At 72.1% G+C, this 115,343-nt stretch carries 83 protein-coding genes, 1 tRNA gene and 1 pseudogene (2 of these 85 running past the window's edge); 46 read left to right on the top strand and 39 right to left on the bottom strand.

Translation table 11 applies throughout. The features are described from left to right. Together NOSIN_RS02940 and NOSIN_RS02935 are read left to right on the top strand one after the other, a co-directional pair. Nucleotides 1-160 carry the final stretch of a hypothetical protein gene (locus NOSIN_RS02940; protein WP_077689245.1) on the top strand. Its footprint begins 1,310 nt before the window's first position, so the window shows 160 of its 1,470 coding nt (coding positions 1,311-1,470); the start codon falls outside the window, past its left edge; it ends in the stop codon at nt 158-160. A 373-nt stretch (nt 161-533) separates the two neighbouring features. Continuing rightward, the gene (locus tag NOSIN_RS02935) at nt 534-2,336 is read left to right on the top strand and encodes a gamma-glutamyltransferase family protein (RefSeq protein WP_077689244.1); all 1,803 of its coding nucleotides are present in this window, start codon (nt 534-536) and stop codon (nt 2,334-2,336) included. Between the two features lie 526 nt (nt 2,337-2,862). On the opposite strand, the gene NOSIN_RS02930 is transcribed toward NOSIN_RS02935, so the two are convergent. From NOSIN_RS02930 to NOSIN_RS02910, 5 genes are all read right to left on the bottom strand, one after another. After that, on the bottom strand, nt 2,863-4,038 hold the full coding sequence (locus NOSIN_RS02930) for a C40 family peptidase (protein WP_171986549.1): 1,176 nt from the start codon (nt 4,036-4,038) through the stop codon (nt 2,863-2,865). Between the two features lie 153 nt (nt 4,039-4,191). After that, nucleotides 4,192-5,862: a bifunctional 3'-5' exonuclease/DNA polymerase gene (locus tag NOSIN_RS02925; protein ID WP_077689242.1), complete on the bottom strand. Its 1,671-nt coding sequence runs from the start codon at nt 5,860-5,862 to the stop codon at nt 4,192-4,194. A 121-nt stretch (nt 5,863-5,983) separates the two neighbouring features. Next, nucleotides 5,984-6,913 carry a 2-hydroxyacid dehydrogenase gene (locus tag NOSIN_RS02920; protein WP_077689241.1) on the bottom strand — a complete coding sequence of 310 codons (930 nt, stop codon included), beginning with the start codon at nt 6,911-6,913 and terminating at the stop codon, nt 5,984-5,986. Nucleotides 6,914-7,111: 198 nt separating this feature from the next. Continuing rightward, nucleotides 7,112-7,930, bottom strand: a complete 819-nt coding sequence (locus NOSIN_RS02915; protein ID WP_077689240.1) for a TrmH family RNA methyltransferase — start codon at nt 7,928-7,930, stop codon at nt 7,112-7,114. Between the two features lie 138 nt (nt 7,931-8,068). Next, nucleotides 8,069-8,671 (bottom strand): hypothetical protein, encoded by a 603-nt coding sequence (locus tag NOSIN_RS02910; protein ID WP_077689239.1) that lies wholly within the window; start codon nt 8,669-8,671, stop codon nt 8,069-8,071. 396 nt (nt 8,672-9,067) lie between these two features. On the opposite strand from NOSIN_RS02910, the gene NOSIN_RS02905 reads away from it, so the two are divergent. The 7 genes from NOSIN_RS02905 to NOSIN_RS27595 all read left to right on the top strand — a co-directional run bounded on the left by NOSIN_RS02905 (nt 9,068) and on the right by NOSIN_RS27595 (nt 17,642). After that, the gene (locus NOSIN_RS02905) at nt 9,068-10,804 is read left to right on the top strand and encodes a substrate-binding domain-containing protein (protein WP_077693375.1); all 1,737 of its coding nucleotides are present in this window, start codon (nt 9,068-9,070) and stop codon (nt 10,802-10,804) included. Nucleotides 10,805-11,341: 537 nt separating this feature from the next. Then, nucleotides 11,342-13,099 carry a substrate-binding domain-containing protein gene (locus tag NOSIN_RS02900; protein ID WP_077689238.1) on the top strand — a complete coding sequence of 586 codons (1,758 nt, stop codon included), beginning with the start codon at nt 11,342-11,344 and terminating at the stop codon, nt 13,097-13,099. Between the two features lie 370 nt (nt 13,100-13,469). After that, a complete protein-coding gene (locus NOSIN_RS02895) occupies nt 13,470-14,099 on the top strand; it encodes a hypothetical protein (RefSeq protein ID WP_077689237.1) in 630 nt (209 codons plus the stop codon). 100 nt (nt 14,100-14,199) lie between these two features. Further along, complete coding sequence (locus NOSIN_RS27600) at nt 14,200-16,209, top strand: hypothetical protein (RefSeq protein ID WP_227014253.1); 2,010 nt, start codon at nt 14,200-14,202, stop codon at nt 16,207-16,209. Between the two features lie 87 nt (nt 16,210-16,296). After that, a complete protein-coding gene (gene orn / locus NOSIN_RS02875) occupies nt 16,297-16,947 on the top strand; it encodes an oligoribonuclease (RefSeq protein ID WP_077689234.1) in 651 nt (216 codons plus the stop codon). Between the two features lie 66 nt (nt 16,948-17,013). After that, nucleotides 17,014-17,089: transfer RNA gene (locus NOSIN_RS02870), tRNA-His, on the top strand. Between the two features lie 376 nt (nt 17,090-17,465). Further along, the gene (locus tag NOSIN_RS27595) at nt 17,466-17,642 is read left to right on the top strand and encodes a hypothetical protein (protein WP_227014254.1); all 177 of its coding nucleotides are present in this window, start codon (nt 17,466-17,468) and stop codon (nt 17,640-17,642) included. 396 nt (nt 17,643-18,038) lie between these two features. Here NOSIN_RS27595 and NOSIN_RS02860 read toward each other — a convergent pair whose 3' ends face one another. The 3 genes from NOSIN_RS02860 to NOSIN_RS02850 all read right to left on the bottom strand — a co-directional run bounded on the left by NOSIN_RS02860 (nt 18,039) and on the right by NOSIN_RS02850 (nt 20,054). Further along, nucleotides 18,039-18,434, bottom strand: coding sequence for a DUF7691 family protein (locus NOSIN_RS02860; RefSeq protein ID WP_227014255.1), 396 nt, complete (start codon nt 18,432-18,434; stop codon nt 18,039-18,041). A gap of 168 nt (nt 18,435-18,602) precedes the next feature. Continuing rightward, entirely contained in the window at nt 18,603-19,550 is a 948-nt protein-coding gene (locus NOSIN_RS02855; protein ID WP_077689232.1) for an NADP-dependent oxidoreductase, read from the bottom strand. Between the two features lie 129 nt (nt 19,551-19,679). Continuing rightward, entirely contained in the window at nt 19,680-20,054 is a 375-nt protein-coding gene (locus NOSIN_RS02850; RefSeq protein WP_330359712.1) for an Imm21 family immunity protein, read from the bottom strand. 751 nt (nt 20,055-20,805) lie between these two features. Between NOSIN_RS02850 and NOSIN_RS02840 the strand changes: the two are divergent. Then, a pseudogene (locus NOSIN_RS02840) lies at nt 20,806-20,952 on the top strand (ATP-binding cassette domain-containing protein); the annotation flags it as partial. 185 nt (nt 20,953-21,137) lie between these two features. On the opposite strand, the gene NOSIN_RS27100 reads toward NOSIN_RS02840, so the two are convergent. Next, nucleotides 21,138-21,293: a hypothetical protein gene (locus NOSIN_RS27100; RefSeq protein ID WP_170293619.1), complete on the bottom strand. Its 156-nt coding sequence runs from the start codon at nt 21,291-21,293 to the stop codon at nt 21,138-21,140. Nucleotides 21,294-22,072: 779 nt separating this feature from the next. Between NOSIN_RS27100 and NOSIN_RS02835 the strand changes: the two genes are divergently transcribed. Then, nucleotides 22,073-25,312 (top strand): NB-ARC domain-containing protein, encoded by a 3,240-nt coding sequence (locus NOSIN_RS02835; protein ID WP_077689231.1) that lies wholly within the window; start codon nt 22,073-22,075, stop codon nt 25,310-25,312. Between the two features lie 183 nt (nt 25,313-25,495). Here the strand turns inward: NOSIN_RS02835 and NOSIN_RS02830 are convergent, their stop codons facing one another. Next, a complete protein-coding gene (locus NOSIN_RS02830) occupies nt 25,496-26,629 on the bottom strand; it encodes a hypothetical protein (protein ID WP_227014256.1) in 1,134 nt (377 codons plus the stop codon). A gap of 261 nt (nt 26,630-26,890) precedes the next feature. Between NOSIN_RS02830 and NOSIN_RS02825 the strand changes: the two genes are divergently transcribed. The 9 genes from NOSIN_RS02825 to NOSIN_RS02790 all read left to right on the top strand — a co-directional run bounded on the left by NOSIN_RS02825 (nt 26,891) and on the right by NOSIN_RS02790 (nt 42,232). Continuing rightward, a complete protein-coding gene (locus tag NOSIN_RS02825; RefSeq protein ID WP_077689229.1) occupies nt 26,891-28,918 on the top strand; it encodes an acyltransferase family protein in 2,028 nt (675 codons plus the stop codon). 670 nt (nt 28,919-29,588) lie between these two features. Then, nucleotides 29,589-34,124 (top strand): hypothetical protein, encoded by a 4,536-nt coding sequence (locus NOSIN_RS02820; RefSeq protein WP_077689228.1) that lies wholly within the window; start codon nt 29,589-29,591, stop codon nt 34,122-34,124. Beyond that, nucleotides 34,121-35,332 (top strand): TRAFAC clade GTPase domain-containing protein, encoded by a 1,212-nt coding sequence (locus NOSIN_RS02815; protein ID WP_236743287.1) that lies wholly within the window; start codon nt 34,121-34,123, stop codon nt 35,330-35,332. The genes NOSIN_RS02820 and NOSIN_RS02815 overlap by 4 nt, the downstream gene beginning before the upstream one ends. 65 nt (nt 35,333-35,397) lie before the next feature. Continuing rightward, nucleotides 35,398-38,229 carry a GTPase-associated protein 1-related protein gene (locus tag NOSIN_RS02810; RefSeq protein ID WP_236743286.1) on the top strand — a complete coding sequence of 944 codons (2,832 nt, stop codon included), beginning with the start codon at nt 35,398-35,400 and terminating at the stop codon, nt 38,227-38,229. Continuing rightward, nucleotides 38,226-39,836, top strand: coding sequence for a TRAFAC clade GTPase domain-containing protein (locus tag NOSIN_RS02805; RefSeq protein ID WP_227014296.1), 1,611 nt, complete (start codon nt 38,226-38,228; stop codon nt 39,834-39,836). The genes NOSIN_RS02810 and NOSIN_RS02805 overlap by 4 nt, the downstream gene beginning before the upstream one ends. Further along, on the top strand, nt 39,833-40,006 hold the full coding sequence (locus NOSIN_RS27095; protein WP_170293620.1) for a hypothetical protein: 174 nt from the start codon (nt 39,833-39,835) through the stop codon (nt 40,004-40,006). The genes NOSIN_RS02805 and NOSIN_RS27095 overlap by 4 nt, the downstream gene beginning before the upstream one ends. Before the next feature lie 310 nt (nt 40,007-40,316). Beyond that, nucleotides 40,317-41,087, top strand: a complete 771-nt coding sequence (locus NOSIN_RS02800; protein ID WP_077689227.1) for a hypothetical protein — start codon at nt 40,317-40,319, stop codon at nt 41,085-41,087. A 40-nt stretch (nt 41,088-41,127) separates the two neighbouring features. Continuing rightward, nucleotides 41,128-41,790 carry a class F sortase gene (locus tag NOSIN_RS02795; protein ID WP_077689226.1) on the top strand — a complete coding sequence of 221 codons (663 nt, stop codon included), beginning with the start codon at nt 41,128-41,130 and terminating at the stop codon, nt 41,788-41,790. A 145-nt stretch (nt 41,791-41,935) separates the two neighbouring features. Next, the gene (locus tag NOSIN_RS02790; RefSeq protein WP_077689225.1) at nt 41,936-42,232 is read left to right on the top strand and encodes a YciI family protein; all 297 of its coding nucleotides are present in this window, start codon (nt 41,936-41,938) and stop codon (nt 42,230-42,232) included. 60 nt (nt 42,233-42,292) lie between these two features. On the opposite strand, the gene NOSIN_RS02785 is transcribed toward NOSIN_RS02790, so the two are convergent. Further along, entirely contained in the window at nt 42,293-42,721 is a 429-nt protein-coding gene (locus NOSIN_RS02785) for a VOC family protein (RefSeq protein ID WP_077689224.1), read from the bottom strand. Nucleotides 42,722-42,825: 104 nt separating this feature from the next. Here NOSIN_RS02785 and NOSIN_RS02780 point away from each other — a divergent pair, with 104 nt between their 5' ends. Beyond that, on the top strand, nt 42,826-43,422 hold the full coding sequence (locus NOSIN_RS02780) for a TetR/AcrR family transcriptional regulator (protein WP_077689223.1): 597 nt from the start codon (nt 42,826-42,828) through the stop codon (nt 43,420-43,422). A 260-nt stretch (nt 43,423-43,682) separates the two neighbouring features. Here the strand turns inward: NOSIN_RS02780 and NOSIN_RS02775 are convergent, their stop codons facing one another. Further along, complete coding sequence (locus tag NOSIN_RS02775) at nt 43,683-44,117, bottom strand: YkvA family protein (RefSeq protein ID WP_143832839.1); 435 nt, start codon at nt 44,115-44,117, stop codon at nt 43,683-43,685. 604 nt (nt 44,118-44,721) lie between these two features. Here NOSIN_RS02775 and NOSIN_RS02770 point away from each other — a divergent pair. From NOSIN_RS02770 to NOSIN_RS02735, 8 genes are all read left to right on the top strand, one after another. Further along, nucleotides 44,722-45,822, top strand: coding sequence for a hypothetical protein (locus NOSIN_RS02770; protein ID WP_449289653.1), 1,101 nt, complete (start codon nt 44,722-44,724; stop codon nt 45,820-45,822). A gap of 69 nt (nt 45,823-45,891) precedes the next feature. Continuing rightward, nucleotides 45,892-46,665: a Flp pilus assembly protein CpaB gene (gene cpaB / locus NOSIN_RS02765; protein WP_077689221.1), complete on the top strand. Its 774-nt coding sequence runs from the start codon at nt 45,892-45,894 to the stop codon at nt 46,663-46,665. Nucleotides 46,666-46,668: 3 nt separating this feature from the next. Then, complete coding sequence (locus NOSIN_RS02760) at nt 46,669-48,090, top strand: AAA family ATPase (protein ID WP_077689220.1); 1,422 nt, start codon at nt 46,669-46,671, stop codon at nt 48,088-48,090. Between the two features lie 130 nt (nt 48,091-48,220). After that, the gene (locus NOSIN_RS02755) at nt 48,221-48,577 is read left to right on the top strand and encodes a pilus assembly protein TadE (RefSeq protein ID WP_077693370.1); all 357 of its coding nucleotides are present in this window, start codon (nt 48,221-48,223) and stop codon (nt 48,575-48,577) included. 143 nt (nt 48,578-48,720) lie between these two features. After that, the gene (locus tag NOSIN_RS02750; RefSeq protein ID WP_227014297.1) at nt 48,721-49,092 is read left to right on the top strand and encodes a TadE/TadG family type IV pilus assembly protein; all 372 of its coding nucleotides are present in this window, start codon (nt 48,721-48,723) and stop codon (nt 49,090-49,092) included. 48 nt (nt 49,093-49,140) lie between these two features. Next, nucleotides 49,141-50,466 carry a CpaF family protein gene (locus tag NOSIN_RS02745; protein ID WP_077689219.1) on the top strand — a complete coding sequence of 442 codons (1,326 nt, stop codon included), beginning with the start codon at nt 49,141-49,143 and terminating at the stop codon, nt 50,464-50,466. A 48-nt stretch (nt 50,467-50,514) separates the two neighbouring features. Next, nucleotides 50,515-51,447 (top strand): type II secretion system F family protein, encoded by a 933-nt coding sequence (locus NOSIN_RS02740; protein WP_077689218.1) that lies wholly within the window; start codon nt 50,515-50,517, stop codon nt 51,445-51,447. Between the two features lie 13 nt (nt 51,448-51,460). Further along, entirely contained in the window at nt 51,461-52,372 is a 912-nt protein-coding gene (locus tag NOSIN_RS02735) for a type II secretion system F family protein (RefSeq protein WP_077689217.1), read from the top strand. A 155-nt stretch (nt 52,373-52,527) separates the two neighbouring features. On the opposite strand, the gene NOSIN_RS02730 is transcribed toward NOSIN_RS02735, so the two are convergent. The 3 genes from NOSIN_RS02730 to NOSIN_RS02720 all read right to left on the bottom strand — a co-directional run bounded on the left by NOSIN_RS02730 (nt 52,528) and on the right by NOSIN_RS02720 (nt 56,705). Continuing rightward, nucleotides 52,528-53,454: a nitroreductase/quinone reductase family protein gene (locus NOSIN_RS02730; protein ID WP_077689216.1), complete on the bottom strand. Its 927-nt coding sequence runs from the start codon at nt 53,452-53,454 to the stop codon at nt 52,528-52,530. 417 nt (nt 53,455-53,871) lie between these two features. Continuing rightward, the gene (locus NOSIN_RS02725; protein WP_077689215.1) at nt 53,872-55,992 is read right to left on the bottom strand and encodes a serine/threonine-protein kinase; all 2,121 of its coding nucleotides are present in this window, start codon (nt 55,990-55,992) and stop codon (nt 53,872-53,874) included. Nucleotides 55,993-56,354: 362 nt separating this feature from the next. Next, complete coding sequence (locus NOSIN_RS02720; RefSeq protein ID WP_077689214.1) at nt 56,355-56,705, bottom strand: ArsR/SmtB family transcription factor; 351 nt, start codon at nt 56,703-56,705, stop codon at nt 56,355-56,357. A 181-nt stretch (nt 56,706-56,886) separates the two neighbouring features. Between NOSIN_RS02720 and NOSIN_RS02715 the strand changes: the two genes are divergently transcribed. Continuing rightward, nucleotides 56,887-57,894, top strand: a complete 1,008-nt coding sequence (locus NOSIN_RS02715; RefSeq protein ID WP_077689213.1) for an LLM class flavin-dependent oxidoreductase — start codon at nt 56,887-56,889, stop codon at nt 57,892-57,894. Nucleotides 57,895-58,056: 162 nt separating this feature from the next. Here the strand turns inward: NOSIN_RS02715 and NOSIN_RS27090 are convergent, their stop codons facing one another. After that, a complete protein-coding gene (locus NOSIN_RS27090; RefSeq protein ID WP_170293652.1) occupies nt 58,057-59,232 on the bottom strand; it encodes a DUF2207 domain-containing protein in 1,176 nt (391 codons plus the stop codon). A 543-nt stretch (nt 59,233-59,775) separates the two neighbouring features. Between NOSIN_RS27090 and NOSIN_RS02705 the strand changes: the two genes are divergently transcribed. From NOSIN_RS02705 to NOSIN_RS02685, 5 genes are all read left to right on the top strand, one after another. Further along, nucleotides 59,776-60,000, top strand: coding sequence for a hypothetical protein (locus NOSIN_RS02705; RefSeq protein ID WP_077689212.1), 225 nt, complete (start codon nt 59,776-59,778; stop codon nt 59,998-60,000). Beyond that, nucleotides 59,963-61,120 carry an OmpA family protein gene (locus NOSIN_RS02700; protein WP_227014257.1) on the top strand — a complete coding sequence of 386 codons (1,158 nt, stop codon included), beginning with the start codon at nt 59,963-59,965 and terminating at the stop codon, nt 61,118-61,120. Before NOSIN_RS02705 ends, NOSIN_RS02700 begins: the two co-directional genes overlap by 38 nt. Before the next feature lie 155 nt (nt 61,121-61,275). Beyond that, complete coding sequence (locus tag NOSIN_RS02695) at nt 61,276-61,659, top strand: DUF4352 domain-containing protein (RefSeq protein WP_227014258.1); 384 nt, start codon at nt 61,276-61,278, stop codon at nt 61,657-61,659. 27 nt (nt 61,660-61,686) lie between these two features. After that, nucleotides 61,687-62,361, top strand: a complete 675-nt coding sequence (locus NOSIN_RS26580; protein ID WP_143832838.1) for an aggregation-promoting factor C-terminal-like domain-containing protein — start codon at nt 61,687-61,689, stop codon at nt 62,359-62,361. A gap of 396 nt (nt 62,362-62,757) precedes the next feature. Then, the gene (locus NOSIN_RS02685; RefSeq protein WP_077689209.1) at nt 62,758-65,181 is read left to right on the top strand and encodes a glycosyltransferase family 4 protein; all 2,424 of its coding nucleotides are present in this window, start codon (nt 62,758-62,760) and stop codon (nt 65,179-65,181) included. Nucleotides 65,182-65,267: 86 nt separating this feature from the next. Here NOSIN_RS02685 and NOSIN_RS02680 read toward each other — a convergent pair whose 3' ends face one another. Further along, entirely contained in the window at nt 65,268-66,260 is a 993-nt protein-coding gene (locus NOSIN_RS02680; RefSeq protein ID WP_143832837.1) for a hypothetical protein, read from the bottom strand. 423 nt (nt 66,261-66,683) lie between these two features. On the opposite strand from NOSIN_RS02680, the gene NOSIN_RS02675 reads away from it, so the two are divergent. Beyond that, on the top strand, nt 66,684-67,778 hold the full coding sequence (locus tag NOSIN_RS02675) for a pilus assembly protein TadG-related protein (protein ID WP_143832836.1): 1,095 nt from the start codon (nt 66,684-66,686) through the stop codon (nt 67,776-67,778). Between the two features lie 95 nt (nt 67,779-67,873). Then, entirely contained in the window at nt 67,874-68,749 is an 876-nt protein-coding gene (locus NOSIN_RS02670) for a hypothetical protein (RefSeq protein ID WP_077689207.1), read from the top strand. A gap of 220 nt (nt 68,750-68,969) precedes the next feature. Here NOSIN_RS02670 and NOSIN_RS02665 read toward each other — a convergent pair whose 3' ends face one another. From NOSIN_RS02665 to NOSIN_RS02640, 6 genes are all read right to left on the bottom strand, one after another. Further along, the gene (locus tag NOSIN_RS02665) at nt 68,970-70,010 is read right to left on the bottom strand and encodes a pectate lyase family protein (protein ID WP_077689206.1); all 1,041 of its coding nucleotides are present in this window, start codon (nt 70,008-70,010) and stop codon (nt 68,970-68,972) included. A gap of 304 nt (nt 70,011-70,314) precedes the next feature. Further along, nucleotides 70,315-72,021: an ABC transporter family substrate-binding protein gene (locus tag NOSIN_RS02660; RefSeq protein WP_077689205.1), complete on the bottom strand. Its 1,707-nt coding sequence runs from the start codon at nt 72,019-72,021 to the stop codon at nt 70,315-70,317. An 88-nt stretch (nt 72,022-72,109) separates the two neighbouring features. Beyond that, a complete protein-coding gene (locus tag NOSIN_RS02655) occupies nt 72,110-74,296 on the bottom strand; it encodes a dipeptide ABC transporter ATP-binding protein (protein ID WP_077689204.1) in 2,187 nt (728 codons plus the stop codon). A gap of 10 nt (nt 74,297-74,306) precedes the next feature. Then, entirely contained in the window at nt 74,307-75,218 is a 912-nt protein-coding gene (locus NOSIN_RS02650; protein ID WP_077689203.1) for an ABC transporter permease, read from the bottom strand. A 94-nt stretch (nt 75,219-75,312) separates the two neighbouring features. Then, nucleotides 75,313-76,293 carry an ABC transporter permease gene (locus tag NOSIN_RS02645; RefSeq protein ID WP_077689202.1) on the bottom strand — a complete coding sequence of 327 codons (981 nt, stop codon included), beginning with the start codon at nt 76,291-76,293 and terminating at the stop codon, nt 75,313-75,315. Between the two features lie 602 nt (nt 76,294-76,895). Beyond that, nucleotides 76,896-78,524: a family 2 glycosyl transferase gene (locus tag NOSIN_RS02640; RefSeq protein ID WP_077693366.1), complete on the bottom strand. Its 1,629-nt coding sequence runs from the start codon at nt 78,522-78,524 to the stop codon at nt 76,896-76,898. 684 nt (nt 78,525-79,208) lie between these two features. Here NOSIN_RS02640 and NOSIN_RS02635 point away from each other — a divergent pair. Continuing rightward, nucleotides 79,209-79,673 carry an ATP-binding protein gene (locus tag NOSIN_RS02635; RefSeq protein ID WP_077689201.1) on the top strand — a complete coding sequence of 155 codons (465 nt, stop codon included), beginning with the start codon at nt 79,209-79,211 and terminating at the stop codon, nt 79,671-79,673. Nucleotides 79,674-79,737: 64 nt separating this feature from the next. On the opposite strand, the gene NOSIN_RS27085 is transcribed toward NOSIN_RS02635, so the two are convergent. From NOSIN_RS27085 to cmtR, 4 genes are all read right to left on the bottom strand, one after another. Beyond that, on the bottom strand, nt 79,738-79,905 hold the full coding sequence (locus tag NOSIN_RS27085) for a hypothetical protein (RefSeq protein WP_170293651.1): 168 nt from the start codon (nt 79,903-79,905) through the stop codon (nt 79,738-79,740). A 951-nt stretch (nt 79,906-80,856) separates the two neighbouring features. Beyond that, nucleotides 80,857-81,708 (bottom strand): SigB/SigF/SigG family RNA polymerase sigma factor, encoded by an 852-nt coding sequence (locus tag NOSIN_RS02625; protein ID WP_077689199.1) that lies wholly within the window; start codon nt 81,706-81,708, stop codon nt 80,857-80,859. Nucleotides 81,709-82,247: 539 nt separating this feature from the next. After that, the gene (locus tag NOSIN_RS02620) at nt 82,248-85,466 is read right to left on the bottom strand and encodes an efflux RND transporter permease subunit (protein WP_077689198.1); all 3,219 of its coding nucleotides are present in this window, start codon (nt 85,464-85,466) and stop codon (nt 82,248-82,250) included. Nucleotides 85,467-86,013: 547 nt separating this feature from the next. Further along, on the bottom strand, nt 86,014-86,412 hold the full coding sequence (gene cmtR, locus NOSIN_RS02615; protein ID WP_077689197.1) for a Cd(II)/Pb(II)-sensing metalloregulatory transcriptional regulator CmtR: 399 nt from the start codon (nt 86,410-86,412) through the stop codon (nt 86,014-86,016). A 120-nt stretch (nt 86,413-86,532) separates the two neighbouring features. Here cmtR and NOSIN_RS02610 point away from each other — a divergent pair, with 120 nt between their 5' ends. The 5 genes from NOSIN_RS02610 to NOSIN_RS02590 all read left to right on the top strand — a co-directional run bounded on the left by NOSIN_RS02610 (nt 86,533) and on the right by NOSIN_RS02590 (nt 91,446). Next, complete coding sequence (locus tag NOSIN_RS02610; protein WP_077689196.1) at nt 86,533-87,447, top strand: cation diffusion facilitator family transporter; 915 nt, start codon at nt 86,533-86,535, stop codon at nt 87,445-87,447. 171 nt (nt 87,448-87,618) lie between these two features. Beyond that, the gene (locus NOSIN_RS02605; RefSeq protein WP_077689195.1) at nt 87,619-89,079 is read left to right on the top strand and encodes a TrkH family potassium uptake protein; all 1,461 of its coding nucleotides are present in this window, start codon (nt 87,619-87,621) and stop codon (nt 89,077-89,079) included. A 27-nt stretch (nt 89,080-89,106) separates the two neighbouring features. Continuing rightward, nucleotides 89,107-89,778: a potassium channel family protein gene (locus NOSIN_RS02600; RefSeq protein ID WP_077689194.1), complete on the top strand. Its 672-nt coding sequence runs from the start codon at nt 89,107-89,109 to the stop codon at nt 89,776-89,778. Nucleotides 89,779-89,857: 79 nt separating this feature from the next. Beyond that, entirely contained in the window at nt 89,858-90,886 is a 1,029-nt protein-coding gene (locus NOSIN_RS02595) for a metal ABC transporter substrate-binding protein (RefSeq protein WP_170293650.1), read from the top strand. A 326-nt stretch (nt 90,887-91,212) separates the two neighbouring features. Then, on the top strand, nt 91,213-91,446 hold the full coding sequence (locus NOSIN_RS02590; RefSeq protein WP_077689193.1) for a DUF397 domain-containing protein: 234 nt from the start codon (nt 91,213-91,215) through the stop codon (nt 91,444-91,446). A gap of 297 nt (nt 91,447-91,743) precedes the next feature. Here NOSIN_RS02590 and NOSIN_RS02585 read toward each other — a convergent pair whose 3' ends face one another. Beyond that, entirely contained in the window at nt 91,744-92,586 is an 843-nt protein-coding gene (locus NOSIN_RS02585) for a helix-turn-helix domain-containing protein (protein ID WP_077693364.1), read from the bottom strand. 261 nt (nt 92,587-92,847) lie between these two features. Next, nucleotides 92,848-93,345, bottom strand: coding sequence for an ATP-binding protein (locus NOSIN_RS02580; protein WP_077689192.1), 498 nt, complete (start codon nt 93,343-93,345; stop codon nt 92,848-92,850). 325 nt (nt 93,346-93,670) lie between these two features. Here NOSIN_RS02580 and NOSIN_RS02575 point away from each other — a divergent pair, with 325 nt between their 5' ends. Continuing rightward, nucleotides 93,671-94,429 carry an SDR family oxidoreductase gene (locus NOSIN_RS02575; protein WP_077689191.1) on the top strand — a complete coding sequence of 253 codons (759 nt, stop codon included), beginning with the start codon at nt 93,671-93,673 and terminating at the stop codon, nt 94,427-94,429. A gap of 176 nt (nt 94,430-94,605) precedes the next feature. Here the strand turns inward: NOSIN_RS02575 and NOSIN_RS02570 are convergent, their stop codons facing one another. From NOSIN_RS02570 to NOSIN_RS02550, 5 genes are all read right to left on the bottom strand, one after another. Continuing rightward, on the bottom strand, nt 94,606-95,598 hold the full coding sequence (locus NOSIN_RS02570) for a serine hydrolase (RefSeq protein WP_375539640.1): 993 nt from the start codon (nt 95,596-95,598) through the stop codon (nt 94,606-94,608). A 137-nt stretch (nt 95,599-95,735) separates the two neighbouring features. Continuing rightward, a complete protein-coding gene (locus NOSIN_RS02565) occupies nt 95,736-96,350 on the bottom strand; it encodes a CbiQ family ECF transporter T component (RefSeq protein WP_077689190.1) in 615 nt (204 codons plus the stop codon). Next, nucleotides 96,347-97,027, bottom strand: a complete 681-nt coding sequence (locus NOSIN_RS02560; RefSeq protein ID WP_077689189.1) for an energy-coupling factor ABC transporter ATP-binding protein — start codon at nt 97,025-97,027, stop codon at nt 96,347-96,349. The genes NOSIN_RS02565 and NOSIN_RS02560 overlap by 4 nt, the downstream gene beginning before the upstream one ends. Next, complete coding sequence (locus NOSIN_RS02555) at nt 97,027-97,662, bottom strand: biotin transporter BioY (RefSeq protein ID WP_077689188.1); 636 nt, start codon at nt 97,660-97,662, stop codon at nt 97,027-97,029. Before NOSIN_RS02555 ends, NOSIN_RS02560 begins: the two co-directional genes overlap by 1 nt. A 170-nt stretch (nt 97,663-97,832) precedes the next feature. Then, a complete protein-coding gene (locus NOSIN_RS02550; RefSeq protein ID WP_143832835.1) occupies nt 97,833-98,135 on the bottom strand; it encodes a hypothetical protein in 303 nt (100 codons plus the stop codon). Nucleotides 98,136-98,709: 574 nt separating this feature from the next. On the opposite strand from NOSIN_RS02550, the gene NOSIN_RS02545 reads away from it, so the two are divergent. Next, on the top strand, nt 98,710-99,705 hold the full coding sequence (locus NOSIN_RS02545; protein ID WP_077689186.1) for a hypothetical protein: 996 nt from the start codon (nt 98,710-98,712) through the stop codon (nt 99,703-99,705). A 134-nt stretch (nt 99,706-99,839) separates the two neighbouring features. Here NOSIN_RS02545 and NOSIN_RS02540 read toward each other — a convergent pair whose 3' ends face one another. From NOSIN_RS02540 to hrpA, 4 genes are all read right to left on the bottom strand, one after another. Continuing rightward, nucleotides 99,840-100,538: a glycoside hydrolase family 11 protein gene (locus NOSIN_RS02540; protein ID WP_077689185.1), complete on the bottom strand. Its 699-nt coding sequence runs from the start codon at nt 100,536-100,538 to the stop codon at nt 99,840-99,842. Nucleotides 100,539-101,181: 643 nt separating this feature from the next. Next, nucleotides 101,182-102,261, bottom strand: a complete 1,080-nt coding sequence (locus NOSIN_RS02535) for a lactonase family protein (RefSeq protein WP_236743284.1) — start codon at nt 102,259-102,261, stop codon at nt 101,182-101,184. A 135-nt stretch (nt 102,262-102,396) separates the two neighbouring features. Beyond that, entirely contained in the window at nt 102,397-103,350 is a 954-nt protein-coding gene (locus tag NOSIN_RS02530) for a PDDEXK family nuclease (RefSeq protein ID WP_077689184.1), read from the bottom strand. A 144-nt stretch (nt 103,351-103,494) separates the two neighbouring features. Continuing rightward, complete coding sequence (hrpA, locus tag NOSIN_RS02525; protein ID WP_077689183.1) at nt 103,495-107,445, bottom strand: ATP-dependent RNA helicase HrpA; 3,951 nt, start codon at nt 107,443-107,445, stop codon at nt 103,495-103,497. Nucleotides 107,446-107,735: 290 nt separating this feature from the next. Here hrpA and NOSIN_RS02520 point away from each other — a divergent pair, with 290 nt between their 5' ends. Then, nucleotides 107,736-108,314, top strand: a complete 579-nt coding sequence (locus NOSIN_RS02520; protein WP_077693361.1) for a TetR/AcrR family transcriptional regulator — start codon at nt 107,736-107,738, stop codon at nt 108,312-108,314. A 67-nt stretch (nt 108,315-108,381) separates the two neighbouring features. Here the strand turns inward: NOSIN_RS02520 and NOSIN_RS02515 are convergent, their stop codons facing one another. Beyond that, a protein-coding gene (locus tag NOSIN_RS02515; protein ID WP_077689182.1) for a type I polyketide synthase crosses the window boundary here: on the bottom strand, nt 108,382-115,343 show its 3' portion. 349 nt of this gene lie beyond the right edge of the window; 6,962 of the gene's 7,311 nt are visible here — the last part of the coding sequence; the start codon falls outside the window, past its right edge; its stop codon occupies nt 108,382-108,384.

The raw sequence follows: 115,343 nt of genomic DNA, 5'->3' as shown, positions 1-115,343 counted from the left end.
GGAGATCATCTTCGACCTCTCCCCGCTGATCGCCGAGCTCGTCCAGGAGGCCGAACAGTACGAGGCCGGCTCCACCCGGACCGTCGAGCCGATCGGCGCCGAGGAGTGGCAGGAGCTGTGGGACTCCGTGCCGTGGAGCTTCCCGGGCGAGAACTCCTGAGGCGCCCTGAGTCACCCTGAGCCGCCCTGAGGCGCGCTGGGACACGAGGCGGCGGGCTCGGGGCCCGCCGGGCGGGGCGGTGCGAGCGGGCACCGCACGCGGAACGCGGCCGCCGGGAGCACCGGGCGAAGCGCACAAGGAACCCGGGGCCGGACACGGATGTTGGCCCCGGGTTCCTCCTGTGCGGAACCGGGGCCGTGGAGAACCCGGACACCGGGCCACTCAGGGGAACAATCCATGATGTACCGTCGCCTCAGGTCCGAGGCCGGTGACCACAGTCACCCTCCGGTCGCGAAGCCCCCACCCGGGCACACCCGACCCGGACCGCGGTGGCGACCCCGCCATCCCCCACACCCGAGGAGGACCCGCCCAGATGCCCGGTTTCACCACCCGGCCCCAGCTCCGCGGCGATTTCGGCATGGTCGCCTCCACCCACTGGCTGGCCAGCGCCACCGGCATGTCCCTGCTCGAACGCGGCGGCAACGCCTTCGACGCCGCCGTCGGGGCCGGCTTCACCCTCCAGGTGGTCGAACCCCACCTCAACGGACCCGGCGGCGAGGTCCCCGTCGTCTTCCAGGCCGCCGGGAGCGCTCCCCGGGTCCTGTGCGGGCAGGGCGTCTCCCCCGCGGCCGCGACCATCGACGCCTACGCGGGCATGGACCGCGTCCCGGGCAGCGGCGTGCTCGCCGCCACCGTTCCCGGCTCCTTCGACGCCTGGATGCTGCTCCTGCGCGACCACGGCACCATGACCGTTCGCGACGTGCTCGACCACGCCATCGGGCTCGCCGAGCGCGGCTACCCCGTCCTGGACCGGATCGCCGCCGCCGTCGAGGCCCTCGCCCCCGTCTTCTCCCGCCACTGGACCGGCTCCGCCGCCGTCTACCTCCCCCACGGCACCGCGCCCAGACCCGGCTCCCGGCTGCGCAACCCGGCCCTGGCCGCCACCTACCGGCGCGTCGTCGCCGAGGCCGAGAGCGCCGGAGGCGGCCGCGAGGCGCAGATCGAGGCCGCGCGCCGGTCCTGGTCACGGGGCTTCGTCGCCGAGGCGGTCGGGGCGTTCCTGTCCTCCCCCGTCCCCGACGGATCCGGGGAGCCCCAGCGGGCCCTGCTCACCGCCCAGGACATGGCCGACTGGAGCGCCACCTACGAGGACACCGTCAGCGTCCCCCACGGCTCCCACACCGTGCACAAGACCGGCCCGTGGGGGCAGGGGCCCACCATGCTCCAGCAGTTGCGCGTCGCCGAGGCGCTCGGCACCGGCCGCGACGTCCTCGACGGGGTCGGCGCCGACTTCGTGCACCGGGTGACCGAGGCCGCCAAGCTCGCCTTCGCCGACCGCGAGGCCTGGTACGGCGACCCCGACTTCGTCGACGTCCCCCTCAAGGAGCTGCTCGGCGCCGACTACGCCGCCCGCCGCGCCGCCCTGGTCGACGACGGCCGCGCCAGCATGGAGCAGCGCCCGGGCCGCGTCGGCACGCGTTCGCCCTTCGAACCACCGCTGTACGTGCCGGGCCAGACCCCCGCGGACCGCACCACCGGTGAGCCCACGGTGCGCGACGCGGCCGGCTCCGGGCCCGCCGAACTGCGCGGGGACACCTGCCACGTGGACGTGGTGGACGCCCGGGGCAACATGGTCTCGGCCACGCCCAGCGGCGGCTGGCTCAGCAGCTCCCCGCTCATCCCCGGACTCGGCTTCCCCCTGGGCACACGGGCCCAGATGTTCTGGCTCGACCCCGCCTCGCCCAACGCGCTGGCGCCCCGCAAACGGCCCCGCACCACCCTGTCCCCCACCCTGGTCACCCGCGAGGACGGCCAGGCGGTCCTGGCGATCGGCACCCCGGGCGGCGACCAGCAGGACCAGTGGACGTTCACCGCCCTGCTGAGGATCCTCAACGGGGTGGAGGACCTCCAGGAGGCCCTGGACACGCCGATGTTCCACACCACCGCCTTCCCCAGCTCGTTCCACCCCAGGGAGACGGTTCCGGGCGGCCTGGTCGTGGAGCCGCGCGTGGGAGAGGGGGTCATCGACGCGCTGCGTGGACGGGGCCACCGGGTGGAGGTCGTCGAGGACTGGGCCCTGGGGCGCCTGGCCGCCGTGGCACGCGACCCGGAGTCCGGCGAGCTGCGCGCCGCCGCCGACGCCCGGGGCGTACAGGGGTACGCCGCCGGGCGCTGACCTGGAAGAAGACGAAGCGGCACGGAAATCGGGACGGTATTGGTCGGTATGGGTGGCACAGGAGGTTTGAGAGCGCTTACCTGCCTTGGTCTGGCCTCTTGCCAAATCGCCCGGTCACTGCTTATGTAGACCCTGTGCGACGGCACTCCGGGAAAGCCCCCGATCGCGTTCCGTCAGAACTCAATACCATCACATCAGGGTTCGTACGCTGTCTCCCCCTCCCTCAGTGACGACCCTGTTTCCCCCTCCTGCCTGAGACCTGCCTTCCCCTCCCGGCTGGGTTTTTCGGGCAAGGAGAAACGAGTGGGCCGTGGTGTCACCGGCGCGGTGACACCACGGCCCACTCTCTTTCCCCGTTTATCTCCGTGCCGTCCATTTGATTTGGCTAAAGCTTCTTGGGTGCGATTGTGCGGGGCACAATCCTTTTGAGTACGTTGTGCGCACGGATACCGCGTTCCTTTTTCCGCACAGAAGTACACCCCGACCGGCACGGCGGCCGGAGGGGGTGTCGGGGGCAGGGGCCGCGTCAGGTGTTGACGCGCACGGCTCCCGCGTAGTTGCTGGTCCGCACCGGGGTGACGCGCACGTTCAGCCCGGTCCGCGGCGCCTCCAGCATCATGCCGTCGCCCAGGTAGATGGCCACGTGGGAGATGTAGTCGGGCGCGGTGGGGTCCGTACGCCAGAACAGCAGGTCACCGCGCTGGATGTCGTCGAACTCCACGCGCCGGCCGGCGTTCCACTGGTCGTGGGTGACCCTGGGGATGGACACCCCCGCCTCGTGGAAGGCCCACTGGAGCAGGCCCGAGCAGTCGAATCCCCCCTCGGGGGTCTCACCGCCCCAGACGTAGGGGACGCCGAGCTGGCTCTCGGCGTTGGCGATGACCTGCTCCACCACCGAGGGGGCCACGGCCTCGCCGCTGACGAGGGGCTCGGGCGCGTCGGCGACGAGCTGGAGGGAGACGTCCTCGCCCAGGGCCTCGGTCAGGGCCTCGTGCAGCTCCCACAGGTCGGCGTCGGGGGCGGAGACCACCAAAGCGTTGCCCTCGGGCATGCCCAGCTCCGCGGCGCGCTCGCGCGAGACCAGCGCGTCGATCCCGGCGATGCCGGAGGTGGCGTGCGTCCACACCTCCAGGGGGACCTCTCCGCGCCCGCCCGCGACGGTGACCTCGCTGCCGACCTCCAGGCCGCGCTCGGTACCGACGTCGTTGGACAGCGCGATGTGGCCCTCGGCCACGCCCTGCCAGATCTTGTCGGACTCGGCGGAGGGTTCGGGGGCGTGGTTGCGGAAGTTGGAGGGGTTCACGCCGAGCACCGAGGTGGTCTCGCCCTCGATCTCCACACGGGCGGCGTCGACGGTCAGGACGCCCTCGACACCGTCGATCCCGCGGACCGCCGAGACGGCCTCCCGGGGCAGGGTGCGGGGGGCGACGGCGAAGTACTCGACGCTGCGCGCCTCGCGGAAGGGGGCCACGTGGGCGTCCCGCCGCAGTTCGGCGTCGGAGACGTCGGGGGCCCGGTCCCCGCCCTCCCTCTCGCGCGTGCGGGGGTCGGTGCCGCTGGGGGAACCGGGGGCGAACTGCTCACTGACGGGGGGACGGTCCTCGACCACGGGATCCGCCCAGGCCGGGGTGGCGCCGAAGGCGGTGAAGGCCACGGCGAAGGCCGCGGTGGTACCCGCACATGTTCTCAAACGGCTCCGCACGGGGGGAACTCACCTTTCTGTGAGCCGTCCGGTCCGGGGGAGGACCCCTGTGGCGTACGGCCTGTCGACAACTTGTCCGCGTCCAAGAATGGGCGTACACGGACGACTTTGCAAGAAGTCCACGCCGTCCGATACCGGACGTCCACTTCGCGGTCATAAGGACGCATAGTTCTGGGTGACCACCGGGGACAGGGGGAATCGCACCGGGGTGTCCCCGAAGAGGATCGCGCTGGCCTGGGCCTCGGCCTCGGCGACCGCGCGCACCGACTCCCCGGCCAGGTCGGCGGGCACGTGCAGGACGACCTCGTCGTGGACGAAGAAGACGACTCCCGCGCCCTCGGGCATGTCCGGCAGGCGCCGGCGCAGCGCGGCGAGCAGGACCAGGGCCCATTCGGCGGCGGTGGCCTGGACGACGAAGTTGCGGGTGAACCTCCCGTGGGCCCGGCGGCGGCGCTCCCCGTCGGGGCCGGAGACGGTGGCGGACCACGCGCCGGGCGCGGGAGAGGTGCGCCCCAGCCAGGAGCGGACGACGCCGCCGCCCTCGCCCGTGCGCGCGGCGGAGTCCACGTAGTCCAGGGCGCGCGGGTAGAGGCGGCGCATGGTGGCCAGCAGGGGCGCGGCGTCGCCCGAGGTCTGGCCGTACATGGCCGAGAGCATGCCGATCTTGGCGCGTTCGCGGTCGCCGCCCACGTGCGCCGCCAGGCGGGCGTACAGGTCCTCCTCCGCGGCCGCCGCGGCGAGGGCGCCGTCCCCGGAGACCGCGGCGAGCACACGGGGTTCGAGCTGCCCCGCGTCGGCGCGGACCAGGACCCAGCCGGGATCGGCCCGGACCGCCCGCCGGACCGACTTGGGGACCTGGAGGGCGCCCCCGCCCCGGGTCGCCCAGCGCCCGGAGACGACGCCGCCGACCACGTAGTCGGGCTGGAAGCGGCCCAGGCGCAGGCCGTCGGGGCCGGGGCGCTCGCGCACCCAGGTCTCCAGCCACGACCAGCCGTTGGCCGAGTGCAGGCGGGCGAGTTCCTTGTAGCGCAGCAGGAGCGGGACGACGGGGTGGTCGACCCTCTCCAGGACCCAGGAGCGGGTGGACTCGACGGGGTGGCCGATCCACGCCATCGCCCTGAGGACCTGCGCGGGAGAGTCGGGGTTGACCTCGTGGCCGACGGCCTCGCCGATACGCGCCGCGAGGTCGGCGAGCACGGGAGGGCGCTGCCCGGAGGGCGGCCGGGGCCCGAGGAGCTCGGTGAGGATCTCGTCGTGGACGTCGGGCCGCCAGGGCAGGCCGTCGTGGCTCATCTCCGCCGCGGCGAGCCCGCCCGCCGACTCCACGGCCGCGAGCAGGCGCATGCGTCCGGGCTCGGGGAGCCGGGCGACGCGGTCCAACTGGTCGGCGTGGACCTCGGCCAGGGCGGCGAGGCGGTCGGTGCCCGGGGGCAGGGTGGAGCGGTCGGCCTCGAAGAGGGCGGGCTGGGCGGCGGTGCCCTCTCCGAGGGGGCGGACGGGGTCGTCGGGGACGGGAAGCCCGTGCAGGCGGGCCCAGGCCGCGCCCAGGGAGGAGGCCTCGCCGTGGCGGGAGTGGTAGCCCAGCAGCAGGGCCTCGGTCAGGGCGGTGTCGTGGCAGCGCGCGACCCTCACCCCGGCGCGGACGAGCTCGGGGTAGACGTCCTCACTGGCCGACCACACCCACCGGGGCGGTTCGGGACGGGCGTGCTCCGCCTCGCTCACGGCGGCCGCGAGGTCGGCGACACGGCGGACCGGGCCGGGGGCCTCGTCCAGTTCCTGGAGCCAGCCGCCGCCCTCGCCGTCGGCGACCACCGCGATCCGCATACTCCCAGTGTGTCCCTCACCGCCGACAGTCGGACATAACACGCACCGGCGGGTACGCCCGCCCGACCGCCAGGGGGCGTCGCCCGTGCGCCGACGGGGTTCGTTCGGGCTCCGGCGCCGCCTACCGGCCGCGGCGGGCGGCGCCGGGGCGGACCACGTTGGCCAGCTCCTCCCCGGCGGCCCAGCGGGCGAGCTGGGCGTCCATGAAGGCCCTGGCGCGAGGGTAGAACGCGGCCGCCCCGCCCGCGACGTGCGGGGTGATGAACACGCCGGAGGCGCTCCACAGCGGGTGGTCCCCCGGCAGGGGCTCGGGGTCGGTGACGTCGAGGGCGGCCCGCACACGGCCGTTCTCGGCCAGCAGCGCGCGGGTTTCCAGGACGGGCCCGCGGCCCACGTTCACCACGAGCGCGTCGTCGCGCAGCAGGGCGAGTTCCGGTGCGCCGAGCAGGCCGCGGGTGGCCTCGGTGAGCGGGGTGGCCAGGACGACGACGTCGGCGTCCGGCAGCAGGGCGTGCAGTTCGTCGATGCCGTGCACGTCGGGGCGGGCGCGGCTGGCCACGCGCACGACCTCGGTCTCGAAGGGCCGCAGGCGGCTCTCGACGGCCCGGCCGATACTGCCGTAGCCGACGATCATCACCCGGCGGTCGGCCAGGGAGCGCAGCGGCGCCGGGTCCCACCGGTGCTCCTTCTGCGCGACCGCCCACCGGGGCAGGTCCCGCTGGGCGGCCAGGATGAGCGCCAGGGCGTGCTCGGCGGTACTGGCGTCGTGGAGGCCGCGTCCGTTGCACAGGGTCACGTGGTCGGGAACCAGCGGGAGCACGTGCTCGTACCCGGCGGAGAGGAGCTGGACCACCTCCAGGGACGGCATCCGCGCGATCATGTCGAGCCGCTCGTCGACGCCCTGCGTGGAGGGGGCGTAGGGCACCTGGTAGAAGGTCACCTCGTCCAGGCCGCCGGCGGGGGCCGGCCCTCCGGGGTAGAGGTCCACCGCCAGGGAGTCCGGGGCGTTGTCCCTGTTCTGCTCCCACTGCACCAGCGCTCGGCCGCCCATGTCCCCGTGTCCTTTCGCTCGGTCCGTCTCGGGAGCCAGCCTAGGGCGTCCGCGGCCCCTCCCCCCACGGTGGAACCCGTGCCCACAGCGGGGTTCGAGCGTCGAGGCGCGCCACGGGTACGGGACCAGCAGGATGAGGACCCCGCCCGCCGCACCTGCGACGCGGTCGACGCACCGGCGGGACCTCCCGCGCCGGGGTCACCCCACCGAGCGGGACAGCTCGTAGCACGCGATGGCGGCCGCGGCGGTGACGTTGAGGGAGTCGACGTCGCGATCGGCCATGGGGATGTGCACCCGGGCGGTGGCCCGCTCCAGCCACCGGGAGGACAGGCCGTCGCCCTCGGTGCCGAGCAGGAGCCCGACCCGGTCGCCCGGGCCGAGGGCGGCCATGGCGTCGCGCATGGGCAGGGACCCCTCGCCCGGGGTGAGCGCCATGAGGTGGAATCCGGCCCCGCGCAGGGTGTCCAGGCCGCCGTACCAGTCGTCCATGCGGGTGTGGGGAAGGGTGAACACCGCTCCCATGGACACCTTGACCGCCCGCCGGTAGAGGGGGTCGGCGCAGCGGGGCGCGAGCACGATCGCGTCCACGCCCAGCCCGGCGGCGCTGCGGAAGATGGCGCCCACGTTGGTGTGGTCCACCAGGTCCTCCAGGACGACGATGGTGCGCGCCCCGGCCAGGACGTCCTCCAGCGGGGGCAGGGCCCGGCGGTGGAAGGCGGCCAGCGCGCCGCGGTGCAGGTCGAAGCCGACGAGCCGGTGGGCGGTGTCCTCGCTGACCACGTACAGCGGCGCGTCGAAGGCGGCGACCACGTCGTCGAGCGCCTCGGCACGGCGTTCGGTGAGCAGGAAGCTGCGGGGCTCGAACCCGGCCGCGGCGGCCCGGCGGATCACCTTGTCGCCCTCGGCCATGAACAGGCCGTGCTCGGCCTCCAGGTGGCGGCGCAGGTTCACGTCGCGCAGGCGGGTGTAGTCGGCCAGGCGCGGGTCCGCGGGGTCACTGACCTTGATGACGTCCATGGAGGACGATGGTCTCCTGTTCGGGGCGTGTGCGCCTGGAGAGCGCGTGTTCGGGCGTGTGCGTCCGGAGGGTGCGCGTGCGAGAAGCGCGTGTCCGGGGTGTGTGGGCGGGGAGCGCGTGCTCGGGGAGCGTGCCCGTCAGCTGATCTGGTCGGTGAGGGCGCGCAGGCGCTGCCAGCGCGCCTCCTCGCAGGAGCCCTTGCGGGTGAGGGTCGTCTCGACCTCCTGGCCCTCCCAGGTACCCACGATGGTGGCCTCCTGGGGGCCGTACACCTCGTCGGTGCACACGGTTCCCTCGCGCACCTCGGTGAACAGCCCTTCGCCATCCGGGGCGGCGGCCTCCGTCGGGGCGGCGTCGTCGGAGGCGGTCTCCTCGTTCCCGACCGGCCTTCCGGTGTCCCCGTGGAGCTCCTCGGCCGCCTGTGCCAGCTCGGCGCACTCGGCGGGGTCCTTCTCCAGGTCCCCGGTGCACATCAGCGTCTGCACCCAGGCGCGGCCGCGGTCGCTCACCTGGATCTTCAGGTGTCCGGTGGGCCCCTCCTCCACGGACTCCTCGGGCTCCTCCGCCACGTCCGGCCCCGCCTGCGTGGTCATCGCGCTGGTGGCCTGCACGTCCTGCGGCGGCAGCATCGACGGGCCGACGACCACTCCGTAGGCGACCGCTCCGACGCAGCACACGCCTGCGAGCAGAGTGGTGCCGAGTGTGCCGCGGCTCCGGTGGTCACGATGCGATGGGGACATGCCAAAAGCCCTCGGGGGTCGGTGTCACGGTGCGTCCAGTGAGGGGGAAGGGCCGGGTGTGGACGCGGGGAAAACAGCCTAGCGGGGAGCCCCAGGTGCTCCCTGCTGTGCACGGTAACAAAGCGGTCACCTCGCTCAAGCCGTCGGGAAGCGCTCCGGGGAGCGGGGACCGCTCTTCCACTTGCGCATTACCAACGAGTAAGGTCCTGGAAAGGAATCGTCCGCGCCCCATGATGGGGTCGTTCGCCTCCACACCGTGGGACGCCGCGGGGCGTGTGACGGTTCTCGTCCTCCTACCGCGTGTGCGGGACATCACCCTCGCAGCCGCCCTCGCACGACCGGCTTCCGGGCGGCCACCGGACGGAAGCCGGACACAGATACGCCCCCGGAGTGCCCGTGTCCAGTGGACGCCACCGACTCGCCTCACCGACCACCTCGACCACCCGCAGACTTCTCGGGTCACCGCTGGGGGTCACCGCGATCGTCGTCGCGCTCGTCACCGTCACCGCGGTCGCGGTCCCGGTCGGTCTGGACGTGCTCGGCTGTGGCGAGACCCGCTACCTGCGCGTGTCGGCGACCCAGAGCATGGCGCCCGTGCTGCGCGAGGCCGCCACGGAGTTCAACGACGACCGTCCCAGCTACGACGGCGAGTGCGTGTACGCGCAGGTGGACGAGATCGCACCGCACCGGATCATGACGACCCTGTCCGGCGGCCGCTCCGGGGACTCCACCATCGCACCGCACGTGTGGGTTCCCGAGTCCTCGGCCTGGGTCGAGCTGACCCGCGTGTCGGAGGGCGGCATGCACGGCATCGACACCGACCCGCCGTCCCTGGCCAGCTCGCCGGTGGTCCTGGCCGCCCCGGAGGACACGGAGGGCATGCCCGCTCCCGACGACACCAGTTGGACGCTGGTCCTGCCCGGCGAGCGGAGCCCCGACCGGCCGCTGGTCATGGTCGACCCCAACCGCGGTGTCGACGGCATGACCGTCATGCACGCCGTCCGGCGCCACCTGGGCAGCGGCGACGACGCCGACACCGCCATGACCGACTTCGTACGCGACGTGCAGCGCGACAGCGCGTTCGGCGAGATCGACCTCAACACCTTCTACACCGGGTCGGCCGCCGTCGAGGAGCGTGTCGACCCGGTGATCGTCGTCCCCGAGCAGGCGGTGGTGTCCTACAACGCCAGCCGCGCCCCGACCGCACCCCCGCTCCAGGCCCACTACCCCGTGGAGGGCACCGTCAGCCTCGACTACCCCTACGTCACCACCACGGACGTGTCCTCCCTGCGGTCGGCCGCCGCCGACCTGTACGAGGTGCTGGACCAGGACTCCTACCGCTCGCACCTGCGGGAACTCGGGTTCCGCGATCCCGACGGCACCGCGTCGCCGGCCCTGGCCGACCAGCCCGGCCTGACCGCCGAGGCGCCGCCCGCCCACGACGACCTGACGGGGGACGCCCTGCTGGCGTCGGTCACCGACTGGAACAGGCTGTCGATGCCCAGCCGCACCCTGGTGCTCGCCGACACCTCCGAGAACATGGCGGAGGCCCTCGACGGGGAGCAGAGCCGGATGGAGGTCGCCCGGCAGGCGGCGCTCATGGGCCTGTCGCTGTTCCCCGACAAGACGGACATGGGCCTGTGGCTGATGTCGGACGAGTACGGCGAGAGCGGCCGCGAGGAGGCCGCGGACATGCACCGGCTGGGCACGTCCGACGAGGACGGTGAGGCCACCCGCCGACAGGAGCTCATCGGCGTGGCCGAGGAGATCGGGGTACAAGGCGGCGGTTCGCGCCTGTACGACAACATCCTGGCCGCCTACGACGAGGTGGCGGACCACTACCACGAGGACAAGATCAACAGCGTCATCCTGCTCACCGCGGGACAGGACGAGGGCTCCAGCGACATCTCCCACGAGGAGCTGGTGGCGGCGCTACAGGACCGCTTCGACCCCGAGCGCCCGGTCAGCACGTTCATCATCGCCTTCGGCTCCCAGGCCGAGGAGGACGAGCTGCGCCAGATCGCGGAGGCCACCAGTGGATCGCTGTTCGTGACCGAGGACTCCAACGAGATCGGCGACATCTTCCTCAGCTCGATCTCGCGGCGGCTGTGCGTGCCCGACTGCGACAGCTAGGCGGCGCCCGGAAACCGGATGATCTTGCTCCCGGTGGCACTGTCGGCGGGTGAGAGTGTCACCGGGAGCAAGATCATCGCTGTCAGGCTCTCCGTTGAGGGTGGGGGAGGGTGACGGGTGGGAGTACGGTTGCCCACGCACAAGCCGTTTCGGTCCACCCCCCGGCATGGACCGGACCACGGCCGACTGGGACGAAAGCCGTCCGATTGCCCCGAAGCGGTCTCGATTGGATATCGGAATCGAATTTCGGCCGGACCGCTTCCGAAAAGCAGAGACGGACGGAACCAACCGAACTTCCCGAGGTAACCGGCCCTGTGCTCAGGTTTGACACATGGGCACCCCGGACCCACCACCGTGCGACCGGTTCGACCGATATTTTCTCCACCTGAACCGTTGAGTACCGTTTCCCACCAGGAACACACGTGTGGTCGATCCGTCAGCCGGATCGGTGCGTGCGGCCCTCCCGTACCGCCACCCCCGTACCAACACATCCCCCCTGTACGACACGTGTCCGTACACCACCCCGTGAGGAAAGCTGTGGGACGTCACCGCGGAAGATACGCAGAAGAACCCTCCAGCCGCGCCAGGCGCCGCCGCGGCCGCGGTGGCGCCTTCGCCGCCCTGGCCGCGGCACTGGTGATCGTGCTCGGCCTGACCGTTGCGGGTGTCTACATGTTCGGCCAGTCCGACGGCTGCGGCGGCTCCGACATCACGCTGGACGTCGCGGTCAGCCCCGAACTGGCCCCCGCCCTGGACTCCATCGCCTCGGACTTCAACGCCGAGGAGCACCAGGTGGACGGGCGCTGCGTGCACGCGGAGGTGCGCCAGGTCGACTCCGCCAACGTCGCCTTCGGTATCACCGGCGCCGGCGCCACCATGGGCGACACCGAGTCCGACGTGTGGATCCCGGACTCCTCGATGTGGCCGAGCCTGGTGAAGAGCCAGGCGGGCGACGCCGTCATCACCGAGACGGGGACCTCCGTGGCCCGCTCGCCGCTGATCCTGGCCGAGCTCGCCGAGCACGCCGAGGAGAGCGGCGAGCCCCGCGCCTGGACGGACGTCATCCCCACCTCCGCGCCCGGGGAGGGGGCCACCAGCACGGTCCGCGTCGCCGACCCCGCGCGCAACTCCACCGGTCTGGGCACCCTCTACCTGGTGCAGGGCGTGCTGGAGGAGAGCAGCCCCGACACCGAGGCCTTCAACACGCGCATGACCGCCGCGCTGCAGGCCCTGCACAAGGGCACCTCCCCCGACGAGGAGTCCGCCTTCCTCGCCTTCAGCGGAGGCGGCGCCGAGGCCCCGCCCGTGATGGTGATGTCGGAGCAGGCCCTGTGGCGCTACAACTCCACGCACGAGGAGGCCGGCGCCCAGGCCGGTTACGTGAAGGGCGAGACCTACTACCTCGACTACCCGTACATCGTGCGCAGCGAGGAAGGCGACGTCACCCGCGCCGCCGAGGAGTTCCGCACGGAGGTGCGCAGCGACGAGGCCCGGACCCGCATCCTCGAACAGGGCTTCCGCGGTCCCGAGGGCGAGATCGACACGTCCGTGCTCACCGAGGACGTCGGCTTCATGAAGGAGCCGCCCCCCGAGCTGGCCACGCCCTCCGACGGTGCGATCACCGACCTGATCCGCTCCTGGAACCAGCTTGAGATGGACTCCCGGGTGCTCACGATCGTGGACGTCTCCGGGTCCATGCTGGCCGAGGTGCCCGGAACCGGGATGACCCGCATGCAGGTGACCAGCGCCGCGGCCACGGAGGGGCTGAAGATGTTCACCGACACCTCGGAGCTGGGCCTGTGGGAGTTCTCCACCAACGTCAACGGCGACCTGCACTACCAGGAGACCGCCCCGATCCGCGAGCTGCAGGCGACCACCGAGGACGGCACCCTGCACCGGGACGCCATGGCGCACAGCCTGAGCTCGCTCGAACCGATGCCGCAGGGTGACACGGCGCTGTACGACACCTACCTGGCCGCGTACCAGGAGATGGCGGACACCTACAAGCCGGACCGGACCAACGTCGTCCTCATGCTCACCGACGGGGACAACGACAACCCCGGCGGCCTGAAGCTGGACAAGCTGCTGTCCGAGATCAACGCGATCTCGGACCCGTCCCGGCCGATCCCGATCATCACGATCGCGTTCGGACCGGACGTGAAGCACCTGGAGCCGCTCCAGCAGATCGCCGCGGCCACCGGCGGCGCCGCGTACATGACGGAGGACCCCACCGAGATCGGTGAGATCTTCCTCAAGGCGTTCTCCCTGCGGATCTCGGAGAACGAGACCGAGTAGGCCCCCTCCTCCGGCCACATCCGGGCCGCGGCGTGCGACGCCGCGGCCCGGACCCGTGTCCGGGGCCGGCACGCTCCCTCCCACTGCGCTCCCCCTCCCCCCCGCGGCGCGCGCACGGCGCCCTCGCGCCGCGGAGTACCGAACACGCCCTGGAAGTGACAAGTCCCTGTCCTTCCCCGGAGGGGCTATGGACTTCTTCCCCGTGTTGACGTACTCAGAAAGGAGCCGGGGCCCGTCCCCACGGCGGCCGCTCCCTCCGGGACGCCGCGCGTTCGGGGGTCGGGAGGGGAACGGAGGGGAAGGGGACCTGCCCGTCCGGGCCTCCCCCGCACGCCGGACCCGGCACACGACGACGGGATTGGGGAAGGCCATGGCGGAGGCATGGATGCCCGGCACCGAGAGGCTCGACGGCGGATCCGTCCGGACACCTCCCGGAATCGGCGCCCCGCGCGCCGTGTGGACCGTGACGGAGTCGGATCCCGAGGCATGGTCCGCGCACGAGGAGGCGCGGCGGATGGTGGACGAGGGGCGTGCGGCGCACCTGGTGTGGAACCCGTTGACCGGTGAGGTGGTCCAGACCCTGGCGGCGACCCGCCGCGGCCGGCTGGCGCTGGGCGGCACCGACCAGCACGGGCTGCACCTCGACCACGGGCACGAGGGAAGAGTGTGCCTGGTGGTGGCGGCGATCGCCTTTCGGGAGGCACCCTTCACCGACGGCCCGATGCGCGGTCTGACCCCGATCCTGGCGTGGCTGGACTCGTGGGAGGTGGCACGGGACTGGCCCGCGGGCCCTCCGGGGAGGGAGGGGGCCAAGGCCGGGGAGGCGGCCCGCCGATGGGCCCGGGGCGGCCACTTCGGCCACGACCAGGTGCCGGGCTCCTCCGCCAAGGGACCGGGAAGGCTGGACACCGCGCGCCTGCTGGCCGCGAGCCCGCCCGTGGAGGGGACACCCCGTACTCCGCGTCCCCGCCCGGAGGCACGACGTTCGGCGACCACGTGAACACGGGACGGAAGGAGAAAAAAGCACCTAACCCCCATGAACAGGAAGAACGGGATACCACTGGTTCTTCATCGGTCCACAACCCCTTAGTCTGTCGCCCATGGGTGGATCTATCGAGCCGGGTTGGTACGCGGACCCGCAGGGCGACGCGCAGACGCTCAGATGGTGGAACGGTGACGAGTGGACGCGGCATACCCGTTCCCTGAGCGAACTCCAGGGAGGTGCCACCGGCTCCGACGACGAGGAGCCCGCCACCACCTACCTGGGCGGTTCCGGATCGAGGGACTCCCCCTCCGATGAGGAGGAGGACCCCGGAACAGTGCGGCTGGGCCCCTCCACGACCCCCGCGCCGATCGACGACGAGCCCAGCACCATGCGCATCGACCCCTCCTGGGCCCGGGACGGGACCGACGGCCCCGCCGCCCCCGTGGACGACGAGCCCAGCACGATACGTATCAGCCCCTCCCCGGCGCAGGGCTCCCCCCAGCAGGACTCCGCCCCAGCGGCCCCCCAGGCTCCCGCCCCCATCGATGACGAACCCAGCACCATGCGGATCAACCCGTCATGGGCACAGACTTCCTCCCCCGCTCCCCAGACCCCCGCTCCCCCGGCGGCCCCCGCGCCGATCGACGACGAGCCCAGCACCATGCGCGTCGATCCCTCCTGGACCCAGGGCGGGACCGACGCGGAGAGGCCCACCGCCGACCTGGGCGGCACGGACTCCACCGTGCCGGTCGATCCGGCCGACGTCCCGGGCCGCGTCGGCGACCGGGGACCGGCCGCCGACGACGGCGGCACGGGCGCGACCATGAGGGTCGGTCCCTCCGACCTGCCCGGGCGCGACGATGACGAGCTGCCCACCGCGGACCTCACCGACGACGAGATCCCCACGTCGGACCTGACCGGCGGCGGTGGTGGCGGCGAGGACGTTCCGCGTACGGCCGTGTTCGATCCCGGGTCCGTCGGTGACGCGCCGCGCACCGCGGTGTTCACCCCCTCCGGGGGCGAGACCTCCGGAACCGCCGTGTTCGACCCCAACGACCCGGCGTTCTCGGGCGGCGCCGGTGAGGAGGACGGCAAGAGGGGCGGCAAGTTCAACAAGTTCCTCGGCAGCCTCAAGGAGGGGTGGGCCGACCTGTCCGAGGAGCGCAAGGAACAGCGCCGCAAGGCCGAGGAGGAGGCCGCCGAGCAGCGCGAGGAGGAGGCCCGCCGCCAGGCCGAGGAGCAGGCCGGGAACCCGTCCGGGCAGGCCCCGGGCGCGGGCGCCCCCGCCGACGCACCGGGTGGTGCGCAGCCGGGCGCCCCGTGGCCCCCGCCGCGGCAGTCCTCCGCCCCGGAGGCTCCCGGACAGCAGCAGACCCCGGGGGCGCAGACCCCCGGCCGGCCGGCCTCCGGCGCCCAGACGCCCGCCCAGCAGCCTCCCGGCGCCCAGTCCTCGGGGGCGGAGCAGGCCCAGCACCCCGGTGCTCAGCCCTCCGGTCCCCAGTACGGGTACTCCGCCCCGGCCACTCCCCCGTCCGGGCCGCAGCCGGGCATGTTCTCGCCCCAGAGGCAGGCCGGTCCGCCGCAGCCGCCGTCGGGCCCCCAGCCGGGCCACCACCCGTACCCCCAGCCCCAGCAGGGCGGTTACCCGCCTCCCGGGTACCCGCCCCCGCCGCAGGGAGGCCACCCGAACGCACCGGGACGGCCGCCGCAGGGTCCGCCGCCGGGTCCCCCTGGACAGCCGCCACAGGGAATGGGCCGTTCCGGTCCGCCTCCGGGGTTCCCGCCGACCCCCGGCCCGATGGCCGGCGGCCCGGGCGGTCCCGGAGGGCGGCCGCCGATGGGCGGTTACCCCGGTGGCCCCCAGCGGCCCCAGTGGGGCCAGCCGGGTCCGGGACAGCCGGGTCCGGGACAGCCCCCGGGCGCGTATCCCTACCAGCAGCGGCCCCCGCAGCAGCCCAGGAAGAAGAAGCGCGGCTGTGGCTGCGGATGCTTCCTCCTCTTCCTGATCGTGCTCGTCGCCGTGGTCCTGGCCTACCTCCAGTTCTGGGACGTGTGGGACTGGATGTACGAGATCCTCGGCGCGGGCGCACCGCCCGGCGTCTCGGACGACTGGGTCTGGGACTGACCCAGTCGCCTCAGGGGCGGTCGGACGGTGTTCCGGCCGCCCCTTCGCCATCCCCGGCGCTTCTCACAAGCCCCTAAGCTGACCGGTATGACTGACAGTTTGGTGTGGATCGACTGCGAGATGACGGGCCTGGACTTCGAGAGCGACGCGCTCATCGAGGTGGCCTGTCTGATCACCGACGGGGAGCTCAACATCCTCGACGAGGGTGTGGACGTCGTGATCAGACCACCGCAGGACGCACTGGACCGTATGGGCGACTTCGTGCGCGACATGCACACCACCTCCGGGCTGCTGGAGCAGCTGGACAAGGGTGTGAGCCTGCAGGAGGCCGAGGACATGGTCCTGGAGCACATCCACCAGTACGTGACCGAGCCGCGCAAGGCCCCGCTGTGCGGGAACTCGATCTCCACCGACCGCACGTTCCTGGCACGTGACATGAAGCGCATCGACGAGTTCCTGCACTACCGGATGGTGGACGTGTCCTCCATCAAGGAGCTGCTGCGCCGCTGGTACCCGCGTGTGTACTACGCGAGCCCGGAGAAGAACGGCGGCCACCGGGCGCTCGCCGACATCACCGAGAGCATCCGTGAGCTGCGCTACTACCGCGCCGCGGCCTTCGTCCCCCCGCCCGGCCCGAGCTCGTCCACGGCCCGCGCCATCGCCGCCGACGTGGCCGCCGGAGGCACCGGAACCGAGGCCCGCGAGGAGGCTTCGGGGAACGGCACGGCCGAAAACTGATCGAAGCACTCCCCCGAGTCCGCTAAGCTTGAGACGTACGCAGGGCCGAGAGGCCAGGCGCACGTGGTGGGTGTAGCTCAGCCGGTAGAGCACTTGGTTGTGGTCCAAGAAGTCGCGGGTTCAAGTCCCGTCACTCACCCCAGAGGCTTAAGCCCCTGACCAGCGGAAACGCAAAATGGTCAGGGGCTTTCGCGTTGCCGGGGGTGGAGTAGCAGTCACCCTGTTCGGCGGTTGAACAGTGACGAAGCCAGAGCCGACCACACTGGCCGTTGATCCCCTGGCATGGCAGGATGGCGCTCATGCCCCAATCGCCCCCCTTTGGGATCCCCTCGAACACTCCCCAGCCCGGCCGATTGGGCGCTGCGCCACAGCACCGGCAGGGGTCGCCCGCGGACAAGGCGATCACGATCGTCCTTGTCTGCCTTGCGCCACCGGTATGCGTTGGGACGAGTTTCTGGGGCGTTTTCTCGGTCATGGCGACCGCGAGTTGTGGAAGCGACTGCGGCGGCGCCGTCGACATGGCCATCCCACTGATGATCTTCTCGCCATGGGTGGTCTGGCTGATCGCCACTGTCTGGGCGATAGTGCGCCTGGTCAGAAAACAGCCCGCGGTCTGGGTGATGCTCCTCGGCCTGGGAATGGCGACCGTGATCTATGTGGCGGCGAACATCATGCTGTTCACGGGCGTTGGCTGATCATCCACAGGCATCGAGGTCCCGCCGATCACCGGGGCGAGACCGCCGGTGCCCTCGGGGACGTGGCGTCGGTGGGGACTCTCCCGATCGCACCGCCCGTCCCCGCGAGGACCACAGGTCCCTCGCTGGGGTGGCGAGGTGCCGGTGAGCCTCAGGCTCTCACCCGCGGCTCGCAGTTCCTCTCCGCACTCCCCCACCGACGCCCGTGGTCCCGGCTGCGGGGACCGGGCCAAGAAGGGCGGCGACCGGTGCGGATCGGCCTGAACCCATGACGGTTCATCACTCCTCGCCGACTACGATCACCGGCCATCAGGGCCGCGCGACGTATCTGTCGGCGGTGCCCCCACCCGAGGCTTCTCCTCCACGCGGGCGGGGACGGCACCGGGGCTTTGGCGGTCAGTGGTAGAAGCCGACGATTCCGTGGCCCTGCTCGGCCGCCACCCGGATCCACTGCAGGACCGTGTGCACCGACTCGCGCATGGAATGGTCCTCCAGGGCCTCCACCTGTTCAGGGGTCACGGAGCGCGCCTGCTCGGCCGCCCGGCGAACGCCCTCCCTGCTCCACTCCTCGCCGTCCTCGTCGCCCATCCACAGGTCGTCCATGCGCACCGCGTCCACGCCCAGTTCCGTCAGCGCCTTGTCCACCTCGGCGAACCACCAGAACTTCACCGGGTAGAAGGGGGCGTTGGGAAGGAAGCGCCCGTGGCGTTCGCACTGGCTCCGGTAGAGGGCCGGATCGGCGCGGGAGATGCGGTCGAGGTCGACGCTGTAGGCCATCAGTCCTGAGCTCATACCGAGGAATGTACGGACCGCCCACGACAAGGCGGATACGGCGCCCGCGTCGGGGCTGCCACGCTCGCGCGGCCCTCCCCGGAACCCGCCCGGAGAGGGCCGCGGTCCTACGTGGGTGCCGTCAGACCGGGGCGGGAGCACACGGCCCCCGCCCGTTCATGAGAAGGCTCAGAACTCCAGCACGAGGCGTCCGCGTACTCCGCCCGCTTCCAGCAGGCGATGGGCCTCGGCGGCCTGTTCGGCGGGCAGGGTCCGCGCCACACGCGGGGTCAGGACCCCCTCCTCCACCTGCCGGCGCAGCCGGTCGAGTTCGTCCCGCTCCCTCAGGTAGTCCACGACCATGACCGGATGGAAGGAGGCGCCCCGCTCACGCGCCCGATCGGTTCCGGTGTAGCCGCGGACGGTCGCGATTCCTCCACCGTCGCGTACGGCGTCCAGGACCAGCTCGTCCTGCACCGCGGCGTCGACGAGGGCGTCGGCCCCGCCGGGGACCACCTCGCGGACGCGCTGGGCGACGTCGTCCCCGCGGGCCACCACGACGTCGGCTCCCAGTTCCTTGACCAGCACCTCGTCCTTGGGAGCGGCGTCGGCCACGACCCGCAGCCCCTCGGCCTTGGCCAGCTGGATCACGTACCCGCCGAGCACACCGGCCGCGCCGGTGACCGCGAGGGTCCGTCCCGCCTCCAGGTTCAACATGTCCAACGCGCGCCGCGCCGTCAGGCCGTTCATCGGCAGGGTGGAAGCGGCGGCGGTCGAGACGCCGGCCGGGGCCCGGACCACCGAGTCGGCGGGCAGCACCAGGCTCTCGCCGTAGGCGCCGTGCGAGGCCTTCGGCGCGACGATCGCCATCACGGGGTCGCCGACGGCCAGGTCCCCGGACACCTCGGGGCCGACCTCGTCGAGCACCCCGGCGGCGTCCATACCCGGCACGTAGGGCGGCGGGAACTCGCGCTGTGCGTCAGCACGCCCGCCGTTGCGGACCAGGGTGTCGGTCGGGTTGACCGCCGCCGCGCGCACGCGGATCCGCACCTCGCCGGGGCCCGCGTGGCGCTCCGGAACGTCGAAGCCCCGCAGAGCCTCGGGGCCTCCGAACTCGTCTACTCCGATAACTCGCATGCCCGCGGCAACACGTGCCCGCGCGGCGGCATTCCTGCCCCCGCACAGGGCGGGAAGGGACCCGATCCGGGGGCCACTTCACTGAGCACCGGCCGCTCGGGCACCGGCCGCTCAGGCCGACCGCAGGTGTCAGTCGGCGGGTAGGAGCCGCACCAGACCGACCCGGGTGTGCTCGTCCGCCCAGGCCTGGACGGCACCGACCCTCCACCGGCCGGAAGGCAGCGGAACGGGCGCCTGTTCGGGCATCCCGCCGCCGGGGTACTCGACGTCCAGTTCGACTGCCGGCACGGCGGAGTCCATGAGCACGGCGGAACCGTCCGTCACCCAGACCCCGCACTCCTCCCACTCCGTGGCCGGGTCCGCCAGGACCACCTCGACCGCGGCCCTCAGAGGGGCCTCGGAGTCGGCGGCGAGCCAGCGCAGGAAGACCCGGTGCTCGGGCAGGTAGCAACTCGTGGAAGGCAGGTCCCCCAGGACCAGCGCCTGCGCGCCGCTCCCTCCCACGGGGACCATCCCCGCCAGGCCCACCGCGCAGGCCCGGTCGTAGTCGTCGGGGGGTGTCCGAGTCCCCGACGACCATCCCCTCCTCCGTGCAGCCACCCCATGCGGCCAGCGCGGAGGAGGGAACCACCAGCAGCGGGCCGCCGAACGAACCCACCCAGGTGGGAGGAGCAGGGGACGCGTCGGTTTCGGTGGAGGAGGAGCCGCTCATGCGGCCAGTGTCCCCCACGGCCACTGACAATGTCCTGCCGGGCATCGGCCCACCTCTGTCACCAGGGCTTCTCCGCCGGTTCTGTCCGGGTGTGGCCGGATGTGGCCCCTCCCCCGGCTTCGGAACGAACATCCAGGTGGAGCGGCGATCCCCTTCGGAGATCAGTCGTATCCCCAGGCAGGAGAGGTTTGTCGTGTCCGCCCGGTCACTGTTAGCTTCCTTGCCAGCCGGTCGCCTCACGTGACCGAGCTTGCGGTGTCCCCCACCCAGAACCCCCCCGTGGAACAGCGGCACGCGTGCTGCCGCCACGGCGCCGTCATCGGCTATGTCATCCTCGACGTCGCGGAGCCCTCGTCGTGGACCCACATGTACCTGGCAGTCTCCGGTCCCGAATCCCACTCCCGCTACGCGGACTGGTTTGAGGAGGGCTACCCCTCCTTCAGCCGCAGCTTCCCCATCGAGACCCATCCCATCGACGAGTTCGGTGCCGTGGGCCCCAAGGGTTACCACCTGGTCTTCGACGCGCCCCGGGCCAAGCCCGTCGAAAACGGGCGCATGGTCATCGACACCCTGAGGGAGATGGCCCGCGAGGGGTGCGCGGTGGTGGTCGCCACCCACAACGACAACGTGCGCGATGCCTGCGACGCGGTGTTCGACGTCCAGGACCAGCGCCTCACCGCGGCCGTGTAGGACCAGCACGCCCGGCCCGGAGGGGTGGGCGGTGATCCGCGCCCACGGTGAAGGCGTGTCCGGCAGCGCCGGGGCCAGGCGGCCGACGGCGCTGACCGCCGATGCCACCGCGCTCGACACTCGACACCCTGTTCTGGCTGATGTTCAGCCGCTCGGCGGGCCGAACCCTGGTGAGGCCGGACGGTTCACGGTCGCCGGAGCGTGCCGTCGGTCCACCGGCGCATCCACTCGGTGAAGGTGAGCTCCCGGGGGAGCAGCATGGTGCCCGGATCGTCCTCGGTCATCGTGTTGGGGTCGATGGCCCACATCCCACCGGGCGGGTCGCCGCAGTCGACCAGCAACTCTATGCCGCACCCCAGTCGCACAGCGACAGGAGCGACTCCGCCATCGACTGCAGCTCCCGGGCCACTCCGCCTGTTGTTCGAGGGCGCCGATGACGGAGGCGCCGTTCTCCTGCTTCCGCAGCGGCAGCAGGCCGTAGCCGGGGCCGAAGCCCCCGTCGCCGAGTTCGAGGTAGCAGCGCCGTAGCAGCGGTGACATGGGGCGGCCGAGGAGCTCCTCGCACTCGCGTACCGCGTCCTCCGGCGCGGGCGTGAGCGGCGGCAGCGGGTCGAGCCGCCCCGAGGCGAGGGCGGTGTCGTACTCCGGGGTGCCCCTGAAGCAGACCGTCCGCCACTGTTCCTGGTCGACGCGATGCCGGGTCACGTCACCGCCGGCGTCGATCGGCGGGCCGAGCCGGTGGTCCAGGTACTCACCGGCGAGCACTCGTGCGCGTACGGCCTCGAACACCGCGTCGTCATCGCTCTTCACGCGTCCAGTGTTCCCACCGCATACGACAGAACCGTCCCCCTGTCCCCCTCGAAAACCGCTGGCGGCCGGACTCCGTGAACGGGCGGCCACCGAGCCGACGGGGCCGTCCCCCGCCCTTCGTTTCCCGGGGGCGCGCGGCGCCTGGTGCACGCCGGATGTCCGGGCGGCCACGGGTGGGTGAACGCGCGGGGGAAGACACCTGTCCGTCTGGACACCAGGCTCCCGACGGGACGAGGATCGGTTCCCTGCCGGGCAACGAACGCACAAGCCCGACATACGTGGACATTCGGCGTCTCCTGGAAGGGTCGGAATGAGTGTGGACGGCGCAGGCGAGGTCTCCCGGACCGAGGGCGCGGCCCCCCGCAGGTGGCGCCCGCGCCGAATCGGAATCGCCGTCGGCCTGGTGGTCCTGGGCGCGGGTGCGGTGCTCCAGGGACTCCCCGACCTGCTCCCGGGCAACGAGGGCCTGCCCGTCTTGGCGATCAGCGCGCTCGGCGGCGGGCTGGTCGCCGTCGCGGGATGGCTGCTGGAGAACCCCGACCACTCCTCCTCGCAGGCGGAGGCTCCCGCGCTGCGCCGGCGGCTGCCCCCGCCCATCGACCACTTCACCGGCCACGCCGGCCTCATGGCGGAGCTACTGGGCGAGTTCGCCCGTTTTCCGCGCAGGGGTGCGCGCCGCCTGGTCAGCCGACCGGTATGGCTGACCGGTCGCCGCAAGGCCCGCGGACCGCTGGCCGTCGCGCTCACCGGCGAGGGCGGCACCGGCAAGAGCCAGCTCGTCGCCCAGGTCGTCGACAAGGTGGCCGACCGCTTCCCCGACGGCAAGCTGGAGTTCGAGCTCTACGGCGGCGCCGCACCCGAGTCCTCCCCCGAGGCGCGCCCCTCCTCCGGGCACGGCTCCGACGGGACCGGTCCGACCGCCCCGGTGCGCCGCGAGCCCCGAAGGCCCGAGGACGTCCTCGCCCAGATGATCACCGAGGTCGGGGGGCGCCCTCCGGACGGCGCCTCCCTGGACGAGCTGGCCGGGCTGTGGAGGACCGCGACCGAGGAGCGCAGGCTGCTCGTCGTCCTCGACAACGCCAAGGACTACGCCCAGGTGGAGCCGCTGCTGCCCGGCGGACGGGGGTGCGCGGTCCTGGTCACCAGCCGCAACGACTTCCCCGACGCGCAACGGCCCATGCTGCGCCGCCACCTGGACCCCCTGCCGCCTGAAGAGGGCCTGGAGCTGCTGGACAGGCTGGTGAGCGGCTCGCCCCGGCCCCTGTCGGAGGCCGACCGCGCCGCGCTGCCCGGCCTCGTCTCCGCCTGCCACGGGTTCCCCCTGGCGCTCTGCCTGGTGAGCACACAGATCACCCAGGAACGGGGACCGGGCGCCGCCGACCTGATGCGCCACATGAACGATCCCGCCCTGCGGCTGACCGTTCCGGGCCCGCAGGCCATCGCCCAGTCGCTCGCGTTCAGCCTGCAGCAGTGCGAGCCGCGGGAGCGGCTGCTGCTGAGCCGTCTGGCCGGTGCCGGACTGGCGACCTTCGCCGCGTGGTCGGCCGCCGCCCTGCTGGGCATCTCCGAGGACGAGGCCAAGCCGCTGCTGCTGCGGATGAGCCACCGGTACCTGGTGACGTACCTGTACGAGGCGGGAGGGTTCGACCGTTTCCAGTTGCACGACCACGTCCGGAACACCCTGCTGACGGCGGGGCCCCGCGTGCTCGGCGTCCCGGAGGAGGAGCGGCCCGACTGGTCGCGGGAGGAGCTCGGGCTCGCGGTGGAGCGGCTGCTGCGCGCCTTCGACCGGATCGCGGAGGCGGCCGCGCGCCGGGCCGCGCCGCACGAGTGGAGTTTCGGCTCCCCCCTTCCCGGCCGGGACGGCACTGCCCCGGAGGAGCCGGGCTCGGAGGGGCCACGCACGGGAGAGCCGGGATGGGAGGGTCCGGATCCGGCCGCGTCGCGGGGGCCGACCGATCCCATGGCGTGGCTGGAGTCCGAACGGCGGGGCTTCGAGGTCTGCTTCCAGTGGACGCGGCCGCGCCGGACCACCGGGGACGACCGGCGGCTCGGGTGGACCGCCGGGCAGGAGCGGCTCAGGATGCGCACCATCGGGTACGGGTGGCGGCTGCGCCGGGCCTTCTCCGTGCTGTGCCGGACCGGGCGCACGCGGTGGGACGCGATGAGGGAGGCCACCCAGCAGGCGACCGCGCTGGCCCTGGAGATGGGTGAGCCGCTCGCCTACGGGATCGCCCTGCTGGACCGGGCCGAGGTGGCCAGCGGCCACGGCGACCACGACACGGGCCACGAGCGCGCCCTGACCGCGCTGTACGTCCTGGAGCAGTTGGAGTCGGCGGACCCGCGGTGGAGGGCGCGGGCGCACAAGGCGATCGGGGTGAACCTGTACCGTCGCGGCGACCTGGACGACGGCCGGGCCGAGATCGAGGAGGCCGTGCGGATCTTCTCCGACCACGGCGACCGCTGGTGGCAGGTGCGGGCACTGTGCAACCTGGCCGAGGTCGACCGCTTCCAGGGACACCGGAAACGGGCCTACGAGCTGCTCATCCGTGCGCAGCAGCTGCTCGTGGGCTCACAGGACTCCCCCGAGCAGTGGACCAGGGTCCGGCTGCAGAAGGGCGAGGTGCTGCGGCTGCGCGGGTTCACGCTCAACGCCTGGTTCGTGCTGGACGACGAGCGGGAGCGGCTCTCCCGGTCGCCGGGCGGGGACTGGTACCACGCCCGCTACCTGCGCTCACTGGGCCAGCTGCCGGCCAAGAGGCTCAACCGGGAGGCCTGGGAGTGCGAACTGCTGTTCAGCCCCGCGCGTGAGCGCGACCGGCGCCGCCTGACCGCGCGGGACCCGGAGTGGCCGAGGAAGCAGCGGGACAAGGTCGCCGACCTGTTCGTCGACGGAGAACAGGGGTACGCCGAGCGCTGCGCCGAGACGGGTCCGGCGCGCGGGCCGCTGCGCCGACGGGCGCGGCTGCGCGACACCTGGCAGGACGCGGAGCAGATCGCCCGGCTGCGGGACGCGGAGCAGGCGTTCCTGCGGATCGGTGACGCATGGGGACGGTGGCGCACCTGTCTGGTCCTGGGCCAGGCGCGGATGGCCCAGGACCGGGAGCGGGGCAAGGAGGAGATGCTGCGTGCCGCCGAGGGCTTCCGGGAGCTGGGCGACAAGTGGTGGCACGCCCGCGCGCACCGTATGGCGGCGGAGTCGCTGCAACGGGCCGACCGGCTGTCCGAGGCCGAGGAGCTGGCCAGGGTGGCGGTCGACGGATACCGGGGCCTCCAGCACCGTTCCGGTCAACTGCGGGCGATGACGCTGCTGGCCGCGATCATGACCGGCCGCGACCTCCTGGAGGCGTGGCGGACGCTCAACGAGGCCGAGGAACTCGCGGAGGAGGGTGTGCGGCGCGGGGCGGTGCCGGCGTCACTGCTCCAGGAGATCCGGGACATGCTGCGCGTCACCGAGCACGGTTCCGGCTCGACCCTCGGCACCGGTTCCGCCCGGCGGCCCGGGGACCCGGCCGGAGACGCCGGGCCGCGGACCGGGCGCCTGGGCTGAGGTCCGGGTCCCACCGCGGTCGGGCGTCGGGAGGATACGGGCGCCAGCCGGGGCCTGGCGCCGGGGATGTGCGGGCGGGGACGGCGTCGGCGGGGGGCGAGACCGGTGGCGGGAGCACCGGTGCCCCCAGTACCGGCACGGCCGCGATCGGCCGGTGACGGCCGGGGAGCGGATCGGCGGTGGTCAGGAACCGCTCTCGGGCGCCTGGGCACCACCGGCGCCCGGCAGCGCGTCGTCGCCGTCCAGCTCCGCGTACTCCTCGCGGATGCGCCGCGCCACCTCGGAGAAACCGCCCCGCTCCAGGAGCTCCAACTGGTCGCGGGCGAACTCCGTGCGGGTCGGCCCGCTCGGGAGGGAGTCGATCAGGCTCCGCAGGATCGCTACCTGCACGTCGCGCTCGGCCGACTCGTGTCCGCCGCCCTCGGCGGGCCACCAGTAGCTCTCGTAGCCCTCGACGTCCACGTCGCTGCCCGGACCGGGAGGCACGGCGGGCTCGTCCTCCCCGTAGCCCGGCGGTTCACCGAGCGGATCGCCCAGCGGGTCGAGTTCCCCGTCAGGGGCCGGGCGCGGAGGCAGGACCGGCCCCGCCGGTCCGACCGTGAGACCCTCCAGCTCCTCCGACTCCTCCTCGGCGTCGCGGACGGCCTCGCGCAGTTCGCGGTCCTTGCGGAGTCCGGCCACGCGGTGCAGCCGCTCGGCGTCCTCCTCGGGCAGGCGCAGGCCCACCTCCTCCGCCCACACCACGATCCCCGCGCCGGTGACCGCGGTCTCCACCGCGAGCCGGGCGGCCAGTTCGCACTCGGCGACGCCGTGCTCCGAGGGGGTCACGCCGCGGGCCAGCTCCGAGGCCCGGGTGACGACCGCGAGGACGGCGGGAGCGACCGGGTTGCGCAGGCGCAGGTCCACGTGGCCGTCCCACCGCCAGTGCACGACGGCGGAGAACACCAGGTCGTAGTCCTCGACGGCGCTGGGCAGCGCGGTCGGGCGCACCCGGGTGCCGCGCGCGGCGCCGGGAACCTCCGGGGCCGTGCCGGAGGTCTCGGAGGCCGGGCTTGAGGTCGGATCATCCCAGGTATCGTCGTTCCTGGTGAACGCGCCGTCGAAGCGCTGGAGGAGAGTTCCCAGGAGCAGCACGGCCGGGATCCACAGAAGTGTCCAGAGACCGACCAGGGGGTAGAGCACGCAGGGGACGACGGCCACCACGGTGGCGGCCGCCACGAGGCGCGTCGGGGTGACGGGGGTGACGGTGTGCCTCCTCTCGCGGCGCGGCCGTGCCGGGCCGTGTCCGGGCCCGTGCGGTAGCGCTCGACACCGCATGACACCGGAGGACTCCTTCGGGGGACACCCGACAGTCTGCCCCAGTTCCGGAGCGGACGTGCCACGAACGGGTTCGCGCGCGCCCGCGGGGGAACATCCGACCACGGGAGTGTGTCGTCCGTACCCCCGTTGGGCGAACACCTGACTCCGTACCGCCCCCGGGGTCGCCCCTGGTCCCCGACACACCACACAATGCGGTCATCCCCCCATAAGACCGTTCCGTCATGCCCCGTGACCGAGTCCGCCCTCGGAGCCAGCCATATGTTCACAGCACCCGCCCGGACCGGACGCCGGTTCCGTCCCGAGGTCCAGGGGCTGCGCGCCGTCGCCGTCCTGCTCGTCCTCGTCTACCACCTGAACCCCGCCCTGCTTCCGGGCGGATACGTCGGCGTCGACGTCTTCTTCGTGATCTCCGGCTTCCTCATCACGTCCTTGCTGTACCGCGAGGCCGGCGAGCACGGCCGGGTGTCGATCAGCGGTTTCTACGTGCGCCGGGTGCGGCGGCTCCTTCCCGCCGCGACCACGGTGCTGCTGACCACCGGCGTCGTCGCGTTCTTCGTCCTTCCTGTGACCCGTCTGGCCGACACCGCCTGGCAGCTGGTGGCCTCGGCCGCATACGTGGAGAACCTCTACCTGGCCCGCCAGGCGGTGGACTACCTGGCCTCGGACACCCCGCCCGGCCCCGTCCAGCACTTCTGGTCGCTGTCGGTGGAGGAGCAGTTCTACCTGGTGTGGCCGCTGCTGTTCGTGGCGTGGTCCCTGGCCCGGCGCCGCTGGCGCGCCGAGACCCGCACGCTCGTCGTGATCCTGGGCTCGGTGCTGGTGCTGTCCCTGGCCTGCTCGGTGCTGCTGACCCAGCGGGAGCCGGCCTCGGCGTACTTCCTCCCCCTCACCCGCGCCTGGGAGCTGGCCGTGGGCGGCCTGCTCGCGGTGGGGCTGGCGCACGGCAGCCTGCCGGAGCGCTGGCGCCCGCTCCTGGGCTGGTCCGGCCTGGCGGCCGTCGCGGTCTCCGCGCTGGCCTACGACGACGGGACCCCCTTCCCCGGCTGGGCGGCGGCCCTGCCGGTACTGGGCAGCGCGGCGGTGATCGCGGCCGAGCAGTCCGACGGGCGGCTGGCGGCGTCCCGGCTGCTGGGCACCGCCCCGGCCCGGTGGATCGGCGACCTGTCGTACTCGCTGTACCTGTGGCACTGGCCGCTGATCGTCTTCGCGCTGGTGCTGACCGGACGTGACCGGCTCGGCCTCCTGGAGGCCGTGGCGGTCGCGGCCCTGTCCGTGCTGCTGGCGTGGGGCACCCGGGTGTGGGTGGAGGACCCGGTGCGCGACCGCAACCTGGTCCGCGGCGGCCGTTCGGCCCTGACCGTGGCCACCGCGGGCGTGGTGACGGTGGCCGCGGTGGGCGGCGCGGTGTACCTGCAGGTCGACCGGGAGGGGTCGGTGTCGTTCGACCCGGCGGTGCACACCGGACCCGCCGCGCTCGGCCAGGCTCCTGACACGGAGCTGATCTACCCCTCCCCCGTCAACGCCGAGGACGACGTTCCCACCCTGTACGACGACGACTGCCAGGCCTCGCGCACCGAGACCGACCCCGGCGACCCGTGCGTGTACGGCCCCGAGGGCGCCGACACGGACGTGGCGGTGGTCGGGGACTCCCACAGCGCCCAGTGGGTCCCCGCGCTGGAGAAGATGGCCGCCGAGCGCGGCTGGCGGATATTCGTCTACACCAAGTCCTCGTGCGCGTTCACCGACACGGTGGTGAAGGGCCCCGAGGGCGGCCCCTACACCGCGTGCGGCGAGTGGAACCACGCGGTGGTCGATGAGCTGGACGAGCTGCGGCCGGAGCTGGTGTTCACCAGCTCGTCCACGGCCAGCGGACCTGTCGAGGAGTCCTCCCCCGAGCAGGAGCGGGCCGAGATGGCCGAGGGCATGAGCCGGCTGTGGGAGGACGTGGCGCAGGTCAGCGGCGAGATCGTCGCGCTGCGCGACACCCCGCGCGCACGCAAGGACGTGGTGGAGTGCGTGGCGACCCACATCGATGACCCGTCGCGGTGCGAGCGGCCCGTGGAGGACGCGTTCGACGACGCCGACCCCCAGGAGGACGCGGCCCGCTCCCTCGACGAGAGGGTCCACTGGATCGATCTGAGCGACCGGTTCTGTGTCGACGGCGGGTGCCCGGCGGTGATCGGCAACGTGATGGTCTACCGCGACGCCGGGCACATCACCAGCACCTATGCCGAGTTGCTCGCCGACGACCTGTCCGCGCGGATCGACAGGTCCGTGCGGCTCTGAGGCGCGCACGCCCGTGTACGGGGGCGGAGCGTCCGGCGGCCCCGGCGGGCCACCCGCGCGGGTGGCCCGCCCTCGGGGGTGGCCCGCCCTCGGGGGTGGCGTGGAACCTCCTGCGGCCGGGCACCCGGCACGCCTTCCGGCCGCGCATTCGTGGCCACTCACACCGGAGTTCGCTGCGGCAGCGGGCACGCACGGGACCGCCGCCGACCGCGCGGGGAGAGGGAGATCCCGGGCGCAGTAATGGCGCCCCTCTCCATTTCCACGGCATTACCCCGGACATAGGGAAAACTCTGACAAAGCCCGACAAACCCAACATATGACCTGGTCAGCGCACATCATGTAATTCCATGCCACACCGGCAAATATGACACAGACACGCGCAGGGTCAAAAGTCCCGTGTTCTCCCCGTCAACGCACTCCTGGTGGGTATGCTCGTGATCCTGAACGGTTGACTGCGAAAGCGACGGCGGTGAAAGGCGGGGGCGATGCGATTACCACCACGGCGCGAGGTGCCGACCGGAAGATGACCTGGCCCCTCCGGATCACCGACAGGCCGACCCGCTGACCGGCACCGCCACGCCCGCCTCCTCCGGACACCGCCACCCGCACCCCCACCACCCCCTCATCGGACCGTACGACCACGCCCACACGAGGGGAGCGGCACCGCACGATGCCCTGGGACGCACAGGACCGCACACGTTACGAGGACGAGGTACTGGTGGCCGCGCGTGCCCGAGGGCTCCCGGCGGACCTGTTCACGCGCTACGGCATCGGCCCCCGCCTGGAACGGCGGCTGCGCGCCGACCCCACCGCCTTCACCGAGCACGTCGCGGAGGTGTGCGCCTACTGGCGGGCGCTACAGGGACGCCGCCGCTCCCTGAAGAAGGTGCTGGCCGACCTGATCGCCGACCACGAACGCATGGAGGGCGAGGGCTCGCTCACCCATGCCCACTTCCACCGGGTGCGCTGCGAGACGGCCCGGCGCGCGCTGGCCGAGTGGGCCGGGATCGCCGGGAACCTGACCACCACCCTGCTGGACCGGGACGCCCTCCGGTCGATGATCGCCCCGGTGGGCGTGGCCGAGGCCGACGCCGAGCGCGTCCTGCTCGACCACGGCGTGCGGGTCGTGGACCGGCTGCCCGAACTGCCGGACGCACCGCCCGTGCGCGCCTTCCGCGCCCTGCGCGAGAACCTGCGCGTCCGGGGCGTGGCCTTCTCCCCCATGGTGGTCTTCGGGGAGCAGCGCCTGGCCTGCGGGTTCACCGTGCTGGACGGGTTCCGGCTCCTGGACGGCACCGCCCTGGACAAGGTCGCCCTGGACGAGGCGGCCCAGCGCGTGCGGCTGGAGGCGACGACCGACGGCAGGGCCGCGGCCGAGAACGTGCTGGAGATCCTGCGCGCCGAGGACGACTCGGCCCTGCGCGAGTCCCTCGTGCTGTGGGAGATCGTCAGCGACCTGCGTGAGCGGCCGGAGTCCCTGACCGAGTCCGGGCTGGTCCGGCACTGGGTGCACCGTGGGCTGGTCGAGGAGGAGGCCATGCTGCTGGCCGCGGCCGTGCGGCACTCCGGGCCTCGCACCGATCCGGTCGTCCGGGCGGAGCGGGACGTGCGCGACCTGCTCGTGGACAACCAGCTACGCCAGGCGCAGGAGGCCGCCGCCGACCTGCCCGAGGAACACGACCTGCACGCCCGGCTGCGCGTGCGGGTGCGGCAGGTGGAGGAGCTGACCGGGGAGGCGGACCGCGCGCTGCGCGCGGGCGACCGCGAGGAGGCGGCGCGGGCGCTGGCGGCGGCGGTGGACGTGGCCGCCGACGACGAGGTGCTCGCCGCACGGCTGGGCGAGGTCGAACCGCTGCCGCCGCGCGGGGTGGAGGCCCGGGTCGACGGCCGGAGCGTGGTCGTGACCTGGCAGCCCAGCCCGAGCCTGGCCGGGACGGTCACCTACCGGGTGACGCGGCGCACCGGGCGCGACGGCAGCGCCCGGGAGGTGCCGGTGGGCGAGCTGTCGGGGACCGAGATCACCGACACCGGCGCCCCGGTGGGCTCGGAGGCGCGCTACACCGTGGTGGCGGTGCGCGGAGGCCGCGGGGTGTCTGAGGCGGTGTCGACCCCGCCGGTGATGATCGCGCCGGAGGTCTCGTCGCTTCGGGTGTGCGCCGGTGAGCGGGAGGTGTCCGGCTCCTGGGAGGCCCCGGTGGAGGCCGTGCGCGTGGAGGTGCTGCGCGGCGAGGGCGCCCCGCCGCGCGGGGCGGGTGACGGCGTGCGCGTGGAGACGGACGGGACGGGGTTTCGCGACACCGGCGTCCGCACCGACGTGGAGTACCACTACCGGATCCGGGCCATCTATGTGACCTCGAACGGGCACGCGCGGGGGTCGGCGGGACTCGTCCGGCGGGCCAGCCCGGGCCCGTGCCCGGCGCCGGTACGGGACCTGTCCGTGCGGCCGGACGGCGGCACGGACTTCGTGGCCTCGTGGACGAGCCCGCCCCGGGGCCGGGTCGTGCTGCGTGTGGGGGCGGAACCGCCCGAATGGCCTCCGGGCACGGTGGTCGGCCCCGACGACCTGGACTCCTACGGCCGCGAGGTGGAGCAGCGCCCGGTCACGGGGGACGCGGAGGAGACCGCTGGAGCCACTGGAACCGCGGGGACCGGTGAGATCGCAGGAGCCGCCAGGGTCGCTGGAACTACTGGGACGGTAGGGACCGACAGGGTCGCGGGGGCCGGTGGGATTACCGGGGGTGCCACAGCCGCCGGGTCCGCGGGGACCGTCAGGGACACCGGTGTCACTGGGATCGGTGGGGCCATCGAGGGCGACAGAGCTGCCAGGGCTCCAGGAACGGGACCTGTTGGAGCTGGAGGAGCCACCGGGGCCGCCGGGTTTGCCGGGGCCTCTGGGGCTACGAGGGCCACGGGCCCGACCGAGGTTTCGAGCGGTACCCGGATCCCGGGCACCGCGTGGGACACGAACACCCACCAGGTCCCGGACACCGACCGGGCTGCGGGCACCACCTGGATCCCGGACGCCGCCCAGGCTTCGGGCACCGCCGACGCGGTGGAGACGGGGACTTCGAACGGCGGTCCCGGGAGCACGGCCCCGGCTCCGGGCACCGGGGACGCGGTCCCTGCTCCGGCCACAGGCGTTACGGGCTTCGCCCGCGCGGAGGTCCCGGGTCCCGTGACGCACGAGGAGAGGGAGGGCGTCCGGATTCTCGGCCCCGCCGACAAGGCCGAGGTCGCCGTCCGCAACAGCCAGGCCCACGCCTTCGGGGCTCCGGGGTCGCGGCCGGGAGATCCCGCTCCGGGTGCCTCTGGTGCCTCGAACGCCCCAGGCGTCCCGAGCGCCACGAGCACTCCGGGTACCTCTGGCGCCCCGGACAGCCCAGGCATCCCGGGCACCTCTGGTGGTTCGGACGCCACGATCACCCCTGGCATCCCGAACACCCCGGGTGCTTCCGGCACCTCGAACACCCCAGGCGTCCCCGACGCCCCAGGAATCCCGGGGCCCATGGACACCACGAACACGCTGGACGACCCCGGCACCCTGGGCGTCCCGGAGCCGGCGTCGGACGGCGAGAGGGAGGGCGTCCGGGTCATCGGCCCCGCCGCGACGTCCGGGGGCGGCGACGGAGAGCACGCCGTGGCCCCGCCCGGGACACCGGCGGCCGGAGAGCACCCGGACACGGGGAGCACCGACCCGACGGCGGCCCAGGAGCAGGCCACCTGGGAGGGCGTCCGGGTCATCGGCCCCGCCGAGAGGACCGGATCCGGTACCCGCGGCGGCGGACGCCACGCCAGGAGTGCGCCGGATCCCACCGCGCCCACCGAGCCGACCGCGCATGAGGGGGTTCCGGACGTCGGCTTCGCCAAGGAGACGTGGTTCAGCACCTGGACCGACCAGATCCGGAGCACGGGCGCGCACGCGGCACAGACGGCCGGCGAGGCGCACCTCCCGCACCCGGGACGGTCGGCTCCGGTGGAGGGCGGGACCTGGACCGGCCCCCAGGAGGAGCAGGCCCGCGACACGGCCCCCACCGGGACACGAGCGGTCGACCACGGCCACGTCCCGCGTCCCGGGTACCCGGATCCGGCGGAGAACGGGCACCAGGAGGGTGCCCGGGCCCCCGGTACGGGCGAAGCGGACGTCGAGGACGGTGGAACGCACGTTCCACGCGCGGGCCACACCGTTCCGGACACGTATCCCGTCGCCCCGGCGGCGGGCGGGGAGAGGGAGGGTGTCCGGATCCTGGGCCCCACCGCGGCGGCCGGAACCGGATCCCGGACCAACGGAGACCACGCCGCGCACCGCACGCCCCGGCCCGCGGGTCCTGGTGCGGAGACCGGCTCCGCGGCCCCGGCCGGGGCCGCGGACGGCGGAGGGCGCGCTACCGGGCCCGGAGACCACGCTCCGGAAGCGGCCGGAAACGTCGACGGGCCGGTCGGCGACAGGCCGGTCGGCGACGGCCATTCCCGGCCGGAGGCCGCGGACGGCGGCCGGACCCTCGCGGCGCTGACCCTGGGCTCGGGCACCCACCACGTCCTGGCGGTGACGGTGGCGGGCGACCAGGCGGTGGTGGGCACCTCCGTGCGGGTGACCGCGGCCCCGCCGGTGCGGGACCTGCACGCGGAGCGCTTCGACACCTCGGTCCGCCTGGGATGGACCTGGCCCGACGACGCCGCCGCGGCACTGGTCGCCTGGCGCCCCGAGGCCCCCGGCGCCGAGCCCTGGATCGGCGGCGAGCTGCGCTGCACCCGTCTCCAGTACGCCTGCGACGGCGGCTTCGAGGCGCCCATGAGCCCGGACTCGGTGCGGGTGAACGTGCGCGCCGTCGTCCCCTTCGAGGGCGGGGAGGCGGTGAGCGCCCCGACGGGCGTCACCGTGCCCGGCCGTGCGGTGCTCGACTACCGCGTGGAGGCGGCCGGGCTGCTGCGGCGGGACCGGCTGGTCCACGTGTTCGCCGAGGAGGACTGCGACATGCCCGAGGTCTCCGTGGTGTACGCCGAGGGCCCGGTCCAGCCGCACTCCGCCGCGCAGGGACTCGTGCTGGCCGTCTTCCCCGCCCAGCACCTGGCGGCGGGCGAGTGGGTCTCGGTGCGCGTGCGGCCGCCCCGGGGAACGGGCGAGGGCTGGCTGATGTGCTTCCCGTCGGACGAGGAGGACCGGAGGGTCCGGCTGCGCCAGCCCCCGGTGCGGGAACTGAGGTGGTGAGGACCCTGGACGCTCTGCGCTCGCTGATCCCCGTGGACGGCCGCCGCCTGGTGTGCCCCTACTGCTACTCGCGGTTCACCGAACGGCACATCCGCTTCCGGTGCACCGGGCGTCCCGGACCCGACGGACGGGTGTGCGCCCCGGTGGAGGACACCGCGATCCGCGCCCACCTGGGGCGGCGCGAGAGGCTGCCCCCGGTGTTCGAGGCCGACGGGCGGCGCGCCAGGGCGGTGTGCCCGGAGTGCGCGGCGGCCACCGGCAGGCAGGTGTGCGCCACCTGCCACGCCCAGCTGCCGGTGAACTTCGGCCGCATCCGCAGCCGGATGATCGCCCTGGTGGGGGCGCGCGACGCGGGCAAGACCGTGTTCATGACGGTGCTCATCCACGAGCTGATGAACCGGGTGGGCTCCCGCTTCGACGCCTCGGTGGGCGGCTCGGACGACCACACCCGGTACCGCTTCCACTCCGACTACGAGACCCCGCTGTACGAGGAGGCGCGGCTGCTCGGCGCCACCCGGCGCACGGGGGTGACCCGCGAACCGCTGGTGTTCCGGTTCACCACCAAACGCCGGGGGCTGTCCGGCGGGCGCCCGCAGCACACGCTGCTGTCGTTCTTCGACACCGCCGGGGAGGACCTGACCTCCGCGGCGAGCGTGGAGGCGAACCTGCGCTACCTCAACAACGCCGACGGGATCATCCTGCTGCTGGACCCGCTCCAGATGGAGGGCGCCCGGCGGCTGGTCCCGGCGGGAACGCGGATGCCCGCGCCGGGCAGGGTGGAGAACCGGCCGCTGGACATGCTGGGACGGGTCACCGACCTGCTGATGAGCCGGCCCGGGTCGGCCAACCGGCTGATCCGGGTCCCCATGGCGGTGTGCCTGACCAAGATCGACGCTCTGCACGGCGAACTGGACGAGGGGTCGCCGCTGCACCGGCCCCAGCCGGGCACGCCGTTCTTCGACGAGTCCGACAGCCAGGACGTGCACGCCCAGATCCAGCAGCTCCTGCACCGGTGGGACGGCGGCGGTGTGGACGGCCACGTGCGCAACCACTACCGCAACGCCCGCTACTTCGGGGTGTCGGCGCTGGGCGGCGTTCCCGACGAGGGCAACCGGGTGCGCGGAGGGGTGCGCCCCTACCGGGTGGCCGACCCGTTCCTGTGGATGCTCAGCGAGTTCGGGGTCATCCCCTCGCGCGACGGGGCCTGATCCCGACCCCGGGGTCCACCGGACGCCGAGCGGTTCCGACCGCGGCGGCCCGTCCGACGGCCCCCGTGAACGACCAGACCGACCAGAAGGACGTACCGATGGGCTTCGCTCAGCTGTACTACACCTCGTGCGAACACGGCCTGTCCGGCTACGCCGGTTACCAGTTCAACGCGGCGACCCCCGGTGTGGACCCCCGGGTCCTGCGGGAGGTCGAGCGGTTCACCGTGTACGAGCCGCCGAGGTCGTGCCCGGCCGAGCGCGTGGACGACCACCCGGTCAACCTCTGCTACTCGCCCGACGTGGGAGGGGTGCCGGTACTGAGCCGGGTGGTGTCCAGCGGGGACGACCCGTCGGGGCGGCCGGGCAACTACTTCGCGCACAGCCTGGTGGCCGCGGGTCCGAAGGAGTCGGGTCCGCTGCCCGCGGAGCTGTGGGAGGCCGACTTCTGGGCGGAGGCGCCGGTGGAGGGCCCCGGCCCGGCGGAGCTGTCGGAACTGTCGGAGACGGAGGTCGGCCCCGGCCCCCTGGACCGCGAGCGCACCGACGCGTGGATGCGGCGCTGGCCCCCGGAGGTGGTGGCGCGGCTGCTGCTCGCCGCCGACGACGCCGTGGACGGCGCACGCCCCCTGGTGCTGGTGGCCGACAGCGCGTCCGTGGCGCACTGGGTGGCGGCCCTGACCCACCTGCTGTCGCCGGAGCGGGCCCGCATGCTGTCGTTCGCGACCTACTGCGCGAACCCCGACGAGGCGTTCGTGCACGTCGTCGGTGTGCCGCCGGGGTCGGACACCGCGCTGTGGAAGGGCCGGTTCACGGTGCACGACCCGGAGTCCGGCTCCGTGGACGGCCTGCCCGAGCCCGGGACCCGGGCTTGGGCGGTGGCCGACCGGCTGGCCAGGCTGGGCACGTGCCGCGCCGCGGAGCTGTGGCGCCGGGCGCGTCCCTACGCCTCCGGGCGGGAGGGGCCGCTGGCCGACTGGCGGCCGGTGCTGGCCGCCGCGGCGCTGCTGGACGAGTGCGCCCCGTGCGGGAGGGACCTGAGGGCGGTGCGCGAGTGGTTGCCGGAGGCGGTGGGGTGGCTCGCCCAGGACGACGCGGCCGCACTGGTCCACCGGATCCTGGACGCCGACGCCGCGTCGTTCGCGGGGGTCGCGGACGCTCGGGACGGGGCGGCCGGCGGGCCCTCCGGTGGGCCGGCCGGCGGCACGGTCAGCGGACCGGCGGACGGGGCACTGGTCGGAGCGGTGGACGGGTCGGCCACGAGGCCGTCCCGCGGGGCGTCCGGAGGGATGTTCGCGGGGTCGGCGCGCGGAATGCCGGGAAGGCGGCGTGAGGGCGTGTCGGCCGGAGCGGTACCGGGCGGACCGTCGAACGGGGTGAGGCCCTGGTCCGGGATCCCGGTGGAGCCGGTGGGTCCGGCCGACACGGCCGGTACACCGGGCACGACCGGCGCGGCGGGAGCAGAGGGCACAGCGGGTACGGCGGGCGCGGCGGAACCGGCGGACACGTCCCTGGACCACGAGGCCCTGGCCGGGTTGCAGCGGGTGGCCCACCGCCTGGGCGGCGCGACCGGCGTGGTCGAGCGGCTCGAACGCGTGATGGTGCGCCGTTCCCTGGACGACATCGCCGCGGGCAGGCCCGCCCCGCCGGTGGCGCCGATGCGGTCGGAATCGGTGCGCGGGGCGGCCCGGGACCGTGTCGCCGCGCTGCTGGACGGACGGCGGGGCGAGGTCTGCCCCGACCGGGCGGTGGAGCTGCTGCGCTGGGCGCGCGCGGGCGGGCTGGTGCCCCCCGCGGCGAGCCTGGAACGCTACGGCGGCGACGTCATCGCCCCCCTGCTGGCCGGCTCCCGCCTCCCCGATCCGGCGATACGCACCCTGATGGCCGCCCACCCCGGGATGCGGCGGGGCGCGGCGGCGGGGCTGGCCGAACTTCCCCGCGACCGGTTGGCCGCCCTGGCGGCCGGGCCGGCGGGCGCCCTGTTCGCCGACGACCGCGACGGGTCCAGTGCCCTCCTGCGAGAGCTGCGGCTCCTGGGCACCGACAACCGCACCGACCTTCCGGGGCTGCTGTCGTACGTGGTGTCCGTGCGCAGGGAGGGGCGGACGGCCGAGGCGCCCGGGCTCGCCGAGCACGACGTGGACGAGGACCTGCTCGCCGGGGTCTGGGGGCCGGACCACGATGCCCGGGCCGTCCTCCTGACCCTGCGCGTCCTGCGGCCCGGGGTCCTGGTGGCTCCGGATGTGGGCGGCTGGGTGGCCGAGGCGGTGACGTCCCCGCCCGAGGAGGGGAGGGAGCGGGCGTGGCGGGAGCTGGTGGACGAGGTGTCCCGGCACTGGCTGCGCACCCGGCTGCCGGAGTCCGGCCGGCGTGTGGTGGTGGAGTGGTCGCGGGTCCGTCCGGCCCTGGTCGCGCTGCGCGCGGCCGGGGACGACCGGGGCCCCGATCGGCTCGGCGCCGTGTACGGGAGCGTCCGGGACACCCATCCCGTGGTGGAGGAGGTCACCCGCAGGCTGGTGGTTCGCATGCTGCTGGGGTGGCGCCGGTGCGCGTCGCTGGCCGAGGCGCTGCGGGACTGTCCGGCGGAGGTGTTCGAGGCCTACTGTGACGCGGTGTCCCTCCGGTTGGCCGAGGAGCGGCCGGACACGGCGACGGCGGCGCTGGTGTACCTGACGGCCAGGCACGAGGCGCTGACCGGCCACGGGCGCTCCCGGTACCTGGACGCGTCGGTGCTCTCGATCGCCGTGGCCGGGTGGAGGAGGCGCCACGTGGCGCGGATGCGCAGGCAGTTGCCCCGGGAGTCGGGAGGCGGCTTCGACGAGTGGGCGCAGCGGCTGCGCGGACCCCGCGGACACGGGTTCTTCGGACTGGGCCCGTGGACCTGCGGGCGGCGGTCATGAGGCGGGCGGCGCCGGGACCGCGGAGCGACGACGGCGGCGTGCAACTCGGGGTGGCGCTGCTGGCGGCCGTCGGGGTGCTCCTGGCCCTGGTGGTCGTCTACCTGCTGCGGTGGTGGCTGATCGCGGGCCTGGTGAGCGCCGTCATCATCCTCGGGGGCGCCGCCGCCGTGGTCGGATGGTGCGTCCTGGTGTTCCTGTACCTGCGCCGCACGCACCGGGTGATGTTCGGCGGTGACCACCCGAGCGAACCGCTGCCCGGCAGCCAGGACGATCCCGCGCACCGGTCCTACCACGGCGGTCCGGCCTGGTGGGACCTGCGCGCGGTGCTGGGCTGGTGCTGGGCCGTCGCGGCGCCGTGGAGCGTCCTCCTGCTGCCGCACCTGCTGGTCCACGCCCTGGTGGTGGGCGCGTATCTGGCCGCGGCGTGGACGGCCGTCGGCGCGCTCCGGCTGGCGGACTCGGGGCTGCTGCTGGCCCGCCGGATCCGGATGGTGTGCCCGGGGTGCTTCCTGCGCCTGGGCTATCCGGCGTACCTGTGCACGCGGTGCGGTCGGCGGCACGGTTCCATCCGGCCCGGGGGGCGGGGGCTGTGGTGGCGGCGGTGCCTGTGCGGGGCCCGTCTGCCGACGCTGCTCCTACTGGGGTCGGCGGACCTGGACGCGCGGTGTCCGCACTGCGACCGGAGCCTGGAGCACCGGCCGGGCGAGGCCAGGGAGTTCGTGCTGCCGCTGTTCGGCGGGACTGGCGCGGGCAAGACGCGGCTGGTGACCGGGATGCACCTCGTGCTGGCACAGGCGGCGCACAGGGCCCCGGAGGCGTACGTGGAGCCGGTGGGCGAGGAGGCGGTGCGGCGGCTGCGGGACTGCGAGCGGATGCTGTCGACGCGGACCCCGCCCACGCCCCCGGGACGCGAGGTGCGGGGGCTGACCGTGCGGGTGGGCGCGGGCGGCAGGACCCTGCTCATGCAGCTGTTCGACGCGGCGGGCGAGCGGTTCAACCGCTCGGTGACCGCCGAGGAGCTGGCCTACCTGGGCAAGGCGTCCACGTTCGTGCTTGCGGTGGACCCGCTGGGGATCGAGGCGGTGTGGCGCTCGCTGACCGCGCGGGAACGGTCCCGGCTGGCCGGGGACCGCTCGCACACCCGTGATCCGGAACTGGCGTACGGGGCGGTGCGCGACGAGATCCGGCGGCAGTACCGCATGCTGGGGCACGGCCGTCTGCCCGTGCGGCGCCGGAGCCGTCTGGCGGTGGTGGTCACGCGCGGCGACCTGGTGCGGGGGACGGCCGTCGCGCCCGACGGTGTGGGGCCCCGGGAGTGGGCGGAGCGGACCCTGGGCCTGGGAAACCTGCTGCGGGACGCGGAGGCCGACTTCGCGCAGACTCGGGTGTTCCTGACCTCGGCCGTCACCGACGGCTCGGGGCTGGCCGATCCCAGCCTCGGCGCCCTGCTGCGGTGGCTGCTGGCCGGGGAGGACGACGCGTTCACCGCGATGCTGGCCGATCCCGAGCCCCCGGGGGGACAGGGGCCCCCGGACCTCCCGGGGCCTCCGGCCGACGCACCCCGGCCCGAGCGGCCGGAGTCGGAGTACATGGAGGGAACCCGATGACCTACCAGGGCCCCGAGCACCGCGCCGCCCGCCGGACCGTCGCCGTGGTGACCTACGTGCTCACGGTGGCGCTGACCGCGGCCGCGGTCGTCGCGCTGGTGTGGCTGGGCATGGCCGCCGTCCAGGGCGTGTGGGCCTACGCCCTCGCACGCATCGCCGAGGGCTCCTGACCCTCCCCGGAGAACGGCGCACCGCGGCGGCGGTCCCGGGTGTGCCCGGCGCACATCCGCCCCGCCATGCGACGGGCGGCACCCACCGGGCACGCTCCGGCGGAGAGCGGGTACGCGTCCCTCCCCCGCCCTCCGCGGCCCCGGGCCCCTATCCTCGAACGCGCCTCGAATCATCCACGCCACGCAAAAACGGTTCACAACTACATGTAATTAAGTCGTTACATACGGTTACTCACCTAGTGCGAAGGGGCATCTTTCCGGACAACTCCACGTCATCGGGACGGGGAGGATCCGCAGAGGAGCTCTCGCAATGCACAAGGCAACCGCCGCCACGACCGCGTTGGCGCTTCCCATGGGACTGGTACTGGCCGCCGCTCCCGCGCAGGCCGACGTTCCCACCGGTGATACGACGGCCCTGCACGCCCAGATTCAGCCGTTAAACGAGCACGGGGCCGGGGGGACCAGCACCGTCGAACTCCGGGGCACGAGGGTGACGGTCCAGGTCCACGCGACCGGACTCGCACCGGGCCTTCCGCACGCGCAGCACCTCCACATCGGCGGGAAGGGCACGTGCCCGCCCGGACTGGACTCCGACGAGAACGGCGACGGGTTCGTCAGCACGACAGAGGGCATGCCCTTCTACGGCCCCGGGGCCGTGTCCCTGACCACCGAGGGCGACACCGGGTCCGAGCACAAGCTGGCCCTGGAGCGCATGGCCGTGGCCGACGAGGACGGCAAGCTCGAGTACCAGCGCACCTTCGAGGTCGACGAGGACATCGCCGAGCGGATCGGCGACGGCGAGGCCGTGCTCGTCCAGCGCGGCATCGACACCGAGGGCGACAGGGAGTACGACTTCAACGGCGCGGGCAGGAGCGACCTCGACCAGGCGGTTCCGGCCGAGGCGACCCATCCCGCGTCCTGCGGCTCGTTCACGGCGGCCCCGGAGAGCGGCATGGACACCGGCCTCGGCGGCACCGCCGGCACTCCCACCGCCGCGCTGGTCGGCCTGGGCGCCGCCCTCGTCACGGTGGCGGGAGCCGTGGCCGTCGCCGGCCGCCAGCTGCTGCGCGCCCGGACGTGACCGTGGCCCCGGGCACCGGCTCCACCTCCGGGGAAGCGTGATGGCCACCGCACGGCCCGAGTCGTCCCACGGCCGCCGGGTGATCTACTCGGCGGCCGCCCGGTTCGTCTCCTCCGTCGGGGTCCTGCTCATGGCCGCCGGCCTGTGGCAGGGCGGCGCGGCCTCGGGCTCCGCCGGGTTCTCGGCGGCCTCCCCGGCCTCGGAGGCCGGGGAGGCCGCCGAGCCCGGGGCCGCGCCCGTCCTGGCACGCGCCCGGCCCGTCCGGCTCACCATCCCGGCGATCGACGTGGACGTCGCGGACCTCGTCGCCCTGGACGTGGACACCACCGGGACGCTGGAGGCCCCCGAGGACACCGACAGGGTCGGGTGGTACGAGTCGGGCCCCTGGCCCGGCCAGGCCGGACCCGCGGTACTGGGCGCGCACGTGGACTCCCTCAGCGGTCCGGCGGTCTTCTTCCGGCTGCGGGAGTTGGCCCCCGGCGACGAGGTGACCGTCGGGCGCGCCGACGGCAGCGAGGCCGTGTTCCACGTGTACGAGGTACGGGAGTACGACAAGGACGCCTTCCCCACGGAACGGGTCTACGGCTCCACGGGCAACCGGGCCGAGCTTCGGCTGGTGACCTGCGGCGGTGAGTTCGAGCGGGGCAGCGGCAGCTACACCGGCAACGTGGTCGTCTACGCCAAGCTGGAGCCCCCGGTGTGACCAGCCCCTTCCCGGCCCCTGGCCCGCGCGGCCCCGCCCGCCTGTGGCACAGTGTCGGCCATCGCGGCGGCGGCCGCGCACCCCGCCGGCACACGGGGCGGTGTCCCGGTCCGCCGCCGAAGCCGCGTACCCAGGGAGGAACCCCATGGCGGTCTTCGCCATCACCTACACCTACGCCGCCGACAGCGCAGCCGCGCGCGACGAGCACCGCCCCGCCCACCGGGAGTACCTGAACGGGCTCTCCGAGCAGGGCGCCAACCTGTGCTCGGGCCCCTTCGGCCCCGAGGAGGCCCCCGGCGCGCTCCTGCTCTTTCGCGCCGGCACCAGGGAGGAGGCCCTCGCCCTGACCGAGAAGGACCCCTTCCGCCTGCGGGGCCTGGTCAGCGAGGTCGGGGTCCACGAGTGGGTCCCGGTCCTGGGCCCGCTGGCCGAGCACTTCTGAGCCGCCCGGACCCGCGCACCCGTGCCGGGGCCGGCCGCACCGACCGGCCCCGGCGCCCGTTCACCGCTCCGCCTCCGCGGCGAAGCCGTTGTCCCTCATCCACCGCGGATCGGGGGCGACCATCTGCAGGACCTCCACGTAGAGCCCCTCGGGCCCCGAGACCTGGAAGCGGCGCTGCCCCCAGGGTTCGCTGACCAGGGGCATGACCACCTCCACCCCCGCCTCGCGCAGACGTCTCTCCTCCGCGTCCACGTCCGGTACCAGGAAGGCGATCAGCGACTCCGCCCGCCCGTTGCGCAGGACCTCGTGCGTGGACGGGTGGTCGCGCAGGACGAAGTCGACGGACAGCTTGGGGTGGTCCTCGTGCTGGGTGTTGAGGTACCAGCCGAGGTCGATGCCGACCTCGAAGCCGAAGTGCTCGGTGAACCACGCGGCGCTGGCGCGCGGGTCGTCGCAGAGCACGGCCAGGCCCACGAGCTCGATGTTCACGCTTCCTCCAGGAGGTCGGTTTTACCACTTCGAGCAAAGTACTACGCTTGGAGTGGTAAAACAAGCGTGTACTCCACGGACGACGCAAGAGGAGGCCAGGGGCCATGCGGCAGAACCCCGAACGCAGGCGCGCACTACTGGACGCGGCCATCGACGTGCTCGCGGAGGAGGGCGCGCGCGGACTCACCTTCCGCGCGGTGGACACCCGCGCGGGGGTACCCGGAGGAACCGCGTCGAACTACTTCGCCAACCGCGCCGAACTCCTGCTCCAGGCGGGCGCGCACGTCCACGTACGCCTGACCCCCACCGAGGAGTTCACCGCGCGCTTCCTGGACGCGGAGCCCTCGCGCGAGCAGACCCGCCTGGGGATGCGCGACCTGCTGCGTCGGGTGGAGGCCGACCGCAACGCCTACCTCGCGCTGCTGGAGCTGCGGCTGGAGGCCAACCGGCACCCGGGCATCCGCGAGGAGCTGACGCGCACCATCCGGGACACCCTGGAGGAGAACGTGAGCCACCACCTGGAGGGCGGCTTCCCCGGCGACCGGGGCACGGTGGTCACGCTCTACCTGGCGATGACCGGCCTGTTCGTGGAGCACCTGACCCTGCCCGAGGTGCTCGGCGACGACGGTCCGGACTCCCTGGTGGACCGGATGGTGCGCGTCATCGTCCCCGAGGGCCCGTCCTCGCCCGAGCTCCCCTGATCCGTCCCCTCGGCGGGCGCCCCTCAGCGGCGCACCTCGGGTGGAGCCCTCGTGGGCGGAGGCCACCACGGGCGGAGGCCACCGCCCCTCCCGGCGGCGGCGCGGCCGGGCAGTGGAAACGGGCCCCGCGTGCGAACACGCGGGGCCCGTGGGCGTTCGGGTCCGTGGGCGGTCCAGGGCTCGCGCCGGTCGCGAGCGGACCGGGATCCGTGCGCGGCCCGGTCCGGAGCCGCCCGGCGGCGGCGCGGGGAACGGAGGGCTCAGCGCCTCTGCCGCGTGCCGCGACCGTCGTCGTGCGCGTACCCGTCCTGCCCGGGGACGCCGTCATCCCGGCCGGGCCGGTTGGCCTGCTGGAAGGCCTGCTGCGCCTCGTTCCGGCGCTCCCACCGGACGAAGCGCTCGCTCTCGCCGAGCGCCACGGTGGTCAGCCACACGGCGGCACCGACGTCGTCGGCCAGTCCGGGCAGCAGGAAGAGCAGTTCGGGAATGAAGTCGACCGGCGAGAGGATGTAGGCCACCAGCGCGAGCATCCCGAGCAGTTTGGCGGTGCTCAGTTCGGGGTAGCGTCCGCGCAGCTTGGCGCCGATCATTCGCGGGACCGCCCCGGCGCGCTTCCACACGGAGACGTCGCCGTCGGTGTTCTGGATGACCCGCCAGGCGGCGGCTCCGGCCGCGGCACGGTTTGCCTTGCGCATCTCGGTCTCCTCAGGGGCGTGTGGCTTCTCAAGATATGACGCGAAACCTGTCTGATTCGTTCCCGCACGCCACCGCTCCAACCACGGACGGGCGTCATCCGTCGCCTCGCCGCGCCCGCACCGCCCGAGCGGCCGCTCCCCTTCCGGGGGGAGTCGTCCACAACCTGGCCTGGGGCACTGGTGGGACGGGGAGAGGAGAGGCATCCTTGGAGAGGGAAGGACGGGAGGTGCAAAACAGCCTCAGGAGATCACCTGAAGCTCAAAACCCAACACAAAACACAAACAGCTCAAAAACGGTCACATACCAGTCTGTCCACGTGTTGGCCACATGCGGCCAGCCCCCGCGACGGCTCCTCTGAGAGGCGGTGACGCACACGGACACGATCCGATCCCCTTCGGCCAGCACGGGAGCCCCACCACCCGAGTCACGCCCACCGACCCCGCGCTCCCCAACCCCTCCACCACCTCACACCTCGCCTCCGGGGGCGATGAACGCGAGACCTCCCGCGCTCAGCCACACATTCGTTACGATGCGTCCGAGTGGCACCTTCGCAAGACCGCTCAGCAGTCTCCCCCAGTGTGCAGAACCGATGGAGCTTGCCCAGTGTCCAGAGCCCTACCTCGGTCGGCGACGACCGTCGCCCTGTTGGCGGACATCCCCAGCACGGGCCACGTGGGCGAGGCCGGGGCCCGGCGGTTCGCGATGCGCGGAGAGGGCATCGGCGAACGCAGCGCCGCGTTCGTCGCCTTCGCCAGGGAGGAGACCGACGCGGGCCGCAAGGTCGTGGCCCTCTATCCCGCGTGGCGCTCCTCGGACGCCGAGCGGGCGGTCAACTTCGCCCGCGGCGCCATGCGCACCGACCACATCGCCGGGATCGGCGTCGACCTCTCGCCCCTGGCCCTGTCCCTCGTCGCCGACCAGCTCGCCTACCTCGCCCCCTACCTGCCGCCGGGGATGGTCGCCGCCCTGTGCGACGAGCTTCCACGGCACCTGCTCGCGGGAGCCTGGCTCAAGACGGTCTCCGGCCTGTCCACCATCCCCACCTCGATGCGCCAGCACATGGGCTCCTACGCCCCGACGGTGTCCTTCCTCGCCTACTGCGCGCCCACCCGCCAGGTGGGACGCATGCGCCCGGCCGACGTCGCCGCCGCCCTCCCCTTCCGGCCCGTGCAACCGGTCCAGCTTCTGTGCTCCACACCCGACCCCGGCATCACCGGGATATTCGACGACAACCTCCCGCAGGCCATCCAGCCGGTGGCGACCCGCACCCTGCCCGCACAGCCCCTGGGCCCCGAGTACTGGGGAACCGCCAAGTACGTGGAGTTCGTGGCGCTGAGCGCCCACCCCCAGGCCCTCGCCTACGCCGCCGGCTCCATCCGCGCCTCCGGCTGCTCCTGGTGCGGCGAGCCCGTGTCGGCCCGGTCCTGCCCCTTCTGCTCGGCCAACGCCGCCCGGGCCTCCAGCAGGCCCTCCACACCGCGGCCAGCGCCCCGACCCGCTCCCCCGCCCGCCAACGGACACGATCCGCACGGCGCCCCGCGTCCCCCCGGCGGCGCCCCGTCCCCGTCATCCCTCCCCGGACCCGCGCACCCTCCCCCCGCCGGGCCGGGGCACCCTCCCCCACCGCCCACCGACGGACCGGGGGGTCCGCCCCTTTCGAGCCTCGCCCCGCGCCCCGAGACACCCAGGACCTACTCCCGTTAGGGACCGCCACCGCGCCCCGGAAGCGAGCGGACGGCCCACGACGACACTGGAAACGGAAAAGCAACCCCTATGAACCCCCGTCAGCGACGCGGCGTCCTGCTCATGGTCGTTGCCGCTATCGGCGCCGTCGCCGTGTTCGCCTCCGTGTTCACCTACCTCAGCAGCCAGCAGGACCGCCTCGGCGGCTCCACCACGGTCCTGCGGCTGACCGAGGCCGTCGACGCCTACCAGCCCGTCGGAGAGGACTCCGTGGAGAGGGTCGAGGTGCCGAGCACGTACTTCGCCCCGGAGGTCTTCCTCACCGACCTGTCCGACGTCGAGACCCCCTCGGACCAGCAGCTCGTCGCCGCCTCCCACCTGGATGCGGGCGTGTACCTGCAGCACGGCATGGTGCAGCCCCAGCCCACCCTGACCGCCGGTGAGCGCGAGATCGCCATCATGGTCGACGCCGAGACCGGCGTGGCGGGCAAGGTGCACCGCGGGTCGTTCGTGGACATCTACGGCACCTTCCCGGCGCGCGACCACGGCGAGGCCTGCGCGGTGCGGATCATCACCGAGGTGGAGGTCCTCGGCATCGGCGAGCTGCGCACCCAGGAGGGCGAGGGCGGCGGTGTGTCCGGGGTGGTCCCGGTGACCTTCCGGCTGGACTCGGAGGCCGCGCTCCAGCTCGCCTACGCGGAGGACTTCTCCACCAAGCTGCGGCTGGCCCTGGTGAGCCCCGACGGCGGCGGCACGCCGGGAGACACCGATTTCTGCAGCGGGGACTTCGACACCCTCGTCGAGGGCGGATCGCCCGACGAGGGTGAGACGACCAACGGGCGGCGTATGCCGCATGGGGGGTAAGCGTTGAACTTCCGTGTCCTGGCGGGCATGCCCACATCCGAGTCGGAGATGGTGCTCGCCGCGCGTTTCGAGGAGCTGGGCAGTGCCGACCTGGTGGCCTCCCGGCCCACCACGTCGGCACTGATCGACGCCGCCGGGGAGTTCCCCGAGGTCGACGTGGTCCTCATCCACCAGGACCTGGGGCCGGCCCCGGTGTTCGACGCCATCCGCGACCTGTCCCACCGCCATCCGCAGCTGGCGATCCTGCTGGTCTCGCCCACGATGGACCCCGACACCTTCACCGGGGCCATGGAGGCCGGCGCGCGCGGGGTGATGCCCCACGACTCGGGCATCGCCGAACTGGAGACCCGTATCACCAAGGCCGCCGAGTGGTCGCGGACGCTGCGCCGCCACCTGGAGTCGGCCTCCCTGGACCTGCCCGCGTCGGGTGTGCGCGGCCGGATCGTGGCGATCAGCGGCGCCAAGGGGGGCGTGGGCACCACCACGTGCGCGGTACAGCTGGCGATGGTCGCGGCCGCCGCCGACCGGGTGGTGTGCCTGGTCGACCTGGACCTGCAGACCGGGGACCTGCCCGCGTTCCTCAACCTGCGGCACCGCCGCTCCATCAGCGACCTGGTGGAGGCCGGCGACGACATCACGCCCGGGATGCTCTCGGAGACCCTGTACGTGGATCCGCGCGGGCCGCACGTGCTGCTCGCCCCCGAGCACGGCGAACGCGGCGAGGACGTCGGCGCCCGCGCCATCCGGCGGATCCTGGGCACGCTGCGCTCCCGCTACGAGCTGGTGGTGGTGGACTGCGGGTCCACCATGAACGAGGCCACCGCGATGGCGGTGGAGCTGGCCGACAGCGCGATCGTCACCGTCACCCCGGACGTGCCCGCGATGCGCGGCGCCCAGCGGCTGATGGGCATGTGGGAGCGGCTGCAGGTGCGCTCGCACGAGGACGTGTACTCGCTGGTCACCCGGCACAGCCGCAAGAACGAGATCCAGCCGGACTTCCTCCAGCAGCTCCTGGGCACCCGGGTGCTGCGTACGCCGGTTCCGGCCGCCTACCGGGCGCTGGAGCCGGGGGAGAACAACGGCGACCCCACCAAGGTGACCGACGAGGGGCTGCGCAAGGCCTTCGCGCGCCTGGCCGCGGAGCTGGACCTGCTGGACCCGCCCCCGGCGTCGGGGCAGGGCGGCAAGGGCGGCGCCTCCACCCCGCCCGGCGGTCTGGGCGGTTTCGCCTCCCTCGCCGACCGGCGCGGCGCCAAGCCCTCCACCCGCGACGTGTCCGGCTTCCTGAACGCCTCGGGGCCCAACCCCTCCCACGTGGCGGGCAACGGCCACTCCCCGGTCCCGCCGCTGGGCCCGTCCCGCGGCGACCGCCCGGGGCCCGGCTCGCACGGGGGCGGAGGAGGTCTCGGTGGGTTCGGTGGCTGAGTCCGGCCGCCGCCCGGCCCGGAGCGGCGCCGGCCGGTGGGGGGCCCGCGCCCACGGGGGCGTCCGTACGCGCCGCCGGGGCGGCCGGGGCGGTCCGTCCCACCGCCGTGGCGACCATGGCGGGGTCATCGTGGAGTTCGCCGCCACGGTGCCGTTCCTGATGCTGGCCCTGGCCCTGGTGTGGCAGGTCCTGCTGCTCGGCGTCACCGCCATGTACGCCTCGCACGGTGCCGCCGAGGCCGCACGCCAGGCCGCCGTGACCCCCGACGACATGGCGCGCGTGGACGAGGAGGCGCGCAAGCGGGTCCGGGCGCCCTGGGACGGCCGGGAGGCGATGACCGTGGAGGTCGTGGAGCGCGACGGCGCCCGCTTCGCGCAGGTGACCCTGGCCATGCCGGTCTTCCTGCCCGGGGCCTCCGGGCCGTGGGACGTCACCGGGGAGGCCAGGGTGGTCACCGAGGTGGAGCCCCGGGGGGTGACACCGTGAGCGCGGATCCGGCCGGAGGCCACCCGTCCCGTGCCGTCCTGCCGGACGTGCGCCGAAGCACCGGGCGGCGAAGCACCGGGCGGCGAAGCACCGGACGGCAGGGCGTCGGTCACCGCGACGCCGGGCGCCGGGGACCGCGACGGCTGCTGCTCGGCGACCGGCCGGGCCGTGACGGCGACCGGGGCGGCCCGCTCCTGGAGTTCGCCGCGATCTTCCCGGTGCTGCTCCTGGTCGCCGCCCTGGCGATCGAGGCCTTCCTGGCCTTCGTCGCGGCCGAGCGCCTGGAGTCCGCGGCCCGGGCCGGGGCGCGGGTGGCCGGAGCCGAGCGGTCGGAGGGGGCCGAGGCCGCCGCCCGCCGTGCGCTGCCGTCGTGGTTGGACGAGGCGGCCGTCACCAGCGGCGGCGACGACCACGGGGGCTTCTACGTGGAGGTCTCGCACCCGCTGCCGATCGTGTTCTCGTCGGTGGGCCTGGACCTGACGCTGACCCGGCGCGTGGACATGCCCGATGTGTGAGGCGGAGGCGGCGCGCCGCGACCGCCCAGGGGGAAGGAGACCGAAGCCATGGGCCTGAAGGACCGCTTGGAGGAGGACCGCGGTGTCGAGGGGCGCGCCGACCACGGCAGCGTCACGCACTGGCGGCGGCGCCTGCTGGAGGAGATCAACCTCGAGGACCTCACCAGGCTGACCCTGGCCCAGCGCCGGGTCCGCCTGGAGAAGGTCGTGGGGCACATCCTGACCCGCGAGGGGCCGGTGCTGTCGGACCGGGAGCGCTCGATGCTCATCCGGCGGGTCGTGGACGAGGCCCTGGGGCTGGGCGTGCTGGAGCCCCTGCTGGCCGACGAGACCATCACCGAGATCATGGTGAACGGGCCCGACAACGTGTTCATCGAGCGCGGCGGCCGCATGCAGCGGGTGGACGCGGCGTTCAACGGCGAGGAGCAGCTCTACCAGACCATCGACCGCATCGTGTCGCTGGTCAACCGCCGCGTGGACGAGGCCTCCCCGATGGTGGACGCGAGGCTGCCCACGGGCGAGCGCGTCAACGTGATCATCCCGCCGCTGTCGCTGTCGGGCCCGGTCCTGACCATCCGGCGGTTCCCCAAGCCGTACCCGATCGACGAACTGGTGCGGATGGGCAGCCTGGACTCGCCCACCGGCATCCTCCTGGCGGCGATGGTGCGCGCCCGGTTCAACATCGTGGTGTCGGGCGGTACCGGTACCGGCAAGACGACCTTCCTCAACGCGATGTCGGCGTTCGTGCCCTCCGACGAGCGCATCGTCACCATCGAGGACTCCGCCGAGCTGCAACTGATGCAGGACCACGTGGTGCGGCTGGAGTCCAGGCCGGCCAACATCGAGGGCCGGGGCGAGATCGCCATCCGCGACCTCGTGCGCAACGCGCTGCGGATGCGCCCGGACCGCATCATCGTCGGCGAGGTCCGCGGCTCGGAGACCATCGACATGCTCCAGGCCATGAACACCGGCCACGACGGCTCGCTGGTGACGGTGCACGCCAACTCGGCCGACGACGCCATCCACCGGTTGCAGACCCTGGCCACCCTGGGCGTGGGCAACGTGCCCTACGACGCGATCCGCGACCAGATCAACAACGCGGTGGACGCCATCGTGCACCTGGGCCGGTGGCCGGACGGGTCGCGGCGGGTCAACGAGATCGCGGTGGTCTCCTCCCAGCGGCGCGAGGAGTTCCGGCTGGACCCGGTGATGCGGTTCGCGGCGATGCCCATGGGTCCCAACCGGGCCGTGGAGGGCGAGTTCCGGCACTTCCCGCTGCCCCGGCACATCGCCGGCCGGATCTACCACGTGGGCGAGGCCGTCCCGGCGTCCTTCGGGGTGGTCTCCGAGGAACGGCCCCGCGATGACCGATGACCCCTCCCCGCGCCCGGGAGGGCGCACCCCGACCGTATTGGAGTCCCGGTGGACTGGCAGTTCGTGGCGATCCTCGGCGGCACGGCCGTGGTGTTGGCGCTGGCGTTGTGGGCGCTGTGGGAGTTCGTGGCCAGCGCCCAGCAGCGGCGGCTGATCGCCGCCCGCAGTGCCCTGGACCAGGCCGAGTACGAGGCGTCCACGCCCATGGCACGGCTGGACGCGGCCATCTACCGCACCCAGTGGGGTGCGCGGCTGTACCGCAGGATCGCCCGGTCGGGCGCGGAGGTGCGCCTGTCCACGTTCGTGCTCTCGCTGGCGGGCGGGGCGCTGCTGGCGGTCGTCGTGGTCTGGCAGGTGCTGGCGCCGTTCTTCGGCCTGCTGGCGGCGGCCGGGGTGGCGTTCCTGTTCTTCTCCTACCTGAACCGGGCCGAGGCCAAGCGGCGCGAGGAGTTCACCTCCCAGCTGCCGGACCTGGCGCGGGTGCTGGGCAACGCGACCTCGGCGGGCCTGGCCCTGCCCACGGCCGTGGCGATGGCCGCCGAGGAACTGGACGGGCCCGCCGGTGAGGAGCTGGGGCGCATGGCCGAGTCGATGAAGCTGGGAGCCAGCTTCGAGGAGGTCGTCCGGGAGCTGCGCGAGCGGATGCCCTCCCGCGAGCTGGGAGTGCTGCTGTCCACGCTGGTGGTGGCCTCGCGTTCGGGCGGTTCCCTGGTCACGGCGCTGCGCAACATCTCCACCACCCTGGAGAACCGCAAGGAGACCCGGCGCGAGGTGCAGACCATCCTCAGCGAGACCACGAGCACCGTGTGGGCGCTGGGGTTCATGTCGGTGGGCGCGCTGTTCCTGATCAACGCCATCGAGCCCGGCATCATGCGCGTCATGACCACGTCCGTGGCGGGGGTGACGGTGCTGCTGGTGGTGGCCGCGCTGTTCGCCGTCGGCTTCGTGCTGGTGTCCCGCATCACCAAGTTCGACCTGTGAGGACCTGCTCCCGATGAACGACCTCCTGTCCCTGGTGCCGCTCGCCGCCGCGCTGGCCAGCGCGCTGGTCGTGCTGGTCGCGTGCTACGGCCTGCACCTGACCATGTCGCGGACCCGGGTGGCGGTGAACGATCCGGTCGCACGCCCGGCGCGGACCAGGTCCGACGACACGTTCGTCCTGCACCGGATCACCGAGGCGGTCGGGCGGCCGGTCTCCCGCTCGCTGGAGGCCTCCCTGAGCCGGCGCGTACGGGTGTCCGTCATCGAGCGCATCGAGGCGGCGGGGCGGCCCGACGGGCTGACCCTGGAGCGCTACCTGCGGCGCAAGGTCGGCGAGGTGGTGCTGTACGGCCCCCTGGGGCTGCTGCTGTTCACGACGGGCAACCCGGTGATCGGGACGGTGGTGCTGGCCTTCACCGGCCTGACCGACCTGAGCCTGTACGTCCAGGGCCAGGAGCGGGCCGACCGGGTGCAGTCGCAGCTGCCGGACTTCCTGGACGTGCTCGCGGTGACGGTGAGCGCGGGGATGTCCTTCCGGGCGGCGGTGGCACGGGTGGCCGAGTCGATGCCGGGCGTGCTCGCCGACGAGTTCACGCTGGCCCTACAGCAGATGGAGCTGGGCACCTCGCGCCGGGAGGCGTTCGAGCTGCTGCGGCGCCGCAACCGCAACGAGTCGCTGAGCAAGTTCGTGACCGCGATCCAGCAGGCGGAGGAGCTGGGCGCCCCGCTCAGCGACACCCTGGTGGACATCAGCCGGGACATGCGGCGGGCCGACGCCCAGTACATGCGCCGCAAGGCCCAGCGGATGAACCCGAGGGTGACGATGGTGACCGCGGTGACCCTGCTGCCGGGACTGCTCATCCTCATCGTGGGATCGATGTTCCTGGGCACGGAGGTCAACCTCGGTGTCATCCTCGGCGGCTGAGGCGGCCCCGCCCCCCGGGAGAGGGGGCGGGGCCGAGGCGCCGGCGCTTCCCGGCCAGGCTCCCGACGGCGATGATCTTGCTCCCAGTGGCACCGTCGGCGATCGAGGGTGCCACCAAGAGCAAGATCATCCGGTGAGGGCCCGCGGCCGGCGCACTAGGCGGGAGCGTCGGGCGGGAGGGGGATGGCGGCCAGGGTCGGGAACAGCTCGGCCTCCTCGTAGTCCAGGTGGGCCTCCAGCTCCGTGGCCATCCGGTCCACCTCCTCACGCAGCCGTTCGGGGTCGGTACCGGCCAGGTCGGCGATGAGCGCCTCCAGCTCGCCGCGGAGCCGTTCCACCGTGCGGTGTTCCTCCCGGAGCCGGTCGAGTGTCCGTGCCAGGTGCGGCTCGCGCTCCTCCAGGTGGGGGAACATGAGCTCCTCGCCGGTGTGGTGGAAGTGCAGGGACTCGCAGAAGGCCAGGCAGTGCTGGCGCAGCTGCAGGTTGATCCCCGGCGGCGGCGGGCCGTCGGCGCCTGACCGGGAGGCGCGCTCGGCGAGGTGGGCCTCGACCTCGGTGCGCACGTGCCCGAGCTGTCCGCGCAGCCAGGTGTGCACCTGGAGGAGCTTGTCGGCGAGGTTGGCGACCTCGGTGCTCTCGGCGTCTGCGCGCTCCAGGGCCACGACCGGCAGGATCCGGCCGGTCCCGGCCTGGTAGTCGCCGTATCCCGGCACCCGGCGTGCGATCTCGTCGAACAACCGGTTCCGTTCGGCGCCCTCGGCGGGCACGGCGACGGCGGAGAACTCCTCGGTGCCCAGTTCCACGGTGACCATGGGATGGGCGAGGATGTTGTGGTACCAGGCGGGGTGGCGGTCAGAGCCGCCCGCCGAGCCCACGACCAGCAACCGGTCCTCGACACGGACGTAGCCGAGCGGGGTGGTGTGCTCGCGGCCGGACCTGGCTCCGACGGTGGTGAGCAGCAGCAGGTCGCCGCCCTCGAACATGCCGCCGACGCGGCCGCCGTTGGCGCGGAACTCCTCCACCACCGGGACGTTGAAGTCGCTGACGTGGGGTTCGGGTCGGATGTACGGGTTTTCGGTCATGTGTCTCCTCAGGGGGGGTGGTCGTGGGCGCGACCGTCCCCGAAGGCACCCGTCACGGCCCGAGCGCGTGCGCGCACGGGGGCGGGTGGACATGGCGGAGAACCCGGGCAGGCCGGGTAGCCGGAAAAGGGTCCGGGGAGGTCGCGGTGGATCTCGGCGCGTTCGGGCGCGGCTCAGGCCCGCGCCACGGGAACGGCTAGGCGGTGTCCGCGGTGTGTGTACTCACAGTGCGCTCCCCGGTGGTCCAAGGTGCCTCCATACCGACCGACCGGCCCACTTCTCTTGGTCGGTGGCACGCGACACGGGGCCACCCTACGCCGTCCGGAGACCGGACACCACCGGCGAGCGACGACGGGAGGGGCCGGGCCGTCGTGCCCCGGGCGGCCCCGGGCCGGGGCCCGGAGGCGCCGCGGCCGGTCAGCCGGCGGACGAGGGCAGGGCCTCCGCGGGCAGGGCCTCCGCGGGCTGGACCTGTGCCGGGGCGGGAACGCCCAGGTCCGGCTCCCCGTTCAGCTCCACGAACGTGTACCGGGTGTACCACCGTTCCGGTTCCGGTGCGGCGGGGTCCAGGAAGGACACCGGGACGCCCTCGGAGACGGGTCGCCCGTTGAGGACGGCGCCGCCGCTGCCGCCGCCCTCGGTGGCGAAGCCCAGCGGAACCCCGTCCTCTGTGGCGACCAGCGTGAACACGGTGTCCGCCCCGTCCGGGGCGCCGGAGGCGGAGAACTCGCCCTCCACCCGCACGGCGGGCACGTCGTCGGGAGCCTCGCCGCCCAGGTGGCCGTAGGCGTCCGCGACGGGCGGCGGCGGCGTGAAGACCACCTCCTCCTGGTGGAGGACGGTCCCGCTCTCCACTGCTCGGACCAGGGGTTGGACGACCCCCTCCGGGGTGAACGCCTCCGCCGGGCCGGGCAGCCCGGCTTCGGCCCGGTACCAGCTCGGAACCCCGTTCCACGCGGTGTTCGCCGCGCGCAGCAGGTCTCCGTCGACCATCAGCAGGTCGCTGGTGCGTGCGCCGGTGACGGTACTGGTCCAGCGCAGCGCCTCCCGCGGCCCCGACCGGTAGAGCACGTGGTCGAAGAGGGTGGTCGTGGCGGTGGGCAGCGGCTGCCCGTACCCCCCGCCGTTCCCGGCGTACGTGACGAGCGTGAGCTCGAAGGACTCCGCGGCCATGAGGGTGTCCAGTGACGCCGACACCAGTTCCATTCCGGCCAGGGGCTCGGCTCCGGGCTCCCCGGGTTCCTCCTCCTGACCGGGCCCGGCGTCCCCCTCGGGCGATCCGGGCACCGAACCGGACTCCGAACCGGCCGTGACGGCTTCGGGCTCATCGGCCAGGGCGCCCAGAAGCAGGTAACCGCCGCCGACGGCCGCGGCCAGGAGCACGACCGCGACGACCACCAGGGCCAGGATCCTGCCCACACGGGTCCCGCGGCGGTGCCCGCGTACGCGCCCCGCGGTCGCGCGCCCGGCTCCGACCGGGGGCCTCCCCGTTCCGGTGGGCCGCTCCCCGGCTTCCCGCGCGCTCCCGGTTCCTTGCGCGCGCCCGGCCTCCCGCACGCCCTCGGTTTCCTGCGCGCCTTCGGCTTCCCCGGCGCCGGAGGCGGCTCCGGCCCACTCCGAGGGCCGGTACGGGGCCACGTCCACGTGCGGCCAGTTCGCGCGGACGAGCGCGAGCAGCCGCTCCGCCCACATGTCCCGGGTCGTACTGTCCTCCACACCCGACAGCAGCAGGCACTCCAGGTAGACGTCCTCCGCCGGAGGACGCGATGCCGGATCCGCCGACAGCGCCCGGGCCAGCACGGCGCGCAGCCCCTCGGGCACTCCGGTGAGGTCGACGCCGTCCTCACGGGCCTGGCGGGCCGTCTCCTGCGCGGACGCGTCCGCGGCGAGCGGTTCCCGCCCCGTCGCGGCCAGCGCCACCAGGCACGCCCACGAGAACACGTCGGACGCGGCGCCTGGCCGGGAACCCGCGTAGCGCTCGGGAGCCAGCCAGCCGGGACTGCCGGCGGTGGTCCGCGAGTCGCCGTCGTCGATCCGGCGGGCGATGCCGTGGTCCACCAGCCGGGGGCCGTCCGGGGTCACGACCACGTTGCCGGGCCTGACGTCCCCGTGGGGCACGCCCGCGGCGTGGATGAAGGCGAGTGCCTCGGCGGTTCCGGCGGCCAGCGCCAGGAGGGCGGGCTCGGGCAGCGGCCCGGTCTCGCGCACGTACTGGCCGAGGTCGGGGCCCGGAAGGTACCGGACCGCGGTCCACGGCCGCCCGTGGAGGAGGCCGCCCGCGTCGGCGCCCACGGCGCACACGCTCTGGTCGTGGCGGACGGGGGCGGCGCTCCGGTCGGGGGCCGCGTCCGCGGCCCACTCGGCGCGGGCGACCTTGAGGGCGACCGCCTCCCCTGACGGGGCCACGGCGGCGTAGACGACTCCCATGCCACCGCCGCCGAGGCGGCCGACCAGCCGGTGGCCGTCGACCTCGTCGGGATCACCGGCGGCGAGGGGACGTACGCGCGGCGGGAGGGGGTCCAACGGGTGTGGGGCCATGGGGGGACGCCTTCCACTCTCCTGGATCGGGGGACGCCTGTTGGTCCGGACCATCGACCCACGGGTACGCGAATCTGTCGAATACCGACCGTACACATCCCCGTACGCCTTCCCGGACATACTCCGCGCCCGATCAGATCACGATCGCACAAGGCTGGTCGCGGACAGGCCGGCTGCGGGCCGGTCGCGGGCGGGCGGCCCCGCGTTCGGACGCGGTCCCCGCTGTCCGCGGCCACGGTGAAGGGTCGGTGCCCGGCCCCTGCCCGGGCACCGTCCGGCCGCGGTCAGGCGCCGACTCCCACGGCGCGCGGCACCGGTGTCAGCGGTGTCAACGCCGGTGGTACCGGCCGGTGGTGCCGGTGTCAGCGCCGGAGCTTCTCCGCCGCCGTCTGGAGGGGCACCGGGTCCCCGCACGAGAGGACCGACTCCAGCAGGCCGGGGAAGCGCCCCTCCAACTCCTCGTCGCGCAGCGAGATGAAGCACCGCGTTCCCTCGGTCCGGTTCTGCACCAGGCCGGCGTTGCGCAGGATCTTGAGGTGGTGGCTCAGCGTCGACTGCGCGATGGGCAGGTCGATGTCCTTCCACGCCCGCTCCCCCTCCAGGGCGGCGAGCATCCGCACGATCCGCAGCCGGGTCGGCTCGGCCAGCGCGGCGAGGACCGTGACCAGTTCCACCTCGTGGAGGTCGGGGTGCGCGTGCTCCCTGGGAGCCAAGGCGATCCTCCTCGCATGGGGCCTGGCCTGGACCAGACGGGATTTGGCTCGTGGACAGTCGCGAGTGTACCTTCGTAGTTCGATGTTCGTCGAACATCGAACGTGCAGGCCAGTCGGTGACGAGGATCCCCGTCCCGGCCTCGCCGCCGGATCCGCTACGCAGCAGGGGAAGAGGGCCACCATGTCCAACGTCGCGCTGTCGGTGCTCGACCACGCCAGCATCGCCGAGGGGGCCACTCCCGGTGACGCACTCCGCTCCGCGAGGGAGCTCGCCCAGCACGTGGAGCGGCTGGGCTACAAGCGCTTCTGGCTGTCCGAGCACCACAACATGCAGGCCATCGCCAGCGCCGCCACGTCCGTCTCCCTGGGGTTCATCGCCGAGGGGACCTCCACCATCAGGGTCGGCGCGGGCGGCGTCATGCTGCCCAACCACGCGCCGCTGGTGATCGCCGAGCAGTTCGGCACGCTGGAGTCGCTCTACCCGGGGCGGGTGGACCTGGGCCTGGGCCGCGCACCGGGCACCGACCCCCGCACGATGAGGGCGCTGCGCCGCGACCACAGCGCGTCGGCGACCTTCCCCAACGACGTACAGGAGCTCCAGGGATTCTTCGAGCCCGCCGAGCCCGGTCAGCCCGTCCGCGCGATCCCCGGTGAGGGGCTGCGGGTACCGCTGTGGATCCTGGGGTCCAGCCTCTTCGGCGCCCAGCTCGCCGCGCAGCTCGGACTGCCGTACGCGTTCGCGTCGCACTTCGCCCCGGACGCGCTGTACGAGGCGCTGAAGGCCTACCGGGAGGGCTTTCGGCCCTCCGGGCAGTTGGAGGAGCCCTATGCCGTGGCGGGGGTGAACGCCTTCGTCGCCGACACCGACGAGGAGGCCCGGCGCCTGTTCACGACCATGCAGCAGGCGTTCCTGGGCACCCTGCGCGGGGCGCGGGGACGGCTCCGCGCGCCGGTGGAGAGCCTGGACACCGCATGGCGCCCCGGGGAGAAGGAACGACTGGACCACATGCTTCGTTACTCGTTCGTGGGATCGCCCGAAACGGTCCGCCGCAAGCTCGAACTGTTCGTCACCGACACGGGTGTGGACGAGCTGATGGTGTCGTCGATGATCTACGACCAGACGGCTCGCCTGCGCTCGTTCGAGCTGCTGGCGGAACTGGCCGAACTGAAGCGTCCGGAACGGGACTGATCCCACCTCCCGGGCCGGGAGACGGTCAAGGGTGGCGGCGCCGATCTGCGGGCAGGCAGTGGCGCCGTCTTCCCGGCGCGGGAACGCCGGGCAGGGTTCTACGCGATCCTGCCCGGCGTTTCGTATGGGGGGTGGGAGATCGCGGCCGGGTGCGGGCGGGTGTCACTCTCCTCCTCCACCACCGCCGCCGTCACCGCCTCCACCCGAGCCGCCGTCTCCGCCACCGAACCCGCCGAAGCCGGATCCGCCGTCGCCGGAAGAGCCGAAGTCACCACCCCAACCGTTGTCGGAGGAGCCTCCTCCCGAACCGCCACCGGAGGGGTCCGGGCCCTGGCAGAGGTCGGCGAACGCGCACAGGTCCTCCAGGAGGACGGAATCGGTGTCCGTGCCGCCCGCGTCCTCCGTGCCGCCCGCGTGGACCACGGCGAAGGACGGGTCCTGGTGGGTGTCCGGGGACCTCCGGGCGGAGGAGGCCCTGCCGTCCCGCCTCCGCGGCGCCGCCTCGCGCAGCGCACGGAACCCGGTGACGGCCGTGTAGCGGACCGCCCGGTCACGGGTCATCCTGTCGACGGAGCGCGTGTCCGTAGCCCGGGCCGAGGGAACGCCGTACCGCTGCGCGGCCCGCTCGACCACCGTGTTCCCGGCGGGGGTGTTGGGACTCGGGGACGGACCCCCGGTCGCCGTCAGCACCGCCTGCGCGGCCGCCAGGGCGGCCGTGCAGGCCAGCCCTCCGACGAGGAAGGCGAGGGCGGTGGCGCCGGGCTCCACGAGGAGGAACACGCCCGCGCCGCCGGCGGCGACCAGCAGGGAGACCGCCCGCATCCCCCGGATCGTTCCCGGAGTCCTCGCGCGGCGCCCCAGTGCCCGGCGGAGCGCGGGTGAGTCCACGATCAGCCCGGACGCGGCGAGGTCCGTACGCAGCCTCTCCACTCCCCGGCCGGCGACCACCTTGCGCAGTATCTCGCGGGCGCCGACGCCGACACGGTTTCTGAAGGCGGACACCAGTCCCCGGCGGACGAGGTCCTTCTCATGTGGGTAGGGGCGCAGGCGGCCGACCAGGGTGAGGAAGCCGCCCGCGGACTGCCGGCGGATCCGGTCGTCGAGGAAGGCGTCCATGATCGCGGTCTCCCCCACCCGGACCGGGCCGCCGGAGAGCAGGGCCAGCTCGTTCGGGTGCAGGTCGTCAGGGTCCGGGGGGATCCGGCGGGACTTGTCGGCTTCACGGAGCGCCGCCCTGGGGGCGGACCTGCCGTACAGGATGGCCGGAAGCGGGACGGATCCGACCGCCAGTCCCACGACCAGGGCCACCACCAGGTAGAGAGCCATGCTGCTGTCCACACGTCACCTCTCGTCTTCCGTCACGGGGGTCTGGGGATCGGAGGGCAGGGATGGGGGACGGTGTCCGGGGGAGTTATCCCATGAGCCCCTCGGGCACCCTGAGTCCCTTTGGGTCTCTGGAAACAGAGGCACCATCCAACACCGGGCAGGCCGGATGCCTACATGGTGGCCTGGCATTTCCCGCCCGGCCATGGCGCCCCGGTAGCACACGTGCCATCATGGTGACTCGCCGAACACCGAACGTGACGCCATCGGTGAGGAAACGTGACCGCGCATCAACCCGACCACCACCTTTCACCTGGGCATTCATCCAGTCCTGGGGACAACGTGTGGCTCCGGGTTCCATGGGGCATCCTGAAGAGAGATGGCCACATCCGGTCAGAAGGCGGGATGGTTGGTGTTGGTGCCCATGGCGGATAGTGGGATTCCGTGAACACGTACCACCCGCACGAACCCCTGGTGGATCCGGGTGAGGGTTCACCTACCCAGAGGCCGCAGAGATGTGGTGCCGTAAGACCTCTTCTCCCCAAGGAGTCAGCCCCCGTGAACAGCTTGACCAAGCTCTGGGTGACGCTCAGCGCCTTCGTTGTACCAACATCCGAGAAGGATGACAGGGGCGCCGGGATCGTCGAGTACGCCGCCATCCTGATCCTCGTTGCCGCCGTAGCTTTTGCGGTTTATCAATTGGGCCTCGCCGAAAGCATCAGCAGTGGCATTCGAGGAGCTGTCGATGGTGTTCTTCGCGGACCTAGCCCACAAACCCCATAATATTCCAGTCAGCCCTCCCGAGGGATGGAAGCAAAGAACAGAACCATCTCAGGAAACCGGGAATAAGTTGAAGACAGAACCCCGAGCTTCTAAAAGGAAGCGGAAAAGATCCCCCCTGATCGCAGGAACATCAATGGCTGCGATCCTTCTCTCTTCTGGCTGCGTCGTCAGCTCCCCAGATCATTCGGGCAATGGGAACAGCAACCCCGACCAGGAAACTGGATCCAGCACACCCTCTTCTCCACAGCCAGACGGCACCGAAAATAAAGTCATCGCCAGCAGCACAACTTCTTCCACGTCGATCGGCGGAGACTATCAAATTGATATCTATGCCCTTGAAACCGTAGGGGACAACCTTCTGAGACTTCAGATCGGAGTAACAAACCACTCCGACTCAGATTATTTCCTTCAGGACGGGTTAAGCGACTTTGAAAATCCTTACACCGCCAATAGAATCACCCTCCTGGATTCAAAAAACCAGACCCGCCATCTAAGCTTCACACAAAAGAATGGGGCCTGCTTCTGCTCTCAACTCAACGAGAACATTCCTGCTGGTGGAAGCGCTGACATGTGGGTAATTTTCCCCCAGCCACCAGACGACGTTGAATCCATGGCAGTTACAACACCCCTCACTCCTCCGATCTTCGACGTACCCATAAGTAGTTCCTCAGAAACCCTGGAAAACTCAGGGCTTGCCGACCCTGAAATTATCCCTATGACCATGATCTCGGACAACACCGAGGACAATACTGGGCGCACCGAAAGTGGCGATGAAGTAAGCATCATTCTATCTTCCGACGTCCTCTTCGAGACAAACAGTGCTGACCTCAGCCCAGATGCACGGGATATCATCGATCAGGTCGCCATGGAAATCAACGAAGCGAGTTCTTCTACCGTAAACATCGATGGCTACGCTGATAATACCGGATCTGACTCGGTCAACATCCCACTGTCTCAGGAACGTGCTGAAGCTGTTGAGTCAATCCTAGCCGACCTCGTCACCAGAGAAGGAGTCACCTTCGAAGTCAAGGGCCACGGTTCAGCAGACCCAATTGGGGACAACGCCACCGAAGAGGGCAGAGAACGCAATCGCCGAGTCAGTGTCACGTTTGAGAAGTAACGGAGACAACAATGAAAAAGCCTCCTCGCACACTCGGACTTCTCTCCTTGGCCGCAGGGGTCACTTTCGCCATGTCAACAGGCGTCAGCGCTGCCTCGCCTGTCCCCAAAACAGATACACTTGAATCACTTGGAACCGCCCAGAGCAATGGGGACGTGTCGACCAACCTGGCTTCCGAAGTCCATGAAGCCAAAAGAGACCAATCAGGATCTTTCTTGTCCATCACCTGGAGCATCGAGAACAAAGGGAATAGCCAAGAAGGCTTGGCCTGGCTAAAGGATGGATCCTACATCTATAAAGGACAGAACTTTGCCGGAGTAACCATCATGGACTCGAAAGAAGGGATTCGATACCATCCGATCATGGACGGAGACGGATCCTGCCTTTGCTCTGGTGAAAGCAGTAACGAGTTCATCGGGACACTGAATCCCGGCGAGAAGATCGCTTACTGGTCACTCTTCTCCGTCCCTGACGACATCGATACCGTGACGGTCGAGATCCCCAATTTCGAACCCATCGAAGACATCCCCATCTCCTGAACCTCCGCAGCTCCTTAGGAGGCGGCGTTGTCCACCCCCCACCGCCCCGAACTCGGGGACACCCGACGGCCCTCCCCCACCAGGCCGCCCGGGCGATCCGGCGACCGCAACGGTCCGCCCCGGGTCCGGCGCCGGGCCGAGCGGGCCCTCTCCTGGCTGCACCCCGCCCAGGGGTCAGCACGGGACCGCGGCGCGGCGTTCGTCGAACTGGCGGCGGTCACCCTCCTGGTCGCGGCGATCATGGTCGCGGTCTACCAGCTCGAGCTCAGCCGGACCTTCAACAACGGGGTACGGCAGATGGTCTGCCTGGTCGAGGGACCCGACTGCGGTGACGAGACGTGGGTGGAGGCCGACCGGCCGGAGAAGCCCGAGGAGTACACGTGGGGCAGCGGCGACTCCAACGCTCTGGAGAACGAGTCCCTCGCCATGGACATGGCCGCGGCCAGGGGCTGGGACGAGAACGAGCGGGAGTGCCTGACGAACCTGTGGAGCGTCATCTCCCACTGGGACCACACGTTCGTCAACACCGAGACCGGCGCCCACGGCATCTCCGGCTTCAACCCGGCCCGGCACGGTCCCATGCCCTCGGGGTTCCAGGAGAGTCCGTCCGAGCAGATCTCCTGGGGGCTGGGCCACATCGAGAAGACCTACGGGTCCCCCTGCGCCGCCTGGGCGCAGTGGGAGGGCACCCACACCTACTGACGGGTCCGCGACCACACCGCACGCCCGGCACGCCCTTCGGCTCCATTGTCGGCCGCCTATCAGTCCCACGCTTTTCCGGTGCGCACATCTACCTTCAGGCCCACTCGCCGCCGATCCGTCCGGCCACGTCCGACGGCGTACACCCCCTACACGAACGCCACCCCCGACGCCGGGCGTGTCGCTTTCGCGGCGCGTGAAATCTGTGCAAAACCCCCACAGGGACTGGTAAAACTTGTGGACTTATCCGGCATAGCGGGCATTTCCATATAGGCGACGTTCGTAGCGTGTGCGTTCGTCCCTCGGGCCCTTCGCAGCGGGGGGCCGGCCCTGGGCCGGAGAACGTGCACCGCTACCGTCCCGTGGGGCACGGGGCACGACCGAGAACACGGGGGCTCTGTGAAGATCGCCTATCTGATCAACGACATGTACGGCATCGGTGGGACCGTCCGTACCGTCGCCAACCAGGCGGCGGCGCTGTCCGCGCGACACGAGGTCGAGATCGTCTCGGTGTTCCAGCACCGCGAGAAGCCCGTTCTGCCCGTACCCGACCAGGTGCGCCTGCGCCCGCTCGTCGACGTGCGCGACCACGACAAGAGCCACGGCACGGGGGCCGACGGCCGCCCGTTGTACGAGGGCTCGCAGCGCGCCGGTGTGCCTCCGCTGCTCTTTCCGCCGGAGGACTCACGCGGGCCCACCCACAGCCGCCTGACCGACGACCGGCTGGAGGAGTACCTGGCCACCACCGACGCCGACGTGGTCGTGGGCACCCGGCCCGGGCTGAACGTGGTGATTGCCAGGGCCGCGCCGCAGCGGACGGTGAAGGTCGGCCAGGAGCACCTGACCTACGACCAGCACTCCGAGTCGCTGCGCCGGGTGATGGAGACCGAGTACCCGCACCTGGACGCGTTCGTGACGGTGACCGAGACCGACGCCGGCACCTACCGCGAGCGGATGTCCCTGCCCGGCGTGCGCGTGCTGTCCATCCCCAACTCGGTGCCCGCGCCCCCGTTCACCGCCGACGGCCGCAACACCCGCACCATCGTCTCCGCCGGGCGGCTCGCTCCCAGCAAGCGGCACGACCTCCTGGTGCAGGCGTTCTCCATGGTCAGCGAGGACTTCCCCGACTGGACCCTGCGCATCTACGGACGCGGCAACCAGCGCGCTTCCCTGGCCCGGCTGGTGCGCTCGCTGGGACTCCAGGACCGTGTGTGGCTGATGGGAGCGCATCCGCGCGTGGAGGAGGTCTTGGCCCAGGGCGCGTTCTCGGCGCTGACCTCCAGCGAGGAGCCGTTCGGGATGACGATCGTGGAGGCCATGCGGTCCGGCCTGCCCGTGGTGAGCACCGACTGCCCGCACGGGCCGGCGTCGATCATCCGCGACCGCGAGGACGGACTGCTGGTGCCGAACAAGTCCGCCTCGGGGATCGCCGAGGGCCTGGCCGAGCTGATGGCCGACGACGGGCTCCGTCGCCGGATGTCGTCCGCCGCCCTGCTGAACTCCGAGCGCTTCGACCCGGCCAACGTCATGCTGCGGTACGAGGAACTGTTCTCGGACCTGAGCGGCCGTCCCGTGCCGAGGACGGAGCCGCCGGCGCCCGCGCCGCAGCCGGAGTCGCCCCCCGCCTGCCGCGTGCGGGCCGGTGGGGACGGGACCGCGGTGCTGTCGTTCTCCGAACCGCCCGAGCAGGTGGTGCTGGCCCGGTCCGGTCAGAGAGTGGCGCTGAAGGTGGACGACGCCGGCGAGGTGGTCGTGGACGCCCAACGCGACCAACTGGCCACGTCCACGTGGGAGGTGCTGCGGGTGGACGGCGGTGAGGAGAGCCCCGTCCACGACTTGGAGATCCACCAGCGGGGGTATCCGCTCTCCCCGCAGGACGTCCGGCAACTGGCCCTGGTGGTGCCCGGGCGCTCGGCCAAGGGGCGACTGGTGCTGCACACACGTAGGTCGGTGCACCACGCCGAGGTGGAGCACGTGGAATCGGTCGACGGGCTGATCACCGTGCGGGGCCGGGTGCTGGGGCGGTACGAGCCGGACGGCCGCGCCCATTTGGCGGCGCGGCTGCGCACCCCGCCCCGGGCCGTGCGGGAGTTCTCCGCCCCGGTGGACGGCGACGGCCGGTTCACGGCGGTCGTCGACCCCGCGGACGTGGTCCGCGACCGGGACGGGGAGACGGAGAAGTGGGAGCTGCGCCTGGTGCTCTCCGACGGGACCGAGTGCACGGTGGGACGGCACCTGTCCGGCGTGGCGGGATACAAGAAGATCATCGAGTACCCCGCCCAGAAGGTGGAGCGGGAACCCGGACGCGGCTCACGGGTACGGCCCTACTACACCGTCAACGACCGCCTGGGACTGAAGGCCTCCCCGCTGGCACCGGTCCTGGAGGTGGACGACGTGCGCGTGAGCCCGAAGACGCGCCGAGGGCTCCGCTTCGACGTGCACCTGGCCTCCCCGCTCCCGGAGGACGCCGAGTGCGTGGTGGAGGTGGTGCGCGGCAGTGACGCGGGGCAGCGCTTCCCCCTGAGCGAGACCGTCCGCACGCAGGAGGGCGGCCGCCTCACGGGGACCCTGCCGCTGCTGAACCGCAGGGAGCACGGGGACGGTTCCGGGATCCGGGCTTCATGGCAGCTGCGGCTGCTGGCGGGGCCTCCCGAGTCCCTGGGCCGCCTGGGCGCCAAGGCGACCCCGGTCCGCACCGCGCGCCGCTGGCACCGCGGCCCCTACGTGCGCTCGGCGACCGTGGCGCCGCTCGGGTCCGGCGACCTCCAGGTCACCGTCGCCGACATCCACGTGTGGGAGGCCGCCCGCCGACGGCTGCGCTGACTCCCGTAGGCCCTCCACCGCCCTCGGCCGCCACGGCCGGGGAGCGGCTCCTCCCCGGCCGCCGCTCTCCGCCGTTTCCGGCCCCTCTACTCCGGGTGCGGTTCCTCCCGCTCGGCGCGGATCATGCGCTGGGCGAGGCTGAGCCGGTCCAGCAGCCAGTCCGGCAGGTGGTCGGAACTGCGCGGGAAGAACCGGATGTCCTGGTGGAAGCTGCGGGGGTCGGGGGCGAAGTCGAACTCGGGCGGGGCGTCGTGGTCGAAGTGGGCCCCGATCTCCCGCGACTCGCTCACCGTCAGCCGCGCGGTGAACCACGTTCCCTTCCCCGGCTGGTACATCCCCGTGCGCAGCCGGTCCAGCAGTTGGCCGACCTCCGGCAGGAGCAGGTCCCACTCGACGCGGCCGTCCTCCCTGCGCACCCTCACCCGCGACGAGGACATCCTGACGAGTCCTCTGTAGTCGACGACGATCTCGCTCCACCGTCCGCGGACCGGCTCGATCGTGCGGTCCACGATCTCCTGGACGGTGTCCATCATCTCCTCGGGGGTCATGTCGCCGGGCGAGATGTGCGACCGCGGCTCGGGGCGCGAGACCGCGGCCAGCATGCTCCAGGGGGACACGCCCTCCGAAGCCGCCCCGGGTACGCGGCCCCCCTCCAGCCGCTCCCGCATCCAGTCGGGGACGTGCTCGTCGTCGCGGGGAAAGCACTCCAGTTCGAGCGCGTAGCCGGCGTCGTCCTGGGCTTCGTCGAAGTGGGGCTCGTTCTCGTAGTCGTACCGGATCCGGTAGCCGCCGGTCCGCTCGATCTCGTAGTAGGCCGTGTACCAGGTGCCCGTTCCTGCGGTGTGCATCCCCGCGCGTATCCCCCGCATCCCCTCCACGACGGAGAGCGGCGGGACGCAGCCGGTACTGCGCCCGCCCTGGAACATCGCATCGAAGCGGGCGGTCTCACAAGTGCCGAGCCCCGAGTACACGAGTCGTAGCTTGACCCAGTCGTCGGGGGCCGCCCTGAGCAGGTCCGTCCCGATCCGGCGGAGGGACTCGTCCTGTTCGACCGGGGTCATCGCTCTTCTGGCGCTCATGTTCTCGCCTTCGCTTCTTCTGCTCTTCTGCGGCGGGTGGATCTGTCTGTCGTCCGGGCACCGTGGTCTCTCCGCTCGGCGCACACCGGTCGGAGTCCATACTCCTGCGTGCGCCTCGTCCGCGGATGGACAATTCGCCAGAAACACACAGACCTGTCCTCGCCGGAACCGTACGGCCGTGTGGCCCGAAGCGGACAGGACCTCATCCCGTCGTCGGACCGCTTACGCACCAGCAGGGTAAACGCCCCCTCGCCCGTCCCACGGGAACCGCAGGCCCGTCCACAGGCCCTACCGCTTCCCGGCATGCCCGGATAAGCTGCGCCGGGCGGGGTGTTGTCCGGATGTGGTCACACACCGGCCCGCCCCGCCCGCCGACGACCCCCGCTTCCCGTCCGGAAGCGCCCCCTCCCCACGGACAAGGCATTGGGACTGCGACGGACCCCCTCCCACCCGGCTCCACGACCGCGACGGCGCCTCACGGGCCGCGACGACGACGGGCAGGCCAACATCCTGCTCCTGTTCGGGCTCACCCTGGCCCTGCTGGCGCTGACCCTGCTGTTCGTACGGGTCGGTGCCGCCAACGACTCGCGCTCGCAGGTCCAGACCGCGGCCGACGCCGCCGCGCTGGCCGCGGTGAGCGCCCTGCAGGAGCAGGCCGCGCGGGACATCGTCAACGACGTGTACCCCATGCCGTGGTTCGACGAGGAGGTCGCCGAGAAGCGCGCCGAGGAGTACGCCCGGGCCAACGGCGCCGTGCTCACCGACATCCGCGCCAGCGACAACGTCATGGGGCGCAGCGGCAACATCGTGCGCGTGGAGGTGCGCGGCGCCGTGTGCCAGAAGGAGCTGGAGGAGGACGGGTCCCGGCCCTGGAACGACGTGGTCTGCGACGGGACCGAGGACGACGTCGACACCGTGGTCGGCAACGCGGCGGCCATCGCCATCGTCCGGATCCCCCACCCGTGCGGACGCGACGGGGACGGCCTGGTCTGTGACGGCGGCCCCGTCACCGAGGTCGCCGACGCCAAGCGGCTGATCGACGTGCACCTGGTCGACCAGGAGGGCCGCTACGTGTTCGATCCGCAGTACGTCGGAGGAGGGGGAGCCACGGTGGACTGCTCGTCTCTGGGAGCGCTGCACCCGACCATGTGCGCCGTCCACGAGCGCCTCCAGGTCGAGTTCCCCGGCTTCTACCTCTCCGCCGGCGGCCAGCGCACCGAGCCGGGCAGCGACCACCACACCGGCGAGGCCGTGGACTACATGATGGCGGAGCTGGGCGCCGTTCCCACTCCCGAGATGCACGCGAGCGCCGTCACGGTGATCAACTGGGTGATCCAGAACGCCCGGCAGCTCGGGGTCAAGGGGATCATCTACGACTACCACATCTGGAACGCCACCAGGGGGGATCCGGTGGGCCCGTGGGAGAGCGTGCGGCGCCCCCTGAGCGACAGGGGCAGCAACACCCAGAACCACGTCGACCACATCCACCTGGCGGCGGGCGACGGGCCCATGCGCTGACCCCTTCCGCCCCGCTCCGTCCACGCGCCCTGGGGGTTGTCCACAGGTTCGAAGAGGCCCTTGTCCGGGCTCCGTGATCCTCCGAGCCTGGAGGTATGACAGTCCGCGAGCAGGCCCTCCCCGACCGTTCCCTCCTCCTGCGCACCCTCGCCCCCGTCGTGGGCCCGATCTCCCCCGACGCGGTCGTCTGCGACGTCACCGCCTCCTACGTGTGGGGCGTGGACCTGTATCCGGCCGGTACCCGCGCCACCCGGACCCGGCCGCACGTGTCGGTCCCCCGGGGCGTGCGGACGAGCGGCGCGCCGGTCGTCACGCACCGCGACCCGGTGCCCGCCGCCGACCGCACCGAGGTGGAGGGCGTACGGATCACCACGCCGGCGCGCACCGCCGCCGACGTGGCCGCCCGTGCCCCCTCGGTGTTCGTGGCCACGGCCCGCCTCGACGCCTTCCTCTCCCGGGGCCTGGTCACCAGGCGCGACCTGGTCGGCGCCACCCACCGGCCCCGTTCCGGGCAGCGGCTCCGGCGGTTGCGGACCGCGCTGCGCTACTCCTCGGAGCTGAGCCGGTCGCCCGGCGAGTCGTGGACCCGGGCACTGGTCCTGGAGGCGCACCTGCCCCGGCCCGTCTCACAGTGCCCGGTGGCCACCGACGAGGGCCTCTTCCACGCCGACCTCGGCTGGCCCGACCAGAAGGTGGCGCTGGAGTACGACAGCCTGGAGTTCCACTCCTCGGCCCCGGCGCGGGCCGGTGACCGGATCCGCTACGCCGCCATGTGGGCGCGGGGCTGGGAGGTCGTCCCGGTCAGCGTGTACGACCTCCGGTACCGCCCGGAGCGGCTGCTGCGGCGGCTCCTGGACACGCTCGTCCGGCGGGGCTGGTCCTGTCCCCCCTGGCGTCTCCAGCGCGTCCGGGACCGCGTACGCGCCTACGAGAGGAACCCGCCCCGGCTGTTCGACCGCGGCACGGACTGAGTCGTGCTCTGTCAGCCTCTCGGGCCCAGAGGACCGGGCCTGCGACCAGAACCCACCACTGGCGGTGGTGACCCCGCCGCGTCCGGCTGAAGCGTTCCGGGCTCGCGTCCGCCCCGCTGACTCCCGGCCACGCCTTCGCGCTCGTCGAGCACGGCCGGGCCGAACCCCGTACGTCGTCTCGTGACGGCGTCGGGGAGGACGTACGGGGGTCCCCGGTCGTTCAACCGGCCCCGGCTTCATCGGTGACCATGTCGGGCACGCCGTCGGTGCCGTCCAGTTCGTAGGCGTAGGGCGGATCGGGCACCTCGCCGAGCAGGTGGGGCTGCTCGGAGTCCACGAGCAGGTTGTCCCGGGTGACCACGTTTCCGGGCTCCTCCTCGCCGAGGGTCACCGACAGGCGGGTGCCGTCGAAGTAGTTGCCCTCCACCAGCACGTTGGAGTCGTGGGAGGACCGCACCCCGTACTCCGGGTTGGACCGGAAGTAGTTGTTGAACACGTGCACGTGTTCGGCGAACCGGGCACTCGGGTGCCGGCCCGCGGTGCCGTCGAAGTAGTTGTGGTGCACGGTGACCCTGAGTGCACCGGGCTCGTCCTCGTCGCCGCCGATGGTGACCGCCGACCCGGCGTCGGTGAAGTGGTTCCAGGACAGGGTGACGTTGTCGGCGCCGTCGGAGATCGAGATCAGGGAGGAGTCGCCGCCCCCCGCGAACGTGGAGCCGTCCACCCACACGTGGTGGGCGCCTCCGCGTACGGCGATCGCGGTCCCCTCGGACTCCATGTCCAGGTTGGACAGGACGACGTTGTCGGATCCGTCGACCACCAGGCGGCCCCCGGTCAGCTCGGCGCCGCCGTCCACGCCCACGAGGGCCTTGTCCGAGCCGACCCCGACCGCACCGTCCAGGTCGATCCGGCCGCTGACCTCGACGGTGAGCGGCTCCTCGGCGGCCAGGTGGTCGGACAGTTCCTCGGCGTCGGAGGCGGTGACGGTCTCTCCCCCGACCCCGCCGTCCATGCCCGGGTACTCCTCGCCGTCGCGCTCCAGCGGCTCTCCCGCCCACCCGACCGGTGCCGGGAACTCCTCCCCGGGCTCCTCCTGCTCCTGCTGTGAAGGATCGGTCTCCTCGGTCTCGGCCGTGTCCGGGACCGCGGCCGCGTCGGCCGGCGGTTGCGCGAGGGGGTCCTCCCCTTCCGGGGAGCAGGAGGTGAGTGCGGCGCACAACAGCGCCGCCGCGGTCGCGGCGGCGATCGGGTGAGGTCTCATCGAGGGCTTTCCGGCGAGTGGAGCGAGGGGTGTGGGGGCGGGGGCGTGTTCGCGGACGCTGCCGTCACGAACCTCGCGTGACGGGACGCATCCGTCCAAAGAACACGCATAGACCTTGCCACAGCCCGGTTCCCGGTCCCAACCCAGCCCCGTGGGCCGCCCGCTTCCGTGCGTGCCGCCCCCCGGCCGCGGGGTACGCCGAAGGGCGCCGGCCCCTCGCGGGGACCGGCGCCCTGGCTGTCGCGCGAGACGCCCCGGGGCACCGCGCGCGGCGTCGTCCTACGGTTGCTCGACCGTCATACGGTTACTCGGCCGCCCAGCCGATGTCCTCGTAGACGTAGCTGGAGGCCAGACCGAACTCGCCCCAGTTGTGCAGGTCCTCGTTCACGACGTACAGGCCCGGGCGCTCGAAGAAGGGGATGGTCACGACCTCCTCCCACAGCAGTCGGTCGATCTCGTTGGCCAGCTCGGCGTAGCGGTCGGGGTCGGTCTCGGCCCGCATCTCGTCGAACTTCGCCTCGATCTCCTCCGTCGAGGTGCGGGCGAGGTTGTTGCCCCACTCGCCGTCCTCGTTCGGCATGCCGTAGTTCTCCTTGGCGTCACCCGCGTAGGGGTTGGAGCCGACGAGGACGTAGGTGGCGACCTCGTAGTTGCCCGGGATGACGTACTCGGAGAACAGGGCGTTGGACGGCACCTGCTGGACCTTGACCTCGACGCCGATCTCGGCGAGCATGTCGCGGCCGATCTCGGCCTCGTCTAGGGCGATGGCCATGTCGTCGGCGGCCACCCAGTCCAGGGACAGCTTCTCGCCGTCCTCGTTGGTCCGGACCTCGTCCCCCTCCTTCAGGGTCCATCCGGCCTCGTCGAGCAGCTCCTTGGCGCGCTCGGGGTCGTACTCGCCGTACCCCTCGCTGTTGTCCTGGTAGCCGTGCTGGCTGGAGCGCAGCATGCGGTTGACCTCACCGGTGATCGGCCAGTCGACCGCGCCGAGGGCGACCTCGGCGAGGGCGTCGGTGTCCATGCCCAGGGAGATCGCGTGGCGGACGCGGACGTCCTCCAGGTTCGGGCTGGCGCCGTTGAGCGAGGCGAACCGGTAGCCGTGGTTGACGGCCTTGGTGAAGTAGGCGCCCTCGCTGCCCTTGAGCAGCTCGTAGCCCGCGGCGTCGTAGCCGAGGTAGAAGCCGTCGATCTCACCGTTGTTGAAGGCGTTGGCCATGGCGTCGGTGCCCATGGCGTCGAAGACGATCTCGTCCAGCAGGGGCTCGGTGCCCCACCAGTCCTCGTTCTTCTTGACCGTGACGCGCTCGGTGACGTCGTCGAACTCCACGTCCCCGAAGGGCCCCGCCGTGACGGGGTACTCCTTGACGTAGCCCTCCTTGAAGAGCTTCTCGTCCTCCATGTACTTCTTGGGGTACAGCGGGGAGAACAGGGAGGGCCACTCGGAGTAGGGCTCCTCGAACTTCAGGGTGAAGGAGTACTCGTCGTCGCCGGGGACGAACTCGGAGACCTGGTCGTACCCGGCGGTGCCGCCGATCTCCCAGTCGCCCTCGCGCGAGCCGCTGACGGTCTCGACCTGGGCCTCGTAGTCCGCGGAGGTGATGGGCTCGCCGTTGGACCACACGGCGTCGGGGTTGAGCTCGTAGGTGACCTCGAGGCCGTCGTCGCTGACCCCGTACTCGAGCACGAAGTCGGTGTTGGGCGAGGCCGTGCCCTCGGCGTCGTACCGGGTCGGGCTGGGCAGCACGGCGCCGGCCACACGTTGCACGTTGGCCAGGTTGCCCTGCGTGTGCCACGTGTTGTGCTGCCCGTCGTAGGCGCTGATGGCCCACACGAAGGTGCCTCCCTTTTGGAGGCCCTCGCGGGGAGCGGGGTTCAGGTCCTCGGCGGGGAGTGCCTCCACCTGTGCCTGGGCGTCCGCCTGGTCGTTGCCGTCGTCTCCGCCACCGCAGGCACTGGTCAGCATGACCAGGGCGACCGCGGGGGCGAGATAACGCGCCTTCCCGATTCTCATGGGGATTCTTCCTTCTGTGGGGATGATGCGGCCGGCACGCGGGGCGGTGCCGGCCGTGCCTGACGGGCCATCCGGCCCAGGAGCCCGCCTACCGCTCCGCGAAGTGGCAGGCGGCCGCCTGGTCGCCACCGCTGGTGGCGGTGACCCGGGGCTCGACGCTCATGCACTGCTCCCGGTCGGGCTCGGAGAGGGTGATGAACTTCTGGCACCTGGTCCGGAAACTGCAGCCCGAGGGCGGGTCGGCCGGGCTGGGCAGGTCTCCGTCCAGGACGATGTGCGTGCGCGCGCGTTCCCTCTCCGGGTCGGGGAGCGGGATCGCCGACAGCAGCGCCTGGGTGTAGGGGTGGGCGGGCCGGGCGTAGACGGAGGCGGTGTCGCCGATCTCCACGATCCGGCCCAGGTACATGACCGCCACCCGGTCGGCGATGTGCCGGACCACGGACAGGTCGTGGGCCACGAACAGGTAGGCCAGTCCGAGGCGCGCCTGGAGCTCCTGCAACAGGTTGACCACACCCGCCTGGATGGACACGTCCAGGGCCGACACCGGCTCGTCGAGCACCAGCAGCTTGGGCTCCAGGGCCAGGGCGCGGGCGATGCCGATGCGCTGGCGCTGGCCGCCGGAGAACTCTGCGGGGAACCGGGTGGCGTGCTCGGTGTTGAGGCCGACCAGGTCGATCAGCTCGTACACCCGGCGGGTGGTGTCGGCCGTGGCCGTGCCGTGGGTGCGCAGGGGTTCGGCGATGATGTCGAACACCGTCATGCGCGGGTCGAGCGAGCTCATCGGGTCCTGGAACACGATCTGCATGTCGCGTCGCAGCCGGAACCGGTCGGCCCGGCCCAGGCCCGCGGTGTCCCGGCCCATGACGGAGACGCTGCCGCGCTGGGGCTTCTCCAGTCCCATGATCTCCATGAGGGTGGAGGACTTGCCGCAGCCGGACTCACCGACCAGAGCGAGGGTCTCGCCCTCCCGGCTGTCGAAGTCGATGCCGTCGACCGCGTACACGGTGCCCACGCGCCGCTTGAGCACCGCGCCCTTCATCAGGGGGTGGTGCTTGATGAGGTCCGTGACCCGCAGCATCTCCGGGCGGTCCTCCCGGGGCACGTCGGAGAACGAGGACTCCGGGATCTCCGGCACCGGGTAGATGTCCTGGGCGGTCCACCCCCGGTCGGCGATCTCGCCGGAGCGGATGCACGCCACCCGCTGCGTGCCGGTGTCTCCGCCGTCCGTCCGTGCGGCTCCCGCCTCCGTCCCCCGGGCGCGGATCTCCTCCTCGGAGGGCTGGGAGCCGATCGCGAGGAGCTCGGGCTCGGCCATGTCGCACTCGGGCCGGGCGATGGGGCAGCGCGGCGCGAAGGGGCAGCCGGGCGGCAGGTCCGACAGGGAGGGAGGCGTTCCCTTGATGGGCACCAGGGCGCCCTGGTGCTCCAGGTCCATGCGGGGCACGGCGCCGAGCAGGCCCATGGTGTAGGGCATGCGGCTGCGGTAGTAGATGTCGTCGACTCCGCCGGTCTCCACCGGGCGGCCCGCGTACATGACCAGGACCCGGTCGACGAACCCCGCCACGACGCCGAGGTCGTGGGTGATCATCACGATGGCTGCGCCGGTCTCGCGCCGCGCGGTGCGCAGCAGGTCCAGGATCTGCGCCTGGATGGTGACGTCCAAGGCCGTGGTGGGCTCGTCGCAGATGATGACGTCGGGGCGGTTGGCCATCGCCATGGCGATCATGACGCGCTGGCGCATACCGCCGGAGAACTCGTGCGGGAAGGAGCGGTACCGGTGCTGGGCGTTGGGGATGCCGACCAGGTCGAGCAGCTCGACCGCGCGGGCCCGGGCCCCGGCCTTGGAGGTCTTGGGGTCGTGGATCAGGACGGCCTCGGCGAGCTGGTCGCCGACGGTGTACACGGGGGTGAGCCCGGACAGCGGGTCCTGGAAGACCATGGAGATGACCCTGCCGCGCTTGCGCGCCATGGCGCGGTCGTCCAGGCCCAGGATCTCCTCGCCGTGCAGGCGCACCGATCCGGTGATCCTCGCGTGCTCGGGCAGCAGCCCCATGGAGGCCATGGAGGAGACGGACTTGCCCGAACCGGACTCGCCGACGATGCCCAGCACCTCGCCGCGTCTGACGGTGTAGCTGACGCCGCGCACGGCGTGGACGTCGGGGTTGCCGTTCAGCCCGGGAAAGGTGACGGCGAGGTCGGTGACCTCCAGGACCGGTGCGTCGGCGGTGTTCTCGGTGTGCGCGGACGCGGTGGCCGCGACGGTGTCAGTGCTCATGGTGGGTCCCCTAGGAGCGGCGCGACTTGGAGTAGGGGTCGAGGACGTCGCGCAGACCGTCCCCGACCATGTTCACGGCGAGCACCATCACGACCAGCAGGGCCGTGGGGAAGGCGAACACCCACGGCGCCGTGGTGGCGAACGAGGAGCCCTCGGCGATGACCATGCCGAGGCTGATGTCGGGCGACTGCACGCCCAGGCCGAAGTAGCTGAGCGCGGTCTCGCCGATGATCGCGGCGCTGACCATGATCGTGGCGTCCGCGATGAGCAGTGACGACATGTTCGGCAGGATGTGGCGCAGGATGATCCTGTACGAGGGGACGCCCATGAAGCGGGCGGCGTGGATGTACTCGCGTTCACGCAGCGAGATGGTCAGGCCGCGCACCATCTTGGAGGTGACCATCCAGCTGAACGCGGCCAGCAGGATGACCAGGATGAGCCAGCCGCCCTGGCCGACGAAGTGCCTGGACAGGATCGCCAGGATGACGAAGTTGGGCAGGACCAGCGCCAGGTCCGCGATCCACATCAGGCCCTTGTCGGTCACCCCGCCGAAGTAGCCGGCGAAGGCGCCGACGGCGGCGGCGACCCCGGTGGAGATGACGGCGACCAGCAGGCCGATCAGCAGGGACTTCTGCAGGCCCGCGGTGGCCTGGGTGAAGATGTCCTGGCCGGTGCGGTTGGTGCCCATCCAGTGTTCGGGGGAGGGCCCCTCCAGCATGGCCGAGAAGTCGCGCCCGCCCACGTCCCAGGCCGTCAGGAGCGGGCCCGCGAAGGCGAAGGCGGCGAGGAGGACGAGCAGGGCGAGCCCGACGATGACGCGCGGGGTCCCGAGCAACTGGCGCGCGATGTCCTTGAGCCGGTTCGGTGCCGGGGGCACGGTCGGTGCCTGTACCGGTGCCGTGCTCTCTTCGGTCGTGCTCATGGCGTGCTCTCCAGCGGAACTGCCGCGACTGTGCGCGGAAGGGTGGGAACGTGGCGGCGGAACGCGCCGGAGGCGGCGCGGGGAGGGGGCGCGGTCACACCCGCACCCGGGGGTCGAGCCAGGCGTAGAGGATGTCCGAGAGGAAGGACGCCGCCATGATCGTGATCGCCATGAACCAGGAGACGGCCGCGACCACGTGGACGTCCTGTTTGGCGATGGAGTCGATCAGCCACGCGCCCATGCCGTGCCAGCCGTAGATCTTCTCGGTGAACGTCGCGCCGGACACCAGCGCGCCGAAGGTGAAGGTGAAGTAGGTGATGGTGGGGATCAGCGCGGTGCGCAGGGCGTGCTTGAACAGCGCCCGGCGGCGGGTGAGCCCCTTGGCCATGGCGGTGCGCACGAAGTCGGAGCCGAGCACGTCCAGCATCATGTTGCGCTGGTAGCGGGCGAACGAGGCGAACAGCGCGATGGCCAGGACGAACGTGGGCAGGATCGCGTGGTGGATCCGGTTGCCCAGGAGCTCCCACCACGTTCCGTCGAAGCCCGCCGAGTACTCGCCGGAGTAGATCAGGAACTGGGAGCCGAGGCCGTCGTTGACGGTGACGGCCAGGACCTGGACGACGATCGCGATGACGACCGTGGGCACCGACAGCACGAAGAACGACACGGCGGTGGCCGCCTTGTCGAAGCGGCGGTACTGGCGCACGGCGGCGTAGGCGCCCACCGCGATGCCGAGGGCGCTGCCCAGGATGGTGGCGACCGTGATCAGGCGCAGGGTGACGCCGGCCTTCATCCACATCTGCGAGGCGACGTCGCCGCCCTGGATGGTCCTGCCGAAGTCACCGGTCAGCACGCCGCCGATCCAGGTGGCGTAGCGCTGGGCCAGGGGGGTCTGGTCGTTGAGGTTCAGCGCGTCCAGCTGTGAGTTGACCGCCTCCGGGGAGGGCGGTGGCTGCATCTGCTCGAAGTAGCCGCGCGGGTACAGGTTGGTCGCGGCGAGCAGGTAGGCGAAACTCGTCGCGAGGAAGATCAACACGACGTAGTTCAGCAGCCGCCTGGCCAGGAACTTGCCCAAAACTATCTCCGAACCTCACAGCCGAGCCGGCGCTTGATCCCGTTTGTGCGCGGTCGCTACTGGGCGGCACCAGCGGTCCACGGTTCGGAGTGCTCCACAAGCATGCCAATGGTGATTGGCATGGTTAAGCCTTCGCGATCCCGCGACCACCAGTGGGGGGTTACTCCCGGTGACTGCCGAAACACACTTGCATCCCGTTCACGGTCGGTGACCGGAATGTCAAAAGTCTGCGGGAGTATTAGACACTTGACGGTAACCAGTCCATCAAGAAAAGACAACGGTGCCCATTCGAGCACAGATTTCTCATCGTTTTGTCAACTTTTGTACACATGGCAATGACATGGGGCGCATGGTGGCATCAATGGCGTGAGCTGGGAAAACGTGGTTTTCGCATGAGAAGGGGAACCCCGCCGCCCTCCCCGCCGGGAACGCGGTCCCCGGACAAGGCCCGTCGGCCCCGGCCCGAGGCAGACGCGGCACGATCAACGTAGAACCCCAGCTCGCGGGCTCGGAACCGCGTGTCGGAAGGCGGACGCGCGGTCGGTTCTCTCGGAGGGAACACCCACCGCGCCCCTCGCCGCCCCTCACCCTGGGTGTCCGCGTTAAGCGGTGCTCACCGGCGGCCGTGAGCCCCGCTTGCCCTCCGGGCGCACCCGTGTCCGCGCCGACCGGCCCGTCCTCCGCGCGGCCGGAACCGGTCCGGACACCGCCGCCGGCCTGAACCGGGGCACCAGCGGTGCCGGGGACCGCGCCTGCGCCATCCCCCACCAGGTGCCCAGGGAGCGGGCGGCGTCGCCCGCCATCCCCAGGACGGTCCAGGTCACGGGACCGGTCAGGGCCGCTCCCCTGCCCCTGTGCCAGGAGGCCACGTGCGGCAGGACCAGGGCCGCGCCCGCGGTCACCGCGATCCGTCCCGCGCGGCCGGCGCGGTCAACGCGGCCCGGGCCGGTCGCCGGGCCGCCGAAGCGCCGCCCCCGGGCCCAGACGGCCGCACCGCCCACCGCCGCCGCGGCGGCCAGCGGCCACCACGCCGTGCGGACCGCGTGCGTTCCCGTCCGCACGGTGTGCACCAGGTCCAGTCCGGCCAGCCGCGCCGCCTCGGACAGCGGGGTCCGTGCTCCGGCCATGAGGGTGCCCATCACCGACGCGCCGCCCAGCGCACCGGCCGCCAGTGCGGCTCCGGGACGGCCCGAGGCCGCCAGGGCGAGTCCGGCCGCACCGGCCCTGGACAGCTCGGGGCCGGCCGCGCGACGGCCGTGGCGCCGGGCCAGCGGACCGGCGACCGCGCCCGAGGTGAAGCAGGCGCGCAGGTAGTCGCCCAGGCCGGTGGTCGGGGGAGCCCACACCCGGGAACGGGGCTCGTAGCGCACAGACCAGCCGTCGTCGGCCAGCCGCCACAGCAGGTCGAGTTCGGCGGCGGCGCCCAGGCCGGGGTCGAGGTCGGCGACGGCGCCGCGCAGTACCAGGACGGGGACCGGCCGCAGGGGGTCGGTGTGCTCGTTGGCGGGCCCCGGCCGCCCCTGTTCCGGAGTCCCGTGCCCCCAGGGCAGCACGGGCGCGGGGTCGGCGCCGCGGTCCGCGCCCGCCCGGCCGGCGGCGACCGCGGCCACGGTCATCTGCGCGTGGCCGAGGCAGTGGGAGCGGTCGGACAGGACACGGGGCACCACCGCCGCCACGGCGGGATCGGTGAAGTGGCCCAGAGCGGCCTCCAGCCACCCGGCGGCGGGGCGCGTGCCCGCCTCGACCAGGGCGACGAGGTCCGCCGAGCGCAGGCGCAGTGCCGTGGCCCGGGCCTCGGCCCCTCCGGCCGGTCCCGGAACCACCCGGGCGCCGCGGTCGCGGGCCGCCCGGGCCTCGGTGCCGGTGGCGCCGACCACCACGGGCCGCAGCCGCGGGTGGTGCCGGACGAGGTGGTCCAGGGTGGCGCCCAGCGCGGTGGGTCCCGCCCGTCCGACGACGGCCACCTCGACGTTGTCGGTGGGGACCGGGGACCGGGGCCGCGGGTGGGCGAGTCCGGCCCGGACCAGGCCGCGGGCGAGCAGGCCCTCGTCCGCTCCCCCGGTCACGGCCCCGCTCAGCCAGCGGATCAGGGTGCTGACCTGTTCCGCGGAGAGGCGCGCGGCCCGTGGCGGGCATCCGCCGACGAGGACGTGGCCCTCGTCGGCGAGGCGTACCGAGCGGTCGATCTCGATGCCGAGGCCGGCGGAGGGCAGGGGCGAGCGGGAGACCATGCTCACACCCTGTCGCGTCCGGCGTGGCGGGCGCAAGACCGCGGGAGCACCGAACCCCACGTGCGTTTACCTAATCGTTATCCAACCTCATAGGCCCCACCAGTTCCCGAACCCGGACGATACGTGTCCCTGACCGACCGCACAACCAGGCCGAATGCCCTCTTTACCCAGCTCATAGGGGGTTATCCTGACGGAGCCAGGTCGACTGGGTCCCCGGGAAGGCACGGAGCGTATGCTAAGCGCCAATGCGCCCTTCAGTGTCGTAGGGCACATCCACCACCAGACATGACCGACTGCTCCGGCCCGCTCCCAGGCCCCACCACCATGCAGGGTGAAGCCCCGCGGCTTCTCCCCATCCCCTGCCGACGCTCTCGGACCGCGTACGCCGCGGTACGGCATCCGCCCCCTCCCTGCTCCCGGGGGCTCCGACCTGTGTGGCCACCGCGCGCCGTGACCCGTTACACGGGCACGGACGCCTGCCGAGTGCCCGGCGTCCTCGGTGCCATGCCCGCCGCGAACACACGTCCTCGGGGAGTCAACCCAATGTGTGAGACCGCAGCATCCCACAGTCCCCTCGTCACGTGTCACGTGCACGACCCCACCCCCGGGGTCGGCCTCCCGCCACCGGACGCGCTCCGGAACCCGGCCCCCTCGTCCAGTCCGCTCCAACGTCCGGCGAATCCCATGGAAGAGCGCACCTCTCACAACAGCGAAACCGCCCCCTGGCACGTGCGGCGGCGGTTCCCGGGCCTGCCGAGCCAGATCGCCTACGCGAGGAGGTTCGTCGCCCGCCAGCTGGCCGCGTCACCGGAACTGACCACGGCGACGCTGCTGACCAGCGAGCTGGCCACGAACGCCATCACGCACAGCGCCTCGGGCGCGTCCACCGGCAAGTTCGAGGTGTGCGTCCGTCTGGCACCCGGATGGGCGCGGGTGGAGGTGCGGGATCTGGGAAACATGGCGGAGGCACCGCGGCCACAGCACCGGGGCCCCTACGACACCGACGAGCACGGCCGGGGCCTGGATCTGGTCGAGGCGCTCTCCAGCAAGTGGGGAACCGAGCCTCGCGGCGACGGGATGGGCCGCAGGGTCTGGTTCGAGCTGATGTGGGACTGCGACGGCGACCCGGTGGCGGCGGACCCGGACTGACCGGTTCCGGAGCCGGTGCCCGGACCGCTCCGGTACGCCGCCGCGTCCGGGGTGGGCGTTCCCCTCACTCCTCGGTGGCGGCCGCCGAGGGGGTCGCGCCGTCGTCGTCGGTCGGTGTGTGCAGCCTGTAGCGCTCGTAGAGTTCGCGCGCGTAGTCCTTGGCCTCCTGTGACGGTTCCCCGCCCAGCTCGTCGCGGACCAGGTCGTCAAGGCTCTTGTTCGTTTCGTCCATATCCCGAAGCCTGCCTGGCGTGCGTGGATAGCACAAATCGCCGCTCCGGTAACGCAGTGCCAAGGCCCAAGATGCCCCGACTATGGTGATTTGCGGGTTGAAACCCGCCCTGAGCTGCGCATAGCACCCCGGACGGGACCCACCGGTGTTCCGTGCGGACCCCGTTGATTCCGGACGTTTCGCGGCTCCGTGATACCAGGGTGATCCCGGAATCCACGGGCCTTGCGTGCCGGGCCCCGCCCCGCGAGGTGCCACAGGGAATCACCACCGCCGCACTCCACGGCTTACCTGAAACGATGCGGGGCGTTGACTGCGGCGAGACCGTCCTCGCGGCGATGCCTTCCGGGCTGGACGGCGCACCCGGAGGCCGAAGGCGCCCACGACGAAGCAGGGCTGTCTCGGAGTCGGGGCTGTGCGGCGCCGGCGCTGATCACAGGCCTGTGGCGATCCGGCCGGAGCCCGCTGCCTGTAAGCCATCGGCCGGTGGGCCGACGCCGTGCCCCGGCACACCGATCACATGCCCCGCCCCGGCGTGCGCACCGCCCTGCCGGGCGGCTTGGACCCGGCCCCTGTCAGGGCCATCGACCTCGCCGGGCGGATCGGCGTCCTGGCGCACGGGCGCTGGAACATCGAGGCCTGGCACCACGTCACGAAGGAGTACGACGGCGTTGCCTCCGGACCCGCCGAACGAGGCCTCCCGAGAGCCGCGTTCGGCGGCCTGGGGAGGCATGGTACCAGGGTGACGCCGTTTCACCCCCAGGTGACCCCTCTGGCCCGCGCGGGCTGCCCACAGCGAAGAGACGGCACGGACCGGCTCTTCCGGTGACGCAGAGGCGCGGGCCCCGCGGTCCGGAGCCCGGGCGGACCCGCCGCCGTGCCGGAGGACGCCGTGGGGGCGTCCTCCGGCACGGGGCCGGTCAACGGCTTCGGGGCCTGTTCGGCGGACACGGTCTAGCGACGGGAGGAGCCCTCCGAGCTCACTTCCTCGCGCAACTGCTCCAGGATGCCGGCCAGGAGCCGGGAGACGTGCATCTGGGAGTAGCCCATGCGGTCGGCGATCTCGGACTGGGTGTGGTCGCCGAAGAACCGCAGCATGAGGATCTTGCGCTCCCGTTCGGGAAGGCGCGCCAGGGCGGGCTTGATCGACTCGCGCTCGACCACCCGCTCCAGGGCCTTGTCCTCGCTGCCCAGGTGGTCCTCCAGGCGGGCGCCCTCCTGCCCCTCCGAGTCGGAGGAGTCCGGCGCGTCCAGCGACAGGGAGCGGTAGGACTCGGAGACCTGGGCCAGCTCACTGACCTCGGCCTCGGAGATCCCCATCTCCTCGGCGAGTTCGGCGATGGTGGGGGTGCGTGCGTGGGTCTGCTGGAACTCGCCGGTGACGCGCCGCAGCTTGACCCTGTTCTCCTGGTGCCGCCGGGGAACCCGGATCGCCCAGGTGTGGTCGCGGAAGTGGCGCTTGATCTCTCCGGTGACCGTGGGCAGCAGGTAGGAGATGAACGGCTTGCCGCGGTCGGGGTCGTAGCCGTGTACCGCCTTGACGAGACCGACCATGGCGGTCTGCTTCAGGTCCTCCAGCGGTTCGCCGCGGCCCCCGTAGCGGCGTGCGATCTTGTTGATCAGGGGCTGGTAGAGGACCACGACGCGCTCGCGCAGTCTGTTCGCCCTGGGGTCCCCCTCGGGGAGGTCCCGGAGTTCGGACAGGAGCTCCTCGGCGGAGACGTCCTCGGACGACCTGCGCGGCTTGGGGATCGTGGGCGTGTACTCCGTTGTGTTCTGGGACACGTTGGCGGTGATAGCGGACAAGAGAAAACCCCCCGGTGCTCTGTCCTGTGTGTTTCTGGCGTTACTGCCTGGATGGCAGGCCCCAGCAGTGCGTCCCGCTCCCGACTGTTGTCGGGCCCCCTACGGTTCGGCGGTGACCACCGTGGTGCGCAGAGTACGTTCCCTCAGAAACGGCTTCAAAAGCCGTGGGGCAAAATTTTGTTGTCACACGACAACTATCTACCTCGATCACCCCTTCTGACCTGGGGTTCCATGGCCAAAAAAACTGCGGCCGCCGCACCCGGACCCTTCCCCCGAAGGTCCGTGTGGCGCAACGGCCGCACCCTCCCACCTGACGTGTTGCCCGCAGGCACTACCTCCATACCGCCCAAGTACGGAATAAAACATATCTGTCGCTTAATTCACATATCGAACTGTTGTTCGGCTTATTTCGGCTGGGTAAAGCTTCGCCGCCCACCGAAAACGTGACCTGGACCATGGCGGCACGCCCGCTCCGCCGACGACGAGGGGGCGCCCCGCGCACCGCGCGAAGCGCCCCCTGGTCCGGTGGACCGCCGGGATCAGCCGACCGGCTGCTTGACGCGTTCGGCCCCGGGTCCGCCCTTGTCGGCGGTGCCCCTCCCGCGAACACGGCGGCGCTCGGCGCGCGCGTGCCTGCGGGCCGCGCGGCGCTGCCGGCCCCACTCCACCAACTGGTAGAGGACCGGGACCAGGATCAGCGTGAGCACGGTGGAGGTCACCAGGCCGCCGATCACCACGAGCGCCAGCGGCGCGGAGATGAACGCACCGCCGCCCGTGACGCCCAGGGCCATCGGGGTCAGCGCCGCGACGGTCGCGAGCGCCGTCATCAGGATGGGCCGCAGGCGGTGGCGGGCACCCTCCACGATCGCCTCGCCGAGCGGCATCCCGTTGCGCTGGTTCTGGTTGATCAGGTCCATCAGCACGATGGCGTTGGTGATCACCACGCCGATGAGCATCAGCATGCCGACCATGCCCGCGATGCCCAGAGGGGTCCCGGTCACCAGCAGCAGACCCAGCGAACCGGTGATCGCGAACGGCACCGAGATCAGGAGCATCAGCGGCTGGAGCAGGCTCTTGAAGGTCGCCACCATGATCAGGTAGCAGATGACGATCGCGGCGAACATCGCCAGGATGATCTGCGTGAAGCCCTCGCTCTGGTCCTGGCTGACCCCGCCCAGGGCGGTGGTGGCGCCCTCGGGCAGGTCCACCGTCTCCAGGACCCGGGTGATCTCGGCGCTCACGGCGCCCAGGTCGGAGGCGGTGACGCTCGCCGACACGGTGGCGCTGGTGACGCCGTCGACCCGGGTGAGCTCCGGCGGCTGGCGCACCTCCGCCACCTCGGCGACCTCGGACAGCGCGACCGTCCGTCCCGTCGGACCCGCGACGGGCAGGTCCTCCAGGTCGGCCACGCTCTCCGGGGCCTCGTCGAAGCGGACCACCATGTCGCGGCGCGCATCGTCCAGGGTGACGGTGCCGACGCCCTGGCCGTTGAAGGCCGCGGTGACCTGCTGGCCGATCATGGCCTCGTTCATGCCGAGCCGGGCGGCCTCCTCGCCGTCGACGCGCACCTCCAGCGCGGGCCGGGACTCGGAGATGCTGTTGGCGACGTCGGCGGTGCCGTCGATCGCCCGCAGCTCCTCCTCGACGATCCCGGCCGCCTCGGCCAGGGTCTCCTGGTCGTCCGCGCTGACCCGCACCTCGAGACCGGAACCGCCCATGGCCTCCATGCTGCTCAGTCGCGGCTCGTACTCGGTGTCCAGGGCGGCGAGGTCGTCGCGCAGCACCTCGCGGTTGCGGAGCTGGTCGGTGTCGGGGTCGGCGGTGACGTTGTAGTCGACCTGGGCCGAGCCGCCACCGCCCATCATGCCGGCGAGACCGCCGCCGCCCACGTTGGTCTGGTAGGACTCCACCCAGGCGTACCCGGCGAGGACCTCCTCGACCTTGGCCGCCTCGGCGTCGGCCACCTCCAGGGACGTGCCCGGGGGCAGCTCCTGGACGACCGCGTAGGTGTTCTGCTCCGACTGGCCCATCCAGTCGGTCTCGATGCCGCCTGCCATGTAGACCGTGCCGCCGAGGATCACGAGGGTGGCGGTCAGGGTGGTGAGCGTGGCGGCCTTGCGCTTGGTGGTGATCCAGCGGATGACCGGCAGGTAGGCGCGCTGGAGCGGGCTGCGCAGCTCCCGCTCGTACTCCTCCCGCTGGATCTGCTCCTGAGTGGCGTCCCCGATCTCCTTCGGGCGCATGAACCAGTAGCACAGCACCGGGATGAGCGTGATCGAGACGATCAGGGAGGCGGCCAGGGCCAGACTGGCGGTGACCGCGAACGGCATGAAGAGCTCGCCGACCTGGCCGCCGACGAAGGCCAGCGGCAGGAACACGGCGATGGTCGCCAGGGTGGAGGAGACCACGGCGGTGGCGACCTCGCGCACGCCCTGCTTGACCGCGGCCATCCGCTCCTTGCCGTAGTCCAGGTGTCTGCGGATGTTCTCCAGGACCACGATGGAGTCGTCCACCACGCGCCCGATGGAGATCGTGATGGCGGCGAGGGTGAGCATGTTCAGCGAGAAGTCGAACGCCTGCATGCCCAGGAACCCGATCAGCACCGACACCGGGATCGACACCGCGATCACCAGGGTGGAGCGGATCGAGAACAGGAAGACCAGGATGACGAACACCGCGGCGGCCAGGCCCATGCCGCCCTCTTCGAGCATCGCGACGATGGACTCGTTGATGTAGGGGGCCTGGTCGAAGACCACGCTGATGTCGATGTCGTCGCCGAGGACCTCGGCCTGCTCGTCCAGGACGGAGTGGACGCCCTCGGAGACCTCGACGGTGTTGCCGTCGGGCGTCTTCATGACCATGACGCCGATGCTCGGGTCGCCGTTGACGCGCGACAGGCTGGAGGCCTCGTCCTGGACGAGTTCGACGTCGGCGACCTCGGAGAGCCGGACCGGTTCGGGCGCGGCCGCGGGGGGTGCGCCGGGAGCGGCTGCGGACATGTCCCCGTCGGCCGCGGACGGACGCAGCCAGACGCCCTCGACCTGCTCGATCGAGGTGAACTGGTCACCGGTGGTCACGTTCAGGCTGCGGCCGTCGGACTCGACGTCCCCGCCCGGCTGCATCAGGCCGCTGGACTTGAGGGAGTCCACGACGTCCTGGGGGGTCAGGCCCGCGGAGGCGAGCTCGGCCGCGTCCGGCGTGACGACGACGTCGGACTCCACCGCTCCGGTGACCGTCGCCGAGCGCACGCCCGGGACGGACTCCAGCTCGGGGATGAGGTGGGTCTCCAGCGGGTCGACCATGGACTGGTCGTCGCCGTCCTGGGCGCCCGCCGCGAGCATCACGACCGGCATCATGTCCGTGCTGAAGGACATGACGCTGGTGTTCACGTCCTCCGGGAGCATGCCCGAGACCTGGTCGACCGCGATCTGGGTCTGGCGGACGAGGTCGTCCTGGTCCTGGCCGTAGTCGAACTCGACCGTGACCTGGGACGAGCCCGTGCTGGAGGTGGAGGTGACCGTGGTGACGCCGGGGACGCTCTGGACGGCCTGCTCCAGCGGTTCGGTGACCTGGCTCTCCACCACCTGGGGAGAGGCGCCCTGGTAGGTGCCGGAGACCATCACCGTCGGGAGGGACATCGCGGGGAAGAGCTCGCGTTTGGCCGACGCCGCCGCGAGGACTCCGAAGAAGAGGACTGCCAGGGTGATGAGAAGGACCAGCGCCCGGTTGCCGAGCGACATGACCGCCACGCGGTTCATACCTCGGTCCCTTCCACGCTGCTGGCGGCGGTCCCCGTCCGGGGGAGGCCCGCGGCGCGGGCCCTTGCGGCCGATCTGGGCATGAGAGGTTCTCGCTCCTATGTTCACTGCGGACCACGGGGGCGGGCCGTGGCGTGCGGGTCGTCCGGTGCCTGTCGGCGCCCGTCGGAGCACACACGTCGCTTCCGCCGGCTTGTCCGCCGGTGTGCTCTTCCGTCGGTGTCTCCGCCGGCTCGCTCATCGGTTCGACGGCCGGTCCGAACGTGTGGTGGTGGGGGATGCCGGTGTTCGTCCGCGAGGCGCGGGACACCCGTGTCAGCCTCGCGCGTCGGGCCTCATGCATCCGCCGGGCGCACCACTCACCATACGTCGCGTTATATCGGGAGTTGAGTCACCCCTCCCGATTCAGGGGGACTCTCAGGGACACGTCAGCCTTCCGTCAGGGCCGGCTCCGACCAAAGTCGGCGCCCTCATCCCGAAGTCGGAGCCCGGGACCGGTGGGGCGCGCCCTATCCGCGCTCCGAACGGCCGTGGCACGTAACGGACGTCACTTCAGGGACTTCCGGCCCTCGGAGTCTGACGGCCCGGCGCCCTCCACGGACGCCTCCGAGGGGTCCGCGAGCCCGTCCGGGAGGTCCACGGGCCCGTGCGGCTGGGCGGTGCCCCACACCACGCGCAGGAGGTCCTCCAGGGCGTGGGCCAGGGACTCGTCCACGAGTTCGTAGCTGACCTGCCGGCCCCGGGCGGAGGTGCGCACCAGGCCGCAGTCACGCAGGCAGGCGAGGTGGTTGGAGACGTTCTGGCGGGTGAGGCCCAGTTGCTCGGCGAGCCCGGCTGGGTAGTGGGGACCGTCGAGGAGCGCCAGCAGCAGGCGGCAGCGGGTGGGGTCGGCCAGGGCGCGGCCGAGTCGGTGGATGGCGGACAGGCGCTGCTCGGAGGTCAACATGAAAACCATTGTACATAGCTTGCTGTATAGACACTCTGGGCTGTATAAACAGTGATGGCTGAATCATGGGCGCCGTCGTCTACGGCGCCCGGGGACCGGACGGCAGGTCGGGGGGCACCGATGGGCGTGGGACACGGGCACGGGCACGCGGGTACCGCGGGAGCGGCCAACAGCAGGCGGCTGGCGGTGGTCCTCGGGATGATGCTCGCCGTCGCCGTGGTCCAGGTGGCCGGCGCCGCGCTCAGCGGCAGCCTGGCCCTGCTCGCCGACGCCGGGCACACCGTCACCGACTCCCTCGGGGTGGCCCTCGCCCTGGCCGCCGTGTGGATCGCCGCGCGGCCCGCCACCAACAGGCGCACTTTCGGCTACCAGCGCGCGGAGATCCTCGCCGCCGCCGTCAACGCGCTGGTGCTGTTCGTCCTGTGCGGGTTCATCGTGGTGGAGGCGGTCGAGCGGCTCCAAAGACCCGCCGAGGTGTCCGGCCTCGGCATGGTCGTCGTCGCCGCCTTCGGCCTGGTCATGAACGTCGGCGCGCTGTTCGTCCTGCGCGCGGGCTCCCGGACGAGCCTCAACGTCAAGGGCGCCTACCTGGAGGTCATGGGCGACGCCCTGGCCTCGGTCGGCGTCATCGCGGGCGGGATCGTGGTCTGGACGACCGGGTGGGCGCGGGTGGACACCCTCGTGTCGCTGGGCATCGCCGTGATCATCGTGCCCCGTGCCTGGGCGCTGCTGCGCGAGGCTGTGCACATCCTGCTGGAGGCCACTCCCAGGGGCATGGACCTGAGCGAGGTGCGCGACCACCTGCTCGGGCACCCCGCCGTGCTCGACGTCCACGACCTGCACGCCTGGACCATCACCTCCGGTGTACCCGTGATGTCGGCGCACGTGGTGGTCGCCGACGGGTACCTCGGCGACAGCGGCCGGATGCTGGACGAGCTCCACGCGTGCCTGACGGGCCACTTCGACGTCGAGCACTCCACCCTGCAACTGGAACCGCCCGGCCACGCCGACCACGAGGGCTCCTGCCACGCCTGACCCGCCTCCCCCGGCCCGCGGGGGTTCCTCCGACCGCCCACACCAGCCCCCTCCGCGGTTTACGATGCTGGACGGGCCGGTCGACGTGCCACGATCGCAGCGTTCTGGCACAATTCCTCGCGGCCATGTAAAAGGAGGAACCGTGGCACCCTTTCCAACCCCCGACCAGCGATGAGTGAGACGCCGCCGAGAGCGGGCATGCGATCCTTCCTCAGGCCGGTCGCCCACAGGGCGTCGTTCCTCCCCCGGCGGGCATCCCTGCTGAGGCGCCGGATGCGGTTGGACTCCAGCTCGACACGTGAGCCCCGCGGGTGGCGCAAGCCCGCGCGGGTCTTCCTCATGATGTTCATGGCCGTGGACCTGGCGGGCACGGGCCTGCTGATGACCCCGATGGCCACGCCCGACGGCGAGGGGCTCACGTTCGTCGAGGCCTTCTTCACCGCGACGACGTCGCTGGCGGTGTGCGGGCTGAGCGTGATCAACATCGGCGACGATCTCAACGCCTTCGGCCACGCGATCATCCTGGTCCTCATGCAGGCCGGGGGCATGGGGATCATGACCGTGGCCTCCCTGCTGGGCACCGCGATGATCCACCGGTTCGGGCTGCGCATGCAGCTCAACGTGCAGGCCGAGACCCGGAGCCTGTGGGTGGGCGACGTGCGCGGCGTGGTCAGCCGGGTGGCGGTGATCTTCCTGGTGCTCCAGGGGTGCACGTTCCTGCTGATCACGCCGAGGATGTGGCTGGCCTACGACATGTCCTTCGGAGAGGCCCTCTACTCGGGCTTCTTCCACTCGATCTCGGCCTTCAACAACGCGGGCCTGTCGCTCTACGGCGACAGTATGACCCGCTTCTCCGGCGACGCGATCATCCTGGTGACCATCTCCGTCGCGGTCATCCTCGGCGGTATCGGCTTCCCGGTCCTGCTGGAGCTGTGGCGCGAGCTGCGCACCCCGCGCCTGTGGAGCCTGCACACCAAGCTCACCATCACCACCACCATGATCCTCTACGTGGCCGGGGCGCTGCTGGTGATCGTGATGGAGTGGGACAACCCGGCGACCCTGGGCCGGCTGCCCTGGACGGCCCGGATCATCGACGGCTTCTTCCACGGCGTGATGCCCCGCAGCGGCGGCCTCAACGTCGTCGACACCGGCCAGATGGAGGACGCCACGCTGCTGACGACCATCATGCTCATGTTCGTCGGCAACGGCAGCGCCGGAACGGCCGGGGGCATCAAGGTCGCCACCCTCGCGGTGATCTTCCTGGTGGTGCTGGCCGAGGTCCGCGCCCAGGACAAGGTGCACGTGTTCGACCGCCAGCTCTCGCCCGAGGTCGTCCGCCAGTCGCTGAGCCTGGTGTTCCTGTCCGCGACGGTGGCGGCGTTCACCACCATCCTGCTGGTGCGCACCACCCCCTACGACACGCTGCCCGTGATGTTCGAGGTGGTCTCCGCCGTCGGCGTGGTCGGCCTGTCCACCGGCATCACCGCGGACCTGGCACCCTGGGTGCAGTGCCTGCTGGCCGTACTCATGGTGGCCGGGCGGATCGGTCCCATCACTTTCGTGACGGCGCTCGCGTTCCGCGACCGCCCCCGTCGCTACGATCTCGCCAAGGCGCGGCCGATCATCGGCTGAGGCCCCCCGGCACAGAAGGAGAGACCCGTGCAGCAGCACAGGAGACCCACCGACAGGCGCGTCCTGGTCATCGGCCTGGGCCGGTTCGGCAGTTCGCTGGCCCTGGAACTGGTCAGCCGGGGGTGGGAGGTACTGGGCGTCGACTCCAGCCCGCGCATGGTGCAGACCTACGCCGACGCCCTCACCCACACGGTGATCGCCGACGCCACCGACGAGGAGGCGCTGCACCAGGTGGGCGCGTCCCAGTTCAACCGGGCGGTGGTGGCCATAGGGACACACCTGGAGGAGAGCATCCTGGCCACCTCGCAGCTGGTGGACATGGGGGTGTCCAACATCTGGGCGAAGGCGACGAGCCGCCGGCACGGGCGGATCCTGGAGCAGGTGGGCGCCCACCACGTAGTGCTGCCCGAGCACGACATGGGCGAGCGCGTGGCGCACCTGCTGTCGGGCCGGATGCTCGACTACGTGGAACTGGAGGAGGGCTTCTCCCTCGGCAAGACCAAGGCCCCCAGGGCGCTGACCGGCAAGTCCCTGCGGGAGACGGGGGTCCGCCAGCAGTACGGGATCACCGTGGTGTCGGTGAAGCGGATGGGCGAGGAGTTCACCTACGCCACCCAGGAGACGGTGCTGAACAAGGGAGACGTGATCGTGGTGGCGGGCAGGACCGACGACGTGGAGCGCTTCTCCGAGTCCACCTGAGCCGACGCGGACGTCCCTCTCGGGTTCCCCACCAAACGGACAAATTGACAACCGTTTTCATTTTCCCGAGAATTGACCCATGCGAACTGGGACAGCCCTGCGAGCCGCCGCCCTCGGCGCCGCCACACTCATGACGATCACCGCCTGCGGAGGCGGCGGGGAAGGCGGCGGCACGGGTGTCTCCCCTGCCGAGGCCGACCTCACCGTGGTCACCGGCGTCTACCCCCTGGAGTGGCTGGCCCGGCAGGTCGGCGGTGAGCGGGTGGCGGTCGTCCAGCTCACCGAGCCGGGCACCGAACCCCACGACCTGGAACTCACCGGCCGCCAGGTCGCCGAGGTCATCGAGGCCGACATCGCCTTCCACGTGGGCGGCCTCCAGCCCGCCGTGGACGAGGCGATCGAGCAGGAGGCCCCCGAGAGCGCGCTCGACGTCGCCGACCTCGTGCACCTGCGCCCCGCCGAGGAGGCCGGGGACGAGCACGCGGAGGAGGAGCACGCCGCGGATGAACACGCGGAGGAGGAGCACGCCGCGGACGAGCACGCGGAGGAGGAGGGCCACGCGGAGGAGGAGGGCCACGACCACGGCGAGCACGACCCCCACTTCTGGCTGGACGTGGACCTGATGGCGCAGGTGGCCCAAGCGCTCGGCGACCGCATGGCCGAGGTCCACCCCGAGGGCGCCGACCGCTACGCGCGCAACGCGGAGGCCGTGACCGCCGAACTGGAGGCGATCGGCCGGGAGTACGAGGAGGGCCTGTCCTCCTGTGAGCACGAGGAGGTGGTCGTCGGGCACACCGCCTTCACCTACCTCACCGAGGACTACGGCCTGGAGCAGGTCGGCGTCAGCGGGGTGGACCCCGACACCGAGCCCTCTCCCTCGCAGATCGCGGCGATCACCGACACCGTCCGCGAGCACGACATCACCACCGTCTTCACCGAGCCGCTGATGCCCGCGGCGACCGCGGAGACCATCGCCGCCGAGACGGGCGCGCGGGTGGAGGTGCTCGATCCCCTGGAGGGCGTCACCGAGGAGTCCCCCGGCGACGACTACCCCTCGATCATGCGCGGCAACCTGGAGGCGCTGACCACCGCGCTGTCCTGCTCCTGACCGCCCCGCCCCTTCGAGCCCCGCCGGGCCCGCGGCGCCCGCCGCGGGCCCGGCGGGGCTCTCGTCCTTCCGCGTCCGCCTCCCGGGCCGACCCCGCGACCAGGGTCCGATGACCCCGCCATCGGCCGATCCCACGACCGGCCCGATGCACGCGGACCTGCGGCCGCACCACCTCCACCCTCGGGTAACGCCCTGCTTACATACCGGGAAACCCTCGGACAAGTGGCGGAGGTCACGGTATGCTTGTGAATATGTCAGTGCCGATGCACGTGCATCTGGCAGTGCATAAGCACGGACGCATTCCCCTCAAGGAACGAAGGAGCAGCATGACCGCACACAACGGCATCCCCGCGACCAACCTCACCGACGCCGCCTGGCAGAAGGCCAAGCGCAGCAACTCCCAGGGAGCATGCGTGGAGATGGCCCGCCTCGGCGACGGTTCCATCGCCGTGCGCAACTCCCGCTTCCCGTCCGGGCCGGCCCTGGTCTACACCCAGGAGGAGATCGACTGCATGATCCTGGGCGCCAAGGACGGCGACTTCGACAACCTCCTCAGCTAGGGAGGCTCTTCCGCCAGTCACGTCGCCGTCCTCGGAACCCGAGGGAGGGACCGTTGCCAGGCGGTGGTCCCTCCCCCGAGCAGCGGCCCGGTTGCCACGCCCTCGTCCGGGTCGGCCGGAGACGGACCGCGTGGGGTCCCCGGCAAGGACCCCACGCCAGGCACGGGTGACGTGTCCCCCCTGGCGGCCCCTTCCCGGAGCGGACGGCACGGGAAAACCAGAAAGGCCCGCCTCGGCGAGCCTGTCTCGATCCCCGGCCTCGTCGCCCCGGACCCCTCCCGGACGCAAGGCGTGCCCTCACCCCTTGTCCAGGTCCTCCAGCATCTCCCTGAGCATCTCCAGCGTCTCGTCCGGCGTGGCCGCGGCGACGCTCAGCCGGGTCATGGCCTTGGTGTAGGCCTCCACCACGGGGCGGCGGTCGATGATCTCGGCGTCGGTGAGCTGCTCCAGGTAGACCATGTCCGCCAGTTCGAACTCCGAGTAGCGCAGGAGCGTGAACGAGCCGGCCTCGGCGGCGTGCGCGCCCACCGCGAAGGGGACGATCTGGAGGGTGATGTTGTCGTGCTCCTCGCTGAGCTGGATGAGCCACTCCAGCTGGCCGCGCATGATCTCGGGCCCCTCCTCGGGGCCGCCGATCGGTCGGCGTACCGCCGCCTCGTCGAGGATGACCCACATGCGCATGTTCTTGTCCGTGCGCAGGCGGCGCTGTCTCTTGAGTCTGGCCTCCACCCGCTGCTCGGTGACCTGGTCGGTCTCCACGCCGCCGGAGATGATCGCCCGCGCGTACTCCTCGGTCTGCAACAGGCCGGGGACGAACTGGGACTCGTAGATACGGATGTGGTCGGCGGCCTCCTCGAAGCCGACGTAGCGGATGAACCACTTGTGCAGTGACTCCCCGTACTCCTTCCACCATCCGGGCTTGTTGGATTCGCGCGCGACTTCGAGGATTTCCTTGATCCTCCTGCGGTCGGTGACCCCGTACATCTTGAGGAGGTCCTCGATATCGCGCAGCTTGAAACCGACCCGGCCGAGTTCCATACGGCTGATCTTGGACGCCGACACGCGAATCTTGTTCCCGGCGTCCTCGCGACTGATACCGCGGGCCTCCCGGAGTTGGCGCAGCTCGTGTCCGATCAACATGCGGCGCACGGTGGGGCCGCTCCCCTGGCGCAACCGAGCGATATCCACGTTCGCCGCCTCTCCGTCATTCCTCGAACAAGGGTATCCGGGCCGTCGGGACACCTTTGCCATGCGATCAAGACACTACATGTACACGATAGAGCCACGGCGCGCGCACGTCCCAGGGCCTCGGTCAGAGGACCTTCCCACGCACCGGGAAGGGCCCGCCGCCGGGCGGGGGAGAACAGGTCGGCCATCCGGCCGGGGGGCGCTTCGACCGACTCACACGAATTGCGCCCAAACGAACTTGCCGCCGGGCGGTGTGGGAATCACACCCCACTCTTGCGCGAAAGCACTCACCAGGGCAAGCCCCCGGCCGCCCTCCAGGTCGAGATCGACTTCCCTCGGCTGGGGGAGCCGGTCTCCGCCGTCGCGGACCGCGCAGATGAATTCACCGCCGCTGCGCATCAGCGACAGCTGAATACCCCCTTCACCGCGCCTGGTCAAGGGCAGAGGGGCACCGTGCCTGACCGCATTGGTAACCAATTCGGAAACGACCACAGCGACATCACCGCACAAGTACCGCATCTCCCATTCATGGAGAAGGGCCTCGGAAATCTCACGTGCGGCGCCCACCGCGTGGGGCCGGGGTTCGAAGCTCCACGTGACGGCGTCGTGCCTGTCTCCGCAGACGGGGGTGTTCCATCGGCGGGAACCGTGCGTCAGGACCCTGAGCCACCAACCACCGGTCGGTTCCGCCACCGCCTCCGCACACTCCATGCCTTCCACTCCTCCCTGACGCACCGCGGCGTGAGCGGCAGTGGCACGTTCCCAGGATACGCGGTGTCCGTGTACGGGGTCGGGCGCGTGCCGCTGCACGGCTCGAATGCACGTGCATCTTGGTCTTGCTGGCAATCGTAGGCCAACCCCCGGCGATGTGCAGGAAAACCGGGAGACCAACTTCGGCTGGTCCCTAAAGCGCGGTAGGGAGGGGACGATCCCGCCATCGGACCGTTTCCCCGAACCACCCCCAGGAACCTACCGACCGGTTGGCATGCGGATAGGATTCCCTCGCGCCCACCACGTTAATTCTGGAGGTAACACCATGTCCCCAACGCCCCGTGTGGCCATCGTGACCGGCGCGGCCCGTGGGATCGGTGCCGCCACGGCTGAGCGCCTGGCGCGCGAGGGCCGGGCCGTCGCCGTGCTGGACCTGAAGGAGTCCGACGCCCAGAAGGTCGTGGACCGCATCACCGCCGCGGGCGGCACGGCCCTGGCCGTGGGCTGCGACGTGTCCGACCCCGACCAGGTGACCGCCGCCGTCGACACCGTCGCCGACCGCCTCGGCCCGCCCGCGATCCTGGTGAACAACGCCGGTGTCCTGCGCGACAACCTGCTGTTCAAGATGTCCGTGGAGGACTGGGACACCGTGATGAACGTGCACCTGAGGGGCTCGTTCCTGATGAGCAAGGCCGCCCAGGCCCACATGACCAAGAACGGCTGGGGCCGGATCGTCAACCTGTCCAGCTCCTCGGCTCTGGGCAACCGCGGCCAGGCCAACTACTCCGCGGCCAAGGCCGGGCTCCAGGGGTTCACCAAGACCCTCGCCATCGAGCTGGGCAAGTTCGGCGTCACCTGCAACGCGATCGCGCCCGGGTTCATCGAGACCGACATGACCAAGGCGACCGCCGAGCGCATCGGCGTCAAGTACGAGGAGATGAAGGCCTTCAAGGAGGCCGAGATCCCCGTGCGCCGGGCGGGCGTGCCCGACGACATCGCCAACACGGTCGCCTTCCTCACCGGTGAGGACGCCGGATTCGTGTCCGGCCAGGTCGTCTACGTCGCCGGCGGCCCGCTGGACTAGGTCCGTGCCTGTCGCGGGGTTCCGCCTCGCTCTGCCCCGTCCGGCTCCCGCCGGGCGGGGCGCACGTGTTTCAGGCTCCCGACAGCGATGATCTTGCTCCCGGTGACACTGTCGGTGGTCGGGAGTGCCACTGGGAGCAAGATCATCCGGGGTTCCGGGCTTGCCGGAGCCGGTGGTCAGCGGACGGACTCCTCCAGGATCAGCGGCTCCTCCAGGGCGCCGGTGACCGTGGAGGCCAGCTCCTCCACCAGGGCGACGCCCGTGGCGTAGCCGGCGCTGCCGTCGGTGAGGACCGCGATCAGGTACTCGTGTCCGGAACCGGCCACGTAGCCGACGCTGTTGACGTTCCACAGGCCGCCGTTGCTCTCCCGCGGCGTCCATCCGTTCTTGAGGCCCACGACGTCGTCGGGGTCGGCGCCAGCCGAGACGCCCCATGCCTGTTCGGGGGCGACGGACTCCATCAGCCCGCGCGCGTAGTCGCGGCTCTCCTGCGACAACGGGCTCTCCTCGCAGTAGAGGGCGCGCAGCAGCCGCACCTGGTCGGCGGCGGTGGTCATGGTGGCGCCCCACACGCCCCGGGGATGGGGATCGGTGCCGGTGAAGCCGAGGACCTCGGATCCGTGCACGAAGCCGTCCGTGAAGCCGATCCGCGAGTACAGGCCGTCGGTGACCTCGTTGTCGCTGTAGCGGATCATCACGGAGACCTGGGCCCGCTCGGCCTCGGTGAGGTCGCGCCCCTCCTCCTGCGCACGCAGGAGCAGCATGGCCAGGATGGTCAGCTTGACGGTGCTCGCCGTGGGGAACTGCTGGTGCGCGTTGTGGCTGAAGGTGGCGCCGGTGCGCAGGTCCTGCACGGCGACGCCGAAGTCGGCGTCGTACTCATCGGAGAGCGCCCCGATCCGGGCGGTGAGCTCCTCGCGCTGGGCGGGGGTGAGGCCCTGCCCGCCGGTGGCGGGGCCGGTGCGGGGCGCGAAGGGCACCAGGGGAGGGATCTCCTCGGAGAGCAGGGCGCGGACCAGGGCCGGATCCGGCTCAGGGGGGACACTCCCGGCGGCGGAGGTGGCGCCGGGCAGGGCGAGGGCCATCAAGGCGACGAGGACGACCGCCGTGGTGAGGGCGGACCAGGTCCTGGTCTCGGCGGGGGGACGACGCCGGGGCACACTGATCACCGGTTCGTTGGCGCGCGCTGCTTCGGACGGACTGGACCGTCATTATCCATCGAAATACGTGCGAATCCGACCATCCGATACTCAATCGGTACCGGATTCCCTCGTTTCGTTCCCGGGGGTGCAGCCCGGTGGACACATCAGTGTCTGGTGTCCTCATCGATACCCCGGGCCACGAGCGCCTCCCCCGTCGCGTCGGCCATCCGCAGCAACTGGACGATCACCGGGACCACCAGCAGGTGGGGCCGGCCGGACAGTCCCCGCGCCCGGTAGCCCTCGCGGGCCGCCTCCCACGCGGCGGCGGCCATCGGGATGGAGCGGATGGTGAGCGCCAGGACGAGGGCGATCCGGTCGGGGTTGGCGCCCAAGTGGCGCAGCGGCCGGACCAGCCGCTCGAAGAGGTCGAGCATCTCGCGCACGCGGGTGGTGAGGGTGACGAGGTTGGCGAGCAGGACGAGGGCGGCCAGCTGCGCGCACAGGCGCAGGGCCGTCTGCCAGTCGGCGAACAGGACCTGGAACAGGCCGATGGCCAGCAGGAACGGCCACAGCGCGCGCAGCGCGGACCAGGCCCGCCGCAGGGGCAGTCCCACCGCCGGGTAGAGCACGAGCGCGGCGGCCAGGGCGCCGGCCGCGACGCGGTGGTCGGCCCAGACGACCAGGCCGATCCCGGCCAGCAGCAGCGCGAGGAGTTTGGCCCCGGCCGGGGTCCGGTGGAGGGGGCTGTGGCCGGGGACGTACAGGCCGACGGTGCTCACCGCTCGTCCATGAGCTTGGTGTAGTGGGGCACGGCGTCGCCGGGCACGCCGTCGAAGACCACCCGTCCGGCGTCCATGACCAGGACCCGGTCGAAGTCGTCGAGCAGGTCCAGGTCGTGCGTGAACAGCACGACCTGCTGTTCGAGGCCGTCGAGGGTGCGGTGCACCATGCGGGTGTTGCGCAGGTCGAGCAGGGTGGTGGGCTCGTCGCAGACCAGCACCTCGGGTTCGGTGACCAGGACCGAGGCCAGGGCGAGGAGCTGTTTCTGGCCGCCGGAGAGCAGGTGCCCGGGGTGGTCGCGGTGGCCGTCGAGGCCGTAGCGGACCAGGGCCTCCTCGACCCGGCGGGCGGTCTCCTCACGGCCGAGCTTCAGGGCGCGCAGGCCGATCTCCACGTCCTCGGCGACGGTGGGCATGATGATCTGGTTGGCGGCGTCGGAGAAGACGAAGCCGACCCTGCGCCGGATGTGTCTGGCGTGACGCCGGGTGTCCCACTCCCCCAGCGTCACCCGGCCCTCGTCGGGGACGACGAGGCCGTTGAGGGTGCGGGCGAGCGTGGACTTGCCCGATCCGTTGGCCCCGATCACGCCGATGCGGTGCTCGGCGAGGTCGAGGGTGACGTCGCGCAGCACGGCGCGGTCGTCGTAGGAGTGGGAGACCCCCTCGAGTCGGAGCATCAGGCGGCTCCGCCCTTGCCCTCGTCGACCTCGACGACCGGGTGCCCGGCGGGCGGGATGGGGTAGGCGCGAAAGACCGTGCTGGCGATGAGGGCGGTGACGACGGCCTTGACGAGGTCTCCCGGAAGGAAGGCCAGCATGGAGTAGGTGGTGGCCAGGACCCCGCTGCCCGCGACGACGGCCATCCAGGGGACGCCGATCGCGTAGATGACGAGGATGCCGCCGACGACGTTGATGCCCAGGCCCGCCCAGAAGCGGTAGCGGCCGTGGTTGCCGCGGACCAGGAGGTCGGTGAGCACGCCGATGACCAGCGCGGCGAAGATCCAGCTGACGATGAATCCGGCCGAGGGCCTGGCCAGGACCCCGACACCGCCCATGCCGCCCGCGAAGAGCGGGAGTCCGGCCAGGCCCAGGGCGAGGAAGGCGGCGACGGCGAGGGTGCCGCGCTTCCAGCCCAGGAGGCTGGGGGCGAGCATGATGCCGAGGGTCTGGAGGGTGATCGGCACCGGCGAGAACGGCAGCGGGATGGCGACGGCGACGCTGAGTGCGGCGATGAGTCCGGCGAACACGGCGATGAGTGCGAGGTCGCGGGCGGTCAGGCCCTTGTGGCGGACGACGTTCCTGGTCGTGGGCATGGGTGGGTTCCCTCAGGGGTGTGGGAGCGGATCACCTCCCATTGTCCGTGATGCCGGTGACCGGGGCAGGGGGCGGGTCGCACAGTTCCGCGCGCCCGGTTGTTGTGGGGTTCGTCCTGAGACCCGGGTCACAGACCCGGGTCACGCGGCCGCGGAACCGCCGCACGGCCTCATGTCGCGGTCGACCGCCCTCTCCTGCTCTTCGGACGGTGCGTGATCCCCGCGACGACGAGTGCGGCGAGTGCGGGGACGTAGAACACCCCGACCGACAGGATGCCGAGGGCGATCGCAGCGGCCAGGAGGGCGGCGCACACCCAGGTCGCGGTGCGCCGGTGCGGCGCTGGGACGACGAGCGGAGCCACGGCGATCAAGGTCGTGAGGGTGCCCCATACGAGCACCGGGAGAATCTGCCCGGTGAGCGCCGTCAGCAGAAGTGTCGCGGCGACGGCGGCCACCGGAGCCACAAGAAGCACGATGTCTTCTCCCAGGGGTCGGGCTAGACGTACTGGTGGGGACCCTGGTACCGCTGGTCGGGCTTCCAGTATGGTTGGGGATCCCCGAAGGTGGGCACGGATATGGCCCTCCCCACGCCTTCCTTTTTACGTAGGATGACCGAAATCGTCACTGGTGTGACGCCTGGGACTCTCCCGCCGATGATCTTGCTCCCAGTGGCACTGTCGGCGCTCCACAGTGCCACTGGGAGCAAGATCATCCCAGGTGGGGCGGCGTTCTTCACGTGCCGAACGGCGATGGGGGTGGCCATGGGCACAGAGCCTATCGCCGTGTCACCGTGGCATCAGTGGTTTTCGCCCCACGCTCCGGTGCGCCCGGCCCGGCGGATACGGGCGATGGGCACCGGGAACACGCACACGGGGACGGGAACGCCCAGCCGGTGGCCGCACGGCCCGCCGTCCAGCGTGCACGGCCACGTCCTTCCCGTGCCGTCGGGGCTGTCGCAGCCGCTCGGTACGCTCCGCGTGTCCCTCCAGTCCCTCCGCCGCCGGTGCCTCCCACCGAAGCCCGCGGCACCGCACCCGGGAGTCCGTCATGGAACCGACCTACGCCGACCTCTCCGTCGAACCGGCCCGCCTGGGCAACGCCACCGTGCGGTACGGGAACGGCCGGTTCGGCGGAGACCATCTGAAGCTGGACGCCGGCGGCTCGGTCGAGTTCGCCTTCGAGACGGACGAGGACGTCGTGGAGGCGGTCCTGAGGGTGACCGCGCTCGTTTCCAAGAGCGGGCGCTCCCCCGGGTACGCCCCGATGACCGTCCTGGTCAACGGCGAGCCGGTCGCCTCACGCATGACCGTCCCCGGAGGCGGGGACCTGCCGCAGGACTGCGACTTCGCCGTCCCCGGGCGGTGGCTGCGCCGGGGACGCAACCAGGTGACGGTGCGCAGCGGCGCCGACGCGCGGACCATGCTGTGGCTGTACCGGGTCAGCGTCGACTCCGTCCACGAGCGGGGCCGCGCGGCACGGGCGATGGCCTCTGCGGCCGACGAGCGGTCCGTGCTCCGCTACACCACCCGTAGACGGGTCCACTCCCCGGCGGGGGAAGAGCGCCGCTGGGAGCCCGCCGGGCGGCTGCTGGTCCACGTCGACCGCGGCGAGCGGGCCCCGATCGCGCAGCTCTCCTGGCGCGCCGCGGACGGAGCCGAGGCGGCGATCGGCTTCCAGTCGGCCCTGGGGGACTTCCACGGCTACCACCGCGACGCGGACGGTCGCCTGGCCGAGTACCGCGGCCACCTGGTGGAGCGCAGGACCTACCCGGAGGGCACCGAGGGGGTGACCGTGCACCGCTTCCGCACCGAGGAGGGGTGGGGCGGCGGCTGGCACGCCTCCGGCGAACTGCGGATGCTCGTCGACGACGGCGGCGGCGCCCCCGTGGAGCGCCTCACCTGGCGCGACCAGCGGGAGAACTCCGGGTCCGTCGCCTTCGAGGCGGAGGCGGACGGGTTTCTCGGTTACTACCAACGTGTCGGCGAGGGTCCCATCGGCTACCGGGGCACGGCCCTCGCGAAGGGGCCGGCCGATCTCGTGTGACCTCGGCCGACGGAGGTGTGGCGCGGCGGCCGGAAGCCGCCGCGCCACGGGTGCGGGGTCGGGGCGTCACCGGCTCACGCGGGGGTCGTTGACGTTCCGGGAGCCAACGACCGCGTCAGGGAACCGGAGGCCCGTCAGCCCACGTAGAGGTTGGAGTTGCCGCTGCTCTGGTATCCCTCGGTCGCCATGATCATGTAGTAGCTGAAGTTGCCCAGGTTCATTCCGGCCCTGTTCCAGGCGTCGAAGTGGTTGCCGGTGGTGATGGTCCCGCCCACCCTCTTCGACTGGCGGACGCTCCAGTACTGGGGGAAGGTCTGGGTGCCCTCCACCGAGGGGGAGTCGTAGCGCATCGTGCGGTAGACGTCGTAGTTGCCGCCGTCGCTGTAGACCGTGCCCCGGTGCTCTCCCGTGGGCCGGTAGGTGCCCCAGCTGTCGACGATGTAGTACTCCACGAGCGGGTTCGACGTCCACCCGTACAGGCACAGGTATCCGTTGCCGGACGGGTTGAAGCCACCCGAGTAGTTCACGTTCCTGCGGCCGCCGTTGCTCCAGCCCTTGCCGCAGACGAAGTTGCCGGTGTTGCGCCACTGGGTGCTGTAGTTGCCGCCGTTGCCCAGGGTCATGGAGACCGAGCCGCCGCCGTCGGTCCAGAACGAGTAGTAGTAGCCGTTGTGGGTGCCGGTCTGGTTCTGGGTGATGGTCTGCATGGCGTGGGCGGTGCCGGGCATCGCCATGATCGCGGGCACGGTCAGCGCCAGCGCGCCGACGCCGCCGAGAAGTCCTCTGCGGCTGATCTGGGGGAGGTGGGGGGTGGGGGTGTCTTCCGTTGACATGCTTCCTCCTTGCGAAGGCTGACAGGGGGGTCAGCCGGCGCGACACGGGCCGGAGGGGTCGTCGGTGGCCAGGGGACGGCCACCGCGCTTCGACCCCGTATCACGCGGCGGGTTCGGCTGATTGCCGTGAGTGAGAGTATTTGTCCGACTCCGCCGGGTTGTCAATGGTTTCCGGAAAATTTCGGTGGGGTTAATCCCCATCGGGAGAGAGTAATCCCTGGCCAGAGGTGATTTCTGGGCGGTAAATCCGAAAACGACATGGAGTATCGCAGGGAGAGGTGCAGACACCGGGCCGATGAAGCCGAAAGTTTTCGGATAGTTTCGGGGCACGCTGCGCGGCGTACAAGGGACGGAGCACGGCCGAGACCGGCCCGCCGCGGCCGCTACCGTCGGGTGCTCCGCGTCCGGCGACACGGACGGCCGGGACCGGGACGCGGCCCCGGCCTCACGCAGGAGGCCCGTGGGGGACGGGAGGATCCGGTGCGGGCGGAGGGCCGGGGCTCGCGCAGGGCGGGCGTCGGACGGCCCGGTGGCGCCTTCCCGGCGCGGGGTTCACCGTCGCGGGCCGGCGCCCCGGGTGTTCTCGGAGGAGCGTGTCCGCGTCCCGAGGACCGGAGAGCCGATCACGCGGCTCTTCCCCGGGTCAGGATCCCTCGGCGCGGCGGATGCGGGTGATGGGGACCGGGAGCACGCACACGGGAACGGGGACGCCCAGCCGGTGGCCGGTGTCGGCGGGGACGCCCGTGTCGGGGTCGAGGAGCAGGGAGGCCAGGGAGTCCCCGTTCTGGGCCGCCACGACCAGGTGGTCGGGCTCCTCGCGGTGGCCGCGCACCACGGTGAAGTTGCGCGGCCACGGCCCTCCGGCCGGGGCGTTGGCCACGTGCTCCAGCCGCGCGCCGCCGTCGCGGACGGCGAAGGTGGAGATCGTGTCGGCGCCCCGGTTGGACACGTACACGTGGTCGCCGTTCGTGAGGATCTCGGCGGGGAAGTTGTCGCCCGCCGCCTCCTCGCCGGTGGCGTGGACGGAGCCGAGGTGTTCGGCGGTGCCGGTGCCCGGGTCCCAGCGCAGGACGTGCACCCGTGAGTCCAGCTCGCCGGCGACGTAGAGGTACTCCCCCGCCACCGCCGTGTGCCGGGGGCCGGTGCCCGGGGGCAGCGAGACGGCGCCGACCTGCTCGCCGTCGCGGATGACGCGCAGTTCGTCGGTGCCCAGGTCGGCCACGAGCACGTGGCGCTCGTCGGGGGCGGCGGCGCTGTGCGCGTGCGGCCCCTCCTGGCGGCCGGTGACCGGCCCGCTCCCGGTGTTGGCGAACTCCGCCGCTCCGGCGATGAGCGTGCCGTCCTTCCCCAGTCCGTACACGGTCGCCACGCCGTTGGCGTAGTTGGCGACCGTCAGCCGTGAGTCCACCGCGAGCACGTGGCAGGGCGATCCGCCGCCGGTGGGGGCCGAGCCCAGCTCGGTGAGCCGGGCCTGCCCGTCGACACGGAAGGCGGCGACGGTGCCCTCGGCGCGCTCGTTGACCGCGTAGACCGTGGGCGGGTCCTCGTGGAAGGCCAGGAAGGAGGGGCCCGGGGTGCGGGCGGCCACGCCGCCGTCGGCCATCTCCCCCGTCATGGGGTCGAACCAGACCCGGTAGATCCCGGCGCCCTCACCCGCAGGGTCGGAGTCGGGGGTGTAGGTGCCCACCAGCAGGAGCCGCCGTCCGTCCACCGCTTCGCCCACCAGGATCCCCGTTTCGCTCGCGCCCGTGCCTCACACCGTCAGTGGTCTAAACCACAGGGCGCATGCTACAGGCCGCCGTCCGGAACCGGGCGGTCGGCCCCGGGCCGACCCGGTGGGAGGACCGGTGGCGGGACATCAGCTCCCGGTACCGGCGACGGCGGCCAGGATGTACTCGGGACGCCTGAGGTCCTGCCAGGTGAAGCGGACGATCCTGGCGTCCGGATACCAGCGTTGAAGGGCGTTCTGCCGTTCCCGGTCCCGGGCGAGGGCTCGCGGGCTGCTGTGGGGGCCCAGGCCGTCGGCTTCGCCGATGAGCCTGGAGGCCTCCCACCAGAAGTCCACCACCGCGAGCGTCCTGCCCGACCCGTCCACGAAGCGGCGTTGCAGTTCGTCGGGGGGCAGGCCGCCGTCGACACAGACCAGGCGGATCCGTGTCTCCAGCGCGCTCTGGGACCGGGAGTCGGCCAGCGACCACCAGCGGCGGACGTTCACGCACCCCCTGCGCCGCCGGTTGGCCCTCTCCAGTTCCTCGAACTCCTCCTGCCTGACGAGCCCCTGGTTCAGAGCCGAGTCCATGAGGCACACGGCGGTGTCGCGGTCCACCCGAAGGAGGGTGTCGCGCAGGGTGCGGCCCGGACGGGTGACCCTGATGCAGCCACCGATCTCGGTGAGCTCCTCCGCAGGGGTGTCCCAGCTGTGCAGTGTGATGCCGGTGACGTGGCGCTGGGCCCCGAGCGCTGGGACGACCATGTGGGCCTCGCGGCCGTCCCAGCGCGGGAGCCCCTGCATACCCCACAGGAGCGCTGCGGTCTCACCTGCGGCGAAGGCGTGCGGGCCCAGGGCCAGCTGCGCGGCCATGACACCGGATCGCAGCCGGTCCGGGCTGCCCATGGGCGAGAGCAGCGAGCGCACGGCGTACACCTGCCGGTACGGCCGCCCCCACTCACCGCCGCGGAGCAGGCAGCGTATGTCGGTCTGGCGCAGTCCGTGGGCGCGGGCCTGCTGCCAGCTCAGGACACCGTACTGGCGCACCGCGGTTCCGGTGGCCGCGGGGAGGGGACCGCCCGGGCGTGGCGGGAGCTGTTCCATGCGACCACTGTCCGTCAGCCGGCTTCCGGGCGCCACAGGGTCGCCGTACCTGTGGACAACCCACTCCACCTTTGTTGATCTTGTACTTATAGCGAGTTTGGGCGCCCAAACTCGCTATAAGTACAAGATCAACCGGGAGGACGGCTACTTGCGGCCGACCGCCTTGGCGGCCTCGACGGCCTTCATGATGCGCTTGTCCGAGACCGGGTAGGCCGTGCGCAGCTCCTGGGCGAACAGGCTCACCCGGTACTCCTCCAGCATCCAGCGCAGCTCCACCACGTCCGGGTCGGCCGCGCGGCCGGGGCCGAGGCTCCCGCGCAGCCTGGCCACCGCCTGGCGCATCTGCTCGACCTTGGCCATGTTCACCTGGTCGCGGCGCGGGTTCTCCGGCAGCTTGTTCAACCGGTACTCCACTCCGCGCAGGTAGCGGTGGAGGTCGTCCAGGCGCGACAGGCCCGCCGCAGTGACGAACCCGTCCCCGACCAGGCCGGCGAGCTGGCCCTGCACGTCGTTGAGCGAGGGCAGCACGGCCAGGGACGTGGTGCCCTTGACCTTCTTGGACACCTTGCGCCACAGCACCAGGACGCGCGCGCTCTTGTCGAGGACCTCGGCGAGGGTGTCGCCGAGGTCGGCGCGCACCCGCTCGGCGAGCTTGTGGAAGTCCTCGCCGTTCCACACCGGGCCGCCCTCGCGGGCGAGCAGGTGGTCGACCGCGGCCGACTCGGCGTCGGCCAGCATCTTGCCGACCGAGCCGTGCGGGTTGTCGGCCAGGGCGAGCTTGTCGGGGTTGTTCAGGCCCTTGCTGACCACGTGCGCCACCGAGGGCACGGTGAGCAGCAGCAGGCGCCGGGTGCCCGCCCACATGGCGGCGCGCTGCTCGGGCCGGGTGTCGAAGATGCGGATCGCGACGCTGTCGCCCTCGTCCACCAGCGCCGGGTAGCCCTTCACCCCGGGGCCGAGCGACTTGCGCTCCAGGGTCTGCTCCAGCGGGCCGAAGTCCCAGGAGGTGATCCCCTTCTTCTCCACGCCCTTGGCCTCGGCGGAGATCGCCTCGCGCAGGCGCGGCTTGAGCTTGGTGCGCAGCTTCTCCAGGTCCTTGGACTCGGCCAGGGTGCGGCCCCGCTCGTCCACCGAGCGGAAGGTGATGCGCAGGTGGTCGGGCACCCGGTCGAGCTGGAAGTCGGCGGGGGTGATCCGCTCCCCCGCCATCTGGGTGAGCTCGGCGGCCAGCGCCTCGGTGAGCGGACCCGAGTAGGGGTCCAGTCCCTCCCGCGCCCGGGCCGCGTGGTCCGGGACGGGCACGAAGTTGCGCCGCAGCGGCTTGGGCAGGGACCGGATCATCGCGGTGACGAGTTCGTCGCGCAGGCCCCGGATCTGCCAGTCGAACCCGGTGTTGTCCACCTGGTTGAGGAACTTCACCGGGATGTGCACGGTGACGCCGTCGGAGTCGCTGCCCGGCTCGAACTGGTAGGTCAGCGGGAAGGTGAACTCGCCCTGGCGCCACACGTCCGGGTAGTCGTCCTCGTTGACGACGTCGACGCCCTCGTTGATGAGCTCCTCGCGGGTGAAGTCCAGCAGCTCGGGCTCGGTGCGGCGGGCCTTCTTCCACCAGGAGTCGAAGTGGGCGGCCGAGACCACCGAGTCCGGCACGCGCGCGTCGTAGAACTGGAACAGCGTCTCGTCGTCCACGACGATGTCGCGGCGGCGGGCGCGGTGTTCGAGGTCCTCCACCTCGTCCAGGAGCTTGCGGTTGTCGTGGAAGAAGTGGTGGCGGGTCTCCCAGTCGCCCTCGACCAGGGCGCGGCGGATGAACAGCTCCCGGGACAGCTCGGGGTCGATCCTGCCGTAGGACACCTTGCGCTGCACGACGATGGGCACGCCGTAGAGGGTGACGCGCTCGAAGGCCATGACGGCGCCGCGCTTGCGCTCCCAGTGCGGTTCGCTGTAGTGGCGCTTGACGATGTCCCCGGCCAGCTCCTCGGCCCACTCCGGCTCGATCTTCGCGACCATGCGGCCCCAGAGCTTGGAGGTCTCCACCAGCTCGGCGGCCATCACGAAGCGGGGCTGCTTCTTGAACAGCGCCGATCCGGGGAAGATCGCGAAGCGGGCGCCGCGCCCGCCCAGGTACTCGTGCTTCTCTGGGTCCTTGAGCCCCACGTGCGAGAGCAGCCCGGCCAGCAGCGACATGTGCACGCCGCGCGGGTCGGCGGCCTCCTCGCGCGGGCGCGGAACGTCGATGTCCATGGAGCGCAGCACCTGTCGGAGCTGGCTGTGGATGTCCTGCCACTCGCGTACGCGCAGGTAGTTGAGGTACTCCTCGCGGCACAGCCTGCGGAACTGGTTGCCCGACAGCTCCCGCTGCTTCTCGCGCAGGTGGTTCCACAGGTTGAGGAAGGCCAGGAAGTCCGACTCCTTGTCGGCGAACCTGGCGTGCGACTGCTGGGCCTGCTGCTGTTTGTCCGCGGGGCGCTCGCGCGGGTCCTGGATGGACAGGGCGGCGGTGATGACCAGCACCTCGCCCAGGCAGTCGCGCTCGTGCGCCTCCAGGACCATCCGGCCCAGGCGCGGGTCGACGGGCAGCTGGGCCAGCCGGCGGCCCGTCCGCGTGAGCCTGCGCTTGGCGCCGGAGGCGTCGGGGTGCAGGGCGCCCAGCTCTTCGAGGAGGTTGACGCCGTCCTTGATCTGGCGGTGGTCGGGGCCGTCCACGAACGGGAAGGCCGCCACGTCGCCCAGACCCAGGGAGGCCATCTGGAGGATGACCGAGGCCAGGTTGGTGCGAAGGATCTCGGGGTCGGTGTACTCGGGACGGGAAAGGAAGTCCTCCTCCGAGTACAGCCGGATGCAGATGCCCTCCGAGACACGGCCGCAGCGGCCCTTGCGCTGGTTGGCGGAGGCCTGGGAGACCGCCTCGATGGGCAGGCGCTGCACCTTGGTGCGGTGGGAGTAGCGGGAGATGCGCGCGGTGCCCGGGTCGATGACGTACTTGATGCCGGGGACGGTCAGGGAGGTCTCGGCGACGTTGGTGGCCAGGACGACGCGGCGTCCTCTGTGGGAGGACCACACGCGTCTTTGCTCGGAGACCGACAGGCGCGCGTAGAGCGGCAGGATCTCGGTGTTCGGGAGCTTCTTCTTCTCCAGGGCCTCGGCCGTGTCGCGGATCTCGCGCTCACCGCTGAGGAAGACCAGCACGTCGCCGGGGGGCTCGTGGCTGAGCTCGTCGACGGCGTCCAGGATGGCCTGGGTCTGGTCGCGGTCGGTGCCGCCGCCCGGGTTCTTCTCCTCCGGGTCGAGGATCTCCTCGGAGATGGGCCGGTAGCGGACCTCGACCGGGTAGGTGCGGCCGGAGACCTCGACGATGGGGGCGTCGTCGAAGTGGCGGGAGAAGCGCTCGGGGTCGATGGTGGCCGAGGTGATGACGACCTTGAGGTCGGGTCGCTTGGGCAGCAGCCGCTTGAGGTAGCCGAGCAGGAAGTCGATGTTGAGGCTGCGCTCGTGGGCCTCGTCGATGATGAGCGTGTCGTACTGGCGCAGCATGCGGTCGTGCTGGATCTCGGCGAGCAGGATGCCGTCGGTCATCAGCTTGACCAGCGTGCTCTCGCCGGAGGAGTCGGTGAAGCGGACCTTGTAGCCGACGGTCTCGCCCAGCGGGGTGCCGATCTCCTCGGCGATGCGCTCGGCGACCGTGCGGGCGGCCAGCCGCCGGGGCTGGGTGTGGCCGATGGTGCCCATGACGCCGCGCCCCAGCTCCAGGCAGATCTTGGGCAGCTGGGTGGTCTTGCCGGAACCGGTCTCACCGGCGACGATGACGACCTGGTTGTCCCGGATGGCCTCGGCGATGTCCTCGCGCCGGGCGCTGACCGGGAGTTCCTCGGGGTAGGTGAGCTCCGGGACCGCCTCGCGGCGCAGGTCCACGCGCAGGAGGGCCTCGTCGATGTCCCCGGCGATCTGGGCGGTGACCGAGGCGCGGCGGCGCTCGTCGCTGATCTTGGCCAGACCGTCGATACGCCGACGCAGCCGGTGGCGGTCCGAGGGCATGAGGTCGCGCAGCCGGGAGCGGAGTGTGTCCGCGGCGGGCGCGGGCGTGGTGGTGCTCATCAGTAGTCAAGGGTAGAAGGGGCGGCAACCGGTTTTCGCCGCCGGGACCGCGCCGACGCGGCGCGGCGCTCCGGCGCGTACGGGGCCTGGGGCACGTAGGAGCCAACGTCCGCCGGGCCCGGGTTGTTCCGAACGCCGTCCCGGCGGGCCCTCCGAGGCCGTCGGTGGGCGGATCGGCGGGAGGGAGGGCCATCGGACCCGCGGGGACCCGTCACGGGACTCACCCGCCCGCGGGCCGCCCGGCGCAGACCCGGATGCCCGGAACCGGCCGGATGTCTACGATGGTCCGCATGCCCCAGGACACGCGTAGCTCCCTCGTCGCCTCGGCACGGCAACTGCTGGACTCCGGCGGGATCGAGGCGGTGACACTGCGCGAGGTCGGGCGCCTGAGCGGGCTCTCCCATATGGCGCCCTACAAGCACTTCGCGGACAAGGAGTCCCTCCTGGCCGCGGTGGCGGCCAGGGAGCTGGAACGGCTGGGCGACATCATCGACCGCGCGGCGGGCCAGGCCTTCACCGCGCGGGAGGCCCTGCGGACGGTGCTGCACTCCTACACCGCCTGGGCCATGGACCACCCGGCGCGGTTCTCCCTCGTCTTCGGCACCTGGTCCGGGCCCCGGGAGGAGCTCGGGGCCGCGGCCCGGCGCACCCGGGCCTCCCTGACCGCGGTGGTCCGGCAGTGCCAGGTCGACGGGTCCCTCCCGGGCGGGGACACGGAGCGGCGCACCGCGCTGCTGCTGGCCGCCGTGCACGGCGCGGTGAGCCTGGCCATGGCCGGTCGCCTCAGCCCGGACAGGGGCGGCACCGACCCCGACGGCCTCGTCGACGACCTGCTGGAGCTGCTGGGCTCCGCCGCCGGGAAGCGGTAGGCGGCGGGGCCGCGCACTGCTCCCCGCCCGCCACGCAAGCAGGGCACCGTGGCGGGCGGGGAACGGATCAGCCGCGGTTCCTGACGCGGTCGCTCAGGCGGCGCACCAGCGAACGCCCCGCCGGCTTCCGCTCCCGCGCGAGTCCGGCGACGGCCTCCTCGACGGCCGCGGCCGTGTTCTCGGCGTGCTCCTCCAACATGGTGAGGTGGTCGCCCGGGACCTTGGCGCCGCTGCTCTGACCGGGCCACTCCCACCCCGTTTCGAGCACCTCGCCCGACGGGGTGCGGACCGGCTCCTCCGGGCAGACCTGCGTGACCGGGACCGGGAGGGGACCGGGCCGCCAGTCGGCGAACAGTCCCAGGTAGCCGCCCATGGCGGTCAGCCGGGCCGCGTCGAGGAGTTCGAACTCGCTGGCGCGCGCCATCACCGACTCCGTGACGATCGGCAGCGACGCCGCGACGAGCGGCAGCACGCCCGGTTCGCCCGGGACCGGCGTGTCCAGCAGCACCACCCCCGCGGGCGCGCGCCCGCGACGGTGCAGCTCCTCGGCGACGGCGTGCGCCACCCAGCCGCCCGACGACCGCCCCACCAGCACGAACGGCGCACCGTCCGCGGCCCGGAGCGCGGCGTCGGCCTGTCCGTTGACGAAGACCCCGGTGTCGGCGGGCAGCCGCTCCTCCGCGAGGAACCCGGGGGCGGGCAGGACGTGCACCCTTCGCCGCCCCCGCATCCCGGCCGTGAACCGGGCGAACTCCTGTGCGCCCGAGGTCATGACCAGGGACGGGAAGCAGACCAGGACCGGTTCCTCGGGGCCCGTGGAGAGCTGGACCGGCTCGACCGGCCACGGGTCCTCGGCGCGGACCACCGCCCGGCCCCGGGACGCGGCCCGGACCATCGCGACCGCGTCCTCCGGACGCCCGTCCGCGCAGGTGTCGCGGAACAGCCCCACCAGGGCGTCGGCCGGTTGCGCCGGCTCGGTCAGGCCGGCCGCCCCGGCCGAACCGGCCGGTTCGGCCGGGGCGCCGCCGGTGCCTCCGGCGGTCCCGCCGCCCATCTCCGCGTCCAGGTGGGCGGCCAGCAGCGCGGGGGTCCGGTGCTCGAACACCACGGCGGCGGGCAGCCGCAGCCCGGTGGCCTCACGCAGGTGGTTGCGGAGTTCGACCACCGTGAGGGAGTCGAAACCCGTCTCCAGGAAGTCCTGGTCCGCCTCCACGCGGTGTCCCGAGGGGTATCCGAGGATCTCGGCGGCGCGCGCGGCGACCAGCTCCTCCAGCAGGGCGCGGCGCTCGGCTCCGGCCCCGGCGGCACGCAGCTTCGCGACCGCGCCGGAACCGGCGTCGGACCGCCGCCCCTCCCGTGCCCGCACGAGTCCTCGCAGCAGGTGCGGGACGGCCTCGGGCGAGGTCGCGCGCGCCCGCAGGCCGGCCAGGTCCATCGGGACGGGGAGCAGGAGGGCCTGGCCGGTGTCCGCGGCGGCGTCCATGAGCGCGCACCCCTCGTCCCCGCCGATGGCCTCCACCCCCCAGAGCCGCGTCATGCGGGAGGTCTCGACGTCGCCGAGGCGTGCGGTCGCCTCGCTCGTGTCGGCCCAGCGCCCCCAGGCCAGCGACTGCGCGGGCAGCCCCAGGGAGCGGCGGTGGTGGGCGAGGGCGTCCATGAAGGAGTTGGCCGCCGCGTACCCTCCCTGGCCCGCCGAGCCGAGCACCCCGGCCGCCGAGGAGAACAGCACGAAGGCGTCCAGGTCGCGGTCGGCGGTGGCCGTGTGCAGGTTCCACGCACCGTCGACCTTGGGGCGCAGGACCCGCTCCAGGGCCCGGGCGCCGATCCGGGTGACGGTGGCGTCGTCGACCACACCCGCGGAGTGGAACACTGCGGTGAGCGGATGGTCGTCGGGCACCGTGTCCAGGAGCTCGCGCAGCTCCTCGGGGTCGGCGACGTCGCAGGAGGCGACGGTCACCTGCGCGCCCAGGGCGCCCAGTTCGTCCACGAGTTCCCGAGCGCCGGGAGCACCGGCGCCGCGGCGTCCCACCAGCAGCAGGCGGGTGACGCCGTGCCGTACGACCAGGTGGCGGGCGACGAGGGCGCCGACCGTGCCGGTACCGCCGGTGACCAGGACCGTACCGCCGGGGCGGAAGCGCGTGGCCATGCCCAGCACGACCTTGCCGACGTTGCGCCCCTGCTGCATGAGGCGGAAGGCGTCGACCGCCCGCTCGACGGGGTAGCGGGTGACCGGGACACCGGGTAGCTCCCCCTTCTCCAGGAGCGGCAGGATCGCCGCGAAGGCGCGCTGGACGCGCTCGGGGGGAAGGACTGACAGGTCGAAGGCCCGGTACAGGACGCCGCCGTGCTCGGACGCCACCCGTTCGGGGTCGCGGAGCTCGTTGTGTCCCAATTCCACGAATCTTCCCGTGGGCGCCATGAGCCGCAACGACGCGTCGATCGCCTCTCCGGTGAGGGCGTTGAGTACGACGTCGACGGGCGGGGCGCTCGCGCGGAAGCGCTCCTCGAAGTCGAGGCGACGCGAGTGCGCGAGGTGCTCCTCCGCGATCCCCTGCTCCCGTAGCATCCGCCACTTCTCGGGGCTGGCGGTCGCGAGGACCCGGGCACCCAGGTGCCGTGCCAGATGCAGTGCGGCCTGTCCCACTCCCCCGGCCGCCGAATGGACGAGGACCTGCTCGCCCGCCCTGAGACCGGCCTCCTCCACCAGCGCGATGTAGGCGGTCAGGTAGACGGCGGGCACCGCGGCGGCGGAGGCGTCGTCCCATCCCTCGGGTACGGGGGCGACGAGTCCGCGCCGAGCGATGGCGACCGGTCCGAAGGCGCCGGGGAACAACCCCATCACCCGGTCGCCCGGCGCGAGGTCGTCGACGTCCGGGCCGACCCCGATGACCGTGCCGGTCCCCTCGTGTCCGATACTCACGGGACCGGGGTGCATGCCCATGGTCATCAGTACATCCCGGAAGTTGACCCCGGCCGCGCGAACCGCGACACGGACCTCGCCGGGGGCCAGCGCCCGGTGCTGGTCGGGGTCGGGGACGGGGGCGAGCCCGTCGATCCTTCCCGGGACGCGCACGTCCAGCCTCCAGTCCGTGCGGCGCTGCGGCAGGTGGAGACCGCCGCGGTCCGGGCGGCGGGCCTCAGCCAGGCGGGGGACGTACAGACGACCGTCTCGGACGGTCACACGGGGCTCCCCCGTCGCGGCGGCGGCCGCGATGAGGGAGGTGTCGGGCCTGTCGATGTCCAGGAGCAGGAAGCGTCCGGGGTTCTCGGTCTCCGCGGAGGTGATGAGTCCCCACACGGCGGCTCCGGACAGGTCCACGGGTCTTTGCGCCGAGTCGTCGGGGAGCCGTACCGCGCCGTCGGTGACGACCACGATCCTGGTGTCCCCGAGGCGTCCGTTATCCACCCACGCGAGTAGGAGGGCCAGGACGCGGTGGAGCTCGGCGCGGACGTGGTCGGGTGCCTCCCCGTCACCGCCGCCCGCGGGTACGACGACCAGCTCCGGCGCGGGCGCGCCCGCCTCCAGGGCGGTCTCCAGGGCGGCCGCGTCGGGATACCGCGTCACACCCTCGGGGCCTCCGGCACCGACGGTCGCCCACGTGTCGGTGCGAAGCGTACGCGCGTCGCTCCCGCCCACGGGCCCGGCCGCTTCCGTCCAGTCCTGTTGGAAGAGGGCGGGCGGCTCGGCGGCGACCGGGGCCTCTCGCACCGTCAGGCGGTCGATCGACAGGACCGGTGCGCCGTCGGCGTCCGCGTGGACCACCGACCACGTGTCACGGCCGGTCCTGGTGACACGGGTCCGCAGCCTCGTGGGCGCGGCGGACGAGTGGAGGCGCACGCCCCGCCAGGCGAACGGCATCGGAGATCGTCGTTCACCGCTCCCGGTGAGGTGGTGCAACAGCAGCGCGTGCAGGCCGGCGTCGGTCAACGTGGGATGGGGGCCCGCCATGCCGGGGGCATCGTCCGGCAGGATGTCGAGTTCGGCCTCGCTCCCCACTCCGGCGCCGTCCTCCCACGCGGCGCGCAGGCCCTGGAAGGAGGGTCCGTAACCGTAGCCGAGCGCGGAGAAACGCGCGTAGGCCTCCCCCACCGGCAGCGGAGCCGCGTCCGCGCGGGGAGGCTCGGCGGAGGACGGCTCCTCACCGGTCTCCGGGACGAGTTCCCCCTCTGCGTGCAGGGTCCACGCGTCGTCGCCCGGGGGAAGCGACAGCACCCGCACAGCCCGGGCTCCGTCACCGTCCGGAGGGTCGACCACGATCTGGATCTGGAGCCCCGTCCCGTTCTCGCCCGGCGGCACCTCCACCGGTGCCCGCAGCGTGAGGTCGGCGACCTCGGGACACCCGCACTCGCGTCCCACGTGGAGTAGGAGCTCCAGCATGGCCGTGCCCGGCAGCAGGGCCCTGTCGCCGAGGGCGTGCTCGGCCAGCCACGGGTGGCGGTCGACGTCGAGCAGGCCGGTGAACACCGTCTGCCCGGTGCCGGCGACGGGAACGCGCGCGCCGAGGAGGGGGTGCCCGGCGTCCCCCACCCCGAGGGCGGCGGGCTCCGCGAAGGTCCGGGGCTCGGGGAGCCAGTAGCGGTGGTACTGGAACGGGTACGTGGGCAGTTCCACGGGCGGGGTGTCGCATCCGCCGCCGAGCACCCGGTTCCAGTCGACATCGACACCGCGACAGTGCGCCTCGGCCAGCACCGTCTGGAACCGTGTGGGCTCGTCCCTGCCACGATGCAGCGTTTCCAGGACCACGTGACCGAAGCGTTCGCGGTCCTCCAGGGTCTGCTCGATGGCCAGGGTCAGCACCGGATGCGGGCTGATCTCGACGAACGTGTCACTCTGGCGTGCGACGCGGTCGACCACCGGGGCGAGAAGCACGGGATGGCGCAGATTCCGGTACCAGTAGTCCGCGTCGAGTGATGTACCCGCCACCGCCTCTCCGGCCGGCACGGCTCCCGGCGTCCACTCGGTTCCGGAGGCGACGGTCGAGTGGAACGGGACCCTTCCCCTCCTCGGCCGGATACCGGCCAGGTCGGCGCGCAGCCTGTTCCCGATCCGTTCGACCTGGGCGGAGTGGGAGGCGTAGTCGACGTCGACGCGGCGCACGCGCGCGTCACCTTCCGCGCAGGCGCGGACGAGTTCCGTGATAGCGTCGCCGTCCCCCGAGACGACGGTCGACTCGGGACCGTTGACCGCGGCCACCCCGATTCGTCCCCGCCACGGGACGATCAGTTCGGCGGCCCGCTCGGGGGCGCACGCCAGTGCGGCCATCCCCCCGTGTCCGGCAAGCTCCTTGAGGGCCTGGCTGCGGAGTGCGACGACGCGCGCGCCATCCTCCAGTGTCAGGGCCCCCGCCACGCACGCCGCGGCGATCTCCCCCTGCGAGTGGCCGACCACGGCGGCGGGTTCCACACCGGCGGAGCACCACACCCTCGCCAGTGACACCATCACCGCCCACAACACGGGCTGCACCACGTCCACGCGGGCACCCTCACCGGCCACCGCGGGAGCTTCGGGATCACCGCGCAGTACGGCGCCCAGGGACCAGTCGACGAAGGGGACGAGTGCCTTCTCGCACTCGACCACGGCGTCGGCGAACACCTCCGAGGACAGCAGCAGCCCGCGGGCCATCCCCACCCATTGGCCGCCTTGGCCGGGGAACACGAACACGGGGGCGACGGCCCGGCCGCCACGGGCGGCCGTGCCGGTGACGACCCCCTCGGCCCGGCTCCCGTCGGCCAGCGCGCGCAGGCCCTCCATGAGCTCCGTGTGCCCGGTGCCGACGACCGCGGCCCGGTGGGCGAAGGCGGTCCGGGTGGTGGCGAGTGCCCGGGCGACCTCGGAGGCGTCCGGTGCGTCGCCGCCCGACGCGGTGAGGCCCTCCAGGTGTGCGCGCAGGCGCGCGGCCTGCTCCCTCAGCGCCGGTTCGGTGCGCGCGGACAGGACCCACGGCCGGGGTCCCTCCACCAGCGGCCGGGGACCGGCCTCCTCCCACTCGGCCGGGACCTCCTCGGGGGCCTCCTCCACGATCACGTGCGCGTTGGTCCCGCTGACGCCGAAGGAGGACACCCCGGCCCGGCGCACCCGCTCGCCCCGCTCCCACCGGCGCGGCTCGGACAGCACCCGCAGCCGTCCCGACGACCAGTCCACGTGCGGTGTGGGCTCGTCCGCGTACAGGGTCCGCGGCAGCACGCCGCTCTGGAGGGACAACACCATCTTCATGACGCCGGCCACCCCCGCGGCGGCCTGGGTGTGGCCGATGTTGGACTTGAGCGAACCCACGCCCACCGTCCCGGAGTCCCGGCCCGGGCCGAACACGTCCATCAGGGCCTGGGCCTCGATCGGGTCGCCCAGTTCGGTCCCCGTGCCGTGCGCCTCCACGGCGTCGATGTCGCCCGCGGACAGGCCGGCGTCGGCCAGCGCCGAGCGCACCACCCGCACCTGGGCCGGGCCGCTGGGGGCCGTCAGGCCGTTGGACGCGCCGTCCTGGTTGATCGCGCTCCCACGGATCACCGCCAGCACACGGCGTCCGTGGCGGCGGGCGTCGGACAAGCGTTCCAGGACCAGCGCACCCGCGCCCTCGGAGAATCCCGCGCCGTCCGCTCCCGCGCCGAACGCCTTGCAGCGGCCGTCGGCTGCGAGTCCGCCCTGCCTGGCCATCTCCGTGAACAGCGACGGCCCCGTCATGACCGTGGCGCCGCCCGCCAGCGCGAGGGAGCACTCGCTCCGGCGCAGGGCGCGGACGGCCAGGTGCACGGCCACCAGCGAGGAGGAGCAGGCCGTGTCCACCGTCAGTGCCGGGCCCTCCAGTCCCAGCGTGTACGCCACCCTCCCGGAGGCGACGCTCGTGGCGGTACCCGTCATCAGGTACCCCTCGGCCTCCTCCGGGACCGGGAGCGAGCCCGAGGTCGAGCCCTTGGCGTAGTCGCTGACGCTGATCCCCGTGAACACCCCGGTCGGGCTGCCCGCGAGGGAGGAGGGGTCGATCCCCGCGCGCTCGACCGCCTCCCACGACACGTGGAGCATGAGGCGCTGCT

The organism is Nocardiopsis sinuspersici, from assembly GCF_001998325.1.
In the GTDB taxonomy this organism is placed as follows: domain Bacteria; phylum Actinomycetota; class Actinomycetes; order Streptosporangiales; family Streptosporangiaceae; genus Nocardiopsis; species Nocardiopsis sinuspersici.
The sequence above is the reverse complement of the archived record's forward strand: the minus strand, read 5'-3'. Positions and strand labels throughout refer to the sequence as shown.

Bases quoted from the DNA above. Each gene is read 5' to 3' on its own strand.
- NOSIN_RS02925 (WP_077689242.1), bottom strand. From the start codon at position 5,862: ATGCGGATCGCGGTGGTCGCCGACGGCGAGGGCGGCGGCTGGCTCCAG.
- NOSIN_RS02635 (WP_077689201.1), top strand. From the start codon at position 79,209: ATGGAAGAGCGCACCTCTCACAACAGCGAAACCGCCCCCTGGCACGTG.
- NOSIN_RS02800 (WP_077689227.1), top strand. From the start codon at position 40,317: ATGCACAAGGCAACCGCCGCCACGACCGCGTTGGCGCTTCCCATGGGA.
- NOSIN_RS27595 (WP_227014254.1), top strand. From the start codon at position 17,466: ATGGCCATCCCACTGATGATCTTCTCGCCATGGGTGGTCTGGCTGATC.
- NOSIN_RS02590 (WP_077689193.1), top strand. From the start codon at position 91,213: ATGACCGCACACAACGGCATCCCCGCGACCAACCTCACCGACGCCGCC.
- orn (WP_077689234.1), top strand. From the start codon at position 16,297: ATGACTGACAGTTTGGTGTGGATCGACTGCGAGATGACGGGCCTGGAC.
- NOSIN_RS02805 (WP_227014296.1), top strand. From the start codon at position 38,226: ATGAGGCGGGCGGCGCCGGGACCGCGGAGCGACGACGGCGGCGTGCAA.
- NOSIN_RS02650 (WP_077689203.1), bottom strand. From the start codon at position 75,218: ATGAGCACGACCGAAGAGAGCACGGCACCGGTACAGGCACCGACCGTG.
- NOSIN_RS02575 (WP_077689191.1), top strand. From the start codon at position 93,671: ATGTCCCCAACGCCCCGTGTGGCCATCGTGACCGGCGCGGCCCGTGGG.
- NOSIN_RS02775 (WP_143832839.1), bottom strand. From the start codon at position 44,117: ATGCGCAAGGCAAACCGTGCCGCGGCCGGAGCCGCCGCCTGGCGGGTC.
- NOSIN_RS02595 (WP_170293650.1), top strand. From the start codon at position 89,858: ATGCGAACTGGGACAGCCCTGCGAGCCGCCGCCCTCGGCGCCGCCACA.
- NOSIN_RS02680 (WP_143832837.1), bottom strand. From the start codon at position 66,260: ATGAGCGCCAGAAGAGCGATGACCCCGGTCGAACAGGACGAGTCCCTC.
- NOSIN_RS02640 (WP_077693366.1), bottom strand. From the start codon at position 78,524: ATGGTCTCCCGCTCGCCCCTGCCCTCCGCCGGCCTCGGCATCGAGATC.
- NOSIN_RS02665 (WP_077689206.1), bottom strand. From the start codon at position 70,010: ATGAGACCTCACCCGATCGCCGCCGCGACCGCGGCGGCGCTGTTGTGC.
- NOSIN_RS02555 (WP_077689188.1), bottom strand. From the start codon at position 97,662: ATGCCCACGACCAGGAACGTCGTCCGCCACAAGGGCCTGACCGCCCGC.
- NOSIN_RS02820 (WP_077689228.1), top strand. From the start codon at position 29,589: ATGCCCTGGGACGCACAGGACCGCACACGTTACGAGGACGAGGTACTG.
- NOSIN_RS02835 (WP_077689231.1), top strand. From the start codon at position 22,073: ATGAGTGTGGACGGCGCAGGCGAGGTCTCCCGGACCGAGGGCGCGGCC.
- NOSIN_RS02715 (WP_077689213.1), top strand. From the start codon at position 56,887: ATGTCCAACGTCGCGCTGTCGGTGCTCGACCACGCCAGCATCGCCGAG.
- NOSIN_RS02530 (WP_077689184.1), bottom strand. From the start codon at position 103,350: ATGGAACAGCTCCCGCCACGCCCGGGCGGTCCCCTCCCCGCGGCCACC.
- NOSIN_RS02580 (WP_077689192.1), bottom strand. From the start codon at position 93,345: ATGGAGTGTGCGGAGGCGGTGGCGGAACCGACCGGTGGTTGGTGGCTC.
- NOSIN_RS02910 (WP_077689239.1), bottom strand. From the start codon at position 8,671: ATGTCCCCATCGCATCGTGACCACCGGAGCCGCGGCACACTCGGCACC.
- NOSIN_RS02585 (WP_077693364.1), bottom strand. From the start codon at position 92,586: ATGTTGATCGGACACGAGCTGCGCCAACTCCGGGAGGCCCGCGGTATC.
- NOSIN_RS02540 (WP_077689185.1), bottom strand. From the start codon at position 100,538: ATGTCAACGGAAGACACCCCCACCCCCCACCTCCCCCAGATCAGCCGC.
- cpaB (WP_077689221.1), top strand. From the start codon at position 45,892: ATGAACCCCCGTCAGCGACGCGGCGTCCTGCTCATGGTCGTTGCCGCT.
- NOSIN_RS02855 (WP_077689232.1), bottom strand. From the start codon at position 19,550: ATGCGAGTTATCGGAGTAGACGAGTTCGGAGGCCCCGAGGCTCTGCGG.
- NOSIN_RS02670 (WP_077689207.1), top strand. From the start codon at position 67,874: ATGACAGTCCGCGAGCAGGCCCTCCCCGACCGTTCCCTCCTCCTGCGC.
- NOSIN_RS02915 (WP_077689240.1), bottom strand. From the start codon at position 7,930: ATGGACGTCATCAAGGTCAGTGACCCCGCGGACCCGCGCCTGGCCGAC.
- NOSIN_RS02655 (WP_077689204.1), bottom strand. From the start codon at position 74,296: ATGAGCACTGACACCGTCGCGGCCACCGCGTCCGCGCACACCGAGAAC.
- NOSIN_RS02745 (WP_077689219.1), top strand. From the start codon at position 49,141: ATGGGCCTGAAGGACCGCTTGGAGGAGGACCGCGGTGTCGAGGGGCGC.
- NOSIN_RS02830 (WP_227014256.1), bottom strand. From the start codon at position 26,629: ATGCGGTGTCGAGCGCTACCGCACGGGCCCGGACACGGCCCGGCACGG.
- NOSIN_RS27600 (WP_227014253.1), top strand. From the start codon at position 14,200: ATGGGTGGATCTATCGAGCCGGGTTGGTACGCGGACCCGCAGGGCGAC.
- NOSIN_RS02895 (WP_077689237.1), top strand. From the start codon at position 13,470: ATGGCGGAGGCATGGATGCCCGGCACCGAGAGGCTCGACGGCGGATCC.
- NOSIN_RS02520 (WP_077693361.1), top strand. From the start codon at position 107,736: ATGCCCCAGGACACGCGTAGCTCCCTCGTCGCCTCGGCACGGCAACTG.
- NOSIN_RS02700 (WP_227014257.1), top strand. From the start codon at position 59,963: ATGGTGTTCTTCGCGGACCTAGCCCACAAACCCCATAATATTCCAGTC.
- NOSIN_RS02605 (WP_077689195.1), top strand. From the start codon at position 87,619: ATGAGTGAGACGCCGCCGAGAGCGGGCATGCGATCCTTCCTCAGGCCG.
- hrpA (WP_077689183.1), bottom strand. From the start codon at position 107,445: ATGAGCACCACCACGCCCGCGCCCGCCGCGGACACACTCCGCTCCCGG.
- NOSIN_RS02920 (WP_077689241.1), bottom strand. From the start codon at position 6,913: ATGGGCGGCCGAGCGCTGGTGCAGTGGGAGCAGAACAGGGACAACGCC.
- NOSIN_RS02560 (WP_077689189.1), bottom strand. From the start codon at position 97,027: ATGCTCCGACTCGAGGGGGTCTCCCACTCCTACGACGACCGCGCCGTG.
- NOSIN_RS02660 (WP_077689205.1), bottom strand. From the start codon at position 72,021: ATGAGAATCGGGAAGGCGCGTTATCTCGCCCCCGCGGTCGCCCTGGTC.
- NOSIN_RS02610 (WP_077689196.1), top strand. From the start codon at position 86,533: ATGGGCGTGGGACACGGGCACGGGCACGCGGGTACCGCGGGAGCGGCC.
- NOSIN_RS02620 (WP_077689198.1), bottom strand. From the start codon at position 85,466: ATGAACCGCGTGGCGGTCATGTCGCTCGGCAACCGGGCGCTGGTCCTT.
- NOSIN_RS02860 (WP_227014255.1), bottom strand. From the start codon at position 18,434: ATGAGCTCAGGACTGATGGCCTACAGCGTCGACCTCGACCGCATCTCC.
- cmtR (WP_077689197.1), bottom strand. From the start codon at position 86,412: ATGTTGACCTCCGAGCAGCGCCTGTCCGCCATCCACCGACTCGGCCGC.
- NOSIN_RS02545 (WP_077689186.1), top strand. From the start codon at position 98,710: ATGGAACCGACCTACGCCGACCTCTCCGTCGAACCGGCCCGCCTGGGC.
- NOSIN_RS27085 (WP_170293651.1), bottom strand. From the start codon at position 79,905: ATGGACGAAACGAACAAGAGCCTTGACGACCTGGTCCGCGACGAGCTG.
- NOSIN_RS02725 (WP_077689215.1), bottom strand. From the start codon at position 55,992: ATGGCCCCACACCCGTTGGACCCCCTCCCGCCGCGCGTACGTCCCCTC.
- NOSIN_RS02790 (WP_077689225.1), top strand. From the start codon at position 41,936: ATGGCGGTCTTCGCCATCACCTACACCTACGCCGCCGACAGCGCAGCC.
- NOSIN_RS02735 (WP_077689217.1), top strand. From the start codon at position 51,461: ATGAACGACCTCCTGTCCCTGGTGCCGCTCGCCGCCGCGCTGGCCAGC.
- NOSIN_RS02935 (WP_077689244.1), top strand. From the start codon at position 534: ATGCCCGGTTTCACCACCCGGCCCCAGCTCCGCGGCGATTTCGGCATG.
- NOSIN_RS02825 (WP_077689229.1), top strand. From the start codon at position 26,891: ATGTTCACAGCACCCGCCCGGACCGGACGCCGGTTCCGTCCCGAGGTC.
- NOSIN_RS02780 (WP_077689223.1), top strand. From the start codon at position 42,826: ATGCGGCAGAACCCCGAACGCAGGCGCGCACTACTGGACGCGGCCATC.
- NOSIN_RS02795 (WP_077689226.1), top strand. From the start codon at position 41,128: ATGGCCACCGCACGGCCCGAGTCGTCCCACGGCCGCCGGGTGATCTAC.
- NOSIN_RS27095 (WP_170293620.1), top strand. From the start codon at position 39,833: ATGACCTACCAGGGCCCCGAGCACCGCGCCGCCCGCCGGACCGTCGCC.
- NOSIN_RS02730 (WP_077689216.1), bottom strand. From the start codon at position 53,454: ATGACCGAAAACCCGTACATCCGACCCGAACCCCACGTCAGCGACTTC.